Below are 93880 nucleotides of genomic sequence, written 5' to 3'. Positions count from 1 at the left end.
CTTCACACCCGGTGCCGGCAAAACGCATGCACGCCAGACCCGAAGGTCGGCACCGACGCTATGAGCCAGACACCGGGTGCTCAGGATCCAACCACCGCAACAGCGGCAGCACTCACCCTGACACTGAGTTTGACGCTAGACCCGACGAGAGGGGCCGACCATCCGGTTGCCGCAACTTGCCTGCCGGCACGCGCTGACCAGGGGGCACGCCGTCGTCGAGCGCGCCCGACCTCACCGCTCGAGCTGACGCGCGTCCTCGTCCTGCTCGTCGATGAACGCGGCGAGAATCTCCGCCGACAGCTCGTCGATGCGCTGGTCCACGTGTGCCCGCTCGCGGGCCGCCACCTTGGTGCTCATCGCTCCGAGCAGCGGCAAAGACGCCTCGATCTTGTCCAGCTGGACGCGCCACGCCTCGGCCCTGCGGCGCTCGCCCTCGTCGTCGGCGGAGGCGCGCAGGTAGGCGACCTGGTCGCGCAGCGCGGAGATTCGACGGCGCAGCGCGTCGGGGCTCTTGCCGGCCTGACGGGCCTCGGCGAGCTTGCGCACCTGCTTCTCGACGGCGCCGAAGACCTCGGGATTCTCCCTGCGCAGCCGCGTCAAGGTGGGTCCGAACGTCTGCACGACCTTCCAGACCGTTGGTCCCGCGACCGCCGCGAACTTGACCAGTGCCCCGAGCCTGCCCATCGCCATCCCTTCGTCGAGCGTCTTGCTCCAGCGTGCCACGGCACCCAGTGGTGGCGCGCGAGCAGGCAGTCTTCAGGAGGTGGACGGTGCGATCTGTCGCCCACGCTGCGGAGCCTCGCTATTGCGGGCCCCCTCGTCAGCGCCAGGTCTCGTCGGCACGCGGTACTCGGTCCAGAACTGGACGTAGCCGGCTGCCATGAGCATGGCGAAAGGAACCAGGGCGATCGGGTAGTCAAAGACAAGAAGGATGCCGCCGTGGAGTCCAGCCCCCAATGCGGTTGCCGCGAGTCTGATCCTGGGAATCCACAGCGCGATTGAGAGCACGTACTCCGCAACAATGCTGGCGATGGCCACGATGGGGAGCAGCGCCGCCGGGAACTCGATGATTCCGTCCTGGTGGATGCCGATCACTTCGCCTGACAGGTACTGCTCGTTGATTTTCGAGCTCGCCGTGTAGCCGTAGACGGCTGATACCTGCAACTTCATGAGGAAGACGGGCCAGTACGGGACGGAGCTGAGACCGTTTCGTCTGGGAAACGTCAGAACCTCGGCGCAGCGACTGAATGCGAGCAGCGCGGCGAGGCAGACGAACAGAACGAGATGGTTGCTGTATGTCTGCTGATCCAGGAGCAGAGCGAGCCCTGCAGAGGCAGCCGTCAGGGCAGCCGCAGTTCGAGCGAATACCCCCAGCAGAAGGAGCACCGCGGCAATCAACGCAACCGACGCAAGCACCTGCACCATGCTTGGCGTCGGGTCTGGCGCCCAGGAAACCAGTTTGATCGCCAGGTACTTCCCTGAGGCCACTCGGAAGAGCGCGTACCACCACTCGAGGATGAGAGGGAAAGCCGCGAGTGCAACGAGAAGCCTCGCGATGGCAAGACCATGGGGCCGCACCTCTGCCGTCACAATGCTCCGCACACGAACTCCCCTGCATCGTCGTCGCCGATCGTGGCGTTCACGCGCACTGCAGTCGCGTCGTGTTTACAGATCCACTCGGCTCCAGGCAGCACGTAGTCGACGTCCGCCCTCAGTTTTGCAGCGATCTCCGCAGCGGGAACCTCGCTCGTCGTCCCGTCTTCGTGCGAGACGTCGAATACAGGCGCAGGAATGCTCATGGCGTACATCTGCCAGCCAAACTTCACCATGCCGGGCTGTGTCAAGGTGGGAGCGGGAAAAGTCGCGATGACCGCTCCGAGCGCGACCACCGCGACAACCCGCGCGAGGGCAATCGGTTCCCGTCGCGGGGACTCGGGAACCGCCTCCATCGCTGCGAATCGCTGAGATGACGCCAGTTTCATACTCGGACGGTAGCGACGATGACCCGCTCTCGTCCCCGGTTTCGGACACATCGGCACACGTACGAGAGCGGCGGCTGTCCGCAACCAAGAGCGCGGGTCCGATCGGCGCCCGCCGTGTGACCGACCTCCTTGCGGCCCCGGCCTACCCTGGAGATAGATCCCTGCCCGCTCGAAAGGACCACTGTGACTCCCCCGTACTCCGCCGCGCCCACCACCGAGGCGCCGGCCAGCCTGCGCGCCAGCGCCGTGCTGCTCGACCTCGACGGCACAATTACCGACTCCGCGCCCGCCATCACGGGCGCGATCGCCGAGACGCTCGCCGCGTTTGGGTACCCGCCGGAGACCCCGGAGCAGCTGCTCCGTCACGTCGGCCCGCCCATCCGCGACGGGCTGCTCGAGTTCGGCGGGGTCCGCGAGGAGGACCTCGAGGCGATGGTCCAGCACTACCGCGAGCTGTACACCCAGCGCATGCTCGACGTGGAGCTCTTCCCCGGCGTCCCCGAGCTCATCCGCTCGCTCCGCGCCGCCGGCGTGCCGCTGGCCGTGGCCACCTCCAAGATGCGCCACATGGCGGTGCCGATCCTCGAGCACGCCGGCCTGGCCGACGAGTTCACCGTCATCTGCGGCGCGACGGCCGACGAGTCCCGCTCCACCAAGGCCCAGATCGTCGAGGACGCCCTCGCCGGCCTGGCCGCCCTCGGCGCGGACGTCTCGCGCGCCGTCATGGTCGGAGACCGCCACCACGACGTCGACGGCGCCACCGAGCACGGCATCCCCGTGGTCCTCGTCGAGTGGGGCTACGCGGAGCCGGGCGAGGAGGCCGGTGCCCACGCTCTCGTCCGCGACGCCGACGAGCTGGCCGCCGTCCTCGGCGCCGCGTGAGCGACGCCGGGCTCGCCGCATGACGATCGACGACGGCGACGCCGAGCCCCGCTCGCGCGAGCCCGGTCCGGGGCCGGTCGCCGTCTCCGAGGCTCTCGCCCGGGAGGTCGGCAGCACCGACGACGGCGCAGCATGGCTCACGCGCCTGCCCACCCTCGTCGACCGCGCCCGGACCCGCTGGGGACTGCGCCTCGGCGACCCGTTCCCTGACGGCGCCGCCGCCTGGACAGCGCCGGCGCGCACGCGCGACGGGGAGGACGCCGTCGTCAAGATCGTCTTTCCCCACGAGGAGGCGGCCGGGGAGGCCACCGCGCTGCGGCTCTGGTCCGGCCGGGGCGGGCCGGAGCTGATCGACCACGACCCGGAGAGCTGGACCCTCCTGCTGCGCCGCGTCCGCCCCGGGCACGGGCTCGAGGATGACCGCGCGCTGCTCGAGCGGCGGCCCGAGGACCGGCTCGCGGTGGCCGGCGAGCTGCTCGGGCTGCTGCACGCGGCGCCGCCTCCGCCGTCGGGCGACAGCCTCGTCACCCTCGCCGCCCACGCGGAGCGGCTGGCCACGCTGGTGCGCGAGCGCGCCCAGCGTCACGGCCCGGCGCTCGGCGCGGACCCGGGGCTCGTGGCCGAGGCGGCCTCGCTGCTGGAGGAGCTGCCCGCCACCGCGGGCTCCGCCGTCGTCGTCCACGGCGACCTCAACCCCGGGAATGTGCTGGCCGACGACTCCACCGGCGCCCGCACGTGGGTCGCGATCGACCCCAAGCCGATGGTGGGTGACCCGGCCTTCGACCCGTGGCCGCTCCTGACCCAGGTCGGCGAGCCGTTCCGGGAGGAGAGCCCCACCGCGGTGCTGCGCTCCCGGTCGCGGCTCGTGTCCGCGACGGCCGGCCTGGACCCCGCGCGAGTCGCGGCGTGGGCGACGGCACGGACCGTGGAGTCGGCGCTGTGGCGCGCCGCCGAGCAGGGCGACCGGACACGGGCTGCGGAGGAGCTGTCGCAGGCGCGGACCTGGTCGCGCCTCGCGGTGTGACCAGCGCTTCTGGTGCAGACTGATCGCGATGAGTGCGAGGCGCGATCCGAGGAAGCTGCTGGGTCAGGTGAGCCGGCAGGTGGGCCGGCGCGTCCAGCGCCGGGTGCGCCCCTCGCACACCACCTCCGTCGACCAGGTCGTCTCGCAGGCGGCGCTCGGCCAGGTGCCCGCGGGCTCCTCGCCCGATGGCGTCGTGAGCCGCGCCTTCCGGCCCTCGCACGCCGCCCGGGTGAGCGTGCGGCGGATGCCGGAGCGCGCCGCCCACGTCGACGCCCCGGCCGACGGCGTGCCTGGCTGGATCCGCAAGTACGGCACGATGGCGTGGCTGGTCATCGGCATCGTCATCGTCGTCGGCATGGTGGTCTTCGCGACCAGCCGGATCCAGGTCGTCTTCATCGCCGTCTTCCTGTCCCTGGTCGTCACCTCCGTGCTGGACCCGATCGTCAGCGGGCTCGCGCGATACATGCCCCGTGGCCTGGCGACGGTGCTGGCGCTGCTCGGCACGCTGATGGTCGTCGCCGGGTTGCTCACGTACGTGATCTCCTCCGTCGCGGGGCAGTGGGAGAGCCTGGCCAACCGGTTCACCGACGGTATCGACACCATCCTCGAGTTCTTCGAGAGCGGCCCGCTGCCGTTCCACTTCACCCAGGCCGAGATCAACGACGCCATCAACGAGGCGGTCGCGCAGGCCACCGCGTACCTCCAGGAGAACGCCGGCGACCTCGTCGGGCAGGTGCTGAGCAACGCCGGGGCGGTGGCCCTGGTCTTCACGGTGCTGGCGCTGAGCCTGTTCCTGACGATCTTCTTCCTCGCCCGGGGCGGCTTCATGTGGCGCTGGTTCCTCAACCAGTTGCCCGCGAAGAACCGCGAGCGCACCCACGCGGCCGCCACCGCCGGCTGGTACACCTTCTCCGGCTACGCGCGCGGCACGATGATCGTCGCCACGGCCGACGGCATCATGGCGTTCATCCTGCTCACGATCGTCGGGGTGCCGCTCGCCGCTCCCCTGTCGGTCCTCGTCTTCATCGGTGCCTTCATCCCGCTCATCGGTGCGCCGGCGGCGATGGTCGTCGCCGCCGTCGTCGCCCTGGCGGCCAACGGTTTTCTCGACGCCCTGATCGTCACGATCGGCGTCGCGCTCATCGGGCAGATCGAGGGGCACATCCTCGAACCGCTGGTGATGGGCAAGCAGGTGTCCCTGCACCCCGTGGTCGTCGCGCTCGGCGTGACCGCCGGTACGTTCCTCGGCGGCCTCCTCGGCGCCATCATCGCCATCCCCCTGCTGGCGGTCACGTGGGCGGTGTACTCCGCGATCCGCACGGTCGACCCGCCGATGGAGGAGATGCCTGCGGTGGCCGATCGGCCGGGAACACGGATGGCGGCCCGGAACGGGCCCGACGGCGGTCGCTCGCCGTTCGCGGAGCCGCCGGCCGAGCCCGCGGTTCCTGGAGCGTCAGTCGCGCGGAGCTCGACGGTCTACGGCGCGACGGTGAAGGGCTCCACGCTGTACGGCGGGACGGCCAAGGGCTCGACGGCGCACGCCGCAACGGCGCACGGCGCGACGGCGCACGGCGCGACGGCGCACGGCGCGACGGGGGAAGCCGCGGTCGAGCGGCGGCACTCGTCGACCGGCGAGGAAGCCGCACCCGCCCCGGCGGCGAGCGAGCTCTCGGAGGGCCCACACGCCGTGACCCCACCGGCGACGCCCCGATCCGACGGCCGGCCCGACGGCGCTGCCTGACGGACGTACGACGGCGGGACGAAGTGATGCGCCCTCGCCACGCCACCGCCGCAGAGGCGTGAACGCATTCGGCGGGCGAAGCCCTGCGCCCTCGGTCTACGGCCCTACCATTCGCGGCCTTGGCGGCGTGACCTGCGCTGATGCTCCATGCGCGTTGCCTTTGCGGACGATGTCAGTGGTCGAACGTATGTTTGGGTCATGGACGAGGGGGCCCGGGACACCACACACACCGAGGACGCGTGTGCCAACTGCAGCCGCGACCTCCGGTGCGAGGCACACCGCCGGGAGCTCGCCGACAAGCTGCGCGCACACGCGGAACGCATCGCCGTGGCACAGCTCCCCGAGGACCTGGACTGGCCCGACGGCGGTGACCCGGACGAGATCTACGATCCCGAGGCGCGGCCGGGGCCGACCGAGCACGACCGGAGCCTGACCGCGGCGCTGCGGGCCGCCCTCCTCGGACCGGAGAGCGAGGACGAGGACGACGGGCCGGGGCAGGTGCCGGCCTGGCTGCTCCGCAGCCTGCATCCGAGCAGCGATCTCACCCAGCTGCTCGAGGAGCTGCCCGCGCTCGAGGTCGACGAGTACACCGCGGTGGAGATGGTCGCGGCCTTCAAGCGGCTTGAGGCGTATGCGGCGGCAGGGGCCGCCAGGACGGCCGCCATGCTGGCCGCCAAGGAGTCGATGCGCGGCGAGATCGAGACGCCGATCGGCAAGCGCTCGGTCCCGTTCGCCGCCGCCGAGCTCGCCATGCGACTGACCGTCACCCGGGGCGAAGCGACGAACCTGATCGCCGTCGGCGACGCGTTCTCAGGCACCCTCGTCGAGACCGCCGAAGCCCTTGAACGCGGCGAGATCGACATGCGCAAGGCAACCACGATCGTCACGACGCTGTCCGGGTACCCGGAGGCGGTCGCATGGCAGGTCCAGGCCGAGGTCCTGCCCGGTGCAGGGCGGCGCACCCATCGCCAGCTCGTGCAGGACCTCAATCGCGCGCTGATCGGCGTCGATCCGCACGACGCGGAGCTGAGGCACAAGAGGGCGAGCGAGAAGCGGCACGTCACCCGGCTGCGACCGCTGCCCGAGGGAATGGCTTCGATGACGATCGTCGGGCCCGCCGAAGACGTCGTCGCGGTGGACGTAGCACTCCAGGCCGCCGCGACGGCGGCCAGAGCCGACGGCGACGGGCGGAGCACGGACCAGCTGCGGTTCGACGCGCTCGCCGCCATGTCGCACCACGCGCTGGCCACCGGCTGGATCGGCCAGGCGCCGCCGGCCGACTCGGTCCTGACGCCTCCTATCCCGCGGACCGTCACGCCCGGCGGGCACACGGACAGCCGCTCCGGTCCCGCGCTGCGTCCGTTCCCCCTCTCGGACCGGATCAAGATCAACGTCACCGTCCCGTTCTCCCTGGTCATCCCCGAGGAGAACCTCGAGCACATCGGGTGCACCCCGGGCACGACAACAGGAAGAGAACCACCCGACCGGCTCTCGGATCCGGCGCCGCCGAAGCCCGGGGATCCGCTCGCCGCACCGCCGGATCCGGCGCCGCCGGAAAGGAAGGATCCGCTCCCCGCGCTGGACGAGCCGACGGCGGAGGTCGCGGAGATCTCCGGCATCGGACCCGTGACGCCCGCGGTCGCCCGACTGTTCGCTCTCGGTGGCACCTGGCGCCGGATCATCACGGATCCGATCACCGGCCTCGTCCACGACGTCGGGCGCACGACGTACCGCCCGCCGGCCGAGCTGGCCCGGTACGTCCGCCAGCGCGACCGTACCTGCATCCTCCCCGGCTGCTCCGTGCCCGCCGACCGGTGCCAGCTCGATCACGGACTGGCATGGGCCCTGGGCGGGGTCACCGCGTCCTGGAACCTGGAGCCGCTGTGCGACCGCGACCACGTCCTCAAGACCTCGGGCGGTTTCCGCGTCGAGACCGGGATCGAGGGTGTGTACGTCTGGACCGCGCCGTCCGGTCACCGGTACCGGCGCTGCCCGGACGGGAGCCTCGTGCAGCTGCCGCCGAAGGCGTGGCCGGACGAGGAGGAGATCCCGTTCTGATGTGGAAGCTATCGGAAGTCTCGCGAGCTCGACGGCACCACCAGGCTGAGCGGCTCGATCTTGTCCGCCACGAGGTTCGTCACGCCGTCGGCCCGCTCGAGGGTCCCGCGCACCACGAGCGCGGCGCTGGTGCGGGCCACCAGGCGGTACTTCGCCCACAGACCCGCCGAGCACACCACGTTGAGCAGCCCGGTCTCGTCCTCCAGCGACAGGAACGTGATTCCCGAGGCGGTGCCTGGGCGCTGCCGGTGGGTCACCACGCCACCGACCCGCAGACGCTCTCCCGGTTCCCGGTCCGCCAGGTCGGCGACGGTGAGCACCCCGCCGGCGGCCAGGTCGGCCCGCCGGAACTGCGTGGGGAAGGAGTCCGGCGAGACGCCGGTGGCCCAGACGTCGGCGACGGCGGTCTCCACCCCGTCCATCTCCGGCAGCGGCGGAGCCTCGGTCCCCACCGCGGTGAACGGCAGCGGCGGCTGGAACCAGACGTCGCCGGCCGGCGGCTCCTCGCGCTGCGCGATCTTCCGGGTGCCGGCGGACACCTTCCACGCCCCCATGGGTGGGCGTCCCGCCGCCGGGCCCCGCCCGCCAGCTCGCCCGCCGCCGTCTCGTCCGCCGCCGTCTCGTCCGCCTCCCATCGCACCGGTCCCGCCGCTGCGCCGCGGGCGCCCGGAGTGCCGGCGCCCGTGCTCGCCCGCCAGCACGCCCGCGGACCACAGCGCCTCGCGCCGCTCGAGGCCGAAGCAGCCCAGCGCCCCCGCGGTGGCCAGCGCCTCGAGCTGGGCGGCGGTGAGGTCGACGCGGCGGGCAAGGTCGGGCAGGTCCGCGAACGTGCCACCCCGTTCGCGCTCGGCGACGATCCGCCCGGCCACCTTCTCCCCCACCCCGCGCACCGGGGCCAGCCCGAGCCGCACGGCCAGGTCGGGGTCGGGGTGAACCAGGTGCGCGACGTCCGTCGCGGCCGGGCCACGGGCCGCGGCAGCCCGCAGCTCCGCCGTCGTCAGGGGTTCGACGCACGCCTGCTCCGCGGAGGCGTTGACGTCCGCCCGCAGCACCGCGACGCCGTGCCGGCGTGCGTCGGCCACCAGGGACTGCGGGGAGTAGAAGCCCATGGGCTGGGCGGCCAGCAGCGCGGCGTAGAACGCCTCCGGGTGGTGGACCTTGACCCAGGAGCTGGCGTAGACGAGATAGGCGAAGGAGAACGAGTGCGACTCGGGAAAGCCGAAGTCGGCGAAGGCCTTGAGCTTGTCGTAGATCTTCTCCGCCACGTCCGGGGGCACCCCGTTGCCCTCCATGCCCAGCAGCAGCCGACCGTGCAGGGCCTCCATCCGCTCCTCGGAGCGCTTGGAGCCCATGGCCTTGCGCAGCTGGTCGGCCTCGGCGGGGCTGAAGTTCGCGACGTCCATGGCGATCTGCATCAGCTGCTCCTGAAACAGCGGCACCCCGAGCGTCTTGGACAGCGCGGGCTCGAGCAGCGGGTGGAGGTAGGTGACCTTCTCCCGGCCGAGACGCCGGTTGATGTAGGGGTTGACGGAGTCGCCCTGGATGGGGCCGGGGCGGATGAGCGCCACCTCGACGACGATGTCGTAGAACTCCCGCGGCCGCAGCCGCGGCAGCGTGGCCATCTGGGCGCGCGACTCCACCTGGAACACGCCCACGGTGTCGGCCGCGCACAACAGGTCGTACACGGCCGGGTCCTCCTGCGGGAGGTTGTGCAGACCGAGCTCGCCGTCGACGCCCCACCGCGCCGCCCCGCCGCCGACGTTGATCGTCTCGAACGCCAGCCGCAGGGCGGTAAGCATCCCCAGCCCCAGCAGGTCGAACTTCACCAGGCCGGCGTCGGCGCAGTCGTCCTTGTCCCACTGCAGCACCGTGCGCCCCGGCATGGTGGCCCACTCCACCGGGCACACCTCGATGACCGGCCGGTCGCACAGCACCATGCCGCCGGAGTGGATGCCCAGGTGCCGCGGGAGGCGCAGCATCTGCTCAGCCACCTCGATCACCGGCGCGGGGATGCCGGAGACGTCGTCCGCCGGGCCCGCGGCCCGCCCGTCCCGGGTGCGGAGCGCCTCGCCGTTCTGACCGTCGGGCCGGACGAGGGACCGCCACCGCTCGATGCTCTTGGACCAGGCGTCCTGCTGGCCGACGTCGTAGCCGAACGCCCGGGCGGCGTCGCGCACCGCCGAGCGCGGCCGGTAGGAGATGACGTTGGCCACCTGGGCGGCGTGCTCGCGCCCGTAGCGGCCGTAGACGAACTGGATGACCTCCTCGCGGCGCCCCGACTCGATGTCGAGGTCGATGTCCGGCGGGCCGGACCGCCCCGGGGAGAGGAACCGCTCGAACAGCAGCCGGTGCTGGACGGCGTCGACGGCGGTGATCCCCAACGCGTAGCAGACCGCCGAGTTCGCCGCCGACCCGCGCCCCTGGCACAGGATCCCCCGGTCCCGGCAGAACCCGACGATCTCGTGGACGATGAGGAAGTAGCCGGGGAAGTCCAGGTCGGTGATGATCTTCAGCTCGTGCTCGATCATGTCGTAAGCGCCCGGCACGCGCTCCGCCCCGCGCGGCCCGTACCGCTCGGCGGCGCCGCGGTAGGTCAGCTCGCGCAGCCAGGTGGCCTCGGTGTGCCCGTCCGGCACGGGGTGCGGGGGCAGGTTCGGCGCCACGAGCTGCAGGTCGAACGCGCACTCGGCCGCGAGCGCCACGGACGTCGGCACCGCCTCGGGGTGCCGGTGGTGCCGGGCCGCCATCTCCGCCCCCGAGCGCAGGTGGGCCGGCGCGGCGGGCAGCCAGCCGTCGATCTCGTCCAGCGAGGCGCGGGCCCGGGTGGCGGCGAGGACGTCGGCGAGGCGCTGGTCGGCGGGGCGGGCGCAGTGCACGGCCCCGGTGGCGACCAGCGGCAGGCCCGTGGCGCGGGCGAGGTCGGCGAGGGCGTCGTTGCGGGATGAGTCCAGCGGCGCCCCGGTGTCGGTGATCTCCACGGCCACGTTCTCACGGCCGAACAGGGCGGTGAGGCGGTCCAGCTCCGCTCGGGCGGCGGAGCCGGCCCCACCCTCCAGGGCCCGGCGCACTGCGCCCTTGCGGCACCCGGTGAGCACCAGCCACTCCCCGCCTGCCTGCGCGGCAAGGTCCTCGAGGTCCAGCTCGGCGCGCCCCTTGGCCCCGGAGTCCAGGTGCCCGCGGGCGATCGCGCGCGAGAGACGCCGGTAGCCCTCGGGGCCGCGGGCGAGGACGAGCAGGTGGGTGCCGTCGGGGTCGGGGCGGCCGCTCATGCCCGGCACCCCGCCCGGTCCCTCGTGGGCGCCGGCCCGCCCCGTGGTGCCGAGGTTCAGCTCGGCGCCGAGCACGGTGGGCAGGCCGAGCGTCCGGGCCGCCTCGGCCAGGCGCACCACGCCGTAGAGCCCGTCGTGGTCGGTCAGCGCCAGCCCGGACAGGCGCAGCCGGGCCGCCTCGGCGGCGAGCTCCTCGGGGAGGTTCGCGCCGTCGAGGAAGCTGAAGGCCGAGTGCGCGTGCAGCTCGGCGTACGGGACGGCTGGCACATTCCCATCATATCGAACTGCTGTTCGACACGCCACGGACCGAGCTGGATGCCCTGTGCTGGAGCCTGCAGAACCAACACCGGGCGTCCGGTCGCGCCCCACGTCGGCAGCTCTGGCATCGCCCGCCACGTACGCGGAGTTCATCCAGGATTCAGATAGCGTTTACTCACGCGACGGCGTAGAACAGCGGCAGTCCACGGCCGCGCAGTCCCCGACCGAACGGCTCCGATGCTCCAGACCTCCAGCGCCACCCGCGCCGCCGATGTCGTCCCGCCGACCCAGGCGCCCGACGACCAAGGCCCCGCACGCCCGCGGCGGCCGTGGCTGCGGCGCGCGGTGGACGCGGCCGAGCGGGCCGTCCCGGTGACGGCGCTGACGCTCGCCGTCGCCGTCGTCGTCACGACCGTCCTCGAGCTGGTGCACGTGCAGACCGACCCGTGGCTCCCGCCGCTCGAGCGGGTCGCCACCTGGCGGACCGACCAGCTGGCGCTGCAGGTCCTGGTCGTGTGGGCGGCGGTGGTGCTGATCCACGCGGTCCTCGGCCGGCTCTGGCTCACGGCGCTCGTCAGCGGCGCCCTCGGGGCGGTCATCGCCTTCGCGGACTACCAGAAGATGCTGATGCGCGGGGAGCCGCTCTACCCCACCGACGTCGAGTACCTGGGCGAGGCCGGGCTGCTCCTGGACAGCATCGGTGTCGCGCCGGGCCTCGTGCTGGCCGGGCTCGCCGCCGTCGTCCTGGCTGCGGTCGCCGTGGCACTGGTTCTCCGACGACGGCGGTCCGGGCAGCCGCGCCGGGCCGCCCTCACGCCCCGCGAACGAGTGCGGGCGCTCGTCCCGCGGGCAACGGCCGGGCTCCTCGCCGTCGGCGTGCTCGCGACCGCGGGGGCGTTCAACGAGGACGGCAACCCGCTGCGGACCCTGTGGGAGCGTTCCGGCCCGGACTGGGCGCGCTGGAACCAGGTGGAGAACTACGCGGAGAACGGGTTCGTCTCCGGCGTGCTCTACAACATGCCGGGCACGGCGATGGAGCGGCCGGACGGCTACTCCGAGGCGAGGCTGCGGGAGGTCACGGAGAAGTACGCCGCCGTCGCCGCCGAGGCCAACGCCTCCCGCGACGCCGGGGCGCTGGCGGACACGAACGTGCTGGTCGTGCTCAGCGAGTCCTTCACCGACCCGACCCGGCTGGACGGCCTGGAGGTCGCCGAGGACCCGATCCCGTTCACCCGCGCCCTCATGGCGCAGACTCCCTCGGGCACGATGCTCAGCTCCGACTACGGCGGCGGCACGGCCAACGTCGAGTTCGAGGTGCTCACCGGGATGTCGCTGAGCAACTTCCGCGAGCAGATGCACACGCCCTACCAGATGCTCGTGCCGTACGAGGACGACTTCCCCTCGCTGCTGCGCTCGGTCGGCGCCGACCACGCCGCCATCGCGATCCACCCCTACCAGCGCAGCTTCTACAAGCGCGACGAGGTCTACGCCACCTTCGGGTTCGAGCGGGCCGCGTTCGAGGACGACATGGCCGACGCCGAACGGGTTGAGGACAACCCGTTCGTCTCCGACGCCGGCACCTTCACCCGGGTGGTCGACGAGCTCGAGGCGTCCGAGGACCCGATGGTCGTCAACGTGGTGACCATGCAGAACCACCGCCCGTACGACGGCAAGTACGACGACCCGATCGACGTCGAGGGCGCCCTCCCACCGATGGACCGCCGCGAGGTGGGCCAGTACCTGCGGGGACTGCGCCACAGCGACGAGGCGGTCGCGCAGCTGATCGCCGACCTGGAGGCGCTCGACGAGCGCACGATCGTCCTGTTCTACGGCGATCACTCCCCCGCCATCTGGTCCAACCAGATCTGGAACCGCAACCCCGGCCAGACGATGTACGAGACGCCGTGGTTCGTGTGGGCCAACTTCGAGACGGCGCCCGTGGAGCCGGTGGCCGAGCTCCTCGGGCCCAACCACCTGCTCAACCAGCTGCTCTCGGCGGCGAACGCCCCGCTGACCCCGTACGACGCGCTCCTCGCCCAGATCGCCGAGGAGGTCCCGGCGGCCGAACGTGGCATCATGCTCGACCCGCAGGGCCGTCAGATCACCGCCGCGGACCTGTCCCCGCGGGCCCGCGAGCTTCTCGAGGACTACCGCCTCGTCCAGTACGACCTGGCGGTCGGTGAGGGCTGGGCCGAGGACGAGCTGTACAAGGTCCCGCCGGCGAGCTGACCCCTCTCGCGGGAGATGTCACGAGCTCGCCCGAGCTAATGACGTCTCGCCGAGCAACTGACGTCTCGCGACATGTCATGAGCTCGCGGCGGTCGCCTCAGGTGAGGTGGTCGTGGTCGCCACGGACCCAGGCGACGTGCCTGTCGGCGCTGCGCCGCACGGCCGCCTTCCCGTCGCGGGGGATAGCGTTGCCGAAGTTGCCGTAGATGCGGTCGAAGTCGAGCTCCAAGATGTCGCGGGCGACCCGCTGCGCCACCTCGCCGGAGAGCGGGATCCGGTTGGGGTAGCTGCGCATGAACGCCACGGTCGCCCGGTCCGGGTTGGGGCCCACGGTGTCCCCGCAGAGCAGGACGCCGGTGCCGTCCTCCGCGGTCCAGACGGCAACGGCGTTGCCCGGGAAGTGACCGCCGATCTGGTGGATCACGACGTCCGGGACGGGCGAGACCGTGCCCGACCAGTAGCGCACCGCGTCGTCCTCGCGGGCGAGCCAACGGGCGTCCGCCTGGTTGACGAGCACAGGTACCCCGCCGAGCGCCCGGCTCCACTCGACCTGGGCGCCGAACATGTGCGGGTGGCTCGCGGCGATCGCCACCACGTCGCCCTCCCGGCGCACCTGGCGCACGGCGTCGTCGTCGACGTACCCGATGGGGTCCCACAGCACGTTCCCGTCCGGGGTGCACGCGAGCAGCGACTGCTGACCGATCCCGACGTGCGGCTCGACGACGAGACCGAGCAGTCCCGGCTCGACCTCGTGCACGGCGACGAGGTGACCGAGCTCGCTCAGCTCGTCGAGCGTGGTCCAGGACTGCCCGGCGGCCGGCACCCACTGCCGCTCGTCGGAGCAGATCTCGCAGATCTCCGGCGGCGTCTCCGTGTCGGCGTGCTCGACGGCGCAGGTGCGGCAGATCCAGACGGTCATGCCGCGATCCTGCCCGCTCGGCGGACCTGGCACCAGGGGCTTTCGCGGTGCTCCGGCACCGGCTCAGTCGTAGACCCCCTCGACCTGCCACCGGCCGCGGTCGACGGCGAGCAGCAGCGCCGGCGCCCCCTCCGGGACCACCTGGACGTAGGCGCGGCGTCGCCCCTGGTCCGACCACCACCGCTCGGTGCCGTGCCACGGCCCGGCCCAGGCGAGCAGCGGGTACTCCCCCGCGGGCACCGGCGGGGCGGCGACCGCCCCCTTCCCGGCGGGCGGCGGGGGCACGAGCACCCGGGCGGGCGGCGCGCTGGTCGTGCCGCGCGCGTCCACCCGGACCTCGGCGCCGACGGCGTCGACCAGCCGCACGGGCACCGGCTCCGTGGGGACGGTGGCCGGCCAGGGGGCGGGGACCTGCCCCGGCCAGGGCGCGTCGGTCCGGCGCAGGGGCGCGGCGTCGTCGCCCCAGGCGACCAGGCGGGCGGCCGCCCGCGGGTCCCGGCCGCCCTGCAGCACCGGGACGAGAACGCCCTCGGCGCCGAGCAGACCCTGGACGCGCAGCGCGGCCCGGCCGGCCTGCGCCTCCCCCCGGCGGGCCCGGCCCCACAGGCCGTCCTGGACCGCGCCGGCGGGGCTGACCTCCTGCGCGACGAGCTCGAGGTGCGTCAGCGGCGCCGACGGCGGACGCCCGCTGCGCCCGGAGAGCCACCCCTCGAGCTGCCAGCGCACCCGGTCGGTCAGCTCGGCCGCGGTGGGGGCGCCGTCGATGCTCCAGGTGCGCACCAGCTCGGTGCCGTCCTCGGTACGCGCCGCCACCTGCAGGCGCGCGCAGACCACGCCGCGGCGCAGCATGCGCTCGGACAGCTGCTCGGCGAGGGCACGGGCGGCGAAGGCGGCGACGTCGGCGCGCTCTGCGGGCGGGTCGAGCTCGGTGGCCGTGAGCACGTCGTCCTCGGGACGCCGGGAGGTGGGCGGGAGGGTGTCCAGACCGCGGGCGAGCCGGTGGGCGATCAGCCCGCGGGTGCCGAACCGGGCGGCGACGTCGCCGGGGTCGAGCGTCGCGAAGGCCCCGAGGGTACGCAGGCCGAGGCGGCGCAGCAGGTCCACCAGCTCGGCGGTCTCGGCGCTCGCCTGCCGGGTGCTCGCGGCGAGGCTCAGTGCGCCGACGTCCTGCCCGGCGAGGAACGCCGCGGAGGCCTCGGGCGGCACGAGCACCCCGGCGCGGGCCGCGAGCATGGCGGTGAGCAGCCCATCGCCGACCCCCACCTGGCACTCGGCCCCGGTCTCGGTGGCCACGGTCCCGATCAGCTGCTCGGCCAGAGCGTCCTCGGAGCCGACGTGCCGCACCGGACCGCGGGCGAGGAAGACGACCATGCCCGGCCGGACCACCTCGACCCCGGCGACGACGGTCTCCACGGCCTGCACGAGCGGCTCGAAGGCACGGGCGTCGCGCACCTGGTCGGTGGCCACGAGCACCAGCTCGGGGCAGAGCTGCTGGGCGCTGCGCCGCCGCATGCCCCGGCGCACCCCGGCCGCGCGGGCCGCGGCAGAGGCGACGACGACGCCGCGGTTGTCGTGCACCGCGACGGGAAGCTGGGGATCCACCAGCCCCTCGGCGACGGCGGCCGCCACCGGCCAGTCGGGGACCCACAGGACCACCCGGCGCACAGCACCTGCCGGCGGCACGTCACACCGCCCGCAGCAGCGGCCGGACGTCCGCGGTCCGGGCCTCGTCGTCCGGACGCGCGCCCGCGGCCGGGACCTCGCCGACGCCGCCCAGCCCGTCGGGCCCGACGCGGACGTGGACCTCGCGCGCCACGGCGGCGCCGGCGCGGCCGGTGGCCCGCACGGTGAGCTCCTGGTCGACCAGGTGGCCCCAGCCCTGGCCGAGCCCCTCCCAGCCCGACCGCGTGGCGCGCAGCACCAGGTGCGCCCCGGGCCAGTCGTGGGTGCTCAGCAGCACGGCGCCCCGGGTGCGCACGCGGGCGGCGATCGAGCGGCGGTCCCGCTCCCCCAGCGCCGGGCAGCGGCCGACCACGAGCACGTCGAAACCGTCGGTCAGCGCCCCGACCACCGCTGCGGCGTCGGGCCCCGGGGCTGGCACCACGGCCACCCGGTCCAGGGCCAGCCCGGCCCCGGCGGCGGCCCGCCACCCGACGTCCGGCATGGCGGCGAGCGCGCACCAGGCGCCGTCCGTGGCGGCCGCCGCGGCGAGGGCGAGCAGCACGGAGGTGGACCCGGAGACCTGGACCACGCTGCCGCGCGCGAGGGCGCCACCGGGGAAGACGGGGGCCAGGACCTGCGGGACGGGCAGGCTCCGGTCCGCCCCGGGAGCGAAGAGGTCCGGGTCGGGCACGGCCGACCGGTGCGCGCCCGAGCCGGCCGCGGGGTGCGTGAGCGGCGGACCGGTCACCGGCGGGGCGGGCACCGACAGGCCCGGCTCTCCGGTGAGCACGGGGCTGGTGCTCAGCCCGGGGCCGCCCAGCCGGGTGCGCAGCCCGGCGGCGGTCTCGGCGCGGGTCAGCGCAGCCCGGGCGGCCGCCAGACGAGCGTGGGCGTCAGGGCGAGCGTGAGGGGCATGGTGAGCGTGCCGGTGCCCGGGCTCCACGACCAGCTCGGGACCGTCCGGCACGGCCGTGAGCGAAGTCGTCATGACTCCTCCTCACGTCCCTCACCACACCATGTCGAACGCACGTTCGACCCACCTCCCAGTGTTCGACCTTCGAACACACTTGTCAACCGCGTCGAGACCCGTCACGCCGCGTTGTTGGAGGACCCCTTGCAGGTCCGTCCCGCATCCGTCGGCGCGCTGGGAACAGCCTTTCGCCGACCACCCACATCGGCGCCAACGGGCACGACATGAACCGCTCCGGCACGCCTCAGCCCGTGGCGGACCAGCCGCGCCTAACCCGTGGCGGACAAGAACGGGAGATCTGCGGTCACAGGAGGAAGTAGACCGCCACGGCCAGGCCGAGGAGCGTGACGAGGACCACCCAGGGCAGGTAGGACCCCGTCAGCTCCACGCGCTGGTCGGGTGCCGGAGGCGCGAGACGGGATCTCGCTCCCCCGTCCCTCGGGCCGGACGCGACAGACCCGACGTCGCGAGCGCCGTCGAGGTCGATGTCGTGAGCGCCGTCGAGGTCTCCGTCGACACGGTCCTCGGGTGCCGGGGGCGGGTAGGTGCGGTGCACGTCGTTGTCCACGTCTGCTCCCTCCCGTTAGTGGCCGGACCGGCCGTTCGAGATCACCGGCGCCGCGGGCGACGGCGATTCCCAGGAGCCCCCGTACGAGGGACCGGGCGCCCCCGGCACGTACCCGGCTCCACCGGAGCCGTACCCAGGCTCACCGGAGCCGTACCAGGGGCCACCGGAGCCGTACCCCGCAGCGGCCCCCGGCACGTACTCGCGGGTCCCGGCACCGTCTCCGGGGTAGTACTCGCGCACAGTGCCGCCGGCCGGAGCGGCGGCGGCCGCAGCGGCCTCACGCTCCTTGCGGATCTTGTGCTCGCCCGCCATCTCGATCTCCTGGGCGCGCAGGGCGTGGTACTTGTCCGTGATCGCCACCCCGAGCCACGCGCCGTGACGGGCGACGGCGTCGCGGGCGCGAATGAGCCGCGTGAGCGCGCCGTCGATCCCGCCCGGCCCGGCCGTGCGCACCGCGTTCTCGGCCTCCGCGTTGTAAGCGCGCAGGCTCAGTGCGCTCACCTCAGCCACGACCTGCTGCCCCTTCGCTGCCGAGTGACCGAGCTTGAAGTTCGTCGGGGCGGTGATCGCCTCGCCGGCGCGAAGGGTCTGGACGATGGCCTCGCGCAGCCCGGCGAGCCGGGTGGCCAGGACCACGGAGTCCTCGGCGGGGTGCTTGTAGTCGTACAGCCCGAGGTCCTGGGCCGCCACGCGCTCACCGAGGTCGACGAGCTCCGTCCGCGCCTCGGCGAGCCGGGCCTCCACCTCGCCGAGCTCGGCGCGCCGTGCCTCCAGCTGGCCGGCGACCTCCTCGTGCCGTCGGGTCAGGTCCTCGTAGAGCCGGGTCAGCTCATCGTGCTCGGCGACCAGGGCGCTGTGCCGGCGGAGCAGCTCCTCGTGCTCCTGGGTCAGGGTGTCGTGCTCGCGGGCGAGATCCTCCCGGCGGCGGGTCAGGTCCTCGAGCCGCCGCGCGGTCTCGTCGGCCTCGGCCGCGGCCGCCGCGTGGTCCTCACGGACCTGCTCGACGGCGGCGCGGAGCCTCTCGTGCTCGGCTCGCTCCGCCTCCGCCAGGCGCTGGGCCTCGGCACGCTCGGCCTCCGCCAGGCGCTGGGCCTCGGCACGCTCGGCCTCCGCCAGGCGCTGGGCCTCGGCACGTTCGGCCGCGGCACGGGCGTGCAGCTCCGCGACCTCGCGGTCGAGGTCGGCGAGCTCGGCCCGACGGCGGTCGACCTCCTGCGTCGTCGACGCTTCCGTCGCGCTCAGCTCGGCGAGCCGCGCCTCGGCCGCACCGGCGGCCGCAGCCTGCCGCTCGACCCGCGCGAGGTCCTCACGCGCCTGACGCAGCCGCTGGATGAGCGCCTCCTCGCGGTCGGCGATCTCCGCGATCTCCGTCCGTCGGCGCTCCACCGCCTGGACCAGACCCTGCTCGCGCTCGGCGAGGCGCTCGAGCTCGACCTCGCGCCGGACGACCTCGACCTCGAGATCTCGCAAGCTCGGCGACGGCGCGGCGGCATGCTGCGCTCCGACGTGCTCGGGCCCGGCCGACGCGGTGGTCGCATCCGTGTGGTCGTGGGCGCGCAGCCGCCGACGTCCGCGCGAGGCGGGCACTCGCTCGTCGGTCCAGGCTCGACCGTCCCACCGTCGTAGGTAGGAGGAGTCCTCCGGGTCCGGGTACCAGCCCTGCGGCGGGTGTCCGTCGTCAACCTTGGTGTCAGCCACGTCTTTGCCCTTTCCAGGCCCCCTAGGTCGTTATCGCTCAAGGTAACTCACGCGTACCGGGGCCGTCCGCAAAACCGTTACCCAGCCGTGGATGAGCCGGGCACCAAGCCTTCCGGGCCCACCACTGCACCGAATCGGAGAACGATCATGAACGCTACGCCCACCGCCACCGCCCCCGCTCGTCGCAGCCGCCGCGTGCTCGTCCCGCTCGCCACCCTCCTGGCCGCCGGCGCCGTCGCCGTCGGCTCGGGTGCGACCTTCACGTCGAACTCCCGCCGTCGGGTCTCCGGGGACACCTCGGGCGGCGAGGGCATCGGCCTGGCGGTCGCGCGCGAGCTGGCGGACGCGCTCGGCGGCCGGCTCACGCTGGCTCAGGGCGCGACCACCCGCTTCGTCCTCGCGCTGCCACGCTCCCCCGGTCAGGGCGTCTCGGGCACCATTTCGATCGCGCCGCAGGGGCACTCCTCCACGCAGAGCCCGCAGCCCTTGCAGTAGTCGTAGTCGATCTCGTAGGTGCCGTCGGCGTGCTTGATGACGGCGTTGTCCGGGCAGACCCCGAAGCAGTTGTCGCAGCCGAAGCAGTTGCCGCAGGACATGCAGCGGCGCGCCTCGAACAGGGCGGTCTCGGCGGTCAGGCCCTGGACCACCTCGTCGAAGGTGCCGGCCCGGCGCGGGCCCTCCAGGCGCGGGCGGACCTGGTGCGGGGCGTCGGCGTAGTACCAGGTGTTCAGCGCCCCGAACTCCGCGTTCGGCGCGGGCGGCGGCGTCGGGGCGCTCGTGCCCCGCAGGTAGGCGTCGATGTTCCGCGAGGCCCGCTTGCCGTGCCCGATCCCCACGGTCACGGTCCGCTCGGAGGGCACCATGTCCCCGCCGGCGAACAGGCCGGGGCAGCCCGTCATGAGCCGGTCGTCGACGGCGACCACGCCGCGCTCGACCACGAGCCCGGGGACGCCATCGACGAGCGAGAGGTCGGACTCCTGGCCCAGCGCGAGGACCACCGTGTCCGCCTCGAGGTCCTCCAGGACACCGGTCGCGTGCGGGAAGCCGCTGGAGTCCAGCTCCATCTTCTCGATGGTCAGCTTCCCCTCGTCGGCGTAGCTGATGGTGGAGAGCCACTTCATCTGCACGCCCTCCTCGAGGGCCTCGAGGACCTCCGAGTCGTGCGCGGGCATCCGCTCGCGGTTGCGGCGGTAGACGATGATCGCCTCCTCCGCCCCGAGCCGCTTGGCCGTGCGGGCGGCGTCGACGGCGGTGTTGCCACCCCCGTAGACCACCACGCGCCGGCCCAGCTGCGGGGCGTCGGCGTCCTCGACGTCGTGCAGCACCTGGACGGCGTCGAGGATGCGAGCCGCCTCCCCGGCGGGGACGTAGGCGCGCTTGCCGATCTGGGCGCCGACGGCGAGCAGGACGGCGTCGAAGCGCGCCAGGTCCGGCTGCACCGTGGTGACGCGGGCGTCGAGCTCGAGGGTGACGCCCATGTCCACGATGCGCCGGATCTCGGCGTCGAGGACGTCGCGCGGGAGCCGGTAGGAGGGGATGCCGTAGCGCATCATCCCGCCCGGGTGCGGGGCGGCGTCGCGCAGGGTGACCTCGTGGCCGAGCAGGCGCAGGTGGTAGGCGGCCGCCAGGCCCGTGGGCCCCGCTCCGACGATCAGGACGTGCTTCCCCGACGGCGGGGCCGTCACCGGCACGGTCCAGCCCTGGCGAATGGCCTCGTCGCCGAGGAAGCGCTCGACGGCGTTGATGCCGACGGCCTCGTCGAGCTGGCCGCGGTTGCAGGCGGTCTGGCACGGGTGGTAGCAGACCCGCCCCATGCCGGCCGGCAGCGGGTTGTCGGCCATGAGGGTGCGCCAGGCCCGCTCGTAGTGGCCGTCCTCGGCGTCGTAGAGCCACTGCTGGATGTTCTCCCCGGCGGGGCAGGCCTTGTTGCAGGGCGGCAGGAAGTCCCGGTACACGGGCCGCTCGACCCGCCAGGCACCGGTGCGGTTGGCCAGCGAGGACCCCACGTCCAGGGTGATCGCGAACGGCTTGTCCATCTCATGCCTCCTTCTGCGGGCGCGGCAGCGGCGCCGGGCCCTCGTGCACGTCCAGCGCCGGGCCGGCGGAGGTGGACGGCGCGTGGTGGTCGCTGGGCAGGGCGGGGTGCTCCAGGTGCGGGGCGGCGCCGGTCAGGACGGGCTCGCCGCTGGCCGGCTCGGGCACGGCGTCGTCCCCGAGCAGCCCGTACCGGGCGATGTTGCGGTCCGCAGCGGCCTGCAGCCGGGCGAGGACCTCCTCGTTCCGGGTGGGCCGGAAGAGGTGGGCGTAGCGGCCCTGCAGCCGCAGGTACTCCTCCACGGGCACCTGGCGGCGGATCTTCCGCACCGAGGTGACCTCGCCGTGCTCGGCCTCGAACACCGGGAAGATCCCGGACTCGGTGGCCAGGCGCGCGAGGCGCACGGTGTGGCTGGACGCGGCGCCCCAGCCCAGCGGGCAGGGCACGAACACGTGCAGGTACCGGGCCCCGTGCATGGACATCGCGCGGTCCACCTTCGCCTCGAGGTCGCGCAGGTCGGCCACGGTCGCCGTGGCCACGTAGGGGATCTCGTGGGCCATCGCGATGCGCGGGACGTCCTTGCCCTGCCCGAAGACGTTGCCCGGGTGCGGGCCGACGGCCTGGGTGGTGGCGGTGCGCGCGGCCGGCGGGGTGGCGCCGGAGCGCTGGACCCCGGTGTTCATGTAGGCCTGGTTGTCGTAGCAGATGTACAGGACGTCGTCGTTGCGCTCGAACATCCCGGACAGGCACGCGAAGCCGATGTCCACGGTGCCGCCGTCGCCGCCCTGCGCCACGGTGCGCACGTCGGTGCGGCCCTGGGCGCGCAGCGCGGCCGCGACGCCGGTGGCCACGGCGGGGGCGTTCCCGAACACGGAGTGCAGCCACGGCACCCGCCACGAGGTCTCGGGGTACGGCGTCGAGAAGACCTCCAGGCACCCGGTGGCGTTCACGGTGACCATCCGGCCGCCCGCGGCCGCCATGGCCGCATCGAGGACGTAGCGCGCCCCGAGGGCCTCGCCGCAGCCCTGGCAGGCGCGGTGCCCGGAGGTCAGGGCGTTCGCCCGCTCCGGGTCGGCCTGGACGCTGGCGAGGTCGGGGTCGAGCAGGCGGTTGCCGACGGCGAAGCTGCCGACCTGGTAGAAGCGCACGGGCGTCGTGGTCATCTCTCCTCCTCAGCGTGCCGCGCCGACGGCGTCGGCCCGGCCGCGCGGCCCGGCCCGGCCGGGTACCTCGGCCCGGGCACGTCGCTCGGCCCGGTCGCGGGCGATCTCGCGCTCGACCACCTCGCGGTCGAGGTCGAGGAACGTCAGGGGGCCCAGGCGGCCGGCGAGGACGTCGTCGAGCATCCCGAGCAGCGCCCCCTGGGTGATCGGCCGCCCGCCCAGCCCGGCGACCACGGTGGTGACCTCCGCGCCGGAGCCCGCGAGCGCCGTCGTCACGTCCTGGGTGACGATGCCGCCCACCCCGGGCGCGAAGGCCCGCTCGAGCACAACGACGCGGCGGGCGTCGGCGAGGGCCGCGCGGACGGCGTCGTAGGGGAAGGGCCGGAACGAGGTGATCCCCAGGACGCCGAGACGCTCGCCCGCGGCCCGGGCGTCGTCGACGGCGTCCTTGAGGGTGCCGAGCACGGACCCGAGGGCGATCACGACCGTCTCCGCGCCCGCGGTGCGGTAGGGCCGCACCAGGCCGCCGGACTCTCGGCCGAAGACCGAGCGGAACTCGCCGCTGACGCGCTCGATCACCTCGAGGGCGTCGAGCTGGACCTGGTGGGCGAGGTAGCGCACCTCGGTGAACATCTCCGGACCCACCATCGCGCCCATGGTGACGGGCTCGTCGGGGTCGAGACGCTGGCGGGGGCTGAACGGCGGCAGGAAGGCGTCGACCTGCTCCTGCTCCGGGACGTCGACCTCCTCGAAGGCGTGGGTGAGGACGAACCCGTCCATGCACACCATGACCGGGACGGAGAGCTGCTCGGCGATGCGGAAGGCCTGCACGTGCAGGTCGGCGGCCTCCTGGTTGTCCTCGGCGTAGAGCTGGAGCCACCCGGAGTCGCGCTGGCTCATGGCGTCGGAGTGGTCGTTCCAGATGTTGATCGGTGCCCCGATCGCCCGGTTGGCCACCGTCATCACGATCGGCAGCCGCATGCCCGAGGCGTTGTAGATCGGCTCGACCATGTACAGCAGCCCCTGGCTGGAGGTGGCCGTGTAGGCGCGGGCGCCGGTGGCCGAGGCGCCGATCGCCACCGACATCGCGGCGAACTCGGACTCGACGTTGACGTACTCGCTGACCAGCTCCTCCGCCTTCACCAGGCGGGAGAGCTCCTCGACGATGTGGGTCTGCGGGGAGATGGGGTAGGCGCAGATGACCTGCGGACGCGCCCCGGCCACCGCGCGGGCCACGGCCCGCGACCCCTCGATCTGCTCACGCACGGACGTGCTCCTTCCGGACGGCGTCGTGGGCCGCGACCGCGGCGGCGACGTTCTTCTCCCCCACCTCGCCGGGGAACCGGTCCCGCAGCGCGGCGAGGACGGCGTCGAGGTCGAGGCCCGCGTGCAGGGCCGCGAAGGCGCCCAGCAGGACGGCGTTGGGCAGCGGGCGCCCGACGTGCTCGAGCGCGATCTCGGTGGCCGGCACCGTGACCGCGTGCCCGGGCGGCAGGGCCGCGACCCGCTCGCCCAGCCCGAGCTCGTCGAGGCGGCGGCGGGAGTTGACCAGGGCGTAGCCCTCGGGGCGCAGGCCGTCGAAGACGTCGACGGCGCGCAGCAGCGTGGGGTCCTGGACGATGACGGCGTCGGGCACGAGGACGGGCTCGCGCACCCGGATCGGCCGGTCGGCGATCCGGCAGAAGGAGACCACCGGTGCACCGGTGCGCTCGGAGCCGAAGCTCGGGAAGGCCTGGGCGTGCCGGCCCTGCCGGAAAGCGGCGTCGGCGAGCAGCTCGGCGGCCGTGACCACTCCCTGACCGCCGCGCCCGTGGATGCGGACCTGGAACACTGCCGACCTCCTCGTCGCGCGTACCCCTCATTTGTATGACGCCCGTCACGCCCGGGCCGGGGACCTAGGTCCGCCGGCCGGTCCGGCACGCCGGTGACGTGGGACGACGCCGGGCCGGGCGAGGCTCTAGGTTGGTCCCAGCACGACCACCGACCGACGGAAGGATCCGCTGTGAATCTCGACCGCCCGCTCGCGCAGGACCCCTACGAGAAGCTCCCCGCCGTGCCGTCGTTCACGCTGACCTCGAGCGACCTCACCGAGGGCGCGCCGATGGACGCGGTGCACAGCCAGCGCGGCGGCAACGTCTCCCCGCAGCTGTCCTGGTCCGGGTTCCCCGAGGCCACGCGCGGGTTCGTCGTCAGCTGCTTCGACCCGGACGCGCCGTCGCCGTCGGGCTGGTGGCACTGGAACGTGCTCGACCTGGGGGCCGACACCACCGAGCTCGAGCAGGGCGCGGGCGAGTCCGACCTCATGCTCCCCGGGGCCGCGTTCCACCTGCGCAACGACGGCGGCGAGCACGCCTACGCCGGGGCGGCGCCGCCGGCCGGGGACCGCGCGCACCGGTACTACTTCGCGGTGCACGCCCTCGACACCGAGACCCTCGAGCTGGACGAGGACGTCACGCCCACCAAGGCGGCGATCACCACCCTGTTCCACACCATCGCCCGGGCCACGCTGACGGCCACCTTCCAGGCGTGACGACGGCGCAGCCGGAGGGGGCGGGCCGCGAGCCCGGGCCGGACCACGACCGCTCGGACCACGGCCGCCCGGGCCGCGTGCCCGGGCGGACGCCGGAGCCCGGGACGGACCTCGGCTCGCCCCCGATGGACGCCGAGGAGCCGACGGCGGTGCTCGGCGAGCTCGACGACGTCGTCTTCGGCGCCCTGGTCTGGGTTCCGGCGCGCGAGCGCCCCGACCTCCTCGCCCCGCCCGTCCACGCCGCGATCGCGGCGCTGCCGTCCGACGCCTCGGCCCAGGTGCTCGTCGCGGAGATCGACCCCGAGCTGGCGGACACCGCGGCGATGACCGCGGCCTACGACCTGCCGGCGGAGGTCTCGTCGAACTGCGTCCTCGTCGCCGGGAAGCGCGCCGGCGAGGAGCGGGTGGCGGCGTGCGTCGTGCGTGCGACCACCCGCGCCGACGTCAACACGACCGTGCGCAGGCTGCTGGACGTGCGCAAGGCGTCCTTCTGGCCCACCGAGCGTGCCGTCGAGGCGTCGGGGATGGAGTTCGGCGGCATCACGCCGTTCGGGCTGCCGCCCGGGTGGCGGCTGCTGCTCGACTCCCGGGTGGCGCACGGCCAGTCGATCGTCGGCTCGGGGGTGCGCCGGTCCAAGCTCCTCGTCCCCGGCGAGGTCCTCGTGGCCCTGCCGGGCGCCGAGGTCGTCGAGGGCCTCGCCCAGCCGGCGGACTGACATGCCCACCACGGTCGTCGCAGGATGCGGGCGGTGCTGACCACCGTCGCCGTCCGCGGCTACCGCTCGCTGCGCGACGTCGTGCTGCCGCTGGGCCCGCTGACCGTCGTCACCGGCGCGAACGGCACCGGGAAGTCGAACGTCTACCGGGCCCTGCACCTCCTCGCCGCGACGGCCCGGGAGGGCGCGCCCGCCGCGCTGGCCCGCGAGGGCGGCCTGCCGTCGGCGCTGTGGGCCGGGCCCGAGCAGGGCGGCGGCACGGAGGGCACGATGCGCCGTCGGCCCGTGCGGGTCGAGCTGGGCGTGGCCGGCGAGGAGACGGGGTATGCGCTCGCCCTCGGCCTGCCGCAGCCGACCGGACTGCCCGACCCGTTCGAGCGCGACCCGGAGGTCAAGGAGGAGACGGTGTGGGCGGGCCCGGTGCCGCGCCCGTCGGCGGTGCTGACCGAGCGCCGCGGCCCGCACGTGCGCACCCGGGGCGACCACGGCTGGGAGACCCTGACCGGGTCGGCCCGGCCGCACGAGTCGATGCTCGACGTCGTCGCGGACCCCAACCGTGCGCCGGAGCTGGTGACGCTGCGGGAGGAGCTGCGCTCCTGGCGGCTCTACGACCACCTGCGCACCGACCCCGGCGCCCCGGCCCGGTTCCCCCGGCCCGGCTCGCGCACGTCCGCCCTGGCCGACGACGGCGCCGACCTGGCCGCCGCGCTCGCCTCCGTCCGGGCCATGGGCGACGACCGCGCGCTCGCCGCCGCCCTCGACGACGCCTTTCCCGGGTCGCGCCTGGAGGTGGCCGCTGCCGACGGGGTCTTCGAGGTGCTCCTGCACCAGCCGGGGCTGCTGCGCCCGCTGCGCGCGGCGGAGCTCTCCGACGGCACGCTCCGCTTCCTCATGGTCACCGCCGCGCTCCTCACCCCGCGCCCGCCCCAGCTGCTCGTGCTCAACGAGCCCGAGCAGTCCATGCACGCCTCGCTGCTCCCCGCGCTGGCGCGGATGACGGTGCGGGCCACCCGGCACACCCAGGTCGTCGTCGTCACGCACTCCACGGCGCTGGCCGTCGAGCTCGCGAGCGCGGGCGGCGCGGAGGCCGGCGGGCCGGACTCCCCCGACGACGGCAGTACCGAGGTGCGCGACCGCGTCGTCATGCTGGAGCTGGCCAAGGAGGCGGGCGAGACCGTCGTCGTCGGGCAGGAGGGCCTGCTGGACCGGCCCGCCTGGACCTGGCCGTGACGGCGGGGCGACGTCGACCCGGGCGGCCTCGTCCTTGAGCGCGGTCCCGAGCGCGGTCCCGAGCGCGATCGTCACGGTGCCGGTGCTGAGCCGTCGACCGCGCGCGGGCCGGCGCCTATGGTGACCTCCATGACCGAGACGACGGCGTCGACGTTCCTGCGGCTGCTCCGCGAGCAGGTCGGGCATGAGTTCGACGCGCACCAGCAGTACATCGCCATCGCCGTGTGGTTCGACTCGCACGACCTGCCCCAGCTGGCCCGGCACTACTACCGGCAGTCGGTCGAGGAGCGCAACCACGCGATGATGATCGTGCGCTACATGCTCGACCGGAACCTCGAGGTCGAGATACCTCCGGGCTCGCCGGTGCGCAACGACTTCCGGGAGGTGACCGACCCGCTCCGGCTGGCGCTGGAACAGGAGCAGCAGGTCACCAGGCAGATCGAGGCGATCTTCCGCGCGGCCCGCGCGGAGGACGACGCCCTCGGCGAGCAGTTCATGCTGTGGTTCCTCAAGGAGCAGGTGGAGGAGGTCGCGTCGGCCACGACGTTGCTGACCGTCGCCGAACGTGCCGGCAACAACCTGTTCGACCTGGAGAACTACGTCGCCCGCGAGCAGATCGGCGACAGCGGCGAGTCCGAGGGGGCGCCCGCGGCCGCGGGCGGGGCGCTGTAGATCTCGACCCGTTCGTCCGGGCCTGCAGCTGCCTGCGACGATGGTCGACGTGTTCCACGTCGTCTTCTACGAGCCCCGCATCCCTCCGAACACCGGCAACGCCATCCGCATGGTCGCGTGCACCGGGGCCACCCTCCACCTCGTCGAGCCGCTCGGCTTCGAGCTGACCGACGCCCATCTTCGGCGCGCGGGGCTCGACTACCACGACCTGGCGAACGTCGTCGTCCACCCCGACCTCGACGCCGCGCTCGCCGCCGTCCCGGGCCGCGTGTTCGCGTTCACCGGCGGCGCCACCCGCAGCTTCGCCGACGTGGCGTACGTCCCCGGCGACGCCCTACTCTTCGGCCCCGAGCCGACCGGTCTGCCCGCCGAGGTGCTCGCCGACCCGCGGATGACCGACCGCCTGCGCATCCCGATGATCCCGGGCATCCGGTCGCTGAACCTGTCCAACTCCGCGGCCATCGCCGTCTACGAGGCCTGGCGCCAGCACGGTTACGCGCGGGGCGTCTGACGCGACCTCCCGGGCAGCAGAAGCGCGAGCACGACCACGACCGCCCCGTCCGCGGCGATGAGCGGATGCATGACGGGATGGAACACCTGCAGCCACAGCAGCTCGGTGGCCACCCAGGCGAGGAGCCCGGCGCCCGCCGCGACCCCGATCTCCCGGTGGTGCGGCAGCCGGAGCAGCACCGCCGCGCCGGCGAGCAGCACGCCGAGGCCCGGGAACAGGAGCGTGGCGACGCCGGGCAGCGTCCAGCTGTCGAATGGCGTGTGCCGGAGCCACTCCGGGTCCATGTCCCAGGTGCCCGCCACGAGGCTGAAGCCGCCCCAGACGGCGCTCGCCCCCGTCAGGACCAGGACGGCCGCGAGCAGGAACCTGACGGCGGCGTCCCGGACGCCGCCGACTCGGTCGCTGCCGCCTTCGGCGCTGGTGGCGCTGACCCTGGTGCCTCCGACGGCGGGTTCCCGCACGGCCGGCCTCCCTCGACGAGGGTCTCGGGCGGGCCCTTCCCTCCCGGACCTGTCTCTCACGTTCCACCGCCCCGCGAACTCGCACGAGGGTCGAAAGTCACAGACCACGCGGTCGGGGCACCAAGACCCTGACGACTTGATATATTCATCAAGTCATCAAGTCCGAGCGTAAGCCGTCGTTCCCTTCCAGCAGAGAGCTGCCCGCCGTGCCGCACCGCCCCGCCACCGTTCCCATCCACGAGATGAAGGCCGACCTCTTCAAGGCGCTCGCCCACCCGCTGCGGGTCCGCGCACTGGAGCTCCTCGCGGAGGGCGAGCAGCCGGTGAGCGCGCTCCTGGCGGACATGGGGATCGAGGCGTCCCACCTCTCCCAGCACCTGGCGGTCCTGCGCCGGGCCGGCGTGGTCATCGGGGTCCGTGAGGGCAACACGGTCACCTACGCGCTGGCCGATCCGTCGGTCGCGGACATGCTCGCGGCGGCCCGGACGTTCCTGCTCCGGCGCCTCGACGCCACCACCGGCGCCCTCGCCGGCCTGGCAGACACCAGCTCGGCCGAGTCCCGCGCATGAGCACCATCCCCGCCTCGCAGCCGAAGTTCACCTGGCGCGCGGCCGCGCGCCGGCTGGCCGCCCTCACGCTCCCCCGCCGCAGCGACTACGCCGAGCTGCCCCGCTCCTGGCGGCACGACCTCGTCGCCGGAGTCACGGTCGGCATCGTGGCGCTCCCCCTCGCGCTCGGGTTCGGCGTCGCCTCCGGCGTCGGCGCTGCTGCCGGGCTCGTCACGGCGATCGTCGCGGGTTTCGTCGCGGCCGTCTTCGGCGGCTCCCACCTCCAGGTCTCCGGGCCGACGGGGGCGATGACGGTGGTGCTCGTCCCCGTCGTCGCCCGCTACGGCGTGGACGCCGTCTTCGCCCTGGCGATCCTCGCGGGCTTCCTCATCGTCCTCATGGGTCTGATGGGGATGGGGAAGCTGGTCTCGGTCATCCCGTGGCCGGTGGTCGAGGGCTTCACCCTCGGCATTGGCGTCATCATCTTCCTGCAGCAGGTACCGCTCGCCCTCGACACCCCCAAGGCCGACGGCGAGAACGCCGCCGTCGTGGCCCTGCGCACCGCCCAGGAGACCGACTGGTCACGGGCGGCCCTGCCGCTGGCCGTGACCGCCGGTGTCATCGTCCTCATGCTCGTGCTGGGCCGGGTGCGCCGGTCGCTGCCCGCCTCGCTCGTCGCGGTGCTCGTCGCGACCGTCGTCGCCGAGCTGCTCCACCTCGACGTCGACCGGATCGGCGCGCTGCCCGCCACCCTGCCCACGCCGTCGCTGCCGGGCTGGGACACCTCGGCGATCGCAGCGATGCTGCCGTCGGCCATGGCCATCGCCGCGCTCGCCGCGCTGGAGAGCCTGCTCTCGGCGCGCGTGGCCGACGGCATGGTCGAGCGCGTGCCGGACACCGACGCCGACCGGGAGCTCGTCGGGCAGGGGCTGGCGAACGTGGCCAGCGGCATGTTCGGGGGCATGCCCGCCACCGGCGCGATCGCCCGCACCGCGGTGAACGTGCGGGCCGGGGCCCGCACCCGGGTGGCCTCGGCGAGTCACGCCGTCGTCCTCACGCTGGTGGTGCTGGTGGCCACGCCCCTGGTCGCGCTCATCCCGATGTCCGCCCTCGCCGGCGTCCTCATCGTCACCGCCCTGCGGATGATCGACCTCGGCACCGCCCGCTCGATCCTGCGGGCCACCCGCGCCGACGGCACGGTCTTCCTCGTGACGATCGCCGTGACGATCGTGTTCGACCTTGTCGTGGCGGTGCAGGTGGGGGTCGCCGTCGCCGCCCTGCTCGCTGTGCGGTCGATGTCGCGCGTCTCGGGCCTCGACCGCGTGCGGGTGTCCGAGGGCCTCGACGCGGCCGACGAGGACGCCCTCCTGGACGAGCACATTGCCGTCTACCGCTTCCACGGTGCCCTGTTCTTCGGCGGCACGAAGCAGTTCCTCGACGAGATCGCCACCGTCAAGGACGTCCACGTCATCGTGCTCGTGCTCACGGAGGTGCGGGTGATGGACACCTCCGGCGCGAACGCGCTGCAGGAGATCATCGCCGACCTTCAGCGTCGCGGCGTGACGGTGCTCCTCAAGGGACTGGACGCCGAGCAGCTGCGGATGTCGAGGGCCCTGGGCGTGCTCGGCACGCTCGGGAGCCCGGACCACTACTTCACGGACCTGCCGGCGGCCGTCGCGCACGCCCGCAACCACGTGCGCTACGAACTCGCCGACATCTGGTCGCTCCAGTGCGCCCTGAGGCCCGTGCGCTGAGGTCTGGTCAGGCGGGCTGCTGCGCGTACCGGCGACGGCTGCGCTCGCGGGCCTTCTCCGCCTCGGTCTCCCGGTCCTTCGGCGGTGCGCTGGTGACGAGGGAGTCGAGCAGCTCCTGAGTGATCGCCGCGATGTGCTCCACGGCGTGGTCGAAGGCCTCCTGGTTCGCCTGGGACGGCTTCGTCATGCCGGCGACCTTACGGACGTACTGGAGAGAGGCCGCGCGCACCTCGTCGGTGGTGGCCGGCGGCGCGAAGTTGTGCAGCGGGTGGATGTTTCGGCACATACCGCCAGCGTGCCACGGCCTCGCGCTCCACAGAAGGGGACGGCGCTCCCTGGCGAACGGGCGCCTCGCCGACCCGGACCGTCGCCGCGCGCACCAGTCGGAGAGTCCCGATGGCCCACGTACCTCGAGCGTCATCCGACTACCGTGAGCACCATCCGACTACCTTGAGCACCATCTGGCGGAGGAGTCGAGGTGAGCCCGATCCCGCACGTCGTCGCCCGCGCGAACCGGCACGTGCTCAACCCGCTGATGAGCCGGGTGGCCGGCCACCTTCCCCTCTTCGGGCTGCTCACCCACGTCGGGCGCCGGTCGGGGCGCGTCTACACGATCCCGGTCAACGTCTTCCGCGACGGCGAGCGCGGCTACCGCATCGCGCTCACCTACGGACGCGACGCACAGTGGGTGCGCAACGTCCTCGCCGCAGGTGGCTGCACGCTGCTCACCCGCGGCCGGGTGGTCGAGCTGGTCGAGCCGCGCGTGATCCACGACGCGGCGCGGTCCTGGGCACCCGTGCCGGTGCGGCAGATCCTCGGGCTCATCCGCGCGCCGGACATCCTGCTGCTGCACGAACCCTGAGGCGACGCCCTCAACAGTTGCCGGACGGGGTCATGGAACCTCGCACGAGTGACCGACGCACGGGTGTGCGTCGGTCCCCGCCGTGATCTGTGGTGTCCGTTCGTGAGCGGGCGGGTGGGGGCCACGGTTGCGAGGACGTGGTGCGGATGTGGTGATCACGCGGGAGCGCCGGACTCAGAATGGTGGGTCGCTGCCGGCGAAGAGGGCGGCCCAGCGGCTTGCGGTGGCCGAGACTCCAGCGGGCGGGTCGGGCACGTGCCGGTACCGGTGGCCCGTGCGGGCCGGGATCCACAGCAGCGTCCCGTCCCGCTCGCGGATGACGTCCCAGCGCCTCGTGGTCTTGAGGTTGTGATGTCGCCGGCACAGCGGGTGGAGGTTGCAGACGCTGGTCTGCTTCACCAGGTGCGAGATCGCCGGGTCGTACTCGATGCGATGATCGATGTCGCACACGATCGACGGGCGCGCGCACCCGGGGAACGTGCACGTGACATCCCTGGCCTGGACGGTGCGTGTCAGGTCCGCCCCGGGCCGGTACGCCCGGGTGCTGAGGTCCTTGAAGTGGCCGTCCCGATCGGTCAGCAACGCCCGCCAGGTGGCGTCCTGCGCGATCTGCCGGGCGAGCTCCGCCGGGATCGGGCCGTACCCAGCCAGGTACCCTGCGTTCGCGTCCAGCCCCAGCAAGGTTCCGGCCCCGACCGTGATCTGCGCCCCCGCCCGGCTCACCCGTCCTGGGGGCAGCGGGTGGCCGGCGAGGTCGACCCCTCGGTCGAGGACGCCGGCAAAGAGGTCGACAAAGGCGTCGGCGCGGACCTGGTCGCGGGTGCGCGGGTCCTCGCCGGGATCTGCGTCGGCCACGGCGGCCTCGGCGAGCGCGTCCAGTGCCACCTTGACGGTGTGTGCTTTGTCAGCGCGCACGTAGGCGGTGATCCAGCTCATCCCGTCCGGTGCCGCGGTGACGGTGACCTTCCGGGCGGCGTGCTCCTTCTCCCGCCGCTCGGCGCCGGCCTCTGGGTTCGCACGGAGGGCGGCCGCTCGCAGCCGGTGGCGCAACCTGGGCCCGCAGAGCCGGTCCGCCTCCCTGAGCAGCTCGGTGACCACCCGTCGGTGCTCGGCTGTGCTCAGGCCCGGCTCACGGGAGGTCAGCACGTTCGCCTTGCGGGCGTCGATGCGCCCGGTGCCCAGGGCGTCGGCGACCTCGGGGAAGCTGTCCAGGGCCGCGGCAAGGTTGACCTTGGCCGACCCGACCGCGTTGGTCGACCCCAGCCGAGCGGCGACCTCCGCGGACGCCTGATCCGCCGCCTTCGACGTCAGCCCCTGCCGGTCGGTCAGCTCCCGCACATGAGCGGCCTGCATCGCCATCGCCCACGAAGCCACCCGCTCGTACCCGGCGACCGCCTCGACCAGGCTCGCCTCCCCCAGCTGGCCGGGTGCCAGCGGCGCCAGCACGGCGGCGAGCTCCGGCCCGCCGGGCAGGCCCTCGAGCACCGAGGCCCCGGCCGCATCAGCCTCCCGGTCCACGAGCCCGCGGGAGAACGCCTCAGTCAGGGCCGGGTCACCCGGCGCGGGCAGCATCCCCGAGTCCGGCGCAGGCGCCGCACCAATTGGCACAGCCGCCCACCACGGCAGCGGACGGCCCCCCGCATCGCCGGCGGCGGGGGGCCTGGCGGTGTCGGACTCTGCAGCAGAACCGGCGTGACTAACGTCGGGGCAGGTGTCAGGGGCTGTCGTGTCAGAGGCTGGCGAGTCGGTGGCGGGGGCGTCGTCAGAGTCGGTGGAGACTCCGAGGTCGATGTCGAGGACGAGGACCGGCCCCCGCGCGGGCGGGTACAGCTCGAGCCGCGCACCGGCCGCCTCCACCGTGACCGGCACTACCCCGAAGCCCTCGACGGCCGCCATCCGGTAGCCCGCAGCAGCCATCCCGGAGGCCGCGGCAGTGGCACCGGAGGCCGCCGGCGGCGGACGTGACACCACGCTGGCGGCGACCACCCGCTCCAGCACGGAGACGGAGGCCCCGGCGGCACCCTTATCACCGTCCCCGCGAACCCCGCCTTCGAACATGTGTCTACCGTAGGCGCGGGGTCCGACATGCGCCTCGAACCAGGCCCGGCCTGTGGAAACGCGCGGCTACGACGCCGGCTGCCGGGGCTGGAGCGGTGAAGCGCCTGGACCGCGACCACGGTCAGGCGCATCGCTGGTGCGCAGGTCGGCCGGACCGCCCTCCTCGTCCAGGCGGGCGATCTGCCGCCGTGTCGCGACCTGACGGTAGGAGCAGTCGAGAAGCTCGGCGACCTCCTGCCAGTCCACCCCTTCGGGACCTCCGCCGCTGGCAGAAAGGTCGAGACCCACCCAGCCCGACGGCGCAAGGTAAGCGGGGACGAAGGTGCGCGGGTCCTCGCTCAGGGCCGCGCGGTCGGAGTCCTCGGGGAGCACGACCAGCCCGTGCGGGTATCGGGTCCGCACGTCCGCGGCCCCTTTCGTGCTCGACCCGTACACGGCGAAGACCTTGCGCACCCGGAAGTGCGGCCGGCCGTGGGCGACCCGCTCCTCCGCCTCCGGGAACGCGAGGGCAAGCTCGCGCACGCGGGCGAGGTACGGATCGTCGTCATCGAACATGATCGGGTGCGTCACGGGGTCCGCGCCTCCTCCACTCGGTGGGGCCATCCTGGCCCGGACCGACCCCGCCCGGGAGGGGTGTGAGGCGGGAGCGTCGATTCCCCGGCGGCCGCTCCGCCGTCGATCATGCGCGTGTGGCCCAGAAGGCGACGGCGGAGGCGGCGGCGACGTTGAGCGAGTCCACCCCGCCGGACATCGGGATCCGCACGACGGCGTCGGCCGCCTCCACCGTGCTGCGCGCGAGCCCGTCGCCCTCGGTGCCGAGCACCAGGGCCAGCTTCGACCCCGGCGCGCGTACGGCGGGGGACGCGACGAACTCGTCCAGGCTGACCGAGTCGTCCGAGAGCGCGAGCGCGGCCACGGTGTAGCCGGCGTCGTGCAGCTTCTCCACGGCGCCGGGCCACACCGTGAGGCGCGTCCACGGCACCTGGAACACCGTGCCCATCGAGACCCGGACGCTGCGCCGGTACAGCGGGTCGGCGCAGCGCGGGGTCACCAGCACGGCGTCGACGCCGAGGCCGGCCGCCGAGCGGAACATGGCACCGACGTTGGTGTGGTCGACGATGTCCTCGAGGATGGCGACCCGGCGCGCACCCTGTCCCCCGCGTGCCGAGGCGAGCAGCTCACGCACCCCGAGCAGCGGAGGCCGGTGCATCGCGGCGAGGGCCCCGCGGTGCAGGTGGAAGCCGGTGATGGCACGCAGCACCGGCTCCTCGGCGACGAAGACCGGGACGTCGGCCCCGCCGTCGTCCCCCCCGGTCGCGGCGGTGATGACCGCGGCCATCGACGCCAGCCACTTCTCGGCCATGAGGAAGGACCGGGGCCGGTGGCCCGCCTCGACGGCGCGGGAGATGACGTTGGAGCTCTCGGCGATGTACAGGCCCTTGGCGGGCTCGTGCTTGGAGCGCAGCGCGACGTCGGTGAGGTTGGTGTAGTCCCCGAGCCGGTCGTCGTCGGGGTCGTTGATGCGGATCAGCGGCACGGGACCATCATCCCGTGCCGCCGACCGACCTCAGCGCGAGGTGTAGCCCGCGTCGACCATGAGCAGCGCACCGGTGACGTAGGAGGACTGGTCCGAGCACAGCCACATGCTCGCCTCCGCCACCTCCGACGGCTGGCCGAAGCGGCCGAGAAGGCTCAACTGGGGCGCGAACTCTTCCTCCGTCGCCCCGATCGTCTCCAAGGCTCCCCGCAGCATCGGGGTGTCGATGGCGCCCGGCCCCACGCTGTTGACGCGGATGCCCGACGGGGCGTACTCCAGGGAGGCCACCTTGGTCATGCCGATGACGGCGTGCTTCGCCGCGACGTAGGCCAGGTTGTTGGGCTGGGGTCGCACTCCCGAGACGGACGAGATGTTCACGATCGCGCCGCCGCCGCCCTGGGCGAGCATCTGGCGGATCTCGTACGTCAGGCACAGCGCGACGCCCTTGAGGTCCACGGCGATGAGCCGGTCGAACTCGCTCTCGTCGAGCTCGGCGACCGGGTGGGTGTCCGGCGTCATGGCGGCGTTGTTCACCGCGCAGTCGAGCCGCCCGTACGTCTGCACGGCGAACGCGACCATCGCCTCGACGCTGGACGCCGACGAGACGTCCGCGCGCACGAAGGCGACCTCCAGCCCGTCCGCACGCAGCGCGTCCGTCGTCGCACGTCCGGCCTCCTCGTTGATGTCGGCGATCACGACCTTGGCACCGGCCTGGGCGAACAGGCGGGCGGTCGCCTCGCCCATCCCCATCGCGGCGCCGGTGACCACCGCGACCCTGCCCTCGAGCACCGGAAAGACCATGAGGATCACCTCGTGTCGGCAGCCCGGGCGGTCCGGGCCTCGTTGGAGGTGACGCTAGGCGCAGCTTCGGGCCGGCCCGTCGGACGAAGGTCCTTCCGGGCGCGAGCGGGACCACCGCGGGCCCGACGTGAGGCGCTGAGAACCCGGCGTTCCCTCAGGCGCTGCGTTCCTCCACGGCCGGGGCCGCGAACTGCGCCTCGTACAGCCGGGCGTAGGCCCCGCCCGCCTCGAGCAGCCCGGCGTGCGTGCCCTTCTCCACGATGCGGCCGGACTCCATGACGAGGATGACGTCTGCGTCGCGGATGGTGGAGAGCCGGTGGGCGATGACGAAGCTGGTGCGGCCGTGCCGCAGCGTGTTCATCGCCTGCTGGACCAGCACCTCGGTCCGGGTGTCAACCGAGCTGGTGGCCTCGTCGAGGATGAGGATCTGCGGGTCGGAGAGGAACGCCCGGGCGATGGTGATGAGCTGCTTCTCGCCGGTCGAGACCCCGCCGCCCTCGTCGTCGACCACCGTGGCGTACCCGTCCGGCAGGGAGTGGACGAACCGTTCCACGCTCGTCGCGCGCCCCGCCACCTCCACCTGCTCGTCGGTCGCCCTGTCCCGGCCGAACGCGATGTTCTCCGCGATGGTGCCCTGGAACAGCCAGGTGTCCTGGAGCACCATGCCGATCTGCGCGCGCAGGTCCGCGCGGGTCATCGTCCGGGTGTCGACGCCGTCGAGCAGGATCCGGCCCGAGTCGATCTCGTAGAACCGCATGATCAGGTTCACGAGCGTGGTCTTGCCCGCGCCGGTGGGACCGACGACGGCGACCGTCTGGCCGGGCTCGACCACCAGGTCGAGGTGCTCGATCAGGGGGGTGTCCGGCTCGTAGCGGAAGCTGACGTCCTGGAACTCCACCCGGCCGCGGACGACGGCGGGGCGGGCCCCGGGCTCCGGGTCGGGCACCTCCTCCTCGGCGTCCATGAGCTCGAAGATCCGCTCCGCGGAGGCGACGCCGGACTGGACCAGGTTCGCCATCGACGCGAGCTGGGCCAGGGGCTGGCTGAACTGGCGCGAGTACTGGATGAACGCCTGGACCTCGCCCAGGGTCAGCGCGCCGGACGCCACCCGCAGCCCGCCCACCACGGCGACCAGCACGTAGTTGAGGTTCGAGACGAACGCCATCGACGGCATGATCGTCCCGGAGATGAACTGGGCCCGGAAGCTCGCCCGGTACAGGCGCTCGTTCTCCTCGGCGAAGGAGTCGGTGAACGCGTCCTGGCTGTTGAAGGCCGTGACCAGCTCGTGGCCGGTGAAGGCCTCCTCGACCAGGCCGCCGAGGTCCCCGGTGGACTTCCACTGGGCGACGAACTCCGGCTGGGCCCGCTTGGCGATCGTCATCGTCAGCCACGCGGAGACCGGCACCGTCACCAGCGCGATGAGCGCCAGCTGCCACGACAGGTAGAACATCATGGCCAGCACGCCGAGGACCGTCAGCAGCGACACGATCAGCTGCGAGAGCGTCTGCTGCAGCGACTGGGTGACGTTGTCGATGTCGTTCGTGACCCGGGAGAGCGTGTCCCCGCGGGCCTGGGAGTCCAGGTGGGAGAGGGAGAGCCGGTCGATCTTCGCCTGGACGTCGCGGCGCAGCCGGTACCCCGTGCGCTGCACGACGTGGGCGAGGATCAGCCCCTGTCCCCAGCCGAGCACGGCGGCGGCCACGTAGACGGCCAGCACCACGAGAACGGTGCGGCCGAGGGCGTCGAAGTCGATCCCCTGCCCGGGGACGACGTTCATGCCGGAGACCATCTCCGCCACCTGGTCCTGCCCGGCCGCCCGCAGGCCCGCGATCGCCTGCTCCTTGCTCACCCCTGGCGGCAGCATCTTGCCGACGACGCCGTCGAAGACGATGTTCGTGGCGTCGCCGAGCAGCTTGGGCCCGAGCACCTGGAGGAACACCGACCCGGCCCCGAGGACGACGGTGAGGACCAGCCACGCCCGCTCGGGCCGCAGCTCGCCGAGCAGTCTGCGCAGAGAGGCGCCGAAGTGCAGCGACTTCTGCACGGGTGCCATGCCGGGCCCCATGCCAGGCCCGCGGCCGGGTCCCATGCCGGGTCCGCGGCCGGGGCCGGGGCCGTGCCCGCTCATGCCGCCTCCTCCGCGCTCAGCTGGGACAGCACGATCTCCCGGTACGTCTGCGAGGTCTCCATGAGCCCGTGGTGCGTCCCGACGCCGACCACGCGTCCGTCGTCGAGCACGACGATCTGGTCCGCGTCGCGGATGGAGGCGACGCGCTGACCGACGACGAGCACGGTCGCCCCGCCGGTCGCCGCCGGCAGGGCGGCGCGCAGGCGGGCGTCGGTCGCGAAGTCCAGGGCGGAGAAGGAGTCGTCGAAGAGGTAGACGTCCGCCCGGCGCACCAGCGCGCGGGCGATCGCCAGCCGCTGGCGCTGCCCGCCGGAGAAGTTGGCGCCGCCCTGCTCCACGGGCGCGTCGAGCCCGTCGGGCAGCGCCTCGACGAAGTCGCGCGCCTGGGCGACCTCCAGGGCCCGCCACAGCTCCGCGTCCGTGGCCGACGGCCGCCCGTGCCGCAGGGTGGAGGCGATCGTCCCGGAGAACAGGTACGCCTTCTGCGGCACGAGGGAGACCCGGTCGCGCAGCGCGCCCGGGTCCAGGTCGCGCACGTCGACCCCGGCCACGCGGACCGCGCCGGCCGTGACGTCGACCAGCCGCGGGATCAGGTTCACCAGGGAGGTCTTGCCCGACCCGGTCGAGCCGATCACCGCCGTCGTCCGTCCCGGCTCCAGGCGCAGGTCGACCTCGCAGAGCACCGGCGACTCCGCCCCGGCGTAGCCGAAGCTCGCGCCGTCGAGCTCGACGACGAGGCCGCGACCGCCGTCGGGCGGCACGGGGAGCGTGACCGGGGCGGCCGGGACGACGATCTCGGGCTCGACGTCGAGGACCTCCTTGACACGCTCGGAGCTGACCTCGGCGCGCGGCACCATCACGAACATCATGACCGCCATCAGCACGGACATGAGGATCTGCATGAGGTAGTTGAGGAACGCGACGAGCGAGCCGACCTCCATCGCCCCGGCGTCGATGCGGGCCGCACCGAACCAGATGACCCCCGCCGACGACGCACCGATGATCAGCTGCACCGCCGGGAAGACGACGGCCATGATCTTGCCGACGCCGAGCGCGGTGGCCATCAGCTCCGTGCTGGCCTCGTCGAAGCGGGCGCGTTCGGTGGGCTGGCGGTTGAACGCCCGGACGACGCGCACCCCGGAGATCTGCTCGCGCAGGACCAGGTTGATGCGGTCGATCCGCTTCTGCATCACCTTGAACAGCGGGGCCATCCGCCAGATCGCCAGCCCCATGACGGCCCCGAGCACCGGGACGACGACGAGGAGCAGCGCGGAGAGACCGACGTCCTGCTGCAGGGCCATGAACACGCCGCCGACCATCATGATCGGAGCCATCACCATGATGGTGAAGGTCAGCACCGTGACCATCTGGATCTGCTGGACGTCGTTGGTGCTGCGCGTGATCAGGCTCGGGGCGCCGAACCGGCCCATCTCGGCGGCCGAGAACCGCTGCACGCGATGGAAGACCGCGGCCCGCATGTCGCGGCCCGCGGCCATGGCCGTCCTCGCGCCGAGGCGGACGGCGGCGACGGCGCAGACCACCTGGACCGCGCTGATGCCGAGCATCAGCGCGCCGACGCGGAGGATGTAGGCGGTGTCCCCCCGGACCACGCCGTCGTTGATGATGTCGGCGTTGAGGGTGGGCAGGGACAGCGCCGCGACGGTCTGCACGATCTGGAGCACCACGATGACCACGACGTCGCGCCGGTAGGGGCGCAGGAACCGTCGGAGGACTTTCAGCAGCATCGGACCTACTTCTCTTCTGCCGCGGGCCGTCGCAGCCGCACCAGCGTACGCGCCGCGGTGCGGGCGAGCCACGGAGTTCTCCGGGCCGGCCCTCCCACTGACGGACGGGCGGCCGCACACGAGCCGCGAAACCGTCATCCGCCGTCCGTTCCTCCGCTACTTTCACCTCGACGGGCGCGGCGGGCGCACCGCCGGAAGGGGTGCGACATGGCACTGTGGCAGATGCTGACCGGGCGGCGCGACGACGCGGCGACCGCGGTGCCCCGCCAGTGGCGCTCCGCCCTGGAACGCGTGCTCGCGCCGTTCGCGACCGCCTCCCCCGGCCTCCCCGGCGAGCTGCGCGACTACGTCCTCACCGGCAGCCCGGCGGAGGTGCTGAAGCACCCGGTGCTGCGGACGAACACGGGCCGCGTCACTCTCGGGGCCGGGAGCGTCGGCTTCGACGGCGACCGGGAGGCGATGGAGGCGCTCTGCGCCGGTCTCGGCGACGTGCCCCCAGAGATCGTCGTGCGGTGGGCGCGCGTGCTCGAGGTGTCCGCGGGGTCGTGGTCGGTGCGGCTCGAGCCGGTGGCGGGCGCGCACTGGGCCGAGAACCTCGTGGTCCACCTGGCCGACTTCCTCGGGAGCCACCGACGACGCCGCACGACCGTCCCGGCGGACATCGCCGTCGTCGAGGACGCCCTGGTGGCGGCCGGCGCGCAGCGGCACGACCTCATGGCCGCCGCCTTCCGCGACTCGGGGAAGCCCGAGCGCTCCTACGGGGGGCCCCGCAGGAGCATCCGGGAGCTGAGCGGTTACGCGGCCGCCGTCACGCGTGACGCCGACGTGCTCCGCCCTCTCGTCGCCGGCCAGGGCGCCCGCGGCCAGCTCGTGGCGCTCGAGATGCTGGCACCGTTGCCGGACGACGCTCTCACCCTGTTCGCGCCGGAGCTCGCCGGTCTGCTGGCCTCCAGCAGCAAGCAGGTCCGGGCGGCGGTCGCGCCGCTCGCCGCCCGCTGCGGTGCCCTGCTGGTGGAGCCCCTGAAGGGGCTGGCGGTGTCCGGCACGCCGGAGATCCGGCTGAACGCCCTGCGCGCCCTGGGCGCGGCGGACGACGACGCACGGGCGTGGGCACTCGAGCGCGCCTCGACGGACCGGGCGGCGAGCGTCCGGGCCCTCGCCGCGGAGTGGGCGCCCGACCCGGCCGGGCCTGGGCACGGCGACCCCGTCGCCCCACCCCGCCCGACCGTCGACTGGCGGATCCCTGTCACGGCCGAGCTCACGGCGGAGCTGGCGGAGCTCTGGGCGCACGCCAACCGGGACATCGAGATCGCGAACCGCAGGGCGGAGGAGTCCGAGGCCAGGTCGCGGGCCCAGTACCCGGGCTTCACGGGCGGACGCCACCGCACGCCCCCGCTCGACCCCGGCTCGCTGAGGCGGGTCCTGTCCGAGCTCGGGCGCGGCACGCACCCCGCCACCCCGAGGGAGGACGCGCCGCACGTCGTGGCGCACCTGCTCGAGCGTCGCGCCGGACGCCTGCCGCTGGGGCCGGCCGGCATCGTCGCGCTGCTGCACCACGTCGGCCACCTCGTCGAGCACGGCGGCGCCCTGTCGCGCACCGCGGCGACCCTCCTCGAGGCCGAGCACGCCCGCACCGGTCGGCCCACGCTGCTCGAGGTCGCCACGATGCTGGACGAGCTCGGCCTCGACGGCGCCAGCTCCGTCTACCGGCGCTTCGCCGCCCCCTGGGCCCCCCGCCTGGGCCGGGGCTGGCCGGACGAGCACGTGGCTCCGTTCGTCCTGGTTCACCTGGATGTCGTGCTGCGCACGCTGTCCAGCACGGACCGCGACTGGTCGGTCGCCCCGGACGCCCCCTACCTTGCGCTGGCGACCCTGCCGACGCTCCCCCGCCGGGCCGTCGACGCACTCCTCGACACCGCCCTCGCCGGGAACCGGGTGGACCGGCGCCCGGCCCAGGTGGCCCTCGACGCGCTCCCGGGCACCGAGGCCCGCGTCGTCGCCGCCCTGCAGGACGGGAAGTTCGACACGCGCGCCGAGGCGGCCGGCTGGCTGCGCCGTCGGCGCGCCGAGGCCGCCGTGCCGGCCCTGGAGACCGCCGTCGGCAAGGAGAAGCACGACCTGGCCAAGGGCGCGATGCTCGACGCGCTGGAGGCGCTCGGCCGTCCCGTCGAGCGGTACGTCGACCGCGCCGACCTGCGAAAGAAGGCGCGGGCCGCCGTCGCCAAGGGCCTGCCCAAGGAGCTCGGGTGGTTCCCCTGGTCCGGCCTGCCCGAGGTGCGCTGGTCCGACAGCGGCGAGCCGGTCGGCACCGAGACGCTGCAGTGGCTGCTCGCCCAGGCCGTGCGGGCGAGGAGCCCGGAGCCGAACGCGATGCTGCGCAAGTACTGCGCCATGTTCGACCCGGTGGACCGGGAGCGGCTCGGGCAGTTCGTCCTCGAGTCGTGGCTGGCGGAGGACACCCGGCCGATCGACGCCGAGGAGGCCCACCGGCGGGCCGCCCAGGAGGCCGGCTGGACGCACCAGTCCATGACCCGGTACCCGCAGGGCTACCAGAACAACCCCCTCCTCGGCGCCTCGGTGGAGGAGCTCACCGCCGCGTACCTGCCGCGGTTCCTGCGCGAACCGGTCGGGTCCGCCGCGGCGTCCAAGGGGCTGCTCGCCGTCGTCGCCGCGTGTGCGCGCGAGCGCGCCGCCGCACCCGTGGCCCGGTACCTCAAGGACTGGTACGGCCGGCGCGCCTCCCAGTCCAAGGCGCTCGTGGGCATGCTGGGCTGGATCGAGCACCCGTCCGCCACCCAGCTCATGCTCTCGGTGGGCTCCCGGTTCCGCACCAAGAGCATCCAGGAGGAGGCGAACCGGCAGGCCCTGGCGCTGGCGGAGCGGAAGGGATGGACCGTGGAGGAGCTGGCCGACCGGACGGTCCCCACGGCCGGCCTGGACGAGTCCGGACGCCTCGAGCTCAGCTACGGCGAGCGGACGTTCTCCGCCGTGCTGCGGCCGGACCTGACGCTCGAGGTGCGCTCGCCGGAGGACACGAGGATCGCCTCGCTGCCAGCCCCGCGCCGCACCGACGACCCGGACCGCGCCGCGGAGGCCAGGAAGACCCTGGCCGCGGCGCGCAAGGAGCTGAAGGCCGTGGTGCAGCTGCAGACCCAGCGGCTCTACGAGGCGCTCTGCACGGAGCGTGCCTGGCCGTACGAGGACTGGGACCGCTACCTCGCACGGCACCCGGTGATGCGGCACCTGGTGCGGAGGCTCGTCTGGACGGCGGCCACCCCGGAGGGGCCCGCCGTCGTCTTCCGTCCGCTCGAGGACGGCTCGCTGACCGACGTCGACGACGAGCCCGTCACCATCGCGCCCGGCGCCCGGGTGAGTCTGGCGCACGACACCAACCTCGACCCGCGGACCGCGGCGAGGTGGGTCGAGCACCTGGCGGACTACGAGGTGGTCCCGCTCTTCGTCCAGCTCGGGAAGGGCACCTACCTCCTGCCCGACGACGGAGCCGCCGGGTCGGAGATCGCCGACTTCCGCGGGCACGTGCTCGAGGCGTTCGCCCTGCGCGGCCGGGCGGGCAAGCTCGGTTACACCCGTGGCCCGACGGAGGACGGCGGGTGGTTCTACACCTACGAGAAGCGGTTCCCCACCCTGGGCCTGACCACCGTCCTCGAGTTCTCCGGCAACGGCCTGCCGGAGGAGAACAACAGGGTCGCGCTCACGGCCCTGCGGTTCGTCAGGCAGCCGGGAGACGGCGCGGGCCTCGGGGGCGGCTCCGGCGGGGGCCCCGGCGAGCGCGCGGGTGTCCTGCTCGGCGACGTCCCGGCCGTCCTGCTCTCGGAGGCCTACGGCGACATGCGCCTCGTCGCCGCCGACGGCACCGGGTACGACCCCGCCTGGGAGAAGGTGGTGGGCCGGTGAGCGTGCCACCGTCCGCGGTCCTCCGCGCCCCCGCCGAACAGGTCCACGCGGCGGAGCTCGCCGCCCTCGCCCGGGCGGACGCCGGCCCCCGTCCGGCCGGCTGGCGCCTGTCCCCCCGCGCGGTGCGCGCGTTCGTGATCGGCGAGGCGGCCCTCGGGGTCAGCCGCAAGTTCTACGGCGACGACGCCCTGGTCGACCGGTGCGTCGTCACCCTCATGAGCAACCGGGGGCTCCTGCTCGTCGGTGAGCCGGGCACCGCCAAGTCGATGCTCTCCGAGCTGCTCGCCGCCGCGATCTCCGGGGACTCCACCTGCACCGTCCAGGGCTCCTCGGGCACCACCGGCGACCAGATCGCGTACTCCTGGAACTACGCGCTCCTGCTCGCCGAGGGGCCCAGCGAGCGTGCGCTCGTCAGGGGCCCGATGTACCGGGCGATGGAGCGCGGCGCGCTGTGCCGGTTCGAGGAGGTCACGCGCGTCCAGCCGGAGATCCAGGACGTGCTCATCGGGCTGCTCTCCGACAAGGTCCTCCACGTGCCCGAGCTCGACGGCGATGCGGAGACCGTCTTCGCCCGGCCGGGTTTCAACGTCGTCGCCACCGCCAACCTCCGCGACCGCGGGGTCCACGAGATGTCGAGCGCGCTCAAGCGCCGGTTCAACTTCGAGACCGTCCGCCCCATCGCCGACCGGCGGCTCGAGGCCCGGCTCGTGCGAGAGCAGACCGACGCCCTGCTGCGGCAGGCGGAGGTCACCACGCGGATGAGCGAGGACGTCGTCGACCTGCTCGTCACCGCCTTCCACGACCTGCGCGACGGCGTGACCGCGGAGGGGACGGTGGTCGAGCGACCCACCGCGGTCCTCTCCTCCGCCGAGGCCGTGGCGGTCGGCTACGCCGCCGGCCTCGACGCCCACTACTTCGGCGACGGCGAGGTGGGCGGGGAGCACGTGGCGCGCCAGCTCATCGGCACCGTGCTCAAGGACGAGCCGCAGGACGGCACGAAGCTGCGGCACTACTTCGACGTCGTCGTCAAGGAGCGGGCCAGGCGGGACCGGCGGTGGCGGCGTGCGCTCGATGCGCGCCGCGAGCTGGACCGGTGAGCGCGGGCGATGCTCAGCACCGCCGGCGTCCGTGACCTCGCGGCCTCCCTCGTCAGCGACGAGCTGGTGGTCGTGCCGGTGCGGCACCACAGCCCGGCGTGCGCGTGGCAGGTCCGCCGGGCGGTCGAGGAGCACCGCCCGTCGGTGGTCCTGGTGGAGGGGCCGCGCTCGCTCACGCCGCTGATCCCCCTGCTCACGCACCCCGAGGCGCGGATGCCGCTGTCGGTCTACACGTGGGCGGTCCGCGGGAAGGGCGTGACCGCGGAGCGGTGGAGCGCCCAGCTGCCCTTCTGCGACTACTCCCCCGAGCTCGTCGCCCTGCGGGAGGCCGCGGTGCGCGACATCCCGGCCCGTTTCATCGACCTCGACCTCGCCGAGCAGTCCCTCGCCTGCGCCGGGGAGTACGGCCCGGACGCCGAGGAGCCGCTGCTGGACGAGCACCACTACCGCACCAGTGCCCGCCTGCGGGCGCTGGCCGAGCAGCTGGGCTGCCGCGACCACGAGGACCTCTGGGAGCATCTGCTCGAGGCCGACGCCGCAGCGGTGCCCGCCGCCGAGCACACCGCCCGCGTCGCGGCGTGGTGCCAGCTGGCGCGGCAGGACCACCCCGCGGCCGAGCTCGACCGGGACGGCACCACCGCCCGCGAGGCGGAGATGGTCTGGCACATCGCCCAGGCCCTGACGGGACGGGGCCCGGGCGACGGTCCGGTGCTCGTCGTCGTCGGCGGCTTCCACGCGGTGGCGCTCCCCGCGCTGCTGGCCGAGCCGCCCGCCCGGCCAGCCGTACGGGCCGACGGGGTGACCGGCGGGGCCGCCGTCGTGCGCTACACCTTCGAGCGGCTGGAGCGGCTGAACGGCTACGCGTCCGGCATGACCTCCCCCGCCTGGCACCAGCAGCTCTGGCAGCTCATGACCGAGGGCGCGGAGGAGCCCCGGGCGCACGCGGCGCTCGCGGCGATCCTCGACGTCGCCGAGGAGCTGAGACGCCGCACGGTCCCCGTCCCGATGCCCGCCGTCTCCGCCGCGTTCGAGCAGGCGCTGCGGCTGGCGCACCTGCGGGACCGGGCCGCGCCGCTGCGCAGCGACCTCGTCGACGCGGTCACCAGCTGCTTCGTCAAGGGCGACGCCGACGTCGAGGGCGCTCTGGTGGCAGCCGTCACCCGGCACGTGCTCACCGGCACGGCGGTGGGCACGGTCCCGCCCGGGGCGGGCACACCACCGCTGGTCGCCGACACCCTCGGGCGGCTGCGGCGTCAGAAGCTGAACATGGACGGTGAGCCCCGGACCGCCGCCCTGGACCTGTACCGGCGGCCGGCCCACCGCGAGACGAGCCGCCTGCTGCACGGGCTGGCCCTGCTGGGCGTGCCCTTCGCGGTCCGCGCGGCGGGGCCCGACTTCGTCCACGGCCACGGCCTGGGCCGGCTCCAGGAGCGCTGGGAGTACCGGTGGAGCCCGGCGACCGACGGCGCGCTGGCGGAGATGTCCGTCCTCGGCGAGACGCTCCCGGCCGCCGTTGCCACCCGCTTCGAGGCGCAGCTGGAGGCCGAGCGCGCCGCGGGTGCCCGCAGCGCCCCGGCCGCGACCTCGCTGCTCGTCCGGGCCTGCGTGCTCGGGCTCCACCGCCACGTCGGGGAGCCGCTGGAGCTTGTCCGGGAGGCCCTGGCCACCGACGTCGCGTTCGATGCGCTGGCCGCGGCGACGGCGCAGCTCGCCCTGCTGCGTGAGGCGCGCGAACCGCTCGAGGCACGCACGCTCGAGCCGCTGCCCGCCCTGCTCCGCACCGCGTACGAGCGCACCGTGTTCCTCGGCCGCGAGCTGTCCGGGCAGGAGTGCGACCCGGCCGACGCGGTCGACGCCCTCGTCCAGCTGCGGGAGGTCCTCCTCGGCGAGGCGGGCAGCGCCCTCGACGCCGACCTCTACTGGCAGCTGGTGGACCGGCTCGCGTCCGTGCACGAGGCGCCGCTGGTGCGCGGCGGTGCGACCGGTCTGCGGTACTCCGCCGGCCGGCTCAACCCGGAGTCGGTGGCGCGGGCGATCGCCGGGCACCTGTCCGGCACGGCGTCGGCCGCCGACGGCGTCGGCTTCGTCAGCGGGCTGCTCCGCACGGCCCGGGAGGCGGCGTGGCAGGAGCCCGCGCTCCTCGGCGCGCTCGACGGGCGGCTGGCCGCCTGGGAGCGGGAGACCTTCGTGGCGCACCTGCCCGAACTGCGCCTCGCGTTCGCCGGGATGACGCCGCGGGAGACCGACCGGATCGCCCAGGCGGTCGCCGCCCTGCACGGTGCGACGGACCTCGGGGTGCTCCGGCGCTCGGACGTCGACGAGGGCACGGTCCGCCGGCATCTCGAGGTGTCGCGGGCGACCGCCGACCTGCTCGCACGGGACGGCCTCGCCGCGTGGGGAGCGAGGGCATGAGCGGCGGCACGGGGGACGTCGGCGCGGGGGGCGCCACGCACGACGGCGCGCACGACGAGGTGCTGGAACGGTGGCGGCTCGTCCTCGGCCGGTACGCGTCGAGCTCTCTCGGCGGCTGCAGCGGAGGCACGTCGGCGCGCCTGGACGCCGCGCTCGACCAGCTCTACGGGCGCGAGTACGGCGGCAGGGGTCTGCGGCCGGAGGACCGGCCGGCCGAGATCACCCCCGGCTCCCTGGAGGGGTCCACGCCCGGTCTCGTCACCTGGCTCGGCGAGGTGCGGGAGCTGTTCCCGCGCGAGACGGCCGAGGTGATCGAGGGCCACGCGCTGGAGCGCTACGGGCTCACCGAGCTCGTCACCGACCCGCAGACTCTCGAGCGGCTCGAGCCGAGCGAGCAGCTGCTCCGGACGCTGCTCGCGCTCAAGGGCCACCTCGGCGAGCAGGCCCTGGTCGTCGCGCGCCGGATCATCCGGCAGGTGGTCGAGGAGCTGACCCGCCGGCTCCGGACGGACGTGCGCCGGGCCATGTCGGGTCGGCTCAGCCGCGACCGCCACTCCCCCGTGCAGATCGCCGCCAACCTCGACGCGGCCGGCACCGTCCGGCGCAACCTCAAGCACTTCGACGCCGCCCGCGGTCAGCTGGTGCTCCAGGAGGTGCTGTTCTTCGAGCGCAACACCCGGCGCCTCCCGTGGGACGTCATCGTGTGCGTCGACCAGAGCGGTTCCATGGTGGGATCGGTGATCCACAGCGCCGTCATGGCCGGGATCCTCTCCGGGCTGCCCGCGTTCCGGGTGCGGCTGGTCGTCTTCGACACCGCCGTCGTCGACCTGACCGACCAGGTCGAGGACCCGGTTGAGGTGCTCATGCGCGTCCAGCTCGGCGGCGGCACCGACATCGCCCAGGCGGTGCGCTACTGCTCCCAGCTCGTCGAGAACCCGCAGCGCACCGTCCTCGTGCTCGTCACGGACTTCTGCGAGGGCGCCCCGCCCGGCGAGCTCGTCCGCGCCGTGCGCACGCTCGCGGAGTCGCGGGTGACGCTCATCGGCCTGGCCGCGCTCGACGGCGAGGCCCACCCGCACTACGACCGGGAGATCGCCCAGCGTCTCGCCGACTGCGGCATGAGCATCGCCGCGCTCACGCCGGGCAGGCTCGCCGAGTGGCTGGTGGAGGTGACCTCGTGAGCGTGCGCGCCGCCGTCGTGGCCCAGCTCGAGCGGTACGACGACGAGGCCTGGGCGGCGCTCACCAGCCGCGGCCTGCTCCGCCGCGCACGCAAGGACCTCGGGAGGGTCGAGGTCGCGGTCCTCGCGGACGACGAGCAGGTCCTGCGGCTGCGCGTCGGCCCGCACGAGGTGTCCCTCGACGCGCGTGGTCCGACCCACGCCAGCTGCTCGTGCCCGAGCGGGACGACGTGCCAGCACGTCGTCGCCGCCGGGCTGTGGCTGGCATCGGGAGCCGACGGCGGGGACTCCGGCGCCGGCACCGGCACCGGCACCGGCACCGGCACCGAGGACGACACCCTGCACCGGGAGCTCATGGGGCTCGACCCCGACGCGCTCCTCCGGCACGCGGGCCGGCCCGGCTACCGGTGGGCCCGCCAGCTGGTCGACGATCTCGAGCGCGCCGGCGTGCGCGTCGAGAGCGGCCGGAACGTGTCGATCACGTTCTCCCACCCCTTCCTGATCTTCCGGTACATGGGCGGCGGAGCGCCCGGCCTGGTGCCCGACACCCGGCTGTCCGCCGTCGAGAAGTACCAGGTGGCGGCGGTGCTGGCCTACCAGCGGGCCCACGGCGCCGAGCTTGCCGACGTCGAGCCCGGCCGTCCCGCCCGGGCGGCGGACGACCTGGACCTCACACGGTCACGCCTGCGCGCGACCACCTCCCGCCTCATCACCGACACCGTGGCGCTCGGCCTGTCCCACCTCTCGGCCTCCGTGCATCAGCGTTACGAGACGGTGGCGGTGTGGGCGCAGGGGGCCGAGTACCACCGGCTCGCGCTGCTGCTGCGGCGTCTCGCCGACCACGTCGAGCTGCTGCTCGAGCGATCCGCCCGGGCCGACGAGCACCGGCTCCTCGACGAGGCGTCGATCGCGTACGCGCTGGTGTCTGCCCTCGAGGCGGCCGCGACCGCCGGCAGCGCCCCCGCCCGGCTGGTCGGGCGGGCCCGGAACCGGTACGACGCGGTCCGCACGATGGAGCTCCTCGGGCTCGGCGCCGCGCCCTGGCGTGCAGCGTCCGGCTACCGGGGACTGACCACGCTGTTCTGGTGGCCCGAGCAGTCACGGTTCGTGTCCCTCACCGACGCCCGCCCGGAGATGCTCCACGGTTTCGACCCCCGCGCACGCTACGCCTCGGCCGGACCGTGGAGCGGGCTGTCCTCCCCGTCCGCCGCGACCGGCGCCCGGGTGGTGCTCACCGACGCGCTGCTGAGCGCCGGGGGCCGCCTGTCCGGCGTCGACCGCACCCGGGCAGCGGTCCACCCGCTCTCCGGCGAAGAGCTCGCCGACGTGCTGCCCGTCGTCGACTCGTGGGGCGCCCTCGCCCGGGACTCGGCCGGCCTCCTCGACCTGCCCGACCCGCTGCGCGACTGGGCGGTCCTGCGCCCCGCGCGGTACGGGACCGCGTTCTTCGACCCGACGTCCCAGGCCCTGACCTGGGTGGCGGTCGACCGCGACGGCGTCACGTTGCCGCTGACGGTGGCGTACACCGCCGAGACGGCGCACCTGGTCGACCGGGTCGAGGACATCGCGGGGGACGGCACCGCCGAGGGTGCGCTGCTCGTCTGCCGCCTGCGGCGGGACGCCACCGGACTCAGCGGCGAGCCGCTCAGCCTGGTCCACACCGACCGGCCGGCCGGCGACGCCGTCCAGGCGCTGCACTTCGCCGCACCCGCCGGGCGGCGGGGCAGGCCACGGGCTCGCGGTCCCGGCGAGCGTGTCGCCCAACCGCTGGGGAGCCGCCTCGCCGTCGTACCGGCGGCGCTCCTGGACCTGCGCGGCTGGTTGGTCGCGCAGGCCGAGCGGGGCACCGGCGCCGCCTCCCCGGCCGCCCTGACCGCTCAGCTGCTCGAGCATCACCGCCGCGCCCGCGGCGTCGGCCTGGACGTCTTCCCGGCCGAGCTCGCGCCGGCGCCGGGCGGGGGTGAGGTCGCCGCGCAGCTGCTGCGCTCGCACTTTCTCGTCCTGCAGACCACCGCCCTGCTGACCGGGGAGACGGGCTGGGACACCGGCGCCGGCGGGCCGCTCGAGCCCGCCGGCGCCGGACCTGAATAGACGTCAGCGCTGCCCGGGCTCGCCGCCCTGGTCGTCCTGCGGCGGGGCGAAGCGGGAGGTGTCCGTGGGCTCCTGCTGCCCCTCCTGGGGCCCGGGCCCCGCGGGGCTGGTCCGGGTGCGCTCGCTGAGCTCCTCGGCCTGGCGCTGCGCCTCCCGGCGGGCGCGGTCACCGCCGGCCTCCAGCGCCTCCTCGATGCGCGCCTCGGAGGCCGCCCGGCGCTGGGCGCGGGTCGGCGTCGCCTCGGCCGGCTGCTGCCCCGCCTCGGCGGACCGGGAGAACGGCATGCCGGACCCCTCGCCCGCGTACGACGCCTCCGACGTCGCCCGCTGCGCCTCCCCGCGGGCCTGGGCGAGCGCCTCGTCGGGGTCCTGCAGCGTGGTCTCCTGCAGGTTCTTGGACAGACCCTGGCCGTAGTCGCCGAAGTCGACCTTGGGGTGCTCGCCCGCGTCGAGGTCCGGTCCCCCGCCGTCGCCGGAGGCACCGAGGCCGCCGAACCCCTTCGAGATGCCGTTGAGGGCGGTGGTGAACTCCGTGGGGATCACCCAGAGCTTGGAGGAGCTGCCGTTGGCGATCTCCGGGAGCATCTGCAGGTACTGGTAGGCCAGGAGGCGGCTGTCGGGCTTGCCGCGGTGGATGGCGTCGAAGACCTGCAGGATCGCGCGGGACTCGCCCTGCGCCTTGAGGATCGCGGACTGAGCCTGGCCCTCCGCACGCAGGATGGCGGCCTGCTTCTCGCCCTCGGCGGTGAGGATCTGGGACTGCTTCACGCCCTCGGCGGTGAGGATGGCCGCACGGCGGTCGCGCTCGGCACGCATCTGCTGCTCCATGGAGCCCTGCACCGAGGCGGGCGGGTCGATCGCCTTGAGCTCGACGCGGTTCACGCGGATGCCCCAGCGCCCGGTCGCCTCGTCAAGCACCCCGCGCAGCTGACCGTTGATCTGGTCGCGGCTGGTCAGGGTCTGCTCGAGGTCCATCGAGCCGATGACGTTGCGGAGCGTGGTGACGGTCAGCTGCTCGATACCGGTGATGTAGTTGGCGATCTCGTACGTCGCCGACTTCGGGTCGGTCACCTGGAAGTAGATGACGGTGTCGATGCTGACCACGAGGTTGTCGGAGGTGATGACCGGCTGCGGCGGGAAGGAGACCACCTGTTCGCGCAGGTCGACGCCGGCACGCACCTTGTCGACGAACGGGATGAGGAAGTGCAGGCCGGCATACATGGTGGTCTGGTACTTGCCCAGGCGCTCCACGATCAGGGCGACGGCCTGGGGGACGATCCGTACCGCGCGCGTGATCGCGACGATGACGAAGATGCCGACCAGGATCAGGACGATGATCAGGACGATGCCGCCGACGCTCTCGGCCATGCTGCTCCTCGGGTTGGGGTGGCGCTGGGGTGGGTCAGGACTGGTACAGCTGGTCGTCGGCGGTGGCGTCGACCACGGCGGTCGCGCCGTCGATGCGCACCACGCGCACGGTGGTGCCGGTGGGCAGCACGCTGCCGTGCCGGGCGGCGCGGGCGGTCCAGACCTCGCCCGCGAGCTTGACCCGGCCGGCGTGCTCGGTGACGTCGATGAGCACGGTCGCCTCACGTCCGACGTGCGCGGCGATGTTTGTGGCGGTGTCCGGCGTCGAGCGGTCGAGGAACCTCTTGGCCCACGGCCGCACGACGAAGAGCAGGGCTGCGGAGACGATCGCGAAGACGAGGATCTGCACCCAGAACGGCGCACCGAGCAGGGCGACGAGCATGGCCGCGAGCGCACCGCCGGCGAACATGAGGAAGATCAGGTCCACGGTCAGCATCTCGACGACGCCGAGGACCAGTGCCGCGCCCAGCCACCAGAGCCAGCCCATGTCCCCTCGTTCCCCAGGCTGACGCGCGTCCTCGCGCGGCTGACCTGCGTCGATGTTGTCGTCGTGTGAGGTAGATCCTATCGGGACCCACCGACACAGCGGCCCACCAACGCGCGGGGCGCTGACGGCACGCGCGGCCGCGGGCCGGGCGCTGCAGCACGCGGCCGCCCGCCGGGCGCTACGGCAGCCGGGTCAGCGTGCCGTGCCGGCGGCCCGGGCGCTGTAGCGGTCCCGGTGCCGCTCGACCTCGAGCTCGAGGCCGAACGCGGCCGAGAGGTGCTGGGGGGTCAGGACGTCCTCGATCGGCCCGGCCGCCTCGACGACGCCGTCGCGCAGCAGCAGGGCGTGCGTGAAGCCAGACGGGATCTCCTCGACGTGGTGCGTGACCAGCACCATGACCGGGGAGCGTCCGTCCCCGGCGAGCTCCGACAGCGCCGCGAGGAGCTCCTCGCGCCCGCCCAGGTCGAGACCCGCGGCCGGCTCGTCGAGGAGCAGCACCTCGGGGTCGGGCATGAGGGCGCGGGCGATCTGGACCCGCTTGCGCTCGCCCGAGCTGAGCGTGCCGTAGGTGCGCTCGGCGAGGTGACCGACCCCGAAGACGTCGAGGAGCGTCTGGGCCCGGTCGAGGTCGAGCTCGTCGTACTCCTCGCGCCAGCGCCCGGTGATGCCGTAGGAGGCGGTGACGACGACGTCGATGGCCCGCTCCCCCGACGGGAGCCGCTGGTCCAGCGCCGCCGAGGCCAGACCGACGAGCGGCCGCAGCTCGGCGAGGTCGGTCCGGCCGACCTCCTCGCCGATGATCGTCACGGTGCCGGTGGTCGGGTGCAGCCGCCCGGCGACGAGCTGGATCACGGTCGTCTTGCCCGCCCCGTTCGGCCCGAGCACCACCCAGCGCTCGCCCTCGTTCACGGACCAGTCCACGCCGTCGAGGATCATCCTGTTCCCGCGGCGGACGGAGACGTCGTTCAGCTCCAGCACATCACCCATGGCACCGACCCTAGAACACCTCAGACCCCTGCCCGTGCGCGCACGCCGAGGCGTGGACGGCCGTCGTACGGGCTACGCCGCGCCCAGAACTAGGCTTGTCCCCATGTCCGGTCCGGCGATCCTCACCCTGCCCGCGTCCGTGGTCCTGGCGCTGTGGCTGCCGGTTGTCGACGGCCCGGAGACCGCCCGCCGCGCCGCCCGTGCCGTGACCGGGCAGGACGAGGTCCACCACGTGCGCGAGCGCGGTGCGCTCCTCACCGGGACGACGACGCTCGCCGACCTGCTGCTCGCGCTCGTGCCCGCCGGCGAGGTCGCCGCGATCCTGCCGCGCCCGGGCGACCCGATGGGAGCGCCGGCCGTGCGCTCGGCGGACCTGCTCGACGCCGGCGAGGGGCTGCTGCTGCGCCGCCCCGGCAGCCCGGCGGAGCGCTGCGCCGTCATCGTGCCCGAGCGGGAGGTCTACGGCAGCGTCCTGGAGCAGGGTGAGCTCGTCACCTGGGTCGTCGACCATGACGTGAGCGACCTGCTGCCTGCCCCCAGCCTCCTGCTGGCCGGGGTCGAACCGCTCTCGCAGGCCCGCCGGGAGATCCAGCTCGCGCTGTCCGACGCGGTCGACGCGCTCGAGGCGCTGGACGTCGCCCGCGACCGGCCCGACCTTGCGGACGAGCTGCTCGACCTCTCCCTCGCGACCCTGCCGGACCAGCTGCTGCCCCCGCGCCTGGACCCCCGTCGCCTCGACGTGCTCGAGCGGGCGGCGCGGCTGACGGCCATCCTCGACCTCGCCACGAGCGACGACGGCGCAGCGGTCACCGCGGGCCAGGCCGGCGCGAGGGCGGCCGCGCTCGCGCACGTGGCCCGGTCGGCGCGGCACGCGCTCGCCGCCGCGAGCGCCACGCGTCGCGTCAGCTGACCCGTCGCGTGAGCTGACCCGCCGCGTGAGCTGACCCGCCGAGCGAGCTGGCCGTAGTCCTCACGAAGGCGTCGGCGCACTACCGGCGCAGCACCTGCTCGTAGACCTCGATGGTGCGGTCGGCGATGGCCTCCCACGCGAAGTGGTCCTCGACGCGGCGGCGGGCCGCGGCACCCATGCGGCCGGCGGCCTCGGGATCGGTGACCAGCGCGGTGAGGGCCTCGGCGAGGTCGTGCTCGAAGCGCGCGGGGTCGATCGGCGTGCCGGTGCCGTCGTCGGCCTGGTCGATCGGGACGAGGGTGCCGGTGACGCCGTCGTCGATGACCTCGGGGATCCCGCCCGTGGCCGAGCCGACCACGGGCAGCCCGACCGCCATGGCCTCGAGGTTGACGATGCCGAGCGGCTCGTACACGGACGGGCAGACGAAGACGGTGCCGGCGGCCAGCACGGCGATCAGCTCGGGCCGCGGGAGCATCTCCTCGATCCAGATGACGCCCTGACGGCGGTCCTGGAGGTTCTCCACCAGGGCCGTGACCTCGGCGGCGATCTCCGGGGTGTCCGGCGCCCCCGCGCACAGCACGAGCTGGACCTCGGCGGGCAGCTGCTCGACGGCGCGCAGCAGGTGCGGCAGGCCCTTCTGCCGCGTGATGCGTCCGACGAAGACGACCGTGGGGCGCGCCGCGTCGATGCCCAGCCGCGCGAGGGTGGCCGCGGCGGCCTCGTGCTCCTCCGGGGTGGACGGCCGGCGCCAGCCGTCCAGGTCGATGCCGTTGTGGACCACGTGGACCTTCTCCGGGTCGATCTGCGGGTAGGCGCGCAGGATGTCCGCGCGCATGCCGCCGGAGACGGCGATGACGGCGTCGGCCCCCTCGTAGGCGGTGCGCTCCGCCCAGCTCGACAGCGCGTAGCCGCCGCCGAGCTGCTCGGCCTTCCACGGGCGCAGCGGCTCGAGCGAGTGCGCCGTCAGCACGTGGGGGACGTCGTTGAGCAGCGCGCCCAGGGTCCCGGCGAGGTTGGCGTACCAGGTGTGCGAGTGCACCAGGTCGGTGCCGATGAGGTTCGCGGCGATCGTCAGGTCCGTGCCGAACGTGCGCAGCGCGGCGTTGGCGTGCTGGAGCTCCGGGAGGTCGTCGTAGCCGGTGACCGGCACCTCGACGTCGTTCTCGGAGTCCCCCGCCAGCCGCGGGCCGTCGAAGGCGTGGACGCGGACGTCGACGCTTCGGCGCAGCACCCGCGCCAGCTCGGTCACATGGACCCCGGCCCCGCCGTAGACGTGGGGCGGGTACTCGCGGGTGAGGAGGTCGACCCTCATGGTTCCTTCTCTTCCTTCGTCGGACGGGCCACCGGCCCCGGAGCACGATTCGGCGAGCACAGCATGCCCTGTCGGAGGGTGAGCCACGCAACACGGTGCAATTTGTTGCCATCTCGCGACGGGCCACGGCTCTCGGCCATATGGTCGGGGCATGGCAGCCCCACGCGTACTTGCGATCGTCCTGGCCGGTGGCGAGGGGAAGCGGCTCATGCCGCTGACCGTCGACCGGGCGAAGCCCGCGGTGCCGTTCGGCGGGATCTACCGGCTCATCGACTTCGCCCTGTCGAACATCGTCAACTCCGGCTACCTGCGGATCGTCGTGCTGACGCAGTACAAGTCGCACAGCCTGGACCGGCACATCGCCAAGACGTGGCGGATGTCGAACCTGCTCGGCAACTACGTCGCCCCGGTCCCCGCCCAGCAGCGCGTCGGCAAGCACTGGTTCCTCGGCAGCGCCGACGCGGTCTACCAGTCGCTCAACCTCATCGACGACGAGCGGCCCGACATCGTCGTGATCGTGGGCGCCGACAACATCTACCGCATGGACTTCTCCCAGATGGTGGAGCAGCACATGGACTCCGGCTTCCCGCTGACGGTGGCCGGCATCCGGCAGCCGCTGTCGATGGCGGACCAGTTCGGCGTCATCCAGGCCGACAAGGACAACCCCCACAAGATCGGGGAGTTCCTCGAGAAGCCGACGGACGCCGTCGGGCTGGCCGAGTCCCCCGACGAGATCCTCGCGTCGATGGGCAACTACGTCTTCGACGCCGACGCCCTGGTCGAGGCGGTCACCTCCGACGCGAAGGACGAGTCCTCCAAGCACGACATGGGCGGCTCCATCGTCCCGGCGTTCGTGGCCGACGGTGCCGCCGGCCTGTACGACTTCACCTACAACGACGTGCCGGGCTCGACCGACCGGGACCGCAACTACTGGCGCGACGTCGGGACGGTGGACGCCTACTACGACGCCAACCAGGACCTCATCTCGGTCTACCCGGTGTTCAACCTCTACAACGACGACTGGCCGCTGTTCACCGGCTACACCGGGCTGCCGCCGGCCAAGTTCGTCTACGCGCACCGGGAGCGGCTCGGGCACGCCCTGGACTCGCTGGTCTCCCCCGGAGTCATCGTCTCCGGCGGCGAGGTCATCGGTTCCGTCCTCTCCCCCGGCACCCGGGTGAACTCCTGGTCCTCGGTCCGCGACTCGGTGCTCTTCGACGGCGTCGACGTGGGGCGCAACGCCACGGTCAACCGCACGATTCTCGACAAGAACGTCAAGGTCGAGCCGGGTGCCCGCGTGGGCCTGGACCACGAGCACGACCGCGCGCGCGGTTTCACCGTCACCGAGTCCGGCATCACCGTGGTGCCGAAGGGCTGGACGGTCGAGCGCTGAGGCGCACCACCGCCGCGCCTGGCGGGGCGGCCCGCGCGAGTCGGCGGCCACCGAGGCCCCAGGTGGCGTGCCCGGGAGCGGGCTGTCCAGCAGCGCCGTGGTCGTCTCCACGCCCCGACCGTGGCCCGGCCGGTGGACCGCCGGGCGGCGCACGGCGGCCGGCCCATAGGCTGCCGCCCGTGAGCCTTCCCGTCCCCTCCACGGTCCGCGCGGGCCTCGTCTCCCCCCGCCCCGTCCCCGAGTCGCTGGTGACCCACGCGGCCGCGGTCCTCGCCCGCGTGGCCGACGGCGTGACGGTCGCCGACACCTCCCGGGACGGGTGGTTCGGCCTCGCCCTCACCGGTGACCTGCGACCCGGCACGAGCGCGGAGGGCACGGCCGCCGAGCTGCGCGGCCCGGCGACCGCGCTGGGCGTGGACGTCGCCGTGACCGCCGGCCCCCTCGCCGTCGACGGGGTCGGGCTTCTCGTCACCGACGTGGACTCCACGCTCATCACGGCAGAGGTCATCGAGCTGCTCGCCGAGCACGCGGGCACGCGCGAGCAGGTCGCGGCGGTGACCGAGCGGGCGATGCGCGGCGAGCTCGACTTCGCCGCGAGCCTGCGCGAGCGCGTCGCCACGCTGGCGGGCCTCGACGTCGGCGTGCTGGAGGAGGTGCGCGCGCGGGTCGCCCTCACGCCGGGAGCTCGCGAGCTCGTCGAGGCCGTGCACGCAGCCGGCGGGACCGTCGGCCTCGTCTCCGGCGGGTTCGGCGAGATCGTGGGCCCGCTGGCCGCGTCGCTCGGCATCGAGCACGTGGTGGCGAACAAGCTGGAGGTGGCCGACGGCCGCCTCACCGGCCGCACCACCGGCCCGGTCGTGGACCGCGCCGCCAAGGAGCGTCACCTGCGGGCGTGGGCCGAGGCCGACGGCGTGCCGCTGGAGCGGGTGGTCGCGGTCGGGGACGGCGCCAACGACCTCGACATGCTCGGTGCCGCGGGCCTGGGCATCGCCTTCTGCGCGAAGCCCGTCGTGCAGGAGCAGGCGGACGCGGCCGTCGGCTTCCCCCGCCTCGACGCTGTCCTGGGCCTCCTCGGCCGCTGAACAGGTTGCCGATGTGGTTGTCCGCAGCGACCACATCGCCGACCACGGTCGCGCGCGGGTGTCACGCCCCCGACGTGGAACGCCGGACCGGTCAGCGGCCGGTCCGGCGTCGTAGGCGCTTCTCAGCGCGTCTTCTCGAGCTGCTCCTCGACCATCTCGGTCGGGACCTCGGACGGCACCTCGGTGGTCCCCTCCGCCGGCCTCTCGGCCGGTCCGCTCTCACGGGCGCGGCGTTCCCGCTCCCGCTCTGCCCAGCGTTCGGTGTAGTACCGGTCGTAACACATCGCGGTCTCCTTCCTGCTGCGGGGCACTCCCGATTGTCCCCCCGTGGCACGCGGCGCACCAGGCGGGGCGGCGACGTCAGCACGGGGGCCGCGACGCCGTCAGCGCACCACGTCGGCCGTCAGCGCACCACGTCGTAGGTCAGGTGCGCGAACTGGCCGAACCGCTCCACCTGGCGCAGCCGCAGAGCGTCGGGCCCGATGCGCCGCGGCAGGAGCGGCGCCCCGCCGGGCAGCGTCGCCGGGGCGAACGACACCTGGATCTCGTCCAGCGCCCCGGCCTCCCAGAACTGGCCCGCGAGGTCCCCGCCGCCGAGCAGCCAGACGTCCTTGTCGCCGGCGGCCGCGGCGATCTCCGGCAGCGCGTCGCCCACCCGGCCCCGGAGGAACCGCACGTCCGCGCCGTCGGGCCGCGGCAGGTCGCGCGAGGTGAAGACGAACGTCGGCCGGTCGCCGAGGTACTCGAGCTCCTGCCAGCGGCCGGGCTGCTCGAGGAGCCGCTCCTCGCGCAGCACCCACTCGTACGTGGTGGAGCCCATGACATCGGCGCCGACGTCCCCGAGCTGGGTCGACAGCTCGGGCGTCCCGTCGCTGTCGACGGCGAACAGCCACGCCAGGGAGTTCTCCTCGTCGGCGAGGAACCCGTTGAGGGTCGAGGCGGTGTAGTACACGACCCGGGGTCGCCCCGCGGGCCGCGGCGGGGACGACGGCGACGCCTGCTTCTCCATGCCGCCCAGCGTGCCCCGCCGGACCGCCGTCGTCCATGCCTTTGCCGACGGCGGAGGCCGGGCCCGACGGCGGACCGCGGACGGCGCAGGACCGTCCGGTCGGGCGAGCCTCAGTCCTGGGGCCGCACCAGCTGGGCGAGGTGCGCCGTCGACCGGTCCAGCTCGGCCCACGGCGTGGGGACGTCGATGACGCACGCGGCCGCCGTCGGGATGCCGAGGCTGACCTGCTGGGCGAGGTCGTCGCGCGTGTCGTGCAGGAGGTACGCCAGGCCGGACATGGTCGGCTCGTGACCGACGACGAGCACGGTGGCGGCGTCGGCGTCGACCGCCTGCAGCATGCTCAGCAGCTGGCGCGGGCTCGCCCGGTACAGCTCCTCGCTGACCTGCTGCTCGCGGACGCTCAGGTGCTGGCTGACGAGCTTGAACGTCTCGGTGGTGCGCAGCGCGGAGGAGACCAGCGCCAGGTCGACGGCGCCGGTCACCTCGGCCAGCCGCGGCCCCAGCTTGCCGGCCTGCTTGCGGCCCTTGGCCGCGAGGGGGCGCAGCGCGTCACCGAGGTCGCCCTCGGGCTCGGCCTTGGCGTGCCGCAGCAGGACGAGCGTCCTGGACATCACACCCCCATCGCGTGGACACCGCCGTCGACGTGGACGATCTCCCCCGTCGTCTTCGGGAACCACTCGGAGCACAGACCGAGCACGGTGCGCGCGGTGGGCTCCGCGTCGGAGACGTCCCAGCCCAGCGGGGCGCGCTCGTCCCAGCCGCCCTCAACCTGGTCGAAGCCCGGGATCGACGTCGCCGCGGTGGTGCGCACCGGGCCCGCCGAGACGAGGTTGACCCGGATACCCGAGGGCCCGAGGTCGCGGGCCAGGTAGCGCGCGGTGGACTCGAAGGCGGCCTTGGCAACGCCCATCCAGTCGTAGACCGGCCAGGCGAAGCTGGCGTCGAAGGTGAGACCGACGAGGGCCGAGCCCGGCACCATCAGCGGCTGGGCGGCCACGGCGAGCGCCTTGAGGGAGAACGCGGAGACGTGCACGGCGGTGGCGACGTCCTCCCACTGCCCGGCGAGGAAGTTGCCTCCCATCACCGACTGCGGGGCGAACCCGATGGAGTGGACGACCGCGTCGAGGTGGTCGACGTGCTCGCGCACGGCGTCGGCGAGGTTGTCGAGGTCCTCCTGGTTCTGCACGTCCAGCTGGACGACCGGCGCCGGCGCGGGCAGGCGCCGGGCGGTGATCTCCGTCAGGCGCAGCTGGCGGCCGAAGGAGGTCAGGACCACCTTCGCGCCCTGCTCCTGCGCCAGCCGGGCCACGTGGAAGGCGATCGAGTTGTCCTTCAGCACCCCGGTCACCAGGATCGTCTTGCCCTCGAGCAGTCCCATGGGTCTCCTTTCGGTGGCGCCGCGGGCGCCGGTGGCTGACGACATCGCGTCGTCGGCGTGGTCGGTGGTGGTGGTCAGTGGCCCATGCCGAGGCCGCCGTCGACCGGGATGACGGCCCCGGAGATGTAGGCGGCCTCGGGCGAGGCGAGGAACTGCACGGCGGCGGCGACGTCGTCGACCTGGCCGAACCGGCCGGCGGGGATCGCGCCGAGGTAGGCCTGCTGCTGCTTCTCGGGCAGCGCCTGCGTCATGGCGGTGTCGATGAAGCCGGGGGCGACGACGTTGGCCGTGATGCCCCGACCGCCCAGCTCGCGGGTGATCGAGCGCGCCATCCCGACCAGGCCGGCCTTGGAGGCGGAGTAGTTCACCTGACCCGGACCGCCGTAGAGGGCGACGACGGAGGAGATGAGGACGATGCGGCCGGCCCGGGCGCGGATCATGGCCTTGGAGGCGCGGCGGGCGACACGGAAGGCGCCGGCGAGGTTGGTGTCGAGGACGGTGTCGAAGTCCTCGTCGCTCATGCGCATGAGCAGCTGGTCGCGGGTGACGCCGGCGTTGGCGACGACGACCTCGACCGGTCCGTGCTCCTCCTCCACGCGGGTGAAGGCGGCGTCGATCGAGGCGGTGTCCCGCACGTCGCCGACGACGCCGAGCACGCCCGCCGGGAGGTCCCCGGACCGGTAGATCGTGGCGACCCTGTCGCCCGCGGCGACGAACCGCTCGGCGATTGCGCGGCCGATGCCCCGGTTGGCCCCGGTCACCAGCACACTGCGTCCGACGTTCTCGGCCACGGACATCTCCTCTTCATCCACCGGTCGCTGCGGGGAAACCGTAGCCGACGCGCGCCCGCGGCGGCGAAGAGCGTCCGTGGCGGGCGGGGTGGGGCATCCCACAGGTGCCGTCCGCCCGCTCCGGGCAGGGCCGCCCGCGGCCACGCGGCGTAGCCTTGAGAGGTGAGGATGCCCGGCCGTCGTTCGCGGGGATCGCAGGTGCAGGCGATCACCTCGGCACCGCGCGCCCTCGCCGACGACGTGCACGACCGCACGGTGCGCTACCTGATCTCTATGGGAGTCCGCACTGGTTGCTTCCTGCTCCTGCTGGTGGTGCCGGGACCCTGGAAGTGGGTCTGCGTGGCCGGGGCCGTGGTGCTGCCGGCCGTCGCCGTCCTCTTCGCCAACGCCGGCCGCGAACGCCCGCAGGCCCCGACGACGCTCATCGGCCCGCCCGGGGAACCGCCCCCGCGCCAGCTGCCCTACGACCCCACGACGGAGTACCTGCGATGACCGAGGAGGTTCTGCGCTGCAGCGCCAAGGGCTGCGGCGCCGAGGCCGCCCACGCCCTGCTGTGGAACAACCCGCGCCTGCACACCACGGGCCGCCGGAAGGTGTGGCTGGCCTGCGACGCGCACCGGGAGCACCTGAGCCGGTTCCTCGCCGACCGGTCGTTCCTGCGCGAGGTCGTCGGCGTGGACGAGCTGGACGAGTCGCACGGGTGAGCGCCGTGGGTGACGCGGCCGGCCCGCGCGGGCGGTACGCGTTCCTGCGGACACGGCGCTGGGTGAGGCTCACCGCGCTCCTGGTCGCCGCCTCGGTCGCGTGCGCGCTGCTGGGCGTGTGGCAGTGGGGGCGCTTCACGGACCGGCACGCCGAGGCCGAGCAGGTCAGTGCCGCCTACGACGCCGACCCGGTCCCGCTCGAGGAGGCGCTGCGCTCCCCCACCGGCCCCGTGCGGGCGGACGAGCAGTGGCAGCCCGTGGAGCTGCGGGGACGGTACCTCGACGGCGGCACGGTGCTGCTGCGCAACCGTCCGGTCGAGGGCACCCCGGCGGTGCACGTCGTGGCCCCGTTCGTCGCCCGGACGGACGACGGCGAGGTGCTCGTCGCCGTCGACCGCGGGTGGGTGCCCGCCCAGGTGGCCGACGGCGGCGGCACCGTCCCGCAGCCCCCGGACGGCGAGGTGACGCTCACCGCCCGGCTCCGTACCGCGGAGGCCGCGCACGAGCGCGTCCCGCCCGCCGGGCAGGTCTACACCCTCGCACCGGCCCAGGTGCTCGACGCCGTCGGCGGCGTCACCGACCTCGGCGCCGTCGCGGACCTGCCGGTGCTCGACGGGTACGTGATCGCCGCGGCCGAGGACCCGGAGGCGGCCGGGGCGGTGGGCGGCTACGGGCGCCCGGGCTCCAAGCACGCCATGAACATCTCGTACGCGTTCCAGTGGTGGGTCTTCTCCGCCGGGATGCTCGTGGCGCTGGTGGTGCTAGCCCGGCGCGAGGCCGCCGAGCGGTCCGGGCACGGCCCGGTGCGCCGCGTCGGGCGGGCCGAGTTCGACGAGGACCTCGAGGTCTACACCCAGCTGCGCGCGCACGCCGCCCTCCCGTCCGGCCCCACCTCCCCGCGAGAGGTCACGAGCTCGCCGGGACGGCACGCGAACATCGACGCGCTCCCGGGCGCGCGGGACGTCACGGCTGGGCCGCGGGTCATCGAGGCCGCGGACCCCGGGTCCATGACCGCCGATCCCGGCGCCGCGGATCGTGCTGCCCGGTCCCCGCAGGCTCCGCCGTCGTCCCCGCACCTCGAGCGCTGAGCGGGCAGCGAGCTCCGCGAGTCAGGCGAGGGTGACGAGCTCGAGGTACTGGTCGCTCCACAGGTCCTCGTCCGCGTCGGGCAGCAGGAGCACCCGCTCGGGGTTGAGGGCCTCGACCGCCCCCTCGTCGTGCGTGACGAGGACGACGGCGCCGGTGAAGGAGCGCAGCGCGCCGAGGATCTCCTCGCGGCTGGCGGGGTCGAGGTTGTTCGTCGGCTCGTCCAGGAGCAGGACGTTGGCCGAGGAGACCACGAGGACGGCGAGGGCGAGGCGGGTCTTCTCCCCGCCGGAGAGCACCTTGGCCGGCTTGTCCGCGTCCTCGCCCGAGAAGAGGAACGAGCCGAGCACGCTCCGCACGCCCGTGTCGTCGAGGTCCGGGGCGGCCGAACGCAGGTTCTCCACCACGGTGCGCTCGACGTCGAGGGTCTCGTGCTCCTGGGCGTAGTAGCCCACCTTCAGGCCGTGCCCGGGGACCACCTCGCCGGTGTCCGGCTCCTCGACCCCGCCGAGGATGCGCAGCAGCGTGGTCTTGCCCGCGCCGTTCAGGCCCAGGATGACCACCTTGGAGCCGCGGTCGATGGCGAGGTTGACGTCCGTGAAAACCTCGAGGGAGCCGTACGACTTGCTCAGCCCCTCGGCCGTGAGCGGGGTCTTGCCGCACGGCGCGGGGTCGGGGAAGCGCAGGTGCGCGACCCTGTCGGCCCGGCGCACGTCGTCCAGCCCGGAGAGCAGCCGCTCGGCCCGGCGGGCCATGTTCTGCGCGGCGACGGTCTTGGTGGCCTTCGCGCGCATCTTGTCCGCCTGGGCCATGAGCTGGCCGGCCTTCTTCTCCGCGTTGGCGCGCTCGCGGTGGCGGCGCCGCTCGTCGGCCTCGCGCTGCTTGACGTAGGCGTCCCAGCCCATGTTGTACACGTCGAGCACGCCGCGGTTGGCGTCGAGGTTCCAGACGTGGTTGACCGTCTCTCGGAGCAGCTCGACGTCGTGGGAGATCACGACGAAACCGCCGGCGTAGCTCTTCAGGTAGTCGCGCAGCCACACGATGGAGTCGTGGTCCAGGTGGTTCGTCGGCTCGTCGAGCAGCAGCGTGTCGACGCCGGAGAACAGGATGCGGGCCAGCTCGACCCGGCGGCGCTGGCCGCCGGAGAGGGTCTCCAGCGGCTGCTCGAGCACGCGCGTGGGCAGGCCGAGGTTGGAGGTGATGCGGGCCGCCTCGGACTCGGCGGCCCACCCGCCCTGCGCGGCGAACTCGGCGTCCAGCCGGACGTACTTCTCCATGGCCTTCTGCTGAGCGGCGCCCTCGGCGGTGCTCATGGTCTGCTCGGCCCGGCGGATGCGCCGGACGATCTCGTCCAGACCGCGGGCGGAGAGCACGCGGTCACGGGCGAGGACCTGCATGTCACCGGTGCGGGGATCCTGGGGCAGGTAGCCGATCTCCCCGGTGCGCACGATCTGGCCGGTGTGCTGGACCACCGAGGCCGTGGCGTCCTGGCCGGAGAGCAGCTTGGTCAGCGTGGTCTTGCCCGCGCCGTTGCGTCCGACGAGCCCGATGCGCATGCCGGCGTCGACGCGGAAGCTGGCCTCGTGGAGCAGCTCGCGGGCGCCGATGCGCATGGAGACGTCGTGGGCGGTGATCACAGGGGCAGACCTCTAGACACTGACTGGGGTTGGGAGCACCGACGTGGTGCGGGACCAGTCTACGTGGGACGTCCGGCGGCACCGAGAGAATTTGCTCTCACCGCCGGCCGACCGCCCGACGCGCCGCCGCCCGCCGCCCGCACTACTTTGTGCCCATGACTTTCAACGAGGGTGGCCGGATCGACTCCGGCCGCGTGCGTTCGTCCCGTGGTGGCAAGGGGGCCGCCATCGGCGGCGGTGCCGGCATCCTCGTCCTGCTCGTCTACCTGTTCACCGGGCAGGACCTCTCCGGCGTGCTCGGCGGCGGCGAGCCGTCGCAGCAGGAGAGCGGGATCAGTCTGGAGCACTGCCAGACGGGCGCCGACGCCAACGAGTACGTCGAGTGCCGGATGGTGGGCGGCGCCGAGTCGCTCGACGCGTTCTGGCAGACGGCGCTGCCCGAGCAGGCGGACATCGAGTACCGGATGCCCGGCTTCGAGGTCTTCGAGAACTCGGTGACGACCGGGTGCGGGAACGCCACCTCCGCCGTCGGCCCCTTCTACTGCCCGCCGGACGAGAGCGTCTACCTCGACACCGGCTTCTTCGACCAGCTCGAGACCCAGCTCGGCGCGGAGAACGCCCCGCTGGCGCAGCTGTACATCGTCGGCCACGAGTGGGGGCACCACATCTCGAACCAGCAGGGGATCATGGACCAGATGGACCGGCAGGACACCGGTCCGGAGTCCGACGGCGTGCGCCTCGAGCTGCAGGCGGACTGCTACGCCGGCATGTGGCTCGCCCACGCCGCCAACACGCCCGACCCCAACTCGCCGGACAACGCCCCGCTGCTGAAGGCCCCCACGAAGGAGGAGCTCTCCGACGCCCTGGACGCCGCCGCCGCCGTCGGTGACGACCGCATCCAGGAGAGCGCGGGCCAGGAGGTCAACCCGGAGGCGTGGACCCACGGCTCCGCCGAGCAGCGCATGCGCTGGTTCACCACCGGCTACGAGCAGGGCACGATGGCCGCCTGCGACACCTTCTCCGCCGGCCAGCTGTAGTCCGCGGCGCAGCCACCCCTTCCGCGCGGCTGCCGACCCGCGAACGGCGGCCATCCGCATCCCCCGCTGCACGAGACGCCGACCGCTACCGGCATGCAGGTAGCGGTCGGCGTCTCGTGGAGCGGCCGGAGGAAGGGCGCGACCGGCGCTGTCGCGGATGTGCCGGTCGGCGTCGCCCCTCGCTCAGCGGCCGGGGTCGCGCTCGATACCCTCGGCGGGCCCACGCTCGGCCCGGCTCCCCTCTCTGGCCGCCTCTCTGGCCGCCTCCGCCCGGCGTACCTCGTCCGGCCGGCTGAGGCTCTTGGGGATCGCACGGGTCTCCTGCGCGGCCGCCACGTGGTCCTCGTTCATCTGGTCGCGGTTGAGCAGCAGGTTGAGCAGGATGGCGGCCAGCGCGCCGGCGCTGATGCCCGAGTGGAAGATGAGCTGGAACCAGCTCGGGAAGTTCGCGTAGATCTCCGGCTGGACAGTCGGCAGCAGCGCGATGCCGACCGAGATCGCCACGACGAGGACGTTGGTGTTGGTGAAGTGCACCTTCACCAGCGTCCGCACGCCCGCGGCGACGACCATGCCGAACAGCGCGATGCCCGCTCCCCCGAGCACGGCGCGTGGCACGCCCTCGACAATGGCGGCGACCTTGGGCACCAGGCCCAGCGCGATGAGGATCACGCCGGACATCGCGGTGACCCAGCGCGACTTCACCTGGGTCAGGCTCACCAGGCCCACGTTCTGCGCGAACGCCGTGTACGGGAAGGTGTTGAAGAAGCCGCCGAGCATGGTGGACAGGCCGTCGGCGCGCAGCCCGTCGCCGAGCTGGCGCTTGGTGACCGGCCGGTCGACGATCTCGCCGACCGCGAGCATGTCGCCCGTCGTCTCGGTCATGATGACCAGCCCGACGACGAGCATCGAGATGACGGCCGCGATCGGGAAGGTCGGGAACCCGAAGTGCAGCGGCGTGATGACCGCGAACCAGCCGGCCTCGCCGACGCCCGACCAGTCGACCATGTCGAACGGGAGCGCGACGATCGTGCCGACCACCAGGCCGAGCAGCACCGAGACGCGGGCGACCGAGGGCGGCGCGAACTTCTCGAGCAGGATGATGAAGATGAGCGTCCCCGCCGCGAAGGCGAGGTCGCGCGGCTGCGCCGAGGGCTCGTTGTTGGTGATCCAGCCGGCCGCGACCCCCATGAGCGACAGCCCGATGATCATGATGACCGTGCCGGTCACGAGCGGCGGGAAGAACCGCAGGATCGAGCTGAACACCGGAGCCAGCGCGATCATGAAGAGCCCGCAGGCGATCGTGGCCCCGAAGATGGCGGTGATGTCGTACTGGTTGCCGATGGCGATCATCGGGCCGACGGCCGCGAACGTCACGCCCTGCATCAGCGGCAGGCGCACGCCGAAGCGCCAGAACCCGATCGACTGGATCAGGGTGGCGACGCCGGCCACGAAGAGGTCGGCGCTGATGAGGAACGCGATGTCGGTGGACGAGTAGCCCAGGGCTCCGCCCACGATGAGCGGGACCGCGATGGCGCCGGCGTACATCGCCAGCACGTGCTGCAGCCCCAGGGGGAAGAGCCTGTCGATCCGGGGGATCTCGTCGACCGGATGCTTTGCCGACGCCGTGACGGTGCGGGACACGTGACCTCCTGTTGAGTCCGTCGTTGGACCGTTCGGCACAGGTTAGGGCACGGAGGGGCCGTGAGTAACCCCCTGGTGGACATTTCTTTTCGGATCCCGGAACTTCTTCCGGATGGTGAAAGCGGACGACGACGGCCCGGTCACCTCGGTGGAGGCGACCGGGCCGTCCGTGCGGCGAGCCGAGCGTGCGGGCCGTGCGCCGGGCGGAGCCGGCGCAGCGGGTCTGCGTCAGACGTTGAAGCCGATGGCGCGCAGCTGCTCGCGGCCGATCGGGGTGATCTTCTCCGGGCCCCACGGCGGCATCCAGACCCAGTTGATGCGCTGGCCGGCGACGAGACCCTCGAGCGCCTGGGCGGCCTGGTCCTCGATGACGTCGGTCAGCGGGCAGGCCGCCGAGGTCAGCGTCATGTCGATGACCGCCTGGTTGTTCTGGTCCACCGTGATGCCGTAGACGAGGCCGAGGTCGACGACGTTGATCCCGAGCTCGGGGTCGATGACGTCGCGCATGGCCTCCTCGACGTCGGCCGCCGTGGTCGGCGAGGGGTTGGTGGCGGTGGCCGGGTTGGTGGTCTCGCTCATGAATCCTCCTTCTTGGACGGCTCTGCCGTCAGGGCGTGGGCGAGGGCGTCGCGCAGGGCCATCCAGCCGAGCAGGGCGCACTTGATGCGGGCAGGGTAACGGGCGACGCCGACGAACGCGGCGGCGTCCTCGAGGGACTCCTGCTTGGCGTCCTCGAGGTCGTGCCCCCGGTTGTGCATGAGCTCGCGGAACGTCTCGTTGAGCCGGTCCACGGTGGAGATGTCCTGGCCGGTGACGAGGTCGTTGAGCACCGACAGCGAGGCCTGGGAGATCGAGCACCCCTGGCCGACCCAGCCGATCTCGGCGATCCTGGGCGGGCCGTCGGCGTGGTCGAGGCGGACCCGGAGCCGCACCTCGTCCCCGCACGTGGGGTTGACCTGGAAGGACTCCCCGTCGAAGGGGTCGATCTCCCCCGCGCCGTGCCGCTCGCGCGAGTGGTCCAGGATGACCTGCTGGTAGAGCTGCTCCATCGCGTCAGCCATGGTCCACCCCGAAGAAGTGGCGCACGCGGCCGAGCTGGTCGACGAACGCCTCGATCTCCTCCGCCGTGGTGTACACGCCCGCCGAGGCGCGGGCGGAGGCGTTGACGCCGAGGTGCCGGTGCACCGGCTGGGCGCAGTGGTGGCCGACGCGCACGGCGATGCCGGCGTCGTCGAGCACCTGGCCGACGTCGTGCGGGTGCACCCCGTCGACGGCGAAGGCGACGACGGCGAGCCGGTCGGCCGGGTCGGTGGGACCGAGCACGCGCACCCCGGGCACGGACGCGACGCCGTCGAGAAGCAGCCGGGTCAGCTCCGCCTCGTGGGCGGCCAGGGCGTCCATCCCCAGCTCCGCGAGGTAGCCGACGGCGGCGTGCAGCCCGACGGTCTGGGCCACCATCTGCGTGCCGGCCTCGAACCGGGCGGGCGGGTCGGCGTAGGTGGTGGCCGTCATGGTCACCACCTGCACCATGGACCCGCCGGTGAGGAACGGCGGCATCTCGGCGAGCAGCTCCCGCCGCCCGTACAGGACGCCGACGCCGGTGGGGCCGAGCATCTTGTGGCCGGAGAACACGGCGAAGTCGACGTCGAGGGACTTGAGGTCCACCGGCAGGTGCGGCACGGACTGGCAGGCGTCCAGCACGACCAGCGCTCCGGCCCGGCGGGCCAGCGCCACGACGTCGGCCACCGGGCTAACCGCGCCCGTGACGTTGGACGCGTGAGTCAGGGACACGAGCCTCGTGCGCTCGGTGATGACGTCGAAGCTGGCCGGGTCCAGGCGCCCGTCCTCCGTCAGGGAGATCCAGCGCAGCGTGGCTCCGGTGCGCGCGCACAGCTCCTGCCACGGCACCAGGTTGGCGTGGTGCTCGGCCTCGGTGACGACGATCTCGTCGCCGGGGCCGACGCCGAACAGCTCCCGCGCCCGGTCCCCGCCGCGCCCGAGCGAGGCGTTGGACATCGCGTACGCGACGAGGTTGATGCCCTCGGTCGCGTTCTTGGTCCAGACGATCTCGTCGATGCTGACGCCCACGAAGGCGGCGACGGCGCCGCGGGCGGCCTCGTAGGCCTCGGTCGCCTCCTCCGCCAGCTGGTGGGCGCCGCGGTGCACGGCGGCGTTGCGCCGCTCGTAGAAGTCCTGCTCGGCGTCGAGGACGCACTGCGGCTTCTGGGAGGTGGCGGCGGTGTCGAGGTAGACCAGCGGCCGGCCCTCGCGCACGGACCGCCCCAGCAGGGGGAAGTCCGCGCGCACGGCCGCCAGCTCCTCCGCGCTCAGCGAGCGGGAGGGGCTGGCGGCCGGCACGGCGAGCTGGCCGGCCACCGGGCGTCCGGCAGCGTTCATGCGGGTGCCTCTCAGACCGTGGTGGTCAGGTACTTGTCGTAGCCCTCGGCCTCGAGCTGGTCGGCGAGCTCGGGACCGCCCTGCTCGGCGACCTTGCCCTCGACGAAGACGTGGACGAAGTCGGGCTTGATGTAGTTCAGGATCCGCGTGTAGTGCGTGATCAGCATGACGCCGAGGCCGGTGTTCTCGTGCACCCGGTTCACGCCCTCGGACACGACGCGCAGGGCGTCGACGTCCAGGCCGGAGTCGGTCTCGTCGAGCACGGCGAACTTCGGCTGCAGGAGCTCCATCTGGAGGATCTCGTGCCGCTTCTTCTCGCCGCCGGAGAAGCCGTGGTTGACGTCGCGCTGGGCGAAGTCGGTGTCCATGCGCAGCTTGGTCATGGCGTCCTTGACGTCGCCGACCCACTGGCGCAGGGCGGGGGCCTCACCGGTGATGGCGGTCTTGGCCGTGCGCAGGAAGTTCGACACCGTCACGCCGGGGACCTCGACCGGGTACTGCATGGCGAGGAAGACGCCGGCGCGGGCGCGCTCGTCGACGGTCATGTCCAGGACGTTCTCGCCGTCGAGGAGCACCTCGCCGTCGGTGACGGTGTACTTGGGGTGCCCGGCGATGGAGTACGCCAGCGTCGACTTGCCGGAGCCGTTCGGGCCCATGATCGCGTGGATCTCGCCGGAGCGGATGGTCAGGTCGACGCCGCGCAGGATCTGCTTCGGGCCGTCGTTCGTCTCGACCGAGACGTGCAGGTTCTTGATCTCAAGGGTGGACATCTGTGGGTTTCTTCTCTTCCTGGGGTCTGGGGGGCGGGGGCGGCGGTCAGCCGACGACGTCGGCTGTGGCGTCGACGTCGATCAGGACGCGCTCGCCGTCCACCGTCACGAGGTAGACGGGTACGGGCTGGGTGGCGGGCAGGCTGAGCGGTCGGCCGGTGCTCAGGTCGAAGGTCGACCCGTGCAGCCAGCACTCGATGGTCGAGCCCTCCACCTCGCCGTCGGAGAGGTTCACCTGCCCGTGCGAGCAGATGTCCGAGATGGCGTGGAACTCCCCCGCCTCGTCGCGCACCAGCGCGACGGGCAGCGGCGAGCCGTCCGGACCGTCCAGCTCGAGGCGCATGGCCTCCCCGGGCTCCAGGTCCGTGACGTCGGCGACGTGCTCGGCGGTCATCAGCGAGCGGCCTCCATGGTGCGGTCGAGCTCGGCCTCGATGGCCGCCATCAGCCGGTCCTGGACCAGCGGGACGCCGATCTGGTTGATGAGCTCGGCGAAGAAGCCGCGGACCACCAGGCGGCGGGCGTCGGCCTCGGGGATGCCGCGCGAGCGCAGGTAGAACAGCTGCTCGTCGTCGAACCGGCCGGTGGCCGAGGCGTGCCCGGCACCCTCGATCTCGCCGGTCTCGATCTCCAGGTTCGGCACGGAGTCCGCCCGGGCGCCCTCGGTGAGCACGAGGTTGCGGTTGAGCTCGTACGTGTCGGTGCCCTCGGCCTCCTTGCGGATCAGCACGTCGCCGACCCACACCGAGTGCGCCCCCTCGCCCTGCAGCGCGCCCTTGTAGGTGGCACGGGACTTGCACTTCTCCACCGCGTGGTCCACGAAGAGACGGTGCTCCTGGTGCTGGCCGGCGTCGGTGAAGTAGAGCCCGAGCAGCTCGACGTCCCCGCCCGGCGCGGTGAAGGCCGCGTCGGGGGTGATCCTCACGACGTCGCCGCCGAACGTGACGACGATGTGCCTGAGGCGGGCGTCGCGGCCCACGTTCGCGCGGTGGGAGGACAGGTGCACGGCGCCGTCGGCCCAGTCCTGGACGGAGACGACGGTCAGGCTGGCGCCGTCGCGCACGTCGATCTCGACGGTCTGCGAGAGGTGCGCGCCGCCCCGGTGGTCCAGGACCACGAGGGACTCGCTGTGCTGCTCGGCGACGAGGAGGATGTGCTGCGCGGAGGGCTCCTCCGCCGCGGCCGCGTCACCGTTGACCGAGATCATCGTGTGACGGGCGTCGACGTGGTTCTTCGGCGCCGTGACGACGAGGGCCTCGCCGAACGACTCCCAGGCGGCGGCCGCCGCGCGGTCGCCGGGCGCCCCCACCTTGCCGAGCCGGTCGTCGTCGCGACCCACCCGCTCGACGCGCACGTCGTCGTCGGCCTCGACGGTCACGACCGGGCCGGTCCCGTGGAGCTCGCCGGCGAAGATCTTCTGCAGGCGGTCGACCGGGGAGAAGCGCCAGTCCTCCTCGCGCCCGGTGGGCACGGGGAAGTCGGCCAGCGCGAACGACGTCGCGCGGTCGGCGCGCGAGCCCTCGGGCGCGGTGCCGCCGCCGTGGCTGTCGCCGTGGCTGTGCGCGGCGTCCGCGGTGGCGCGGGAGTGGTCGGTGGTCAGGTTCTGTGTGGTGGCGGCGGTCATCAGCCGACGGCCCCTTCCATCTGCAGCTCGATCAGGCGGTTGAGCTCGAGGGCGTACTCCATCGGCAGCTCACGGGCGATGGGCTCGACGAAGCCACGGACGATCATCGCCATGGCCTCCGTCTCCGCCATGCCCCGGGACATGAGGTAGAACAGCTGGTCCTCGCTCACCTTGGAGACCGTGGCCTCGTGGCCCATCTCCACGTCGTCGACGCGGACGTCGACGTACGGGTAGGTGTCCGAGCGGGAGATCTGGTCCACGAGCAGCGCGTCGCACAGCACGTTGGACTTGGAGTGCGTGGCGCCCTCGAGCACCTGCACCAGCCCGCGGTAGGACGCACGGCCGCCGCCGCGGGCGACGGACTTGGACACGATCGAGGAGGACGTGTTCGGCGCGAGGTGGACCATCTTCGAGCCGGTGTCCTGGTGCTGGCCCTCGCCGGCGAAGGCGATGGACAGCGTCTCCCCGCGGGCGTGCTCGCCCATGAGGTAGACCGCCGGGTACTTCATGGTCACCTTGGAGCCGATGTTGCCGTCGATCCACTCCATCGTGCCGCCGGTCTCGACCGTGGCGCGCTTGGTGACGAGGTTGTACACGTTGTTCGACCAGTTCTGGATCGTCGTGTACCGGACGCGGGCGTCCTTCTTCACGATGATCTCCACGACCGCCGAGTGCAGCGAGTCGGACTGGTAGATCGGGGCGGTGCAGCCCTCGACGTAGTGCACGTAGGAGCCCTCGTCGGCGATGATCAGCGTCCGCTCGAACTGGCCCATGTTCTCGGTGTTGATCCGGAAGTAGGCCTGCAGCGGGATCTCCACGTGGACGCCCTTGGGCACGTACACGAACGAGCCGCCGGACCACACGGCGGTGTTGAGCGAGGCGAACTTGTTGTCACCGGCCGGGATGACGGAGCCGAAGTACTCCTCGAAGATCTCCGGGTGCTCGCGCAGGCCGGAGTCGGTGTCGAGGAAGATGACGCCCTGCGCCTCGAGGTCCTCGCGGATCTGGTGGTAGACCACCTCGGACTCGTACTGGGCGGCGACGCCCGCGACGAGGCGCTGCTTCTCGGCCTCCGGGATGCCCAGGCGGTCGTAGGTGTTCTTGATGTCGTCCGGCAGGTCCTCCCAGCTGGTGGCCTGCTTCTCCGTGGAGCGCACGAAGTACTTGATGTTGTCGAAGTCGATGTCCGACAGGTCCGCGCCCCAGCTCGGCATGGGCTTCTTGTCGAAGAGGTTGAGGCCCTTGAGGCGACGCTTGAGCATCCACTCGGGCTCGTTCTTCAGCGCCGAGATGTTGCGCACCACGTCGGCGTCGACACCACGACGGGCGTTGGCGCCGGCGTCGTCGGCGTCGTGCCAGCCGTAGTTGTAGTTGCCGATCGAGGCGATCGTCTCGTCCTGGGTCATCGGCGCGTCGGGCGCCTTGACCTCCTGCTGGGTGGGACTTGTCATCAGTTTCCTTCCGTGACGTCGCCGGCCGGCGACGTGGTGGTCTGGGAAGAGTCGGACGGGGTCTGGGGGCCGGCGCCGGCGGCGTGCGAGCCGGTGCGCACGGGGATCCGGGCGGGGGCGACGGCGAGCGGGACGTGCGTGGTGCACACGTGGCCGCCGGCCGCGAGGGTCGCGAGCCGCTGCACGTGGACGCCGAGCAGCCGGGAGAAGGCCTGCGTCTCGGCCTCGCACAGCTGCGGGAAGCCCTCAGCCACGTCCTGGACGGGGCAGTGCCCCTGGCACAGCTGCAGGGCGAGGCCCTGTGCGCCGACGGTGCGGGTCGTGGCCGCGTAGCCGTCGGCGGTGAGCGCGCCGGCGAGGGCGTGGACGCGGTCCGGGAGGGACCTGCCCGCCTGCTCGACCAGCGGGCGGTACCGGCGCTCGAGCTCGGTCACGCGGGCCTCGGCGAAGGCGTCGAGGGCGTCCGGGCCGGCCACCTGCACGAGGAAGTCCAGCGCGTGCGTGGCCAGGTCCGAGTAGGCGTCGCTGAGCACGGCGCGGCCGGCGTCGGTGGCCACGTAGTGCCGCGCGGGGCGTCCCCGGCGGCGCACGCCAGGCCCGCCCGGCTCGTGCACGACGATCTGCCCGGCCTCCTCGAGGTGGCCGATGTGGCGGCGGACGGCCGCGGGGGTGAGCTCGAGGACGTGCGCCAGGGTCGCGGCGGACACCGGGCCCTGCTCGACGACGAGCTCGAGGACGCGCTCGCGCGTGGTGGCCTCGGTCTCCGGGACGTGGCGTTCGGCCGTCCTCATGGCGTGGTCCTCCCCTCGTTCCCCTGGTCGTGCTGCGCGGTCCCGCCGACCGGCGGTCCACCGGGGCCTGCTGACCCCTGACACTTTAGGTAACAGTCTCCTTCCTTAAATCGTTCCCCGCAAGGAAGGTCAGCCTCACCAGGGCTGTGAGGCTCCGCACCCGCCGGCCGGGTGGGCGTCCCGCCCCACCACGCCGCCTACGCTTGGCGGCGTGCCACTCCCGCTCGACGCTCCCACGGGCGCACGCCCGGACGCCCCGACCGCTCCCGCGCTGCGCGTGACCGGCCTGCGCAAGACGTACGGCTCGCGCGAGGTGGTCCGCGGACTGACCTTCACCGCCGGACGCGGGGAGCTCACGGCGGTCCTGGGGCCCAACGGGGCGGGGAAGACGACGACCGTCGAGTGCTGCGAGGGGCTGCGCCGCCCCGACGGCGGTTCCATCGAGGTCCTCGGGCTCGACCGGGCGTCCCGCGCCGCCGACGCGCCGCTGCGCGCGCGGGTCGGCGTGATGCTGCAGGACGGTGGTCTGCCGCTCGCCCCGCGGGCCCGGACGGTGCTGGCGCACGTCGCCCGCCTGCACGACCGCCCGCTCGACCCCGACCGGCTCCTCGCACGGCTCGGCCTGACCGACGTCGCCGCGACGCCGGTCCGGCGGCTCTCCGGCGGCCAGCGGCAGCGGCTGGCGCTCGCCGTCGCGCTGGTCGGCCGGCCGGAGCTGGTCTTCCTCGACGAGCCCTCCGCCGGCCTGGACCCCCAGTCGCGCCTGGCGGTGTGGGACCTGCTTCGCGAGCTTCGCGACGGCGGCACCTCGCTCGTGCTGACGACGCACCTGATGACCGAGGCCGAGGAGCTCGCCGACCACGTCGTGATCATCGACGCCGGTCAGGTGGTCGCCGCGGGCACCCCGGGCGAGCTCACCGGACCGCCGGAGGTGCGGGTCACTCCCCCGCCGGGCACCCCGCCCGGCGTCCTGGCCGACGCCCTGACCGCCGCCCTGACCGGGGACGACCACCTGAGCGTGCGCACCGGGGAGGGCTGGGTCGCTGTGTCCACCACCCGCGCCGGCACGGCCGGGGCCGCCCCCTCCGGCACGCCGGCGCGCGGCGCCGTCGACGCCGGCACCCTCGCCCGCGTCGCGACCGCCCTGGCGGACGCCGGGCACGCGGACGCCGGCGTGGTCCCGCACCGGCGCACCCTCGAGGACACGTTCCTGGACCTGACCGGCCGCGAGCTGCGCGGCGAGGAGGAGCAGCGATGACCACCCCGGCGACCACGGCAGGCTCCGGCGCCACGGCACCCGGCGCTCCGGGCCCCGGCACACCCGGCTCCGGCGCCACGTTGCGCCGGGTGCTGGCCCAGACCCGGTTCGAGACCGCCGCGATCCTGCGCAACGGCGAGCAGCTGCTGCTCACGTTCGTCCTGCCGGTCATCGCGCTGGTGGTCCTGGTGCGCACCGACGTCGTCCCGCTGCCGGGGGACGAGCGCACGGCGCCCGCGCTCGCCGGCGTGCTCGCCCTCGCCGTCGCCTCGACCTTCACGTCGCAGGCGATCGCGGTCGCGTTCGACCGCCGCTGGGGCGTGCTCCGGATGCTCGCCACCACCCCGCTCGGGCGGGGCGGGCTGCTCGCCGGGCGGCTGGGGGCGGTGCTGTGCGTCGTGGTGGTCCAGACGGCGGTCCTGGTGGCCGTCGCCGCGCTGCTGGGCTGGCGGGCGCAGGGCCTGACCGTCGGGTCCTCTCTCGGTGCGGCGGCGCTGATGCTGCTCGGCACCGCGGCGTTCGTGGCCCTTGCGATGGTCGTGGGCGGAACCCTCCGGCCGGAGGCGGTGCTCGCCGTCGCCAACCTGCTGTGGGTGCTCATGGCCGCCGGCGGCGGTCTGCTCGTCCCGGTGGACTCGCTGCCCGCGCCGCTCGCCGCCGTGGTGCGGCTGCTGCCGTCCGGCGCCCTCGGCGAGGGGCTGCGCACGCTGGCGACGGCCCGCGCGTTCGATGTCGGGGCCGCCGTCGTCCTGGCGCTGTGGGCCGCGGTGGCCGCCTGGGTGGCGACCCGCACCTTCCGCTGGGAGTGAGAGAAGGGTGGCGCGGACCACCCCGTCCACGCCCGACCCGCGGTGGGTGCCCACGTACCCTGGTGCGGTGAGCACCGCGACCGACCCCACCCGCCGCACCGGGCGGCCCGCCGACCCCGCCGCACCGGTCGACCGGTCCAGGGTCGACCGCCTCACCTGGGGGCTGGCGATCGCCAACCTCGTCGCGCAGATCGGCATCATCGTCACCGGCGGCGCCGTGCGACTGACGGGCTCCGGCCTCGGCTGCTCTCAGTGGCCACTGTGCGAGCCGGGCTCCTTCACACCCGTCTTCCACGAGGCGACGTCGATCCACCCGTACATCGAGTTCGGCAACCGCACCCTGACGGGAGTGCTGAGCGTCGTCGCCGTCGCTCTGCTCTGGGCCGTGTACCGCCGGGAGCCGACGGCGTCGCGGCCGGCCTCCCTGCGCCGCCTCGCCTGGCTGCCGCTCGCGGGTATCGCCGTGCAGGCCGTCATCGGCGGCATCACCGTCTGGTACGACCTGCACCCGGCGATCGTCGGTTCCCACATGCTCATCTCGCTGGCCCTGGTCGCGGTCTCGACCTACCTGCTGGTGCGGCTGCGGTCGGCGGACGGCCCGGCGGCCGCGGTGACGCCGTCGTCCTGGCGGCCGCTGCCGTGGGTGCTGACCCTGGCGGCGGCTGCCGTGGTCATCCTCGGCACCGTGGTGACCGGGACCGGGCCGCACTCCGGCGACGAGGACGAGGCCTTCCGCTACGCCCTCGACCCGCTGCTCGTCACGCGGGCCCACTCGGCGTCGGTGTGGCTGTTCGTCGCGGTGATAGCGGCCGGTGCGGTGCTGCTCGTCCGCCAGCGCGACGACGCCGCGCTGGCCGGCGCCCGCCGCGCCTGGTGGGGGCTGCTCGCCGTGACCGTCGTCGAGGCGCTGATCGGCTACACCCAGTACTTCAACGGCCTGCCCGAGGTCCTCGTGGGGCTGCACATGCTCGGCGCCGCGCTGGTGGTCGTGGCGGTCACGTTCGCGTGCAGCGCGCTGTACGCACGGCGCGAGCCCGCCGCCTGACCTCCCCCGTGGGACGCGGCGGTCTCAGCCGGGGTTGAGGCGGGGCTCAGCGCATCCAGGGCGTGTCGGCGGGCCGCAGCGCCGCCCAGCCCTGGGCGCGGGCGCTGGCCGTGGCGAGGATGCCGACGACGGCGCTCGGGTTGTGCAGGTCCCCTGTGTGGACCGCGGCGACCGCCTCGTCCAGGGACACCCAGCGCGTGGGCATGTCCCGCTCCTCGTCCTCCCGGGCGTGCCGGTCGTCCTCGTGGACCTCGGTGAGGTCACGGGCGAGGTACACGCGCAGCGACTCGTCCGAGCCGCCCGGGGACGTGAAGTAGTCGACCAGGACGTCCCACCGCTCGGCGCGCAGGTCCGCCTCCTCGTGGAGCTCCCGGGCGGCGGCGGTGACGTAGTCCTCGCCGTCGACGTCCAGGAGCCCGGCGGGGATCTCCCAGAGCAGCGCGCGCACCGGGTGGCGGTACTGCTGGATCAGCAGCACCTCCTCGGCGCCAGGCTCGCCGCGCAGAGCGACGACGGCGACGGCCCCGGGGTGGTCGAGGTACTCGCGCACCACCGGCTCGCCGTCGTCCGGGTCGAGCCGGACCTCGTCGGCGACCAGGTCGAAGACCTTGCCCGCGTGCAGGCGGGTGCGCCCGACGACCTCGCGGCCCTCGTCCTTGGCGTCGGCGAGGGCTCCCCCGTCGGACGGGGTCACGCCTCGTCCCGCTCGGCGGCGCCCGCGAGGGCGGCCTCGTGCTCCTGGGCGACGCGCTCGTGCTCCTGGCCGACGACCTCGGGCTCGTCGACCTCGAGCAGGCGTGTGGCGCGCTGGCGCTCGAGCGCCGCGCCGACCAGTCCGGCGAAGAGCGGGTGGGCGCGGGTCGGGCGGGACTTGAACTCCGGGTGGGCCTGCGTGGCGATGTAGTACGGGTGCTGCGAGCGGTCCAGCTCCACGAACTCCACGAGGGAGGAGTCGGGCGAGCGGCCGGAGATCTTCAGGCCGACGCCGTCGAGGGCGTCCCGGTAGCTGTTGTTGACCTCGTAGCGGTGCCGGTGCCGCTCGGTGACCCGCTCGGCCCCGTAGACCTCGGCGGCGAGCGAGCCGGGCTCGAGGACGGCCTCGTACCGGCCCAGGCGCATGGTGCCGCCCAGGTCGCCCTCGCCTCCGACGATGGCGAGCTGCTCCTCCATCGTCGCGACGACGGGGTCCGGGGTGCCCGGGTCGAACTCGGTCGAGCTGGCGTCGGGCAGGCCCAGCAGGTTGCGGGCGGCCTCGATGACCATGCACTGCAGGCCGAGGCAGATGCCCAGCGTGGGGATCTGGTTCTCGCGCGCGTGGCGCAGCGCGCCGAGCTTGCCCTCGATGCCGCGCACGCCGAACCCGCCGGGGACGAGGACGCCGTCGACGCCCTCGAGCGCCCTGCGGGCGCCCTCCGGGGTGTCGCACGTGTCGGAGGCGACCCAGCGCAGGTTCACCCGCGCCCGGTGGTGGAAGCCGCCGGCGCGCATGGCCTCGGTGACGGAGAGGTAGGCGTCCGGCAGGTCGATGTACTTGCCGACCAGGGCGATCTCGACCTCGTCCTTGGGGTGGCGGACCCGCTCGAGGAGCAGGTCCCACACAGACCAGTCGACGTCGCGGAAGCTCATGCCCAGGCGACGCACCACGTACGCGTCGAGGCCCTCGCGGTGCAGCACGGCGGGGATCTCGTAGATGCTCGGCGCGTCCGGGCAGGTGACGACGGCCTCGCGGTCGACGTCGCACATCGCCGCGATCTTCGCCTTGACGCCCTCGGGGAGGTCCCGGTCCGAGCGGCAGACGACGGCGTCGGGCTGGATGCCGATGGAGCGCAGCTCGGCCACGGAGTGCTGGGTCGGCTTGGTCTTCAGCTCGCCGGACGCGGCGAGGTAAGGCACCAGGGAGACGTGCAGGAAGAAGACGTTGTCGCGGCCGATGTCCTGGCGCACCTGGCGGGCGGCCTCGAGGAACGGCAGCGACTCGATGTCCCCGACGGTGCCGCCGATCTCGGTGATGATGACGTCCGGCGGCTCCTCGCCGTCGGAGGGCTCCGCCTGGGCGCGCATACGCGCCTTGATCTCGTCGGTGATGTGCGGGATCACCTGCACGGTGTCGCCGAGGTACTCCCCGCGCCGCTCCTTGGCGATGACGGTCGAGTACACCTGGCCGGTCGTGGCGTTGGCCTTGCCGGAGAGCTCGACGTCGAGGAAGCGCTCGTAGTGGCCGATGTCCAGGTCGGTCTCGGTGCCGTCGTCGGTGACGAAGACCTCGCCGTGCTGGAACGGGTTCATCGTCCCGGGGTCGACGTTGATGTAGGGATCGAGCTTCTGCATCACCACCCGCAGCCCTCGGGCGCGGAGCAGGTGACCGAGGCTGGAGGCCGTCAGTCCCTTCCCCAGCGAGCTGGCGACCCCACCCGTCACGAAGATCTGGCGGGGGATGCTGGCCTGGTTCCCGGGGAGCCGGGTCGAATGGTTGACCACGGACTTCAACGCTAGCATCCGGCCCCGCGACACGCTCGCCTGCGCCGCGCGCCGCGCTGTGGACTCCCCCACTCGGACGGCCGGGGCTACGCCTGGTACACCGCCCGCAGCTGGGCGAGGACGTCCGCCGGGCGGGGCAGCTCCTCCGCCCGGACCGCGGCCCGCTCGCGCAGCTCCTGCTGCCGCGCCGGGTCGGCGAGGACGGCCCGCACGGCGTCCGCCAGCGCCGCGGCGTCGCCGCCGGGCACCAGGATCGCGGCCTCCCCGGTCACCTCGCGGGTGCCACCGACGTCCGTGGCCACGATCGCGGCCCCGGCGCGCAGCGCCTCCTGGACGGCGATCGGCTGCCCCTCCCAGGTGGCCGTGGAGACGACGACGTCCGCCGCGGCGAGCAGGTCGGGGACGTCGTCGCGTCGCCCGACGAGCAGGACGGGGAGGTTCTCGGCGCGGACGCGGGCCGCCAGCTCCGCGTGCAGCGGTCCGTCCCCGGCGACCACCCACCGCCAGCCGGGCGAGGGCGCGGCGTGGCGGCCGGTCCGGCCCGCGCCGTCGGGGCCGTCCACCAGGGCGGCGGCGTCGAGCAGGAGGCCCAGGCCCTTCTGCGGGGCCAGGCGCGCGACCGTCAGGACGAGCCGCTCGCCGTCGGCCAGGCCCAGGGACGTGCGCACCGCCGCGGGGTCGGCGTCGGTGGGCAGGCGCACCGGCGCGGGCACCAGCGCCCGGTCCACCGTGCGGGCACCACGCCGTCGCATGCGGACGACGAGGTCGCCGCTGACGCCCAGCACCACGTCCGCGCCGCGGGCGATGACACGCTCGAGCACCGCCGCGACGGCCTTCACGCGGGGGCCCCCGACCGGCAGGTTGTGCAGGGTCACCACGAGCCTCGGGCGGCGCGGGAGCGTTCCGAGGGCCATGACCGTCAGGGCTCCGGCGCGCAGCCCGTGGGCGTGGACCACGTCGGCGCCGGACGCGAGCTCCCGCAGACGGGCGACGGCGACCGCGTCCCGCGGGCGGGGCCGGTCGGCGATGTCGACGACGGCGGTGCGCACCCGGTCCGCACCGCGGAACGGCTCACCCGCGAGCGGCCCCACGACGTCGGCGGGCCCGGCGAGCACCACGGTGTCCGAGCTCTCGCCCGGCCGCGGGAGGGCGCCGAGCGGCCGCTCCCCCGCCGCGAGCAGGGCGCTGATCTCGCGGGCGTGCCGGCCCACCCCGCCGGCGCTCGACCCGGTCACCTGCAGCACCCGCATGCTCGTCCTCTTCTCCTCGCTCGGCCCCCCAGTATCGCCCAGCGGTCCGCGCGCCCCGGGGAATCGCCGCCTCAGGAGCTCCGGGCCCAGCGCCCCACCCGCAGGGCGCCGCGGTCGAGGGCCAGCACCGCACCCGCCGGGGCCGCCGCCGCGACGACGGCGCCGGCCACGGCGGCGAGCACCGCGCCGACCAGCCCCTCGCCGGCCGCGCCGAGCACGCCGTCGACGACCAGGCGGCCGGCCACGGCGCCGACCGCGGCGCCGACGGCGCCGACGAGCAGCGTGCGGCCCAGCCCGGTGAGCACCCCCGGCCCGGCGGCGCGGCGGAGCGCCGCCAGGAGCAGGGCGCCCGCCACCGTCATCCCGAGGCTCGACCCCACCGCCAGCGCGACGAGGGTGGCGGGTCCGTCGTCGCCGCCGGGGACGAGCACCCGCACGAGGAGCCAGGAGGCGAGGGAGACGACGACCCAGCCGGTGGCCGTCGCCACGACGGCGGCGCGTCCCCGGTCCACGGCGTACAGCGCGCGGGAGACGTGGAAGATCAGCGCGTACCCGAGCAGGCCCGGCGCGAACCACGTGATCGCGGACGTCATCCCGGGCATGTCGTCCCGCAGCGAGAACACCGCCGTCGCCGCGGGAGCGACGGCCACCAGCAGGGCCAGGCCGGTCAGGGAGGCGGCCGCCACCAGCCGCGTGGAGCCGCCGGCCATCGTGGCGAAGCCGGCGCGGTCCCCCGCGCCCGCACGCTCGGACAGGCGTGGGAAGACGGCGGTGGACAGGGGCACCGCCAGCACCGCGTACGGGAGGAAGTAGACCGCCTGGGCGTACCCGTAGACGTTGATCGTGCCCGTCTCGCCGTGGGTGTTCGCCAGGTAGAGCACCACGAGGACGCTGACCTGCTGGGCGAGCAGGGCGCCGAGCCCCGCCGCGGCCAGGTGCCGGGCCCGCCGCCCCACGCCCGGCGGGAAGCGCAGCGCCGGCCGCAGCCGCACCCCGGTGCGCAGCACGGGGACGAACTGGCACAGGCTCATCGCCGCGACGCCGGCGGTGGTGCCCCAGGCGAGCCAGGCGACGGCGGAGCCGGGCAGGGCGGCGGGATCGTCCTGACGCCCTACCGAGAGCGCGCCGAAGGCGACGTAGGTGGTGATGACGACCAGCGAGGACAGCAGCGGGGCGAACGCGGGCCAGAAGAACCGCTTCTGGGCCTGCAGCACCCCGGAGAGGACGACCCCGATCCCGTAGAGGGGGATCTGGATCGCGAAGATCCGCAGGAAGGTGACGGTGAGGTCCTCGGTCCCGGCTCCGGCGTCGTCCCCCAGCAGGAGGCCGGCGACGGGGCGGGCCAGAAGGGCGACGACCACGGCGAGCGGGACGAGCGCGGTCAGCGTCCAGCCGAGCAGCGCGGAAGCGGTGCGGTCGACCTCCGCGCGCAGGTGCCGGACGAGCGGGACGGCGAGCAGCGGGACGACGGCGCCGGCCAGGGCCCCGCCGGCGGCCACCTCGAACAGCACGTTGGGGATGCGGTTGGCGGTCTCGTAGGCCTGCGCCGTGGCGGAGGAGCCGAGCGTCCAGGACTGCACCAGCCACCGGACGAAGCCGACAGCCCGGGAGAGCAGCGTCAGGACGGTGATCAGCCCGGCGGCGCCGAGGACACCGCCGGCCAGCCTGCGGGGGGTCATCGCGTCAGCGGGCCCGGCGGCCCAGCGCGTCCAGGCGGCGCAGCGAGGCGGTGGTCTCGATGACCCGGGAGAAGCTGACCCGCTCGCTCAGCAGCGTCAGCACGACCGTGGCGGCCAGCGCGCTGCCGCGCACCGCGCGGGACGGGTGCGCCGCGAGGGCCACGCCGACGAGCCCGCCGAGGGCGTTCGCGCCGGTGTCGCCGAGCATGGTGGTCTCGTGCAGGTCGTCCGCCATCGCGGCCCCGGCGACGCCCAGGGCGCCGGCGGCCAGCGCGCCGCGTGGCGTGCCGGGCGCGGCCAGCGCGAGGGGCGCGGACAGCAGCGTCGCGACCTTCAGGGTGCGGCCGGGGCGCAGGTCGAAGAGGTTGTGGAGGTTGGCGGTCGCGGCGACCAGGGCGGCGCCGGCGAGCGTCTCCGCGGCGCGGACGGCGGGGGCGCCGCGTCGCGGCGTGACCAGGATGGATGCGACGAGCGCGCCCGCGCCGATGCCGGCGATCTTCATGGCGCCCGTGGTCACGCGGCCGCGGGCGAGCGCCCCGAGGTGGCCGCGCAGGCCCTTGGCCCGGTCCGCGGTGTCCTCGCGCAGGTCGTCGACCAGCCCCATCGCGGCGCCCGCGCCGGCGGCCACCGCCCCGGCGACGGCGGCGCGAGAGGCGCCCGGCGCGGTCGCCGTCGTCGCGAGGGACGCGACCGTCGCGCCCGCCCCGACGGCGGCACCGCCGAGCAGGCTGACGGCCCGGCCGGCGTAGTTGGTCCGCTCCCACCGTTGCCGCCCGCCGGGTGGCCGGCTCTCGAGGGCTGCGGCCGCCACGGTCGTGACGGACGCGCCCAGGACCGCCGGGAGGGCGAGCTCGACGAGCCGGCTCATGCGTCCGTCGGCTCCTCGGTGGGCTGCCCGTCCGGGGCGCTCGGCGCCGGCGCGGGCTCCTCGGCGGGCAGCTCCACGCGGGGCGGGACGGGCTGCTCGGCGCCGTTCTGGAAGCCGTAGGCGTCGGTGCTGCCGGCGATGGAGACCGCGAGGGCGAGGGGGGCGGAGATGTTCGCCGTGACCTCGCCGACGGAGTCCACCGTGGTGACCGTCCCGGCTGCCGCGTCGTCGCCGCGCACCGCCGTGACGAGGTCGAGGTCGCTGGCGGCGGCCCCGACCGTGACGGACCCGCGGCCGGAGCCGGCGAGCCCCTCGGCGAGGTCGACGTGGGCGGCGAGCACCTCGGCGGCGGCCTCGGCGGCCTCGGGGTCGGTGTCGGCCTCGGGCGTCTGGGCGGCGTGGGGGCCCACGAGCACGGTGGCGTCGGCGGGGTCGGTCAGGTCGCCCTCGACGGCCACGAGGGGGGCGTCCGCGGAGGTGAGGAGATCCATCAGCGTGGCGGCGTCCTCGCTGAAGGCCTCGCCGTCGGTGCCGGTGAGCGCGGTGCCGAGCGCGAGCCCCATGACCGTCTCGGTGGAGGCGTCGTCGGCCGGCGCCGGGTCGAGGTAACCCGCGAGCTGCCCGGCGAAGGTCTGGCGGAAGGACTGGGTGTCCGGGTCGGTCCAGGCCTCGGTCACGGCGACCTGGCCCACCACCTGGGCGCCGGCCTGGGTGAGCCGCTCACGGACCGCCTCCACGTCGTCGTCCTGCGTGCCCGGGACGGTGACGACGGCGACCCGCTGGTCCCGCAGCGCGTCCGCCAGGAGGACGGGGGCCGACTCCTCGAGGTAGGTGTTGCGCTCGTTGACGTCCGTCTGCGCCGTCTCGAGCTCGGCGCGGAGCCGCTCGCGGTCCTCGCGCAGGTCTTCCACCTGACCGGTGAGGGTCTCGCCGATGGTGTCGCGCAACGGCCCGGCCCCCAGCACGATGCCCACGGACAGCGCCAGGAACACCGCGATCAGGGAGACCAGGTGGTAGCGGAAGTCGATCATGAAGGCTCTTCTCTCCAGCTGCTCAGGTCGTCGGCGCCGAGGGGGCCAGCCCCACCAGCGACCGGAAGAAGTTCACGAGGTCGTCAAGCCACGCACCGGAGAGCCCGAAGATCGTCTGCCCGACGTTCGTCGCGGCCAGGGCGACGAACAGCGCGAGCAGGCCCGCCAGGGCGAGCAGCACCAGCTGCCACGTGGAGATCCGGGTCCGGTAGAGCTGCGAGACGCCCTTGGCGTCGATGAGCTTGCTGCCCACGCGAAGCCGGGTCAGGAAGGTCGAGGCCATGCCCGAGCGGCCCTTGTCGAGGAACTCGATCAGGGTGTTGTGGGTACCGACGGCGACGATCAGCTCGGCGCCGGAGTCGTCGGCGATCAGCATCGCCACGTCCTCGCTGGTGCCGGTGGCGGGGAAGACGACGTGCTCGACGCCGAGGTCCTCGACCCGCTTCTGCCCGGGCGCCCTGCCGTCGCGGTAGGCGTGCACCACGATCTCGGCGCCGGAGCGCAGGGTCTGGTCCGAGACGGAGTCCATGTCTCCGACGATCAGGTCAGGCTTGTAGCCGGCCTCCACGATGGCGTCCGCGCCGCCGTCGACGCCGAGGAGGAGCGGGCGGTACTCGCGGATGTAGGAGCTCAGCATCGCGAGATCCTCCTTGTAGTGGTACCCGCGCACCACGACGAGCACGTGGCGGCCCTCGAGCTTCGTGCGCAGCTTCGGGGCGCCGATGCCGTCGAGGAGGACGTCCTTCTCGCGCTGCACGTAGTCCATGGTGTTCGCGGCGAACGCCTCGAGCTGCGCGGACAGCCCCTCGCGGGCGGCGGCCATGTTCGCCTCGATCGTGGCGGCGTCCTGCACGGTGCCCTCGGCCACCAGGGCGTCCCCGACGCGCACCTCGGCACCCTCGACGATGACCGGCTGGCCGTCGCGCAGCGACATCACCGCCGGCCCCAGGTCGTCGATGAGCGGGATGCCTGCCTCGAGGAGGATCTCCGGGCCGAGGTTGGGGTAGCGGCCCGAGGTCGATCGGGCGGCGTTGAGCACCGCGGCCGGCCGGCACGAGACGAGGGCCTCGGCGGAGACCCGGTCGATGTCCTCGTGGTCGATGACGGCGACGTCGCCCGGCTGGAGGCGCTTGGTCAGGTTCTTCGTGCGTGCGTCGACGCGAGCGGGCCCGGTCGCCCCGAAGCCGTTGACGACGGCATCACGACGACGCCGGAAGAGAGCACTCACCGCCTCATCGTTGCACGGTCGCCCGCTCCAGAAGCTCAGCGGCATGCCGGAGGGCGGTCTCCGACTCCTCCTGCCCGGAGAGCATCCGGGCGAGCTCTCGCAGGCGATCCTCGCCCTCGACGCTGGTCACGTCCGTGGCCGTGATGGCGCCGTCCGACCCGGGTGTGTGCTTGTTCACCACGAGGTGACGGTCGGCGAACGCGGCGACCTGGGCGAGGTGTGTGACGACCACCACCTGGGACCCGTGGGCCAGCCGGGCGAGGCGGCGCCCGACCTCGACCGCGGCCTTCCCTCCGACGCCGGCGTCGACCTCGTCGAAGACGAACGTGCGCGACTCCGGCTCGGCGCCGGGCGCCGCGGCGAGGGCGACCTCGATGGCGAGCATCACGCGGGAGAGCTCACCGCCGGAGGCACCCTGCCCGAGGGGGCGGGCCGGCGCTCCGGGATGGGCGGCGAGCAGCAGCTCGACGGTCTCCGCGCCGAACGGGCCGGGCGCGTCGAGCGGGGTGAGACGGGCGGTGAGGTGGGCCCCGGCCATGGCGAGCCCGGCCAGCTCCGCGTCGACGGCGGCGGCGAGGCGCTCCCCCACCTCGCCCCGCGAGGCGGTCAGGGCGTCGGCGGCCCGGCCGAGCTCGTCCTCCGCGCCGGCCAGCCGTGCACGCAGCCGCTCGGCGGTGTCCTCGGGGCCGTCGAGGTAGGCGAGCCGCTCCCGGGCGGTCTCCGCCCAGGCGAGTGCGCCGTCGACGTCGGGACCGTGGACGCGGGTGAGCTCGGTGAGCGCCGCGCGGCGCTCGTGGACCCAGGCGAGCCGCTCGGGGTCGGCGTCGAGGCCGGAGAGGTAGGACGCCAGCTCCGTGCCCACGTCGGAGACGAGGTACGAGGCCTCCGCGAGGCGCTCCGCCCACCCGCCGAGGGCCGGGTCGTCCCCCGCCCCCTGCTCGAGGCTGCGCCGGGCGTCCTCGAGCAGCGTGGTGGCGTCGACGGCGTCCGGCGCGGCCGCGTCGTCACCGCCGAGGAGCACCTGGTGGGCCCGTCCCACGGCGGCGCGCAGCCCCTCGACGTTGCCGAGGCGGCCGGCCTCCTCACGCAGGGCATGGTCCTCGCCTGGCTGCGGGTCGAGCCCGTCGATCTGCTCGAGGCCGGCGCGAAGCAGCGCGATCTCCTGCTCACGCACGCCGGCCGCCTCCTCCCAGGCGGCAAGCTCCTCCCGGGCGGCGACGGCGCCGGCCCACGCCTGCCGGTAAGCGGCGAGCAGGGCGGCGTGCTCCTCACCGCCGAAGGCGTCGAGGGCGGCCCGCTGCTGCGCGGGCGCGCGCAGGCGCAGCTGCTCGGACTGCCCGTGCACGGTGACCAGCTGCTCACCGATCTCGGTGAGCACAGCGGTCGGGACGGTTCGCCCGCCCAGGTGCGCGCGGGAGCGCCCGGCGGCGGGGACCGTGCGGGCGGCGATGAGCTCGCCGTCCTCCACCGCCGCGCCGGCCTCCTCCGCCCGGGCGGCGGCGGGCCCGTCCGGGTCGACGGCGAACGCGCCCTCGACGACGGCGCGGTCGGCCCCGCGCCGCACCAGCACCGGGTCCGCCTTGCCACCGAGGAGCAGGGCGAGGCTGGTGAGCACCATCGTCTTGCCCGCGCCGGTCTCGCCGGTGATGACGGTGAAGGTGGGCGCGAGGTCGAGCTCGGCGGCGGCGATGACCCCGAGGTTCTCGATCCTGACCTGTTCGATCACGGCCGCGTGCGCACCCCCCGCCACCCCTGCACCGGAAGGTTGAACTTCGCGACGAGCCGACCGGAGAACGGCACCTCCGTCAGACGGGCGAGCCGCACCGGCTGAGCGCCGCGGCAGACGGTGATGCGCGTACCCGCCGCAACCTCCATCCGGCGTCGTCCGTCGCACCACACCACGGCGTTCTTGTCCTCGTAGGGCATGATCTCGACCTCGAGCACGGAGCGCGGGCCGACCACCATGGGCCGTGCGAAGAGGGCGTGGGCGGCGATGGGCACCACGAGCAGCGCCTCCACGTCCGGCCAGACGACCGGGCCGCCGCCGGAGAACGCGTAGGCGGTCGAACCGGTGGGGGTGGCGAGCACGATGCCGTCGCAGCCGAAGCTGGACAGGCCGCGCCCGTCGACGCCGATGGTCGCCTCCACCATCCGGGCGCGCTCGCCCTTCTCGACGGCGGCCTCGTTGATCGCCCACCCGTGCTGCTGGCTGCCGTCGGGGGCGGTGGCGACGACGTCGATCGTCATGCGCTCCTCGACGTGGTAGTCCTTCGCCACGGCGCGGTCCATCACGTCCGGGAGAGCCTCGGGCTCGGCCTCGGCGAGGAAGCCGACGTGACCGAGGTTGATGCCCAGCAGGGGCACGTCGTGCTCGCGGGCGACCTCGGCCGCCCGCAGGATCGTCCCGTCGCCGCCGAGCACCATGGCGAGCTCGGCCCCCTCGGCGCTGCCGTCGCGCACGACGTCGATGCCGCGGCGCTGCAGGCCCTCGCAGACCCGGTCCGCGGCGCGGACGGCCTCGGGCCTGCCCTCGTGCGTCACGACGAGGATGCGGCGGGTCATGGTGCCTCCTGCGGTGTCTGCGGTTCGCCGGCCGGGCCGGTGCGCACGGCGCGTGCGGCCGCTGCGGTCAGTGCCTCGCCGTGCAGCGCCCGGGGGTGCGCGCGACGCAGGGCGACGAAGTACTCGACGTTCCCCGAGGGCCCCGGCAGCGGGCTGGGCACCACGGCCCACGTGTCCAGTCCCAGCTCCGCCGCCGCAGCGGCGATCTTGAGCACGGACTCGACGTGCTGGTCGGTGTCCCGCACGACACCGCCGTGGCCGAGCCGTTCCTTGCCGACCTCGAACTGCGGCTTGACCATCAGCAGCAGGTCGGCGTCCGGCGCGGCGGCCCGGGCGAGCGCGGGCAGGACGAGGGTCAGCGAGATGAATGACATGTCGCCCACCACCAGCTCCGGCGCGGGCGCGACCTGCTCCGGCGTGAGCGTGCGCACGTTGGTGCGGTCGAGGACGGTCACCCGCGGGTCCGACTGCAGGGACCAGGCCAGCTGGCCGTACCCGACGTCGACGGCGACCACGTGGGCGGCCCCCCGGCGCAGGAGCACGTCGGTGAACCCGCCGGTGGAGGCTCCCGCGTCGAGGCAGCGCCGGCCGGCGACCACCGGCGCGTCGGCGCCCAGGGCGTCGAGCGCGCCGGCGAGCTTGTGGGCGCCGCGGGAGACGTACTCGTCCCCGGCCGGGGCGTCCACACGGACCGCCTGGGCAGGGTTCACCTGGCGCGCCGGCTTGGTGACGACCTGGCCGTCGAGCAGCACCTGCCCGGCCGCGATGAGCTCCGCGGCGTGCTGGCGCGACCGGGCCAGCCCCCGGCGGACCAGCTCGGCGTCGATACGGACCAGACGCGCCATCAGCTCTCGGCGCTCGTCAGCCGCGAGGACAGGTGGGCGTGGATGGCGTCGAAGACGGCGACCTGCTCAGCCAGCGGGACGTCCTGGATGTCATCAAGCTGAGCAAGCGGGTCAGTCTCCTGACCGGCGGGTGTCTCGCCCATCCGCTCCTCCTGCCTCGCTGTGGCCCTGGCTCAGGGAAGGTTATCGCGGCGCGACGACCTCGAGCACAGGCACCTGCTCGCCTGTGAGTACCGTGCCGGCGTCCACCGCCGACCAGGCGGCCGCCGTCAGGCACCGCCAGCTGTCGAGCGAGACGGCGACCGGTGCGTCGTCGACGTCCAGGTCGACGGTCCTGCTTCCCACCCGCAGCTCGAAGGTGGGCCGGGGGCCGACGACGCGAGCGGCCGCCGAGCCGCAGCGCCACCAGCCGTCGGCGGCCAGGGAGGGCGCAGGGTGCGGCTCGTTCAGGCCGCGCAGGTCGACCGCGAGATAGCTGGGCCGCTCCTCGGGCGCCGCGAGGACCACGTCCCGGGCGTCACTGACCCCGGTGAGGACGTGCAGCCCAGGGATGCCCGCCGCGCGTGCCCCGGCGAGGTCGGTGTTGAGCCGGTCTCCGACGGCGAGCGGTCGAGTCCCGCCCGCCTTGGCCGTGGCCTGCCGGAAGATCTCTGGCTGCGGCTTGCCGGCAGAGACCGGGACGACGCCCGTGGCGTTCGTGACGGCTGCGACGAGGGAGCCGTTGCCGACCGCCATTCCTCGCTCCGTCGGGAGCGTCGCGTCGAGGTTCGTGGCCACGAACCGCGCTCCGGCGCTGATGGCGAAGGCGGCCTCGGACAGCTCGCGCCACCCCACGTCGGGCGCGAAACCCTGCACGACGGCGGCGGGCCGCTCCGCGGCGCTCTCGGCGAGGCGGAACCCCCTCTCGAGAAGAGCGGCCCGCAGGCCCGCTCCCCCGACCGGCAGCACGAGGGACCCCTGCGGCAGCTCGGCGGCGAGGATGGCCGCGGCCGCCTGCGAGGACGTCATGATCTCGTCAGCCAGCGTGGGGATGCCCAAGCTCGTGAGCTGGTCGGCGACGGTCTGCGGCTCTCGGGCGGCGTTGTTCGTCACGAACATCATCCGCTGGCCGAGCGCCCGGGCGCCTGCCACACCCTCGTCCGCGTGGTCGACCGGCTCCGAACCGCGGTAGCACACGCCGTCCAGGTCCATCAGCGCCACGTCGTAGACGCTGGCCAGCGGCTGCCGGCTCTCCAGCAGCCCTTCGGTCGCCGCCGTCACTCTCGCTCCTTGTCGCTCACGTCGAGGTCGAGCTCCGCCTGCTCGAAGGGGTCCGGCTCCTGCACGTCAGCCTCGTCGGCCGACGCGGTGGTGGCGTCAGGAACGTCCCCAGGTAGGTCGCCGGCCGCCTCGGCTCCGGCGGTCCCTGCCGCCTCCTCGGCGGCGCCGCCAGAGTCCGCGACGGTGACCGCATCCTCCGCCTCGGCAGCCTCTGCCTGCTCGGGCGACCGGGTGTCGGCCTCCGTCGAGACGTCCGTCTCGACGTCTTCCGCCTCGCCGTCTCCAGCGTCAGCCACGCCGTCGTCCGCGTCAGCCACGCCGTCGTCCGCGTTCGCCGACCCCACGCCGCTCTCGTCGGGCGTGTCGTCAGTGGGCTCGCCGTCCTGTGGCCGCTCGTCGGCGACCTGCGCGGTGTCCGCCTGGGAATCGTGCCCCTCGTGCGGCGCGCTCTCAGGCTGGACCGGGCGCTCCGCCTGCGGGAAGTCGTCCGCGAGGTCCAGGACGACGATCTCCTCGTCCGGCTCGGGCTCCGGCCCGGCCGCTTCCCTCAGAGCCCCAGCTTCCTCCGTCCTACCGAGCTCCTCGAGTCGCTCGGCTCGCACGAGGTCGAGGCGCCGCTGCAGCTCGGGCCGGGTGATCTTGCCGACCAGCGAGGATTCGAGGACGTGCAGCCCAGCTTCCGTCTCGCCGAGGTCGGCACGTGCCCCGCTGGCCACGATCGCCAGCTCGACACGGTCGTGCTCGGACAACGACGCGGGATCCGAGTCGGCGACGACCGCGAGGGCGCGCTCCGGTCGGCCGAGCCCACGCTCACAGTCGGCTTCCATGGGACGGTGCGCGTCAATGCCCGAGAGACGGCGAACCGTCCGCAGCTCGCGAAGCGCCTCGGCGTAGTTCCCGGTCGCATAGGCGGTGACAGCCAGAGCCTCGCGGACGACGTCCACCCGACCCGCCCGTCGCATCGCCGCCTGAGCGTGCTCGTACGCCGTAGCGGGATCTGCGTCGATGAGCCGACCGGCCATCACGAGGTGACGAGCGACGAGATCGGCGTTGTTCTTGCTGAGCGTCCGCAGGCGCGCGCGGGCCGTACGGTCGAGCATCTGCGGCTCGACCTCATCAGGGATGTGCGGCTCCTGCACACGCTCGAAACGGTCGGGACGTGCCTCGCGCTGGTCGCCGTCACGTCGCGGCCCAGCACCGTACCCGCCCTCGCGACGCGGACCGCCCTGGTAACCACCCTCACGGCGCGGGCCGCGGTCGAAACCGCCCTCGCGACGCTCGCCCTCACGGCGCGGACCGCCCTGGTAGCCACTGTCGCGACGGGGGCCGCGGTCGAAACCGCCCTCGCGACGCTCGCCCTCGCGGCGCGGACCGCCCTGGTAACCACTCTCGCGGAGGTCGCCCTCACGGCGCGGACCGCCCTGGTAGCCACTGTCACGACGGGGGCCGCGGTCGAAACCGCCCTCACGGCGGTCGCCTTCGCGGCGCGGACCACCCTGATAACCACCCTCACGACGGGGGCCGCGGTCGAAACCGCCCTCACGCCGGTCGCCACCCTGGTAGCCGCCCTCACGGCGCGGACCGCCCTGGTAGCCGCCCTCACGGCGCGGACCGCCCTGGTAACCGCCCTCTCGACGCGGGCCACCCTGGTAACCACCCTCACGGCGGTCGCCCTCACGACGCGGACCACCCTGATAACCACCCTCGCGACGCTCGCCCTCACGACGCGGACCACCCTGATAACCACCCTCACGGCGCGGGCCGCGGTCGAAACCGCCCTCGCGGCGCGGACCGCCCTGGTAACCGCCCTCTCGACGCGGGCCACCCTGGTAACCACCCTCGCGACGCTCGCCCTCACGACGCGGACCGCCCTGATAACCACCCTCGCGACGGTCACCCTCGCGCCGGGGCCCGCCTTGGTAACCACCTTCGCGACGGGGGCCGCGATCGAAACCGCCCTCACGGCGGTCGCCCTCGCGACGCGGACCGCCCTGGTAACCGCCCTCACGGCGCGCGCCACCCTGGTAACCACCCTCGCGACGGTCACCCTCGCGCCGGGGCCCGCCTTGGTAACCACCTTCGCGACGGGGGCCGCGATCGAAACCGCCCTCACGGCGGTCGCCCTCGCGACGCGGACCGCCCTGGTAACCGCCCTCACGGCGCGCGCCACCCTGGTAACCACCCTCGCGACGCTCGCCCTCGCGACGCGGACCGCCCTGGTAACCGCCCTCACGACGCGCGCCACCCTGGTAACCACCCTCGCGACGGTCACCCTCACGACGCGGACCGCCCTGATAACCACCCTCGCGACGGTCACCCTCACGACGCGGACCGCCCTGATAACCACCCTCGCGACGGTCACCCTCACGACGCGGACCGCCCTGATAACCACCCTCGCGACGTTCTCCCTCACCGCGCGGGCCACCCTGATAACCGCCCTCACGGCGGGCACCGCCCTGATCGCCGGCGTCCCTTCCGCGGCGATCGTCGCGCGGTCCACCGCGCTTCTGCGAACGCTCACGGAATGCTGCCGCAGCCGGCTGGTCCTTTGCGGGGCGCGATGTACCGGAGCGACGCTGCTCCGACCCACCGCGAGCTGAACCAGATCCATTTCGACGAGGAGGATTCGCGCCGTTCCTGTTGTTTTCTGAAGTCGACATGAATTCCCTCGTCTATGCTCGGAACTAATACTGAGTTGCCGCAGGAATCTGCGCACAACGCAAGGAGGCCGCAACTATGAAGTTGCGGCCTCCTTGGAATGGGTGTTCGGCGGTGTCCTACTCTCCCACACAGTCTCCCGTGCAGTACCATCGGCGCTGAGGGGCTTAGCTTCCGGGTTCGGAATGGGACCGGGCGTTTCCCCCTCGCTATGACCGCCGTAACTCTATGGAGATGTCCTCGGCCGCCCCCGTGTTTGTCGGGGGGTTGGGGCGTATCTCGGGAACCGCACAGTGGACGCGTAACAATTTTCTTTGACGTAAAAGTGTTGTGGTAAGTTGTCGGCCAA

General features: G+C 73.7%; 83 protein-coding genes and 1 rRNA gene. 30 read left to right on the top strand and 54 right to left on the bottom strand.

Going from position 1 to position 93880, the window contains the following annotated elements:
• Nucleotides 1–231: 231 nt before the first annotated feature.
• From KZX45_RS16905 to KZX45_RS16895, 3 genes are read right to left on the bottom strand one after another with little or no spacing between them, the layout of a single operon-like run.
• A complete protein-coding gene (locus KZX45_RS16905; protein WP_248258923.1) occupies nt 232–723 on the bottom strand; it encodes a hypothetical protein in 492 nt (163 codons plus the stop codon).
• Nucleotides 724–756: 33 nt separating this feature from the next.
• Nucleotides 757–1590 carry an HTTM domain-containing protein gene (locus tag KZX45_RS16900; protein ID WP_248258922.1) on the bottom strand — a complete coding sequence of 278 codons (834 nt, stop codon included), beginning with the start codon at nt 1588–1590 and terminating at the stop codon, nt 757–759.
• The gene (locus tag KZX45_RS16895) at nt 1587–1982 is read right to left on the bottom strand and encodes a hypothetical protein (protein WP_248258921.1); all 396 of its coding nucleotides are present in this window, start codon (nt 1980–1982) and stop codon (nt 1587–1589) included. Before KZX45_RS16895 ends, KZX45_RS16900 begins: the two co-directional genes overlap by 4 nt.
• Nucleotides 1983–2165: 183 nt before the next feature.
• Between KZX45_RS16895 and KZX45_RS16890 the strand changes: the two genes are divergently transcribed.
• The 4 genes from KZX45_RS16890 to KZX45_RS16875 all read left to right on the top strand — a co-directional run bounded on the left by KZX45_RS16890 (nt 2166) and on the right by KZX45_RS16875 (nt 7687).
• Nucleotides 2166–2864, top strand: coding sequence for an HAD hydrolase-like protein (locus tag KZX45_RS16890; protein ID WP_248258920.1), 699 nt, complete (start codon nt 2166–2168; stop codon nt 2862–2864).
• 19 nt (nt 2865–2883) lie between these two features.
• Entirely contained in the window at nt 2884–3888 is a 1005-nt protein-coding gene (locus tag KZX45_RS16885) for an aminoglycoside phosphotransferase family protein (protein WP_248258919.1), read from the top strand.
• A gap of 28 nt (nt 3889–3916) precedes the next feature.
• Nucleotides 3917–5629: an AI-2E family transporter gene (locus KZX45_RS16880; protein WP_248258918.1), complete on the top strand. Its 1713-nt coding sequence runs from the start codon at nt 3917–3919 to the stop codon at nt 5627–5629.
• 198 nt (nt 5630–5827) lie between these two features.
• Nucleotides 5828–7687 (top strand): HNH endonuclease signature motif containing protein, encoded by a 1860-nt coding sequence (locus KZX45_RS16875; protein ID WP_248258917.1) that lies wholly within the window; start codon nt 5828–5830, stop codon nt 7685–7687.
• An 8-nt stretch (nt 7688–7695) separates the two neighbouring features.
• Here KZX45_RS16875 and KZX45_RS16870 read toward each other — a convergent pair whose 3' ends face one another.
• On the bottom strand, nt 7696–11223 hold the full coding sequence (locus KZX45_RS16870; RefSeq protein ID WP_308221760.1) for an error-prone DNA polymerase: 3528 nt from the start codon (nt 11221–11223) through the stop codon (nt 7696–7698).
• A gap of 228 nt (nt 11224–11451) precedes the next feature.
• On the opposite strand from KZX45_RS16870, the gene KZX45_RS16865 reads away from it, so the two are divergent.
• A complete protein-coding gene (locus tag KZX45_RS16865; protein ID WP_248258915.1) occupies nt 11452–13443 on the top strand; it encodes an LTA synthase family protein in 1992 nt (663 codons plus the stop codon).
• A 97-nt stretch (nt 13444–13540) separates the two neighbouring features.
• On the opposite strand, the gene KZX45_RS16860 is transcribed toward KZX45_RS16865, so the two are convergent.
• The 5 genes from KZX45_RS16860 to KZX45_RS16840 form a co-directional block, all read right to left on the bottom strand.
• On the bottom strand, nt 13541–14362 hold the full coding sequence (locus KZX45_RS16860; protein WP_248258914.1) for a hydrolase: 822 nt from the start codon (nt 14360–14362) through the stop codon (nt 13541–13543).
• Between the two features lie 63 nt (nt 14363–14425).
• Nucleotides 14426–16027: a DNA polymerase Y family protein gene (locus KZX45_RS16855; protein WP_248258913.1), complete on the bottom strand. Its 1602-nt coding sequence runs from the start codon at nt 16025–16027 to the stop codon at nt 14426–14428.
• A 19-nt stretch (nt 16028–16046) separates the two neighbouring features.
• Complete coding sequence (locus tag KZX45_RS16850; RefSeq protein WP_248258912.1) at nt 16047–17012, bottom strand: hypothetical protein; 966 nt, start codon at nt 17010–17012, stop codon at nt 16047–16049.
• A 286-nt stretch (nt 17013–17298) separates the two neighbouring features.
• Nucleotides 17299–17562 (bottom strand): hypothetical protein, encoded by a 264-nt coding sequence (locus KZX45_RS16845; protein WP_248258911.1) that lies wholly within the window; start codon nt 17560–17562, stop codon nt 17299–17301.
• A gap of 15 nt (nt 17563–17577) precedes the next feature.
• Nucleotides 17578–19260 (bottom strand): DUF4041 domain-containing protein, encoded by a 1683-nt coding sequence (locus KZX45_RS16840; RefSeq protein WP_248258910.1) that lies wholly within the window; start codon nt 19258–19260, stop codon nt 17578–17580.
• A 147-nt stretch (nt 19261–19407) separates the two neighbouring features.
• Between KZX45_RS16840 and KZX45_RS16835 the strand changes: the two genes are divergently transcribed.
• The gene (locus KZX45_RS16835) at nt 19408–19755 is read left to right on the top strand and encodes a hypothetical protein (protein WP_248258909.1); all 348 of its coding nucleotides are present in this window, start codon (nt 19408–19410) and stop codon (nt 19753–19755) included.
• Here the strand turns inward: KZX45_RS16835 and KZX45_RS16830 are convergent.
• The 4 genes from KZX45_RS16830 to KZX45_RS16815 are packed head-to-tail and all read right to left on the bottom strand — an operon-like array spanning nt 19680 to nt 24289.
• The gene (locus tag KZX45_RS16830) at nt 19680–21296 is read right to left on the bottom strand and encodes an NAD(P)-binding protein (RefSeq protein ID WP_248258908.1); all 1617 of its coding nucleotides are present in this window, start codon (nt 21294–21296) and stop codon (nt 19680–19682) included. The two genes, KZX45_RS16835 and KZX45_RS16830, sit on opposite strands and share 76 nt — an antisense overlap.
• A 1-nt stretch (nt 21297) precedes the next feature.
• Complete coding sequence (locus KZX45_RS16825) at nt 21298–22458, bottom strand: thiamine pyrophosphate-dependent enzyme (protein ID WP_248258907.1); 1161 nt, start codon at nt 22456–22458, stop codon at nt 21298–21300.
• A gap of 9 nt (nt 22459–22467) precedes the next feature.
• On the bottom strand, nt 22468–23724 hold the full coding sequence (gene porA, locus KZX45_RS20395; protein WP_248258906.1) for a hypothetical protein: 1257 nt from the start codon (nt 23722–23724) through the stop codon (nt 22468–22470).
• Nucleotides 23717–24289, bottom strand: a complete 573-nt coding sequence (locus KZX45_RS16815; protein ID WP_248258905.1) for a 2-oxoacid:acceptor oxidoreductase family protein — start codon at nt 24287–24289, stop codon at nt 23717–23719. The genes porA and KZX45_RS16815 overlap by 8 nt, the downstream gene beginning before the upstream one ends.
• Nucleotides 24290–24460: 171 nt before the next feature.
• On the opposite strand from KZX45_RS16815, the gene KZX45_RS16810 reads away from it, so the two are divergent.
• The 5 genes from KZX45_RS16810 to KZX45_RS16790 all read left to right on the top strand — a co-directional run bounded on the left by KZX45_RS16810 (nt 24461) and on the right by KZX45_RS16790 (nt 28117).
• On the top strand, nt 24461–24988 hold the full coding sequence (locus KZX45_RS16810) for a YbhB/YbcL family Raf kinase inhibitor-like protein (RefSeq protein WP_248258904.1): 528 nt from the start codon (nt 24461–24463) through the stop codon (nt 24986–24988).
• Nucleotides 24989–25113: 125 nt separating this feature from the next.
• Entirely contained in the window at nt 25114–25704 is a 591-nt protein-coding gene (locus tag KZX45_RS16805; protein WP_248258928.1) for a YbaK/EbsC family protein, read from the top strand.
• 33 nt (nt 25705–25737) lie between these two features.
• Nucleotides 25738–26934 carry an AAA family ATPase gene (locus KZX45_RS16800; protein ID WP_248258903.1) on the top strand — a complete coding sequence of 399 codons (1197 nt, stop codon included), beginning with the start codon at nt 25738–25740 and terminating at the stop codon, nt 26932–26934.
• A gap of 129 nt (nt 26935–27063) precedes the next feature.
• Nucleotides 27064–27606, top strand: coding sequence for a ferritin (locus KZX45_RS16795; protein ID WP_248258902.1), 543 nt, complete (start codon nt 27064–27066; stop codon nt 27604–27606).
• A gap of 49 nt (nt 27607–27655) precedes the next feature.
• Nucleotides 27656–28117 (top strand): tRNA (cytidine(34)-2'-O)-methyltransferase, encoded by a 462-nt coding sequence (locus tag KZX45_RS16790; RefSeq protein WP_248258927.1) that lies wholly within the window; start codon nt 27656–27658, stop codon nt 28115–28117.
• On the opposite strand, the gene KZX45_RS16785 is transcribed toward KZX45_RS16790, so the two are convergent.
• On the bottom strand, nt 28099–28578 hold the full coding sequence (locus KZX45_RS16785) for a hypothetical protein (RefSeq protein ID WP_248258901.1): 480 nt from the start codon (nt 28576–28578) through the stop codon (nt 28099–28101). The two genes, KZX45_RS16790 and KZX45_RS16785, sit on opposite strands and share 19 nt — an antisense overlap.
• Before the next feature lie 242 nt (nt 28579–28820).
• On the opposite strand from KZX45_RS16785, the gene KZX45_RS16780 reads away from it, so the two are divergent.
• Nucleotides 28821–29147, top strand: coding sequence for a metalloregulator ArsR/SmtB family transcription factor (locus KZX45_RS16780; RefSeq protein WP_248258900.1), 327 nt, complete (start codon nt 28821–28823; stop codon nt 29145–29147).
• On the top strand, nt 29144–30880 hold the full coding sequence (locus KZX45_RS16775; protein WP_248258899.1) for a SulP family inorganic anion transporter: 1737 nt from the start codon (nt 29144–29146) through the stop codon (nt 30878–30880). The genes KZX45_RS16780 and KZX45_RS16775 overlap by 4 nt, the downstream gene beginning before the upstream one ends.
• 7 nt (nt 30881–30887) lie before the next feature.
• Here the strand turns inward: KZX45_RS16775 and KZX45_RS16770 are convergent, their stop codons facing one another.
• Complete coding sequence (locus tag KZX45_RS16770) at nt 30888–31166, bottom strand: DUF2277 domain-containing protein (protein ID WP_248258898.1); 279 nt, start codon at nt 31164–31166, stop codon at nt 30888–30890.
• A gap of 192 nt (nt 31167–31358) precedes the next feature.
• Here KZX45_RS16770 and KZX45_RS16765 point away from each other — a divergent pair, with 192 nt between their 5' ends.
• Nucleotides 31359–31742, top strand: coding sequence for a nitroreductase family deazaflavin-dependent oxidoreductase (locus tag KZX45_RS16765; protein WP_248258897.1), 384 nt, complete (start codon nt 31359–31361; stop codon nt 31740–31742).
• Between the two features lie 174 nt (nt 31743–31916).
• Here the strand turns inward: KZX45_RS16765 and KZX45_RS16760 are convergent, their stop codons facing one another.
• From KZX45_RS16760 to KZX45_RS16735, 6 genes are all read right to left on the bottom strand, one after another.
• Nucleotides 31917–33800, bottom strand: a complete 1884-nt coding sequence (locus tag KZX45_RS16760; RefSeq protein WP_248258896.1) for an HNH endonuclease signature motif containing protein — start codon at nt 33798–33800, stop codon at nt 31917–31919.
• A 66-nt stretch (nt 33801–33866) separates the two neighbouring features.
• Complete coding sequence (locus tag KZX45_RS16755) at nt 33867–34370, bottom strand: MmcQ/YjbR family DNA-binding protein (RefSeq protein WP_308221759.1); 504 nt, start codon at nt 34368–34370, stop codon at nt 33867–33869.
• A gap of 109 nt (nt 34371–34479) precedes the next feature.
• Entirely contained in the window at nt 34480–35337 is an 858-nt protein-coding gene (locus KZX45_RS16750; RefSeq protein ID WP_248258895.1) for an RNA methyltransferase, read from the bottom strand.
• A gap of 30 nt (nt 35338–35367) precedes the next feature.
• Complete coding sequence (locus tag KZX45_RS16745) at nt 35368–36138, bottom strand: SDR family NAD(P)-dependent oxidoreductase (protein ID WP_248258894.1); 771 nt, start codon at nt 36136–36138, stop codon at nt 35368–35370.
• A 154-nt stretch (nt 36139–36292) separates the two neighbouring features.
• The gene (locus tag KZX45_RS16740; RefSeq protein ID WP_374112606.1) at nt 36293–38266 is read right to left on the bottom strand and encodes an ABC transporter ATP-binding protein; all 1974 of its coding nucleotides are present in this window, start codon (nt 38264–38266) and stop codon (nt 36293–36295) included.
• A complete protein-coding gene (locus tag KZX45_RS16735; RefSeq protein WP_248258893.1) occupies nt 38263–40011 on the bottom strand; it encodes an ABC transporter ATP-binding protein in 1749 nt (582 codons plus the stop codon). Before KZX45_RS16735 ends, KZX45_RS16740 begins: the two co-directional genes overlap by 4 nt.
• 207 nt (nt 40012–40218) lie before the next feature.
• Here KZX45_RS16735 and KZX45_RS16730 point away from each other — a divergent pair, with 207 nt between their 5' ends.
• From KZX45_RS16730 to KZX45_RS16710, 5 genes are read left to right on the top strand one after another with little or no spacing between them, the layout of a single operon-like run.
• Nucleotides 40219–43926 (top strand): DUF4132 domain-containing protein, encoded by a 3708-nt coding sequence (locus KZX45_RS16730; RefSeq protein WP_248258892.1) that lies wholly within the window; start codon nt 40219–40221, stop codon nt 43924–43926.
• Complete coding sequence (locus KZX45_RS16725) at nt 43923–45023, top strand: AAA family ATPase (RefSeq protein WP_248258891.1); 1101 nt, start codon at nt 43923–43925, stop codon at nt 45021–45023. The genes KZX45_RS16730 and KZX45_RS16725 overlap by 4 nt, the downstream gene beginning before the upstream one ends.
• A 9-nt stretch (nt 45024–45032) precedes the next feature.
• Complete coding sequence (locus KZX45_RS16720; RefSeq protein ID WP_248258890.1) at nt 45033–47435, top strand: DUF5682 family protein; 2403 nt, start codon at nt 45033–45035, stop codon at nt 47433–47435.
• Nucleotides 47432–48616, top strand: a complete 1185-nt coding sequence (locus tag KZX45_RS16715) for a VWA domain-containing protein (protein ID WP_248258889.1) — start codon at nt 47432–47434, stop codon at nt 48614–48616. Before KZX45_RS16720 ends, KZX45_RS16715 begins: the two co-directional genes overlap by 4 nt.
• Entirely contained in the window at nt 48613–50706 is a 2094-nt protein-coding gene (locus KZX45_RS16710) for an SWIM zinc finger family protein (protein WP_248258888.1), read from the top strand. Before KZX45_RS16715 ends, KZX45_RS16710 begins: the two co-directional genes overlap by 4 nt.
• Nucleotides 50707–50709: 3 nt before the next feature.
• Here the strand turns inward: KZX45_RS16710 and KZX45_RS16705 are convergent, their stop codons facing one another.
• The 3 genes from KZX45_RS16705 to KZX45_RS16695 form a co-directional block, all read right to left on the bottom strand.
• Nucleotides 50710–52074: an SPFH domain-containing protein gene (locus KZX45_RS16705; RefSeq protein WP_248258887.1), complete on the bottom strand. Its 1365-nt coding sequence runs from the start codon at nt 52072–52074 to the stop codon at nt 50710–50712.
• Between the two features lie 34 nt (nt 52075–52108).
• Nucleotides 52109–52561, bottom strand: coding sequence for an NfeD family protein (locus tag KZX45_RS16700; RefSeq protein ID WP_248258886.1), 453 nt, complete (start codon nt 52559–52561; stop codon nt 52109–52111).
• Nucleotides 52562–52753: 192 nt separating this feature from the next.
• Nucleotides 52754–53548, bottom strand: a complete 795-nt coding sequence (locus KZX45_RS16695; RefSeq protein WP_248258885.1) for an ABC transporter ATP-binding protein — start codon at nt 53546–53548, stop codon at nt 52754–52756.
• 103 nt (nt 53549–53651) lie between these two features.
• Between KZX45_RS16695 and KZX45_RS16690 the strand changes: the two genes are divergently transcribed.
• Nucleotides 53652–54458 carry a hypothetical protein gene (locus KZX45_RS16690; protein WP_248258884.1) on the top strand — a complete coding sequence of 269 codons (807 nt, stop codon included), beginning with the start codon at nt 53652–53654 and terminating at the stop codon, nt 54456–54458.
• A gap of 79 nt (nt 54459–54537) precedes the next feature.
• Here KZX45_RS16690 and glgA read toward each other — a convergent pair whose 3' ends face one another.
• Nucleotides 54538–55770 (bottom strand): glycogen synthase, encoded by a 1233-nt coding sequence (glgA, locus tag KZX45_RS16685; protein WP_248258883.1) that lies wholly within the window; start codon nt 55768–55770, stop codon nt 54538–54540.
• Between the two features lie 151 nt (nt 55771–55921).
• On the opposite strand from glgA, the gene glgC reads away from it, so the two are divergent.
• A complete protein-coding gene (gene glgC / locus KZX45_RS16680) occupies nt 55922–57163 on the top strand; it encodes a glucose-1-phosphate adenylyltransferase (RefSeq protein WP_248258882.1) in 1242 nt (413 codons plus the stop codon).
• Between the two features lie 179 nt (nt 57164–57342).
• Nucleotides 57343–58245: a phosphoserine phosphatase SerB gene (gene serB / locus KZX45_RS16675; RefSeq protein ID WP_248258881.1), complete on the top strand. Its 903-nt coding sequence runs from the start codon at nt 57343–57345 to the stop codon at nt 58243–58245.
• 122 nt (nt 58246–58367) lie between these two features.
• Here the strand turns inward: serB and KZX45_RS16670 are convergent, their stop codons facing one another.
• From KZX45_RS16670 to fabG, 5 genes are all read right to left on the bottom strand, one after another.
• Nucleotides 58368–58529 (bottom strand): hypothetical protein, encoded by a 162-nt coding sequence (locus KZX45_RS16670; protein ID WP_248258880.1) that lies wholly within the window; start codon nt 58527–58529, stop codon nt 58368–58370.
• Nucleotides 58530–58648: 119 nt separating this feature from the next.
• Entirely contained in the window at nt 58649–59254 is a 606-nt protein-coding gene (locus KZX45_RS16665; RefSeq protein ID WP_248258879.1) for a dihydrofolate reductase family protein, read from the bottom strand.
• A 110-nt stretch (nt 59255–59364) separates the two neighbouring features.
• Nucleotides 59365–59865, bottom strand: coding sequence for a histidine phosphatase family protein (locus KZX45_RS16660; RefSeq protein WP_248258878.1), 501 nt, complete (start codon nt 59863–59865; stop codon nt 59365–59367).
• On the bottom strand, nt 59865–60632 hold the full coding sequence (gene fabI / locus KZX45_RS16655) for an enoyl-ACP reductase FabI (protein WP_248258877.1): 768 nt from the start codon (nt 60630–60632) through the stop codon (nt 59865–59867). Before fabI ends, KZX45_RS16660 begins: the two co-directional genes overlap by 1 nt.
• A 74-nt stretch (nt 60633–60706) precedes the next feature.
• Complete coding sequence (gene fabG, locus KZX45_RS16650; RefSeq protein WP_248258876.1) at nt 60707–61429, bottom strand: 3-oxoacyl-ACP reductase FabG; 723 nt, start codon at nt 61427–61429, stop codon at nt 60707–60709.
• Nucleotides 61430–61591: 162 nt separating this feature from the next.
• On the opposite strand from fabG, the gene KZX45_RS16645 reads away from it, so the two are divergent.
• Genes KZX45_RS16645 through KZX45_RS16635 form a run of 3 tightly spaced genes read left to right on the top strand, consistent with a single transcriptional unit; the run spans nt 61592 to nt 63215 of the window.
• Nucleotides 61592–61915, top strand: coding sequence for a DUF3099 domain-containing protein (locus KZX45_RS16645; protein WP_248258925.1), 324 nt, complete (start codon nt 61592–61594; stop codon nt 61913–61915).
• Nucleotides 61912–62127: a hypothetical protein gene (locus KZX45_RS16640; RefSeq protein WP_248258875.1), complete on the top strand. Its 216-nt coding sequence runs from the start codon at nt 61912–61914 to the stop codon at nt 62125–62127. Before KZX45_RS16645 ends, KZX45_RS16640 begins: the two co-directional genes overlap by 4 nt.
• On the top strand, nt 62124–63215 hold the full coding sequence (locus KZX45_RS16635) for an SURF1 family protein (RefSeq protein WP_248258874.1): 1092 nt from the start codon (nt 62124–62126) through the stop codon (nt 63213–63215). The genes KZX45_RS16640 and KZX45_RS16635 overlap by 4 nt, the downstream gene beginning before the upstream one ends.
• Nucleotides 63216–63236: 21 nt before the next feature.
• Here KZX45_RS16635 and KZX45_RS16630 read toward each other — a convergent pair whose 3' ends face one another.
• Nucleotides 63237–64826, bottom strand: a complete 1590-nt coding sequence (locus tag KZX45_RS16630) for an ABC-F family ATP-binding cassette domain-containing protein (RefSeq protein WP_282453835.1) — start codon at nt 64824–64826, stop codon at nt 63237–63239.
• 179 nt (nt 64827–65005) lie between these two features.
• Between KZX45_RS16630 and KZX45_RS16625 the strand changes: the two genes are divergently transcribed.
• Nucleotides 65006–65887, top strand: a complete 882-nt coding sequence (locus KZX45_RS16625) for a neutral zinc metallopeptidase (protein WP_248258872.1) — start codon at nt 65006–65008, stop codon at nt 65885–65887.
• 183 nt (nt 65888–66070) lie between these two features.
• On the opposite strand, the gene KZX45_RS16620 is transcribed toward KZX45_RS16625, so the two are convergent.
• From KZX45_RS16620 to KZX45_RS16580, 9 genes are all read right to left on the bottom strand, one after another.
• The gene (locus KZX45_RS16620; RefSeq protein WP_248258871.1) at nt 66071–67528 is read right to left on the bottom strand and encodes a nucleobase:cation symporter-2 family protein; all 1458 of its coding nucleotides are present in this window, start codon (nt 67526–67528) and stop codon (nt 66071–66073) included.
• Between the two features lie 228 nt (nt 67529–67756).
• The gene (locus tag KZX45_RS16615; RefSeq protein WP_248258870.1) at nt 67757–68107 is read right to left on the bottom strand and encodes a metal-sulfur cluster assembly factor; all 351 of its coding nucleotides are present in this window, start codon (nt 68105–68107) and stop codon (nt 67757–67759) included.
• Nucleotides 68104–68589: a Fe-S cluster assembly sulfur transfer protein SufU gene (gene sufU / locus KZX45_RS16610; protein ID WP_248258869.1), complete on the bottom strand. Its 486-nt coding sequence runs from the start codon at nt 68587–68589 to the stop codon at nt 68104–68106. Before sufU ends, KZX45_RS16615 begins: the two co-directional genes overlap by 4 nt.
• The gene (locus tag KZX45_RS16605) at nt 68582–69925 is read right to left on the bottom strand and encodes a SufS family cysteine desulfurase (RefSeq protein WP_248258868.1); all 1344 of its coding nucleotides are present in this window, start codon (nt 69923–69925) and stop codon (nt 68582–68584) included. The genes sufU and KZX45_RS16605 overlap by 8 nt, the downstream gene beginning before the upstream one ends.
• An 11-nt stretch (nt 69926–69936) precedes the next feature.
• Nucleotides 69937–70695: a Fe-S cluster assembly ATPase SufC gene (sufC, locus tag KZX45_RS16600; RefSeq protein WP_248258867.1), complete on the bottom strand. Its 759-nt coding sequence runs from the start codon at nt 70693–70695 to the stop codon at nt 69937–69939.
• Between the two features lie 46 nt (nt 70696–70741).
• Nucleotides 70742–71089 (bottom strand): non-heme iron oxygenase ferredoxin subunit, encoded by a 348-nt coding sequence (locus KZX45_RS16595; protein ID WP_248258866.1) that lies wholly within the window; start codon nt 71087–71089, stop codon nt 70742–70744.
• Nucleotides 71089–72318: a Fe-S cluster assembly protein SufD gene (gene sufD / locus KZX45_RS16590; RefSeq protein ID WP_248258865.1), complete on the bottom strand. Its 1230-nt coding sequence runs from the start codon at nt 72316–72318 to the stop codon at nt 71089–71091. Before sufD ends, KZX45_RS16595 begins: the two co-directional genes overlap by 1 nt.
• Nucleotides 72318–73724 (bottom strand): Fe-S cluster assembly protein SufB, encoded by a 1407-nt coding sequence (sufB, locus tag KZX45_RS16585; RefSeq protein ID WP_374112607.1) that lies wholly within the window; start codon nt 73722–73724, stop codon nt 72318–72320. The genes sufD and sufB overlap by 1 nt, the downstream gene beginning before the upstream one ends.
• A 44-nt stretch (nt 73725–73768) precedes the next feature.
• Nucleotides 73769–74560, bottom strand: a complete 792-nt coding sequence (locus KZX45_RS16580) for a metalloregulator ArsR/SmtB family transcription factor (protein ID WP_248258863.1) — start codon at nt 74558–74560, stop codon at nt 73769–73771.
• A gap of 211 nt (nt 74561–74771) precedes the next feature.
• Here KZX45_RS16580 and KZX45_RS16575 point away from each other — a divergent pair, with 211 nt between their 5' ends.
• From KZX45_RS16575 to KZX45_RS16565, 3 genes are all read left to right on the top strand, one after another.
• Entirely contained in the window at nt 74772–75818 is a 1047-nt protein-coding gene (locus KZX45_RS16575; protein WP_248258862.1) for an ABC transporter ATP-binding protein, read from the top strand.
• The gene (locus KZX45_RS16570; protein ID WP_248258861.1) at nt 75815–76627 is read left to right on the top strand and encodes an ABC transporter permease; all 813 of its coding nucleotides are present in this window, start codon (nt 75815–75817) and stop codon (nt 76625–76627) included. Before KZX45_RS16575 ends, KZX45_RS16570 begins: the two co-directional genes overlap by 4 nt.
• A 67-nt stretch (nt 76628–76694) precedes the next feature.
• Entirely contained in the window at nt 76695–77672 is a 978-nt protein-coding gene (locus KZX45_RS16565) for a COX15/CtaA family protein (RefSeq protein ID WP_248258860.1), read from the top strand.
• A 46-nt stretch (nt 77673–77718) separates the two neighbouring features.
• Here KZX45_RS16565 and KZX45_RS16560 read toward each other — a convergent pair whose 3' ends face one another.
• From KZX45_RS16560 to KZX45_RS16500, 13 genes are all read right to left on the bottom strand, one after another.
• Nucleotides 77719–78366: an NUDIX hydrolase gene (locus tag KZX45_RS16560; RefSeq protein ID WP_248258859.1), complete on the bottom strand. Its 648-nt coding sequence runs from the start codon at nt 78364–78366 to the stop codon at nt 77719–77721.
• Entirely contained in the window at nt 78363–80168 is a 1806-nt protein-coding gene (locus KZX45_RS16555; protein WP_374112605.1) for a CTP synthase, read from the bottom strand. The genes KZX45_RS16560 and KZX45_RS16555 overlap by 4 nt, the downstream gene beginning before the upstream one ends.
• 68 nt (nt 80169–80236) lie before the next feature.
• Nucleotides 80237–81400, bottom strand: coding sequence for a glycosyltransferase family 4 protein (locus tag KZX45_RS16550; protein WP_248258858.1), 1164 nt, complete (start codon nt 81398–81400; stop codon nt 80237–80239).
• Between the two features lie 71 nt (nt 81401–81471).
• Entirely contained in the window at nt 81472–83079 is a 1608-nt protein-coding gene (gene murJ, locus KZX45_RS16545) for a murein biosynthesis integral membrane protein MurJ (RefSeq protein WP_248258857.1), read from the bottom strand.
• 4 nt (nt 83080–83083) lie between these two features.
• Nucleotides 83084–83947, bottom strand: a complete 864-nt coding sequence (locus KZX45_RS16540; RefSeq protein ID WP_248258856.1) for a hypothetical protein — start codon at nt 83945–83947, stop codon at nt 83084–83086.
• The gene (locus tag KZX45_RS16535; RefSeq protein WP_248258855.1) at nt 83944–84978 is read right to left on the bottom strand and encodes a copper transporter; all 1035 of its coding nucleotides are present in this window, start codon (nt 84976–84978) and stop codon (nt 83944–83946) included. Before KZX45_RS16535 ends, KZX45_RS16540 begins: the two co-directional genes overlap by 4 nt.
• 22 nt (nt 84979–85000) lie before the next feature.
• Complete coding sequence (gene steA / locus KZX45_RS16530) at nt 85001–86206, bottom strand: putative cytokinetic ring protein SteA (protein WP_248258854.1); 1206 nt, start codon at nt 86204–86206, stop codon at nt 85001–85003.
• 4 nt (nt 86207–86210) lie between these two features.
• Nucleotides 86211–87932, bottom strand: coding sequence for a DNA repair protein RecN (gene recN / locus KZX45_RS16525; protein ID WP_248258853.1), 1722 nt, complete (start codon nt 87930–87932; stop codon nt 86211–86213).
• Nucleotides 87929–88768 carry an NAD kinase gene (locus KZX45_RS16520; RefSeq protein WP_248258852.1) on the bottom strand — a complete coding sequence of 280 codons (840 nt, stop codon included), beginning with the start codon at nt 88766–88768 and terminating at the stop codon, nt 87929–87931. The genes recN and KZX45_RS16520 overlap by 4 nt, the downstream gene beginning before the upstream one ends.
• Nucleotides 88765–89613, bottom strand: a complete 849-nt coding sequence (locus KZX45_RS16515; protein WP_248258851.1) for a TlyA family RNA methyltransferase — start codon at nt 89611–89613, stop codon at nt 88765–88767. Before KZX45_RS16515 ends, KZX45_RS16520 begins: the two co-directional genes overlap by 4 nt.
• Nucleotides 89613–89756 carry a hypothetical protein gene (locus tag KZX45_RS16510; RefSeq protein ID WP_248258850.1) on the bottom strand — a complete coding sequence of 48 codons (144 nt, stop codon included), beginning with the start codon at nt 89754–89756 and terminating at the stop codon, nt 89613–89615. The genes KZX45_RS16515 and KZX45_RS16510 overlap by 1 nt, the downstream gene beginning before the upstream one ends.
• Nucleotides 89757–89796: 40 nt before the next feature.
• Complete coding sequence (locus KZX45_RS16505) at nt 89797–90873, bottom strand: HAD-IIA family hydrolase (RefSeq protein WP_248258849.1); 1077 nt, start codon at nt 90871–90873, stop codon at nt 89797–89799.
• Nucleotides 90870–91973 (bottom strand): hypothetical protein, encoded by a 1104-nt coding sequence (locus KZX45_RS16500; protein ID WP_248258929.1) that lies wholly within the window; start codon nt 91971–91973, stop codon nt 90870–90872. Before KZX45_RS16500 ends, KZX45_RS16505 begins: the two co-directional genes overlap by 4 nt.
• Nucleotides 91974–91997: 24 nt before the next feature.
• On the opposite strand from KZX45_RS16500, the gene KZX45_RS20095 reads away from it, so the two are divergent.
• Nucleotides 91998–93473, top strand: coding sequence for a hypothetical protein (locus KZX45_RS20095; RefSeq protein ID WP_282453828.1), 1476 nt, complete (start codon nt 91998–92000; stop codon nt 93471–93473).
• Between the two features lie 164 nt (nt 93474–93637).
• On the opposite strand, the gene rrf is transcribed toward KZX45_RS20095, so the two are convergent.
• Nucleotides 93638–93754: ribosomal RNA gene (rrf, locus tag KZX45_RS16490) — 5S ribosomal RNA — on the bottom strand.
• Between the last annotated feature and the right edge of the window lie 126 nt (nt 93755–93880).

The organism is Georgenia sp. EYE_87, assembly GCF_023148685.1.
Lineage (GTDB): Bacteria > Actinomycetota > Actinomycetes > Actinomycetales > Actinomycetaceae > Georgenia.
The sequence above is the reverse complement of the archived record's forward strand: the minus strand, read 5'-3'. Positions and strand labels throughout refer to the sequence as shown.

What these genes read in the sequence shown, in the direction of transcription:
- KZX45_RS16740 (WP_374112606.1), bottom strand. Translation starts at nt 38,266, where the DNA reads ATGAGCGGGCACGGCCCCGGCCCCGGCCGCGGACCCGGCATGGGACCC.
- KZX45_RS16880 (WP_248258918.1), top strand. Translation starts at nt 3,917, where the DNA reads ATGAGTGCGAGGCGCGATCCGAGGAAGCTGCTGGGTCAGGTGAGCCGG.
- KZX45_RS16570 (WP_248258861.1), top strand. Translation starts at nt 75,815, where the DNA reads ATGACCACCCCGGCGACCACGGCAGGCTCCGGCGCCACGGCACCCGGC.
- KZX45_RS16690 (WP_248258884.1), top strand. Translation starts at nt 53,652, where the DNA reads ATGTCCGGTCCGGCGATCCTCACCCTGCCCGCGTCCGTGGTCCTGGCG.
- sufU (WP_248258869.1), bottom strand. Translation starts at nt 68,589, where the DNA reads ATGGCTGACGCGATGGAGCAGCTCTACCAGCAGGTCATCCTGGACCAC.
- KZX45_RS16760 (WP_248258896.1), bottom strand. Translation starts at nt 33,800, where the DNA reads ATGTTCGAAGGCGGGGTTCGCGGGGACGGTGATAAGGGTGCCGCCGGG.
- KZX45_RS16640 (WP_248258875.1), top strand. Translation starts at nt 61,912, where the DNA reads ATGACCGAGGAGGTTCTGCGCTGCAGCGCCAAGGGCTGCGGCGCCGAG.
- KZX45_RS16555 (WP_374112605.1), bottom strand. Translation starts at nt 80,168, where the DNA reads ATGCTAGCGTTGAAGTCCGTGGTCAACCATTCGACCCGGCTCCCCGGG.
- KZX45_RS16535 (WP_248258855.1), bottom strand. Translation starts at nt 84,978, where the DNA reads ATGATCGACTTCCGCTACCACCTGGTCTCCCTGATCGCGGTGTTCCTG.
- sufC (WP_248258867.1), bottom strand. Translation starts at nt 70,695, where the DNA reads ATGTCCACCCTTGAGATCAAGAACCTGCACGTCTCGGTCGAGACGAAC.
- sufD (WP_248258865.1), bottom strand. Translation starts at nt 72,318, where the DNA reads ATGACCGCCGCCACCACACAGAACCTGACCACCGACCACTCCCGCGCC.
- KZX45_RS16860 (WP_248258914.1), bottom strand. Translation starts at nt 14,362, where the DNA reads ATGACCGTCTGGATCTGCCGCACCTGCGCCGTCGAGCACGCCGACACG.
- KZX45_RS16850 (WP_248258912.1), bottom strand. Translation starts at nt 17,012, where the DNA reads ATGACGACTTCGCTCACGGCCGTGCCGGACGGTCCCGAGCTGGTCGTG.
- KZX45_RS16730 (WP_248258892.1), top strand. Translation starts at nt 40,219, where the DNA reads ATGGCACTGTGGCAGATGCTGACCGGGCGGCGCGACGACGCGGCGACC.
- KZX45_RS16645 (WP_248258925.1), top strand. Translation starts at nt 61,592, where the DNA reads ATGCCCGGCCGTCGTTCGCGGGGATCGCAGGTGCAGGCGATCACCTCG.
- fabG (WP_248258876.1), bottom strand. Translation starts at nt 61,429, where the DNA reads ATGTCCGTGGCCGAGAACGTCGGACGCAGTGTGCTGGTGACCGGGGCC.
- KZX45_RS16715 (WP_248258889.1), top strand. Translation starts at nt 47,432, where the DNA reads ATGAGCGGCGGCACGGGGGACGTCGGCGCGGGGGGCGCCACGCACGAC.
- murJ (WP_248258857.1), bottom strand. Translation starts at nt 83,079, where the DNA reads ATGACCCCCCGCAGGCTGGCCGGCGGTGTCCTCGGCGCCGCCGGGCTG.
- KZX45_RS16885 (WP_248258919.1), top strand. Translation starts at nt 2,884, where the DNA reads ATGACGATCGACGACGGCGACGCCGAGCCCCGCTCGCGCGAGCCCGGT.
- KZX45_RS16625 (WP_248258872.1), top strand. Translation starts at nt 65,006, where the DNA reads ATGACTTTCAACGAGGGTGGCCGGATCGACTCCGGCCGCGTGCGTTCG.
- KZX45_RS16660 (WP_248258878.1), bottom strand. Translation starts at nt 59,865, where the DNA reads ATGTCCAGGACGCTCGTCCTGCTGCGGCACGCCAAGGCCGAGCCCGAG.
- KZX45_RS16615 (WP_248258870.1), bottom strand. Translation starts at nt 68,107, where the DNA reads ATGAGCGAGACCACCAACCCGGCCACCGCCACCAACCCCTCGCCGACC.
- KZX45_RS16665 (WP_248258879.1), bottom strand. Translation starts at nt 59,254, where the DNA reads ATGGAGAAGCAGGCGTCGCCGTCGTCCCCGCCGCGGCCCGCGGGGCGA.
- KZX45_RS16550 (WP_248258858.1), bottom strand. Translation starts at nt 81,400, where the DNA reads ATGCGGGTGCTGCAGGTGACCGGGTCGAGCGCCGGCGGGGTGGGCCGG.
- KZX45_RS16520 (WP_248258852.1), bottom strand. Translation starts at nt 88,768, where the DNA reads ATGACCCGCCGCATCCTCGTCGTGACGCACGAGGGCAGGCCCGAGGCC.
- fabI (WP_248258877.1), bottom strand. Translation starts at nt 60,632, where the DNA reads ATGGGACTGCTCGAGGGCAAGACGATCCTGGTGACCGGGGTGCTGAAG.
- KZX45_RS16805 (WP_248258928.1), top strand. Translation starts at nt 25,114, where the DNA reads ATGGACGCCGAGGAGCCGACGGCGGTGCTCGGCGAGCTCGACGACGTC.
- KZX45_RS16695 (WP_248258885.1), bottom strand. Translation starts at nt 53,548, where the DNA reads ATGGGTGATGTGCTGGAGCTGAACGACGTCTCCGTCCGCCGCGGGAAC.
- KZX45_RS16770 (WP_248258898.1), bottom strand. Translation starts at nt 31,166, where the DNA reads ATGTGCCGAAACATCCACCCGCTGCACAACTTCGCGCCGCCGGCCACC.
- glgC (WP_248258882.1), top strand. Translation starts at nt 55,922, where the DNA reads ATGGCAGCCCCACGCGTACTTGCGATCGTCCTGGCCGGTGGCGAGGGG.
- KZX45_RS16700 (WP_248258886.1), bottom strand. Translation starts at nt 52,561, where the DNA reads ATGGGCTGGCTCTGGTGGCTGGGCGCGGCACTGGTCCTCGGCGTCGTC.
- KZX45_RS16720 (WP_248258890.1), top strand. Translation starts at nt 45,033, where the DNA reads ATGCTCAGCACCGCCGGCGTCCGTGACCTCGCGGCCTCCCTCGTCAGC.
- KZX45_RS16865 (WP_248258915.1), top strand. Translation starts at nt 11,452, where the DNA reads ATGCTCCAGACCTCCAGCGCCACCCGCGCCGCCGATGTCGTCCCGCCG.
- KZX45_RS16630 (WP_282453835.1), bottom strand. Translation starts at nt 64,826, where the DNA reads ATGCGCATCGGCGCCCGCGAGCTGCTCCACGAGGCCAGCTTCCGCGTC.
- KZX45_RS16825 (WP_248258907.1), bottom strand. Translation starts at nt 22,458, where the DNA reads ATGACCACGACGCCCGTGCGCTTCTACCAGGTCGGCAGCTTCGCCGTC.
- KZX45_RS16795 (WP_248258902.1), top strand. Translation starts at nt 27,064, where the DNA reads ATGACCGAGACGACGGCGTCGACGTTCCTGCGGCTGCTCCGCGAGCAG.
- KZX45_RS16515 (WP_248258851.1), bottom strand. Translation starts at nt 89,613, where the DNA reads ATGGCGCGTCTGGTCCGTATCGACGCCGAGCTGGTCCGCCGGGGGCTG.
- KZX45_RS16540 (WP_248258856.1), bottom strand. Translation starts at nt 83,947, where the DNA reads ATGAGCCGGCTCGTCGAGCTCGCCCTCCCGGCGGTCCTGGGCGCGTCC.
- KZX45_RS16835 (WP_248258909.1), top strand. Translation starts at nt 19,408, where the DNA reads ATGAACGCTACGCCCACCGCCACCGCCCCCGCTCGTCGCAGCCGCCGC.
- KZX45_RS16580 (WP_248258863.1), bottom strand. Translation starts at nt 74,560, where the DNA reads ATGAGGACGGCCGAACGCCACGTCCCGGAGACCGAGGCCACCACGCGC.
- glgA (WP_248258883.1), bottom strand. Translation starts at nt 55,770, where the DNA reads ATGAGGGTCGACCTCCTCACCCGCGAGTACCCGCCCCACGTCTACGGC.
- KZX45_RS16670 (WP_248258880.1), bottom strand. Translation starts at nt 58,529, where the DNA reads ATGTGTTACGACCGGTACTACACCGAACGCTGGGCAGAGCGGGAGCGG.
- KZX45_RS16510 (WP_248258850.1), bottom strand. Translation starts at nt 89,756, where the DNA reads ATGGGCGAGACACCCGCCGGTCAGGAGACTGACCCGCTTGCTCAGCTT.
- KZX45_RS16595 (WP_248258866.1), bottom strand. Translation starts at nt 71,089, where the DNA reads ATGACCGCCGAGCACGTCGCCGACGTCACGGACCTGGAGCCCGGGGAG.
- KZX45_RS16875 (WP_248258917.1), top strand. Translation starts at nt 5,828, where the DNA reads ATGGACGAGGGGGCCCGGGACACCACACACACCGAGGACGCGTGTGCC.
- KZX45_RS16895 (WP_248258921.1), bottom strand. Translation starts at nt 1,982, where the DNA reads ATGAAACTGGCGTCATCTCAGCGATTCGCAGCGATGGAGGCGGTTCCC.
- KZX45_RS16735 (WP_248258893.1), bottom strand. Translation starts at nt 40,011, where the DNA reads ATGCTGCTGAAAGTCCTCCGACGGTTCCTGCGCCCCTACCGGCGCGAC.
- KZX45_RS16705 (WP_248258887.1), bottom strand. Translation starts at nt 52,074, where the DNA reads ATGGCCGAGAGCGTCGGCGGCATCGTCCTGATCATCGTCCTGATCCTG.
- sufB (WP_374112607.1), bottom strand. Translation starts at nt 73,724, where the DNA reads ATGACCCAGGACGAGACGATCGCCTCGATCGGCAACTACAACTACGGC.
- KZX45_RS16500 (WP_248258929.1), bottom strand. Translation starts at nt 91,973, where the DNA reads ATGCTCGACCGTACGGCCCGCGCGCGCCTGCGGACGCTCAGCAAGAAC.
- KZX45_RS16605 (WP_248258868.1), bottom strand. Translation starts at nt 69,925, where the DNA reads ATGAACGCTGCCGGACGCCCGGTGGCCGGCCAGCTCGCCGTGCCGGCC.
- KZX45_RS16830 (WP_248258908.1), bottom strand. Translation starts at nt 21,296, where the DNA reads ATGGACAAGCCGTTCGCGATCACCCTGGACGTGGGGTCCTCGCTGGCC.
- KZX45_RS16780 (WP_248258900.1), top strand. Translation starts at nt 28,821, where the DNA reads ATGAAGGCCGACCTCTTCAAGGCGCTCGCCCACCCGCTGCGGGTCCGC.
- KZX45_RS16775 (WP_248258899.1), top strand. Translation starts at nt 29,144, where the DNA reads ATGAGCACCATCCCCGCCTCGCAGCCGAAGTTCACCTGGCGCGCGGCC.
- KZX45_RS16745 (WP_248258894.1), bottom strand. Translation starts at nt 36,138, where the DNA reads ATGGTCTTTCCGGTGCTCGAGGGCAGGGTCGCGGTGGTCACCGGCGCC.